Origin of the sequence: Sulfitobacter sp. (assembly GCF_036960155.1) — a bacterium.
Classification (GTDB): Bacteria; Pseudomonadota; Alphaproteobacteria; order Rhodobacterales; family Rhodobacteraceae; genus Sulfitobacter.
Genome location: NZ_JBALWB010000002.1, coordinates 513,264 through 626,356, shown reverse-complemented (window position 1 = coordinate 626,356; position 113,093 = coordinate 513,264). Strand labels below are relative to the sequence as shown.

General features: G+C 54.7%; 122 protein-coding genes (2 of these 122 cut by a window edge). 54 read left to right on the top strand and 68 right to left on the bottom strand.

Annotation, left to right across the window (positions count from 1 at the left end):
• The 6 genes from V7775_RS09665 to V7775_RS09640 all read left to right on the top strand — a co-directional run.
• On the top strand, positions 1–416 hold the 3' portion of the coding sequence (locus V7775_RS09665) for a DNA cytosine methyltransferase (protein ID WP_335751763.1). The gene continues 310 nt to the left of window position 1, outside the view; 416 of the gene's 726 nt are visible here — the last part of the coding sequence; its start codon lies off the left edge, out of view; it ends in the stop codon at positions 414–416.
• 293 nt (positions 417–709) lie between these two features.
• Positions 710–1,072 (top strand): SUF system Fe-S cluster assembly protein, encoded by a 363-nt coding sequence (locus V7775_RS09660; RefSeq protein WP_335751677.1) that lies wholly within the window; start codon positions 710–712, stop codon positions 1,070–1,072.
• A 15-nt stretch (positions 1,073–1,087) separates the two neighbouring features.
• Positions 1,088–1,858 carry a hypothetical protein gene (locus V7775_RS09655; protein WP_335751676.1) on the top strand — a complete coding sequence of 257 codons (771 nt, stop codon included), beginning with the start codon at positions 1,088–1,090 and terminating at the stop codon, positions 1,856–1,858.
• 45 nt (positions 1,859–1,903) lie between these two features.
• Positions 1,904–2,626, top strand: coding sequence for a DUF3307 domain-containing protein (locus V7775_RS09650; protein ID WP_335751675.1), 723 nt, complete (start codon positions 1,904–1,906; stop codon positions 2,624–2,626).
• Between the two features lie 53 nt (positions 2,627–2,679).
• Positions 2,680–3,042 carry a HesB/IscA family protein gene (locus V7775_RS09645; protein ID WP_335751674.1) on the top strand — a complete coding sequence of 121 codons (363 nt, stop codon included), beginning with the start codon at positions 2,680–2,682 and terminating at the stop codon, positions 3,040–3,042.
• Between the two features lie 17 nt (positions 3,043–3,059).
• Complete coding sequence (locus V7775_RS09640; protein ID WP_335751673.1) at positions 3,060–3,368, top strand: TfoX/Sxy family protein; 309 nt, start codon at positions 3,060–3,062, stop codon at positions 3,366–3,368.
• Here V7775_RS09640 and V7775_RS09635 read toward each other — a convergent pair.
• Both V7775_RS09635 and V7775_RS09630 read right to left on the bottom strand, forming a co-directional pair.
• The gene (locus V7775_RS09635; protein WP_335751672.1) at positions 3,365–3,991 is read right to left on the bottom strand and encodes an HD domain-containing protein; all 627 of its coding nucleotides are present in this window, start codon (positions 3,989–3,991) and stop codon (positions 3,365–3,367) included. The genes V7775_RS09640 and V7775_RS09635 overlap by 4 nt on opposite strands.
• Entirely contained in the window at positions 3,988–4,893 is a 906-nt protein-coding gene (locus V7775_RS09630; RefSeq protein ID WP_335751671.1) for an isopenicillin N synthase family dioxygenase, read from the bottom strand. The genes V7775_RS09635 and V7775_RS09630 overlap by 4 nt, the downstream gene beginning before the upstream one ends.
• A 118-nt stretch (positions 4,894–5,011) precedes the next feature.
• Between V7775_RS09630 and tpiA the strand changes: the two genes are divergently transcribed.
• Entirely contained in the window at positions 5,012–5,761 is a 750-nt protein-coding gene (tpiA, locus tag V7775_RS09625; RefSeq protein ID WP_335751670.1) for a triose-phosphate isomerase, read from the top strand.
• A gap of 84 nt (positions 5,762–5,845) precedes the next feature.
• On the opposite strand, the gene V7775_RS09620 is transcribed toward tpiA, so the two are convergent.
• The 5 genes from V7775_RS09620 to V7775_RS09600 form a co-directional block, all read right to left on the bottom strand.
• Positions 5,846–7,222, bottom strand: coding sequence for a TRAP transporter large permease (locus V7775_RS09620; protein WP_335751669.1), 1,377 nt, complete (start codon positions 7,220–7,222; stop codon positions 5,846–5,848).
• A 4-nt stretch (positions 7,223–7,226) separates the two neighbouring features.
• Complete coding sequence (locus tag V7775_RS09615; protein WP_335751668.1) at positions 7,227–7,907, bottom strand: TRAP transporter small permease; 681 nt, start codon at positions 7,905–7,907, stop codon at positions 7,227–7,229.
• 79 nt (positions 7,908–7,986) lie between these two features.
• Positions 7,987–8,982, bottom strand: a complete 996-nt coding sequence (locus V7775_RS09610; protein ID WP_335751667.1) for a DctP family TRAP transporter solute-binding subunit — start codon at positions 8,980–8,982, stop codon at positions 7,987–7,989.
• 236 nt (positions 8,983–9,218) lie between these two features.
• Positions 9,219–10,448: a sigma-54-dependent transcriptional regulator gene (locus V7775_RS09605; protein ID WP_335751666.1), complete on the bottom strand. Its 1,230-nt coding sequence runs from the start codon at positions 10,446–10,448 to the stop codon at positions 9,219–9,221.
• Positions 10,445–12,241 (bottom strand): sensor histidine kinase, encoded by a 1,797-nt coding sequence (locus V7775_RS09600; RefSeq protein ID WP_335751665.1) that lies wholly within the window; start codon positions 12,239–12,241, stop codon positions 10,445–10,447. Before V7775_RS09600 ends, V7775_RS09605 begins: the two co-directional genes overlap by 4 nt.
• Before the next feature lie 7 nt (positions 12,242–12,248).
• On the opposite strand from V7775_RS09600, the gene V7775_RS09595 reads away from it, so the two are divergent.
• A complete protein-coding gene (locus V7775_RS09595; protein WP_335751664.1) occupies positions 12,249–13,433 on the top strand; it encodes a cytochrome P450 in 1,185 nt (394 codons plus the stop codon).
• A gap of 12 nt (positions 13,434–13,445) precedes the next feature.
• Here V7775_RS09595 and V7775_RS09590 read toward each other — a convergent pair whose 3' ends face one another.
• Complete coding sequence (locus tag V7775_RS09590) at positions 13,446–13,907, bottom strand: Lrp/AsnC family transcriptional regulator (protein ID WP_335751663.1); 462 nt, start codon at positions 13,905–13,907, stop codon at positions 13,446–13,448.
• Between the two features lie 139 nt (positions 13,908–14,046).
• Between V7775_RS09590 and cysG the strand changes: the two genes are divergently transcribed.
• From cysG to V7775_RS09555, 7 genes are all read left to right on the top strand, one after another.
• A complete protein-coding gene (gene cysG, locus V7775_RS09585; protein ID WP_335751662.1) occupies positions 14,047–15,441 on the top strand; it encodes a siroheme synthase CysG in 1,395 nt (464 codons plus the stop codon).
• Positions 15,441–15,737, top strand: a complete 297-nt coding sequence (locus tag V7775_RS09580) for a DUF2849 domain-containing protein (protein ID WP_335751661.1) — start codon at positions 15,441–15,443, stop codon at positions 15,735–15,737. The genes cysG and V7775_RS09580 overlap by 1 nt, the downstream gene beginning before the upstream one ends.
• A complete protein-coding gene (locus V7775_RS09575) occupies positions 15,737–17,401 on the top strand; it encodes a nitrite/sulfite reductase (RefSeq protein ID WP_335751660.1) in 1,665 nt (554 codons plus the stop codon). The genes V7775_RS09580 and V7775_RS09575 overlap by 1 nt, the downstream gene beginning before the upstream one ends.
• Positions 17,391–18,113, top strand: a complete 723-nt coding sequence (locus tag V7775_RS09570; protein WP_335751659.1) for a phosphoadenylyl-sulfate reductase — start codon at positions 17,391–17,393, stop codon at positions 18,111–18,113. The genes V7775_RS09575 and V7775_RS09570 overlap by 11 nt, the downstream gene beginning before the upstream one ends.
• Complete coding sequence (locus V7775_RS09565) at positions 18,110–18,511, top strand: DUF934 domain-containing protein (RefSeq protein WP_335751658.1); 402 nt, start codon at positions 18,110–18,112, stop codon at positions 18,509–18,511. The genes V7775_RS09570 and V7775_RS09565 overlap by 4 nt, the downstream gene beginning before the upstream one ends.
• Positions 18,512–18,581: 70 nt before the next feature.
• The gene (locus V7775_RS09560) at positions 18,582–19,430 is read left to right on the top strand and encodes a ferredoxin--NADP reductase (protein ID WP_335751657.1); all 849 of its coding nucleotides are present in this window, start codon (positions 18,582–18,584) and stop codon (positions 19,428–19,430) included.
• 75 nt (positions 19,431–19,505) lie between these two features.
• Entirely contained in the window at positions 19,506–20,186 is a 681-nt protein-coding gene (locus tag V7775_RS09555) for a M50 family metallopeptidase (protein ID WP_335751656.1), read from the top strand.
• A gap of 49 nt (positions 20,187–20,235) precedes the next feature.
• On the opposite strand, the gene V7775_RS09550 is transcribed toward V7775_RS09555, so the two are convergent.
• Positions 20,236–21,291 (bottom strand): translation initiation factor 3, encoded by a 1,056-nt coding sequence (locus tag V7775_RS09550; protein ID WP_335751655.1) that lies wholly within the window; start codon positions 21,289–21,291, stop codon positions 20,236–20,238.
• A gap of 180 nt (positions 21,292–21,471) precedes the next feature.
• On the opposite strand from V7775_RS09550, the gene infC reads away from it, so the two are divergent.
• Together infC and V7775_RS09540 are read left to right on the top strand one after the other, a co-directional pair.
• Positions 21,472–22,041 (top strand): translation initiation factor IF-3, encoded by a 570-nt coding sequence (gene infC / locus V7775_RS09545; protein WP_335751762.1) that lies wholly within the window; start codon positions 21,472–21,474, stop codon positions 22,039–22,041.
• Positions 22,042–22,213: 172 nt separating this feature from the next.
• Positions 22,214–22,723 (top strand): GNAT family N-acetyltransferase, encoded by a 510-nt coding sequence (locus V7775_RS09540; protein WP_335751654.1) that lies wholly within the window; start codon positions 22,214–22,216, stop codon positions 22,721–22,723.
• Positions 22,724–22,868: 145 nt separating this feature from the next.
• Here the strand turns inward: V7775_RS09540 and V7775_RS09535 are convergent, their stop codons facing one another.
• The 7 genes from V7775_RS09535 to V7775_RS09505 form a co-directional block, all read right to left on the bottom strand.
• Entirely contained in the window at positions 22,869–23,252 is a 384-nt protein-coding gene (locus V7775_RS09535; protein ID WP_335751653.1) for a metal-dependent hydrolase, read from the bottom strand.
• Between the two features lie 136 nt (positions 23,253–23,388).
• The gene (locus V7775_RS09530) at positions 23,389–24,180 is read right to left on the bottom strand and encodes an FAD binding domain-containing protein (RefSeq protein ID WP_335751652.1); all 792 of its coding nucleotides are present in this window, start codon (positions 24,178–24,180) and stop codon (positions 23,389–23,391) included.
• Positions 24,181–24,278: 98 nt separating this feature from the next.
• Positions 24,279–26,642: a xanthine dehydrogenase family protein molybdopterin-binding subunit gene (locus V7775_RS09525; RefSeq protein ID WP_335751651.1), complete on the bottom strand. Its 2,364-nt coding sequence runs from the start codon at positions 26,640–26,642 to the stop codon at positions 24,279–24,281.
• Positions 26,643–26,731: 89 nt separating this feature from the next.
• The gene (locus V7775_RS09520) at positions 26,732–26,908 is read right to left on the bottom strand and encodes a hypothetical protein (RefSeq protein ID WP_335751650.1); all 177 of its coding nucleotides are present in this window, start codon (positions 26,906–26,908) and stop codon (positions 26,732–26,734) included.
• Between the two features lie 3 nt (positions 26,909–26,911).
• The gene (locus V7775_RS09515) at positions 26,912–27,397 is read right to left on the bottom strand and encodes a (2Fe-2S)-binding protein (RefSeq protein ID WP_335751649.1); all 486 of its coding nucleotides are present in this window, start codon (positions 27,395–27,397) and stop codon (positions 26,912–26,914) included.
• Between the two features lie 116 nt (positions 27,398–27,513).
• Positions 27,514–28,503 (bottom strand): molybdopterin-binding protein, encoded by a 990-nt coding sequence (locus tag V7775_RS09510; protein ID WP_335751648.1) that lies wholly within the window; start codon positions 28,501–28,503, stop codon positions 27,514–27,516.
• The gene (locus V7775_RS09505) at positions 28,500–29,468 is read right to left on the bottom strand and encodes an XdhC family protein (RefSeq protein WP_335751647.1); all 969 of its coding nucleotides are present in this window, start codon (positions 29,466–29,468) and stop codon (positions 28,500–28,502) included. Before V7775_RS09505 ends, V7775_RS09510 begins: the two co-directional genes overlap by 4 nt.
• Positions 29,469–29,616: 148 nt before the next feature.
• Between V7775_RS09505 and V7775_RS09500 the strand changes: the two genes are divergently transcribed.
• The 5 genes from V7775_RS09500 (at position 29,617) to V7775_RS09480 (ending at position 32,955) form a co-directional block, all read left to right on the top strand.
• Complete coding sequence (locus tag V7775_RS09500) at positions 29,617–29,853, top strand: BolA/IbaG family iron-sulfur metabolism protein (RefSeq protein ID WP_335751646.1); 237 nt, start codon at positions 29,617–29,619, stop codon at positions 29,851–29,853.
• Positions 29,854–29,857: 4 nt separating this feature from the next.
• On the top strand, positions 29,858–30,220 hold the full coding sequence (locus V7775_RS09495) for a hypothetical protein (RefSeq protein WP_335751645.1): 363 nt from the start codon (positions 29,858–29,860) through the stop codon (positions 30,218–30,220).
• Positions 30,217–30,579 carry a Grx4 family monothiol glutaredoxin gene (grxD, locus tag V7775_RS09490; RefSeq protein WP_335751644.1) on the top strand — a complete coding sequence of 121 codons (363 nt, stop codon included), beginning with the start codon at positions 30,217–30,219 and terminating at the stop codon, positions 30,577–30,579. The genes V7775_RS09495 and grxD overlap by 4 nt, the downstream gene beginning before the upstream one ends.
• A 454-nt stretch (positions 30,580–31,033) precedes the next feature.
• On the top strand, positions 31,034–31,891 hold the full coding sequence (locus V7775_RS09485) for a LysR family transcriptional regulator (protein ID WP_335751643.1): 858 nt from the start codon (positions 31,034–31,036) through the stop codon (positions 31,889–31,891).
• A gap of 209 nt (positions 31,892–32,100) precedes the next feature.
• The gene (locus V7775_RS09480) at positions 32,101–32,955 is read left to right on the top strand and encodes a DUF481 domain-containing protein (protein ID WP_335751642.1); all 855 of its coding nucleotides are present in this window, start codon (positions 32,101–32,103) and stop codon (positions 32,953–32,955) included.
• Between the two features lie 120 nt (positions 32,956–33,075).
• Here V7775_RS09480 and V7775_RS09475 read toward each other — a convergent pair whose 3' ends face one another.
• A complete protein-coding gene (locus V7775_RS09475) occupies positions 33,076–33,468 on the bottom strand; it encodes a cell division protein ZapA (protein WP_335751641.1) in 393 nt (130 codons plus the stop codon).
• Positions 33,468–33,959: a hypothetical protein gene (locus V7775_RS09470; protein WP_335751640.1), complete on the bottom strand. Its 492-nt coding sequence runs from the start codon at positions 33,957–33,959 to the stop codon at positions 33,468–33,470. The genes V7775_RS09475 and V7775_RS09470 overlap by 1 nt, the downstream gene beginning before the upstream one ends.
• 257 nt (positions 33,960–34,216) lie before the next feature.
• Between V7775_RS09470 and tkt the strand changes: the two genes are divergently transcribed.
• Positions 34,217–36,232 (top strand): transketolase, encoded by a 2,016-nt coding sequence (tkt, locus tag V7775_RS09465; protein ID WP_335751639.1) that lies wholly within the window; start codon positions 34,217–34,219, stop codon positions 36,230–36,232.
• A 240-nt stretch (positions 36,233–36,472) separates the two neighbouring features.
• Positions 36,473–36,652: a hypothetical protein gene (locus V7775_RS09460; protein ID WP_335751638.1), complete on the top strand. Its 180-nt coding sequence runs from the start codon at positions 36,473–36,475 to the stop codon at positions 36,650–36,652.
• 117 nt (positions 36,653–36,769) lie between these two features.
• On the opposite strand, the gene V7775_RS09455 is transcribed toward V7775_RS09460, so the two are convergent.
• Entirely contained in the window at positions 36,770–37,741 is a 972-nt protein-coding gene (locus V7775_RS09455) for a DUF808 domain-containing protein (protein ID WP_335751637.1), read from the bottom strand.
• A 188-nt stretch (positions 37,742–37,929) separates the two neighbouring features.
• On the opposite strand from V7775_RS09455, the gene gap (V7775_RS09450) reads away from it, so the two are divergent.
• The 3 genes from gap (V7775_RS09450) to gap (V7775_RS09440) all read left to right on the top strand — a co-directional run bounded on the left by gap (V7775_RS09450) (position 37,930) and on the right by gap (V7775_RS09440) (position 40,238).
• Positions 37,930–38,931 carry a type I glyceraldehyde-3-phosphate dehydrogenase gene (gene gap, locus V7775_RS09450; protein ID WP_335751636.1) on the top strand — a complete coding sequence of 334 codons (1,002 nt, stop codon included), beginning with the start codon at positions 37,930–37,932 and terminating at the stop codon, positions 38,929–38,931.
• 58 nt (positions 38,932–38,989) lie between these two features.
• Positions 38,990–39,133 (top strand): hypothetical protein, encoded by a 144-nt coding sequence (locus V7775_RS09445; protein ID WP_335751635.1) that lies wholly within the window; start codon positions 38,990–38,992, stop codon positions 39,131–39,133.
• A gap of 109 nt (positions 39,134–39,242) precedes the next feature.
• Entirely contained in the window at positions 39,243–40,238 is a 996-nt protein-coding gene (gene gap / locus V7775_RS09440) for a type I glyceraldehyde-3-phosphate dehydrogenase (RefSeq protein ID WP_335751634.1), read from the top strand.
• 5 nt (positions 40,239–40,243) lie between these two features.
• Here gap (V7775_RS09440) and coaD read toward each other — a convergent pair whose 3' ends face one another.
• The 3 genes from coaD to V7775_RS09425 form a co-directional block, all read right to left on the bottom strand.
• Complete coding sequence (gene coaD, locus V7775_RS09435) at positions 40,244–40,735, bottom strand: pantetheine-phosphate adenylyltransferase (protein WP_335751633.1); 492 nt, start codon at positions 40,733–40,735, stop codon at positions 40,244–40,246.
• A gap of 74 nt (positions 40,736–40,809) precedes the next feature.
• Entirely contained in the window at positions 40,810–41,244 is a 435-nt protein-coding gene (locus V7775_RS09430) for a CBS domain-containing protein (RefSeq protein WP_335751632.1), read from the bottom strand.
• Between the two features lie 73 nt (positions 41,245–41,317).
• Positions 41,318–42,220 (bottom strand): LysR family transcriptional regulator, encoded by a 903-nt coding sequence (locus V7775_RS09425; protein ID WP_335751631.1) that lies wholly within the window; start codon positions 42,218–42,220, stop codon positions 41,318–41,320.
• 135 nt (positions 42,221–42,355) lie between these two features.
• Between V7775_RS09425 and V7775_RS09420 the strand changes: the two genes are divergently transcribed.
• From V7775_RS09420 to V7775_RS09400, 5 genes are all read left to right on the top strand, one after another.
• Complete coding sequence (locus V7775_RS09420) at positions 42,356–43,855, top strand: CoA-acylating methylmalonate-semialdehyde dehydrogenase (RefSeq protein ID WP_335751630.1); 1,500 nt, start codon at positions 42,356–42,358, stop codon at positions 43,853–43,855.
• Between the two features lie 90 nt (positions 43,856–43,945).
• Positions 43,946–45,088 carry an acyl-CoA dehydrogenase family protein gene (locus V7775_RS09415; RefSeq protein WP_335751629.1) on the top strand — a complete coding sequence of 381 codons (1,143 nt, stop codon included), beginning with the start codon at positions 43,946–43,948 and terminating at the stop codon, positions 45,086–45,088.
• A 10-nt stretch (positions 45,089–45,098) separates the two neighbouring features.
• The gene (locus V7775_RS09410) at positions 45,099–46,130 is read left to right on the top strand and encodes an enoyl-CoA hydratase/isomerase family protein (RefSeq protein ID WP_335751628.1); all 1,032 of its coding nucleotides are present in this window, start codon (positions 45,099–45,101) and stop codon (positions 46,128–46,130) included.
• A 12-nt stretch (positions 46,131–46,142) separates the two neighbouring features.
• Positions 46,143–47,024, top strand: coding sequence for a 3-hydroxyisobutyrate dehydrogenase (mmsB, locus tag V7775_RS09405; RefSeq protein WP_335751627.1), 882 nt, complete (start codon positions 46,143–46,145; stop codon positions 47,022–47,024).
• A gap of 69 nt (positions 47,025–47,093) precedes the next feature.
• Positions 47,094–48,431: an MmgE/PrpD family protein gene (locus tag V7775_RS09400; RefSeq protein ID WP_335751626.1), complete on the top strand. Its 1,338-nt coding sequence runs from the start codon at positions 47,094–47,096 to the stop codon at positions 48,429–48,431.
• On the opposite strand, the gene uvrA is transcribed toward V7775_RS09400, so the two are convergent.
• The 7 genes from uvrA to V7775_RS09365 all read right to left on the bottom strand — a co-directional run bounded on the left by uvrA (position 48,432) and on the right by V7775_RS09365 (position 60,914).
• A complete protein-coding gene (uvrA, locus tag V7775_RS09395) occupies positions 48,432–51,317 on the bottom strand; it encodes an excinuclease ABC subunit UvrA (protein ID WP_335751625.1) in 2,886 nt (961 codons plus the stop codon).
• An 81-nt stretch (positions 51,318–51,398) separates the two neighbouring features.
• Complete coding sequence (locus tag V7775_RS09390; RefSeq protein ID WP_335751624.1) at positions 51,399–52,553, bottom strand: MFS transporter; 1,155 nt, start codon at positions 52,551–52,553, stop codon at positions 51,399–51,401.
• A 204-nt stretch (positions 52,554–52,757) separates the two neighbouring features.
• Positions 52,758–54,152, bottom strand: coding sequence for a dihydrolipoyl dehydrogenase (gene lpdA, locus V7775_RS09385; RefSeq protein WP_335751623.1), 1,395 nt, complete (start codon positions 54,150–54,152; stop codon positions 52,758–52,760).
• Between the two features lie 150 nt (positions 54,153–54,302).
• Positions 54,303–54,884, bottom strand: a complete 582-nt coding sequence (locus V7775_RS09380; protein WP_335751622.1) for a DUF924 family protein — start codon at positions 54,882–54,884, stop codon at positions 54,303–54,305.
• A 167-nt stretch (positions 54,885–55,051) separates the two neighbouring features.
• Positions 55,052–56,371, bottom strand: a complete 1,320-nt coding sequence (locus V7775_RS09375) for an MFS transporter (RefSeq protein WP_335751621.1) — start codon at positions 56,369–56,371, stop codon at positions 55,052–55,054.
• Positions 56,372–56,446: 75 nt separating this feature from the next.
• Positions 56,447–57,511, bottom strand: coding sequence for a tRNA preQ1(34) S-adenosylmethionine ribosyltransferase-isomerase QueA (queA, locus tag V7775_RS09370; RefSeq protein ID WP_335751620.1), 1,065 nt, complete (start codon positions 57,509–57,511; stop codon positions 56,447–56,449).
• Between the two features lie 10 nt (positions 57,512–57,521).
• Entirely contained in the window at positions 57,522–60,914 is a 3,393-nt protein-coding gene (locus tag V7775_RS09365) for a YhdP family protein (protein ID WP_335751619.1), read from the bottom strand.
• A gap of 130 nt (positions 60,915–61,044) precedes the next feature.
• Between V7775_RS09365 and V7775_RS09360 the strand changes: the two genes are divergently transcribed.
• The 4 genes from V7775_RS09360 to V7775_RS09345 all read left to right on the top strand — a co-directional run bounded on the left by V7775_RS09360 (position 61,045) and on the right by V7775_RS09345 (position 64,313).
• On the top strand, positions 61,045–61,506 hold the full coding sequence (locus tag V7775_RS09360) for a peroxiredoxin (protein WP_335751618.1): 462 nt from the start codon (positions 61,045–61,047) through the stop codon (positions 61,504–61,506).
• Positions 61,503–62,312 carry a ferritin-like domain-containing protein gene (locus V7775_RS09355; RefSeq protein ID WP_335751617.1) on the top strand — a complete coding sequence of 270 codons (810 nt, stop codon included), beginning with the start codon at positions 61,503–61,505 and terminating at the stop codon, positions 62,310–62,312. Before V7775_RS09360 ends, V7775_RS09355 begins: the two co-directional genes overlap by 4 nt.
• A 179-nt stretch (positions 62,313–62,491) precedes the next feature.
• Positions 62,492–63,808 (top strand): M23 family metallopeptidase, encoded by a 1,317-nt coding sequence (locus V7775_RS09350; protein WP_335751616.1) that lies wholly within the window; start codon positions 62,492–62,494, stop codon positions 63,806–63,808.
• Positions 63,798–64,313 carry a bactofilin family protein gene (locus tag V7775_RS09345; protein ID WP_335751615.1) on the top strand — a complete coding sequence of 172 codons (516 nt, stop codon included), beginning with the start codon at positions 63,798–63,800 and terminating at the stop codon, positions 64,311–64,313. The genes V7775_RS09350 and V7775_RS09345 overlap by 11 nt, the downstream gene beginning before the upstream one ends.
• 139 nt (positions 64,314–64,452) lie before the next feature.
• On the opposite strand, the gene V7775_RS09340 is transcribed toward V7775_RS09345, so the two are convergent.
• The gene (locus tag V7775_RS09340) at positions 64,453–65,070 is read right to left on the bottom strand and encodes an NADPH-dependent FMN reductase (protein ID WP_335751614.1); all 618 of its coding nucleotides are present in this window, start codon (positions 65,068–65,070) and stop codon (positions 64,453–64,455) included.
• Positions 65,071–65,247: 177 nt separating this feature from the next.
• Between V7775_RS09340 and V7775_RS09335 the strand changes: the two genes are divergently transcribed.
• A complete protein-coding gene (locus V7775_RS09335) occupies positions 65,248–67,041 on the top strand; it encodes a sensor domain-containing diguanylate cyclase (protein ID WP_335751613.1) in 1,794 nt (597 codons plus the stop codon).
• Between the two features lie 179 nt (positions 67,042–67,220).
• Here the strand turns inward: V7775_RS09335 and V7775_RS09330 are convergent, their stop codons facing one another.
• Positions 67,221–67,775 (bottom strand): peptidylprolyl isomerase, encoded by a 555-nt coding sequence (locus tag V7775_RS09330; protein ID WP_335751612.1) that lies wholly within the window; start codon positions 67,773–67,775, stop codon positions 67,221–67,223.
• A complete protein-coding gene (locus V7775_RS09325; protein WP_335751611.1) occupies positions 67,768–68,274 on the bottom strand; it encodes a peptidylprolyl isomerase in 507 nt (168 codons plus the stop codon). The genes V7775_RS09330 and V7775_RS09325 overlap by 8 nt, the downstream gene beginning before the upstream one ends.
• Positions 68,275–68,411: 137 nt before the next feature.
• Between V7775_RS09325 and V7775_RS09320 the strand changes: the two genes are divergently transcribed.
• The 5 genes from V7775_RS09320 (at position 68,412) to V7775_RS09300 (ending at position 73,906) form a co-directional block, all read left to right on the top strand.
• A complete protein-coding gene (locus tag V7775_RS09320; protein ID WP_335751610.1) occupies positions 68,412–69,605 on the top strand; it encodes a phosphoglycerate kinase in 1,194 nt (397 codons plus the stop codon).
• A gap of 163 nt (positions 69,606–69,768) precedes the next feature.
• On the top strand, positions 69,769–70,059 hold the full coding sequence (locus tag V7775_RS09315; protein ID WP_335751609.1) for an FtsB family cell division protein: 291 nt from the start codon (positions 69,769–69,771) through the stop codon (positions 70,057–70,059).
• Between the two features lie 132 nt (positions 70,060–70,191).
• Complete coding sequence (gene pdhA, locus V7775_RS09310; RefSeq protein WP_335751608.1) at positions 70,192–71,211, top strand: pyruvate dehydrogenase (acetyl-transferring) E1 component subunit alpha; 1,020 nt, start codon at positions 70,192–70,194, stop codon at positions 71,209–71,211.
• 4 nt (positions 71,212–71,215) lie between these two features.
• Positions 71,216–72,583 carry a pyruvate dehydrogenase complex E1 component subunit beta gene (locus V7775_RS09305; RefSeq protein ID WP_335751607.1) on the top strand — a complete coding sequence of 456 codons (1,368 nt, stop codon included), beginning with the start codon at positions 71,216–71,218 and terminating at the stop codon, positions 72,581–72,583.
• 12 nt (positions 72,584–72,595) lie between these two features.
• The gene (locus V7775_RS09300) at positions 72,596–73,906 is read left to right on the top strand and encodes a pyruvate dehydrogenase complex dihydrolipoamide acetyltransferase (RefSeq protein WP_335751606.1); all 1,311 of its coding nucleotides are present in this window, start codon (positions 72,596–72,598) and stop codon (positions 73,904–73,906) included.
• A gap of 132 nt (positions 73,907–74,038) precedes the next feature.
• Here the strand turns inward: V7775_RS09300 and cysE are convergent, their stop codons facing one another.
• The 25 genes from cysE to fabD all read right to left on the bottom strand — a co-directional run bounded on the left by cysE (position 74,039) and on the right by fabD (position 95,492).
• Entirely contained in the window at positions 74,039–74,857 is an 819-nt protein-coding gene (gene cysE / locus V7775_RS09295) for a serine O-acetyltransferase (RefSeq protein WP_335751605.1), read from the bottom strand.
• Positions 74,858–74,926: 69 nt separating this feature from the next.
• Complete coding sequence (locus tag V7775_RS24725) at positions 74,927–75,217, bottom strand: DUF7742 family protein (protein ID WP_443070102.1); 291 nt, start codon at positions 75,215–75,217, stop codon at positions 74,927–74,929.
• Positions 75,214–79,149: a baseplate multidomain protein megatron gene (locus V7775_RS09290; RefSeq protein ID WP_335751604.1), complete on the bottom strand. Its 3,936-nt coding sequence runs from the start codon at positions 79,147–79,149 to the stop codon at positions 75,214–75,216. Before V7775_RS09290 ends, V7775_RS24725 begins: the two co-directional genes overlap by 4 nt.
• On the bottom strand, positions 79,149–79,589 hold the full coding sequence (locus V7775_RS09285; protein WP_335751603.1) for a peptidase: 441 nt from the start codon (positions 79,587–79,589) through the stop codon (positions 79,149–79,151). The genes V7775_RS09290 and V7775_RS09285 overlap by 1 nt, the downstream gene beginning before the upstream one ends.
• Positions 79,586–80,473: a DUF2163 domain-containing protein gene (locus tag V7775_RS09280; RefSeq protein WP_335751602.1), complete on the bottom strand. Its 888-nt coding sequence runs from the start codon at positions 80,471–80,473 to the stop codon at positions 79,586–79,588. Before V7775_RS09280 ends, V7775_RS09285 begins: the two co-directional genes overlap by 4 nt.
• Complete coding sequence (locus tag V7775_RS09275) at positions 80,473–81,105, bottom strand: DUF2460 domain-containing protein (protein ID WP_335751601.1); 633 nt, start codon at positions 81,103–81,105, stop codon at positions 80,473–80,475. The genes V7775_RS09280 and V7775_RS09275 overlap by 1 nt, the downstream gene beginning before the upstream one ends.
• Before the next feature lie 15 nt (positions 81,106–81,120).
• Positions 81,121–81,789 carry a phage tail tape measure protein gene (locus V7775_RS09270; protein WP_335751600.1) on the bottom strand — a complete coding sequence of 223 codons (669 nt, stop codon included), beginning with the start codon at positions 81,787–81,789 and terminating at the stop codon, positions 81,121–81,123.
• The gene (locus V7775_RS09265; protein WP_335751599.1) at positions 81,779–81,988 is read right to left on the bottom strand and encodes a rcc01693 family protein; all 210 of its coding nucleotides are present in this window, start codon (positions 81,986–81,988) and stop codon (positions 81,779–81,781) included. The genes V7775_RS09270 and V7775_RS09265 overlap by 11 nt, the downstream gene beginning before the upstream one ends.
• Complete coding sequence (locus V7775_RS09260; protein ID WP_335751598.1) at positions 81,985–82,299, bottom strand: gene transfer agent family protein; 315 nt, start codon at positions 82,297–82,299, stop codon at positions 81,985–81,987. Before V7775_RS09260 ends, V7775_RS09265 begins: the two co-directional genes overlap by 4 nt.
• Before the next feature lie 2 nt (positions 82,300–82,301).
• Positions 82,302–82,730, bottom strand: coding sequence for a phage major tail protein, TP901-1 family (locus V7775_RS09255; RefSeq protein ID WP_335751597.1), 429 nt, complete (start codon positions 82,728–82,730; stop codon positions 82,302–82,304).
• A 38-nt stretch (positions 82,731–82,768) separates the two neighbouring features.
• The gene (locus V7775_RS09250; protein ID WP_335751596.1) at positions 82,769–83,179 is read right to left on the bottom strand and encodes a DUF3168 domain-containing protein; all 411 of its coding nucleotides are present in this window, start codon (positions 83,177–83,179) and stop codon (positions 82,769–82,771) included.
• Positions 83,176–83,514, bottom strand: coding sequence for a phage head closure protein (locus V7775_RS09245; RefSeq protein WP_335751595.1), 339 nt, complete (start codon positions 83,512–83,514; stop codon positions 83,176–83,178). Before V7775_RS09245 ends, V7775_RS09250 begins: the two co-directional genes overlap by 4 nt.
• The gene (locus V7775_RS09240; RefSeq protein WP_335751594.1) at positions 83,511–84,110 is read right to left on the bottom strand and encodes a head-tail connector protein; all 600 of its coding nucleotides are present in this window, start codon (positions 84,108–84,110) and stop codon (positions 83,511–83,513) included. The genes V7775_RS09245 and V7775_RS09240 overlap by 4 nt, the downstream gene beginning before the upstream one ends.
• A 182-nt stretch (positions 84,111–84,292) precedes the next feature.
• Complete coding sequence (locus V7775_RS09235) at positions 84,293–85,462, bottom strand: phage major capsid protein (protein WP_335751593.1); 1,170 nt, start codon at positions 85,460–85,462, stop codon at positions 84,293–84,295.
• Between the two features lie 11 nt (positions 85,463–85,473).
• Positions 85,474–86,088: an HK97 family phage prohead protease gene (locus tag V7775_RS09230; protein WP_335751592.1), complete on the bottom strand. Its 615-nt coding sequence runs from the start codon at positions 86,086–86,088 to the stop codon at positions 85,474–85,476.
• A 21-nt stretch (positions 86,089–86,109) separates the two neighbouring features.
• Positions 86,110–86,337: a GTA head formation protein, RCAP_rcc01685 family gene (locus tag V7775_RS09225; RefSeq protein ID WP_335751591.1), complete on the bottom strand. Its 228-nt coding sequence runs from the start codon at positions 86,335–86,337 to the stop codon at positions 86,110–86,112.
• Positions 86,330–87,499: a phage portal protein gene (locus V7775_RS09220; protein WP_335751590.1), complete on the bottom strand. Its 1,170-nt coding sequence runs from the start codon at positions 87,497–87,499 to the stop codon at positions 86,330–86,332. The genes V7775_RS09225 and V7775_RS09220 overlap by 8 nt, the downstream gene beginning before the upstream one ends.
• Positions 87,500–87,694: 195 nt before the next feature.
• A complete protein-coding gene (locus V7775_RS09215) occupies positions 87,695–89,065 on the bottom strand; it encodes a DNA-packaging protein (RefSeq protein WP_443070107.1) in 1,371 nt (456 codons plus the stop codon).
• Positions 89,066–89,482: 417 nt separating this feature from the next.
• A complete protein-coding gene (gene mltG / locus V7775_RS09210; protein ID WP_335751589.1) occupies positions 89,483–90,646 on the bottom strand; it encodes an endolytic transglycosylase MltG in 1,164 nt (387 codons plus the stop codon).
• Positions 90,647–91,906, bottom strand: a complete 1,260-nt coding sequence (fabF, locus tag V7775_RS09205; protein WP_335751588.1) for a beta-ketoacyl-ACP synthase II — start codon at positions 91,904–91,906, stop codon at positions 90,647–90,649.
• 157 nt (positions 91,907–92,063) lie between these two features.
• On the bottom strand, positions 92,064–92,597 hold the full coding sequence (locus V7775_RS09200; RefSeq protein WP_335751587.1) for a GNAT family N-acetyltransferase: 534 nt from the start codon (positions 92,595–92,597) through the stop codon (positions 92,064–92,066).
• A gap of 180 nt (positions 92,598–92,777) precedes the next feature.
• The gene (locus tag V7775_RS09195; RefSeq protein WP_335751586.1) at positions 92,778–93,011 is read right to left on the bottom strand and encodes an acyl carrier protein; all 234 of its coding nucleotides are present in this window, start codon (positions 93,009–93,011) and stop codon (positions 92,778–92,780) included.
• A gap of 204 nt (positions 93,012–93,215) precedes the next feature.
• Positions 93,216–93,953 carry a 3-oxoacyl-ACP reductase FabG gene (gene fabG, locus V7775_RS09190; RefSeq protein WP_335751585.1) on the bottom strand — a complete coding sequence of 246 codons (738 nt, stop codon included), beginning with the start codon at positions 93,951–93,953 and terminating at the stop codon, positions 93,216–93,218.
• 14 nt (positions 93,954–93,967) lie between these two features.
• On the bottom strand, positions 93,968–94,570 hold the full coding sequence (locus V7775_RS09185) for an alpha/beta hydrolase (RefSeq protein WP_335751584.1): 603 nt from the start codon (positions 94,568–94,570) through the stop codon (positions 93,968–93,970).
• The gene (gene fabD / locus V7775_RS09180) at positions 94,560–95,492 is read right to left on the bottom strand and encodes an ACP S-malonyltransferase (RefSeq protein WP_335751583.1); all 933 of its coding nucleotides are present in this window, start codon (positions 95,490–95,492) and stop codon (positions 94,560–94,562) included. The genes V7775_RS09185 and fabD overlap by 11 nt, the downstream gene beginning before the upstream one ends.
• A gap of 146 nt (positions 95,493–95,638) precedes the next feature.
• On the opposite strand from fabD, the gene V7775_RS09175 reads away from it, so the two are divergent.
• Positions 95,639–96,844, top strand: a complete 1,206-nt coding sequence (locus V7775_RS09175) for a cytochrome b/b6 domain-containing protein (RefSeq protein WP_335751582.1) — start codon at positions 95,639–95,641, stop codon at positions 96,842–96,844.
• A 54-nt stretch (positions 96,845–96,898) separates the two neighbouring features.
• Here V7775_RS09175 and V7775_RS09170 read toward each other — a convergent pair whose 3' ends face one another.
• Both V7775_RS09170 and V7775_RS09165 read right to left on the bottom strand, forming a co-directional pair.
• Positions 96,899–97,468, bottom strand: coding sequence for a YceI family protein (locus tag V7775_RS09170; protein WP_335751581.1), 570 nt, complete (start codon positions 97,466–97,468; stop codon positions 96,899–96,901).
• A gap of 126 nt (positions 97,469–97,594) precedes the next feature.
• Positions 97,595–98,089 (bottom strand): hypothetical protein, encoded by a 495-nt coding sequence (locus V7775_RS09165; RefSeq protein ID WP_335751580.1) that lies wholly within the window; start codon positions 98,087–98,089, stop codon positions 97,595–97,597.
• Positions 98,090–98,352: 263 nt separating this feature from the next.
• On the opposite strand from V7775_RS09165, the gene rpsF reads away from it, so the two are divergent.
• Genes rpsF through rplI form a run of 3 tightly spaced genes read left to right on the top strand, consistent with a single transcriptional unit; the run spans position 98,353 to position 99,595 of the window.
• Positions 98,353–98,706: a 30S ribosomal protein S6 gene (rpsF, locus tag V7775_RS09160; RefSeq protein ID WP_335751579.1), complete on the top strand. Its 354-nt coding sequence runs from the start codon at positions 98,353–98,355 to the stop codon at positions 98,704–98,706.
• Between the two features lie 28 nt (positions 98,707–98,734).
• Entirely contained in the window at positions 98,735–98,962 is a 228-nt protein-coding gene (gene rpsR / locus V7775_RS09155; protein WP_005852865.1) for a 30S ribosomal protein S18, read from the top strand.
• Between the two features lie 12 nt (positions 98,963–98,974).
• Positions 98,975–99,595 (top strand): 50S ribosomal protein L9, encoded by a 621-nt coding sequence (gene rplI / locus V7775_RS09150; protein WP_335751578.1) that lies wholly within the window; start codon positions 98,975–98,977, stop codon positions 99,593–99,595.
• Between the two features lie 315 nt (positions 99,596–99,910).
• Here rplI and V7775_RS09145 read toward each other — a convergent pair whose 3' ends face one another.
• On the bottom strand, positions 99,911–100,288 hold the full coding sequence (locus V7775_RS09145) for a MerR family transcriptional regulator (protein ID WP_335751577.1): 378 nt from the start codon (positions 100,286–100,288) through the stop codon (positions 99,911–99,913).
• 11 nt (positions 100,289–100,299) lie between these two features.
• The gene (locus V7775_RS09140; RefSeq protein ID WP_335751576.1) at positions 100,300–100,602 is read right to left on the bottom strand and encodes a hypothetical protein; all 303 of its coding nucleotides are present in this window, start codon (positions 100,600–100,602) and stop codon (positions 100,300–100,302) included.
• A gap of 82 nt (positions 100,603–100,684) precedes the next feature.
• On the opposite strand from V7775_RS09140, the gene V7775_RS09135 reads away from it, so the two are divergent.
• Together V7775_RS09135 and V7775_RS09130 are read left to right on the top strand one after the other, a co-directional pair.
• Positions 100,685–100,846 carry a hypothetical protein gene (locus tag V7775_RS09135; RefSeq protein ID WP_335751575.1) on the top strand — a complete coding sequence of 54 codons (162 nt, stop codon included), beginning with the start codon at positions 100,685–100,687 and terminating at the stop codon, positions 100,844–100,846.
• A gap of 28 nt (positions 100,847–100,874) precedes the next feature.
• The gene (locus V7775_RS09130) at positions 100,875–101,348 is read left to right on the top strand and encodes a lytic transglycosylase domain-containing protein (protein WP_335751574.1); all 474 of its coding nucleotides are present in this window, start codon (positions 100,875–100,877) and stop codon (positions 101,346–101,348) included.
• Between the two features lie 70 nt (positions 101,349–101,418).
• Here the strand turns inward: V7775_RS09130 and tig are convergent, their stop codons facing one another.
• Positions 101,419–102,750: a trigger factor gene (gene tig, locus V7775_RS09125; RefSeq protein WP_335751573.1), complete on the bottom strand. Its 1,332-nt coding sequence runs from the start codon at positions 102,748–102,750 to the stop codon at positions 101,419–101,421.
• 122 nt (positions 102,751–102,872) lie between these two features.
• Positions 102,873–103,160: a DUF2312 domain-containing protein gene (locus V7775_RS09120; RefSeq protein WP_335751572.1), complete on the bottom strand. Its 288-nt coding sequence runs from the start codon at positions 103,158–103,160 to the stop codon at positions 102,873–102,875.
• Positions 103,161–103,274: 114 nt separating this feature from the next.
• Between V7775_RS09120 and V7775_RS09115 the strand changes: the two genes are divergently transcribed.
• From V7775_RS09115 to V7775_RS09100, 4 genes are all read left to right on the top strand, one after another.
• Complete coding sequence (locus tag V7775_RS09115; RefSeq protein ID WP_335751571.1) at positions 103,275–103,514, top strand: hypothetical protein; 240 nt, start codon at positions 103,275–103,277, stop codon at positions 103,512–103,514.
• Between the two features lie 214 nt (positions 103,515–103,728).
• Positions 103,729–104,145, top strand: coding sequence for a YeeE/YedE family protein (locus V7775_RS09110; RefSeq protein ID WP_335751570.1), 417 nt, complete (start codon positions 103,729–103,731; stop codon positions 104,143–104,145).
• A complete protein-coding gene (locus V7775_RS09105; protein ID WP_335751569.1) occupies positions 104,145–104,576 on the top strand; it encodes a DUF6691 family protein in 432 nt (143 codons plus the stop codon). Before V7775_RS09110 ends, V7775_RS09105 begins: the two co-directional genes overlap by 1 nt.
• Before the next feature lie 9 nt (positions 104,577–104,585).
• Entirely contained in the window at positions 104,586–105,008 is a 423-nt protein-coding gene (locus tag V7775_RS09100) for a TIGR01244 family sulfur transferase (RefSeq protein WP_335751568.1), read from the top strand.
• Positions 105,009–105,055: 47 nt separating this feature from the next.
• On the opposite strand, the gene V7775_RS09095 is transcribed toward V7775_RS09100, so the two are convergent.
• The 5 genes from V7775_RS09095 to V7775_RS09075 all read right to left on the bottom strand — a co-directional run bounded on the left by V7775_RS09095 (position 105,056) and on the right by V7775_RS09075 (position 111,157).
• The gene (locus V7775_RS09095; RefSeq protein WP_335751760.1) at positions 105,056–106,234 is read right to left on the bottom strand and encodes a FliM/FliN family flagellar motor switch protein; all 1,179 of its coding nucleotides are present in this window, start codon (positions 106,232–106,234) and stop codon (positions 105,056–105,058) included.
• 117 nt (positions 106,235–106,351) lie between these two features.
• Entirely contained in the window at positions 106,352–109,066 is a 2,715-nt protein-coding gene (locus V7775_RS09090) for an ATP-binding protein (protein WP_335751567.1), read from the bottom strand.
• Complete coding sequence (locus V7775_RS09085) at positions 109,066–109,356, bottom strand: hypothetical protein (RefSeq protein WP_335751566.1); 291 nt, start codon at positions 109,354–109,356, stop codon at positions 109,066–109,068. The genes V7775_RS09090 and V7775_RS09085 overlap by 1 nt, the downstream gene beginning before the upstream one ends.
• Complete coding sequence (locus V7775_RS09080; RefSeq protein ID WP_335751565.1) at positions 109,356–109,733, bottom strand: response regulator transcription factor; 378 nt, start codon at positions 109,731–109,733, stop codon at positions 109,356–109,358. The genes V7775_RS09085 and V7775_RS09080 overlap by 1 nt, the downstream gene beginning before the upstream one ends.
• A 128-nt stretch (positions 109,734–109,861) precedes the next feature.
• Entirely contained in the window at positions 109,862–111,157 is a 1,296-nt protein-coding gene (locus tag V7775_RS09075; RefSeq protein ID WP_335751564.1) for a short-chain fatty acyl-CoA regulator family protein, read from the bottom strand.
• A 236-nt stretch (positions 111,158–111,393) separates the two neighbouring features.
• Between V7775_RS09075 and V7775_RS09070 the strand changes: the two genes are divergently transcribed.
• Together V7775_RS09070 and V7775_RS09065 are read left to right on the top strand one after the other, a co-directional pair.
• Complete coding sequence (locus tag V7775_RS09070) at positions 111,394–112,758, top strand: substrate-binding protein (RefSeq protein ID WP_335751563.1); 1,365 nt, start codon at positions 111,394–111,396, stop codon at positions 112,756–112,758.
• A gap of 140 nt (positions 112,759–112,898) precedes the next feature.
• Positions 112,899–113,093: the start of a branched-chain amino acid ABC transporter permease gene (locus V7775_RS09065; protein ID WP_335751562.1), read on the top strand. 837 nt of this gene lie beyond the right edge of the window; 195 of the gene's 1,032 nt are visible here — the first part of the coding sequence; its start codon is at positions 112,899–112,901; the stop codon falls past the right edge of the window.

The window sequence follows — 113,093 nt, the reverse complement described above, 5'->3', positions numbered from 1 at the left end:
AACGGGTGTTCATTCTGGCCCACGCCGACATTCAAGATGGGCGGGAACAGAACATCGGTGCGGTTGGGGCCGAACTACTTCCAGTTCTTGGTCGATCCGAACCAGAAGGGGACGCAGACTTCGGTGAGGACGGCCGCAACAGTCTGGACGATGGCTTGGGATTTGATGCGGGCGACGGGATGGACGGGGACACCCTTGGTCTCTTCGCCCCGATGCCGGGTCACTTTGATGAATGGCGACGTGCATTGGAAGGGCAAGGCGTCAAGACAGTTGAACCCGAACTTCACCGATTGGATGATGGGTTGGCCAATCGGATGGACCGATCCGCAGCAGCAGGTAACGGAGTTGTCTCCTTGGCTGCGGCGCATGCGTACTGCGCTTTACGAGCTGAACTCGGTCATCAAGGTGTGATCTGACAAGTCAGCTCTGATCCTGATTCATGGCGTTCTCAGGGTCAGAGCAATTCAAGAGGTGTTTAAAGGGTCTTTGAACGATGTTTAAACATCTGATGGACAGCAGTCATTTAAACGGTCATGACAGGCCTATGGATCAGGGAAAACGTTTTGCTGCAAGAAACTCTGTCATTTACTGCAGAAACCTTTGTCGCGCTACAACAACAGCTACAATTAGGCCATTCAATGCCCTACGCCTCTGGACGTCTCCCCACCCAAACCATATATAAACAGTCAAGTTTATAGATGAGGCGCAGATGACCAACTCAATACCCCCTCTCGAAGGCACGCCGCTAATTGCGCCTTCAAGCACCGATCATGCGCTCTATGAGCAGGTAGTCGAAGCCTGTCGATCGGTTTATGACCCCGAGATTCCAGTGAATATTTATGAGCTGGGTCTGATCTACACCATTGATATCAATGACCAGAACGAAGTAGCGATCAAAATGTCGCTGACTGCGCCCGGCTGTCCTGTTGCGGGCGAAATGCCGGGCTGGGTTGCTGACGCGGTTGAGCCCCTTCCGGGTGTGAAACATGTCGACGTTGAGCTGATCTGGGAGCCACCGTGGGGCATGGACATGATGTCTGACGAGGCGCGCCTTGAACTGGGCTTTATGTAAGTTCTACGAAATTTGATGATTTTGCGGGTCGCCATGGAAATTGGCGGCCCGTTTTGCTTTGTCGCACCAGCGGGGCGCAATTTGTATAGTCGCCTAAGCAGGGCGCATTTTGTGTTGTTGCCCCCGCAGGGGTTGCCTGTCAAACTGAACAGCGACACTAGAACGCAGCATGAGGCTACAATGCAGAACTGGGCGGTTTTCACCGGTGATATCGTACGTTCGACCGATTTGGGTGCGGATGCATTGCAAGACGTGTTTACCGCGCTGGAAAATGCAGCGCAGGCGATTGCGCAGTGGCCCGACAGCACCACAACATTTGCGCGGTTTCGCGGCGATGGCTGGCAGATGGCCCTGCCCCCTGTTTACGCCCTGCGCGGCGCGCTGGTGATGCGCGCTGCTGTGCGTCAGACTGGCAAAGGCCGCGATACCCGCATTGGCGTAGGGGTTGGGCAAGGTCAGATGCAAGGTAGCGATCTGGCCAGTGCGGATGGTCCTGCATTTTTACACTCGGGTCGCGCGCTGGATGCAATCAGCCGTGGACCGCGCATGGTTGCTCCTGATGGGACGGTTGCCCTGCGATGCGCCCTCCCATTGGCTGACCGCATTGCCCAAGGGTGGACACCCAAACAGGCGCAGGTGGCCTATGCTCTGCTCGCACCTACGCCTCCTACACAAGAAGCCTTGGCTCAGACCTTGAACCGTAGCCGCCAGATGACCCAAAAGCAGGCGGATGCCGCAGGAGTTATCGCGTTGTTAGACAGTTGTGACGCTTATGAAAGCGCATAATAGCAACCAAATTAGGTTGCAAACTCAGAAAGCAACCCATTTAATATGAGCCTTCCCATCATGCCCCTACTCACGATTGAGCTGCTGATTGCACTGGTTTGCGCGCATCTGCTGGCGGATTTTGTGTTCCAAACCACAAATATGGTACTCAACAAACACCGGCCCGTATTTATGCTGATGCATGGGTTGCATGTGTTTGCCCTGACGGCATTGTTTTCGGGGGGCGCGATGGCTCTTAGCCTTGGCATTGCCCTTACTCATGTTGCGATTGATGCCATCAAGGTTCATCTGGCCCCTGATACCCTACGCACCTATCTGCTGGATCAATGTGCGCATCTGGTCATATTGCTGTGCGCGGTGATGTGGCTGCCAAACGCCCTACTGGAGCCATGGTGGCCCCCGCTGAGCACAGATATGATACAAGTCGCCCTTGTCCTGAGTGGCCTGATCACGGCGACAATGGCGGGTGGCCCAGCCGTTGGCCACCTGATGGCCCGTTACAAATTTGATGCCCAACTAGACGGGTTGGAATATGCAGGCCGCATCATCGGGCTGATGGAACGTGGGCTGATCTTTTTGATGGTTATGATCGGGGAACCATCCGGCATTGGTTTTCTCATCGCAGCCAAGTCAATTTTGCGCTTTGATACCGTATCGCGTGATCAGAAAATGAGCGAATATGTGATCATCGGCACGCTCGCCTCATTCGGTTGGGCGCTGGCCGCCAGCTTTGCCACAATGGCAACGATGCGGGCGCTGGGCTACTAACCTCTTGAGATCGTCGGCATGCACCCCTATCTAGGGATCAAAGGAGCACTCATATGTTCGGAATTCCAGGCAAGCAAGCGGTCACCATGACCGATAAAGCAGCAGCACAAATCATCAAGCTGATGACCGCCAAAGGCCATGCAGGCCTGCGTATCGGCGTGAAAAAGGGTGGCTGTGCAGGCATGGAATACACCATGGAATATGTGGATGTTGCGGATCCCAACGATGAGGTCGTCAAACAAGACGACGCATGTGTGATGATCGCACCAATGGCCCAGATGTTTTTATTCGGTACAGAAATCGACTATGAAACCTCACTTTTGGAAAGTGGATTCAAGTTTAACAATCCAAATGTTTCAGAGGCATGTGGGTGCGGCGAATCCATTAAATTCGACGAAACACTCTTCGCAAAATGAGCCTCGGTGAGGCGGATATGTCCTTCGCCCGTGAGCTGCTTTCTGACATCCCCGATCTCACAACCCGCCGCATGTTTGGCGGGATGGGCATCTATTCTGAGGGCACCATATTTGCGTTGATGATGTCTGACGGCCGTTTGATGTTAAAGGCAGCCAAAGGCCCGTTCGCCAATCGCATGGCCGATTTGGGCGGCGAAGAATGGACCTATACGCGCAAGGATGGCAAAGCATCCTCGATGCCTTATTGGACACTCCCTGATGCCTATCTGGATGATCCCGAAGAGGCCTGCGCGTTGGCGCGCGAAGCACTGAACCTCCTGCGCTAAAACGATATTTCGGCCAACAGCTGTGTGCGGAATGTCTTCATAAACGTGACCCGTTCTTGGGCTAATCCACGTCCTGTTGCGGTATTCAGTGTTTCAGCTACGCGCAGCAATTTCACCTCAAAATGATCCAACGCATAGGCGCGATCATCTAGCGCGCGGTTCTGTGCCATCGGATCACCGCCATGAAACAACGCGGCGTCCATCTGACCCGACACATTGAAACATCGCGCAATCCCCAACGCGCCTAATGCCTCTAGACGGTCGGCATCCTGCACCACCTGTGCCTCGATCGTGCGTGGTGTAACGCCCGCAGAAAAACTATGCGCTTCAATGGCATGTGCCACGGCGTTCACCTGCGACGTCGCCATACCTTGCGCGGCTAAGAACTGCGATGCATGGGCTGCGGACAAGGATGCGGCCTGTTTGCGATCAGGGCTGTCTTTGGGCGGATTGATGATGTCATGCATAAAACAAGCAGCCTCAATGACCTCCAGATCACCGCCTTCAACGGCCGCGATCTGCCGGGCCAAGGCCCAGACACGGCGCAGATGCCAAACATCATGCGCGCCGTCCGTGTGATCACCCCAAACCCGCAGCACTTCTGCTTCAAAAACGGTACTCATTTCTTTTGCAGATGCACGTAAGTTTCGCCGTACCGCGCCGCGAGGTGCTCTCCGGCCATCATAACCTTGCCTGAACCAAGCGGCGCAACGTTGGTGTCATGGGATGGGTTAAAGAACAGCGGCACTGATATCCGCTCGTTTACGCCGCCAACCACGCGGTGCGGCGTCGCGCGCACGCGGCCATCGGTCCAGAGGTCCATCATCTCACCAAAGTTTATCACAAAGGTTCCTGGATCAGCGCTCAGCGGAATCCAGCCGCCGCCGCGCTTGCGCACCTCAAGCCCCGGCGAGCCATCCGTTGCCAGCAACGTCAGGCAGCCATAATCCGTATGGGTCGCTATCCCAAAATCCTTTGCCCCTGCCCAACTGGGCCGCGCGGGATAATAGTTGCCCCGCAACAGGGACATAGGGGTTTCAAACCCTGCATCAAACACATCACGCGGCGCGCCAATTGAATGGGCCACACCGCGCAGAACGGACATCGCAACATCGCGCGCATCGTTGTAATAGCTTCTGATCACGCCCGCAAATTCGGCAGGTTCAGCGGGCCAGACGTTGGGCGCATAAACAGACATCTCACAGCGCGGATCACTGGAGGGCAGGCTCACGCCGTTGTCAAAAAACTGTTTGTAATCAGGGTTCGCATCTGGATCGACCTGCTCAGACCCTGCTGCGCCCCATCCGCGATTGGACCCCGTGCGTGCCATATCATAGCGCTGCTTTTGTGCCTCGGGCAGTTTGAAAAACGCGCGGTAGGTTTCAATCACTTCCTTCACGCGCACACCGGAAAGCGCGGTGTTATGAACCGTCACAAAACCCACACCAGTGGCTGCCTCGCGCATGGCCTCCAGCGCGGCAGGGTCACTTGCGCGCAGTGCTTCCAAATCAATAGACGGGATCATTGTCTTCTCCTTGCCTGTTATCGTCCTCCTACAGTTTGCGGGGCCGCGCGCCAACCCAGTCGTTGAATTGCCCCCTGCTGGGATGTTAGAGACAGGAAACCAAAACAAGGGGCGATAAATGCGACGCAAACTGGCAGCAGGCAATTGGAAGATGAACGGCACCGCAGCAAATTTGGCTGAGTTGGAGGCATTGAAAGCGCTTTTGCCCGCCAATGCACCTGAAGTGTTGATCTGCCCGCCTGCGCCGCTGTTGTTTCGCGCCCATGAGGTTGTCGGCGATACTGGCATCCAGATCGGCGCCCAAGACTGCCACAGCCATGAAAGCGGTGCGTTTACTGGTGATATCTCGGCCACGATGGTTGCGGATACGGGCGCAACCCATGTGATCGTTGGCCATTCCGAGCGGCGCGAAGCCTATGAAGAACATGATAGCGATATACGCAAAAAGGCCAAAGCAGCGTGGGCCGCTGGCCTGACAGCCGTGATTTGTATTGGTGAAAGTGGTGATGACCACGAGGCCAACAACACGCTGGAGATTATCGCAGGTCAACTTGCAGGTTCCCTGCCCGATGCAACAACCGCCACAAACACCGTCATCGCCTATGAACCCATCTGGGCCATTGGCACAGGTAAGGTGCCTACGCTTGAGCAGATCGTCCAAGTGCATGACTTTATCCGCGCCAAGATCGTTACACGTTTTGGAGCCGAAATTGGTGACATGATCCCGCTGCTCTATGGCGGGTCGGTAAAGCCTGACAATGCGGCCACCATTTTCGAGGCAGAAAATGTTGATGGTGCGCTTGTTGGTGGTGCATCGCTAAAGGCTGCTGATTTTGCGCCGATCATTCAGGCCTTGGCTGCAAGCTAACAGGTTCTTTGAACACACTTTAAAACAAAAAAGGGCGCTGGTGTTTGATCACCAGCGCCCTTTTCTATTTGTATGGGAACATCCCTACCTGGTGATGATCTCAGGTCCCATCATCAGTGTTGGCAGCCATGTAGAGATGATTGGAATGTAGGTCACCATAATCAGGAAAACGAACAACACCGCTAGGAATGGCAGTGCAGCGCGCACCACATTCATCATCGGCATGTTCGCCACGCCCGAGGTCACAAACAGGTTGAGGCCAACAGGTGGCGTGATCATCCCGATTTCCATGTTCACAACCATGATGATGCCCAAATGGATCGGATCAATGCCCAGCTCGATTGCGATTGGGAACACCAGCGGTGCCACGATAACCAACAGGCCAGATGGCTCCATGAACTGGCCACCGATCAACAAGATCACGTTGACAATGATCAGGAAAACCACAGGACCAAAGCCCGCGTTCAGCATCGCCGCCGAAATCTGCTGCGGGATTTGTTCGTCCGTCAGCACGTGTTTGAGGATCAGCGCGTTTGCAATGATGAACATCAGTGTCACCGTCAGCTTGCCTGCTTCAAACAGCGTATCGCGGGTATCACGGTGAAAGAACGCCGTGACGAGCGCTATGGGTTTTTCCATCAGCGACAGGTTTTTGCCTTCGCCCTTTACATGCAGTGGCCCCATGTCGCGGTACACAAAGGACGAGATGAAGAAGGCATAGATCGCCGCCACCGCAGCCGCTTCTGTGGGGGTAAAGATACCGCCATAGATGCCGCCAAGGATGATCACGATCAGGAACAAGCCCCAGCCAGCTTCGATACCGGATGAGCGCACCTCACCCCAGCCGCGCCATTCGCCTTTTGGCAGATTGCGTACACGGGCGATGATGTAGATCGTTAGCATCAGCATGAAACCAGCCAATAGGCCCGGAATAACCCCCGCAAGGAACATCCGCCCAACCGACACATCCGTAGCGGAGGCATAAACCACCATCACGATGCTAGGTGGGATCAAAATGCCCAGCGTCCCTGCAACGGCAATCACACCCGCTGCAAAATCCTTGGTGTAACCGACCTCACGCATGCCCACGATAACGATGGAGCCAATGGCAACCACGGTAGCCGGAGACGAACCAGAAAGTGCTGCAAACAACATGCAGGCAAATACACCCGCAATCGCCAGACCGCCGGGCAAGTGCCCAACCAGCGCAATGGAAAAGCGGATGATCCGCCGCGCCACACCGCCCGTCGACATAAAGCTGGAAGCTAGAATGAAGAACGGGATCGCCAGCAACGTGTAGTGCCCTGCCATTGCCTGAAAGAACGTCTGGGCGATGGACGCCATTGACGTGTCAGACAGTACGAGCAGAAACAGGATCGAGGAAAGGCCCAGCGAGATGGCGATTGGCACACCAATCAGCATCAAACCAACAACCATGGTGAATAGAATTAGAACTTCCATGGGATCAGTCCTCCGCGTTCAAATGTTTGACGTCTTCCACTGCGTCTTCAGCCTCATGGCTGACAATCAGTGCTTTTTGGCGTCCTTGAGCGACCCTCACCAACGCCTGCACAAAGCGCAGCAGCAACAGTGCAGCACCAAAAGGCAACATGGCATAGGGAATGAAACGAGGCAGCTTTTCATAGGCTTCACCCTCATTCATGATCGGCTCAATAAAGCGCAAAAACTCAGGGAAAGGGATATCGTCGACGACGTACCATGCCTGATCGCGGCTGTTCAGAAAGCCCGAGGGAAACCAACGGCCTGATGTCGCATCAAGCCCTGCAAAAGGTGCCCAATAGTCCCAAGCGCCCTTCAACAACAACGCGGCATAGATCACGCAGATCACACCTGCGATCAGTGCCAGAACCTTGCGCGGTCCTTCGCTAAACAGGTTCACAACTGCGTCCACACCCAAATGTGCCGTCACTTTGACCGCGTAGGACATGCCGAACAGAACCAACCATGCGAACAGAAAGGTAACCGATTCAAGGCCCCAGATCAGGCCCGTGTTAAAGCCATAGCGCAACACCACATTGATAAACGTGATGATGGTCATCAACCCAAGGATCAGCGCAATCGCCGTCTCCTCAATTTCGCTTACGATGCGCGCAAGCCCGCTTTGATCAGACGAATGGCCCGACATGGCAAGCACTCCCTGCCCTAGTAAATTTTCAAAGATAAAGAAACGGCCAGCCTGTGATCAGGCTGGCCGCAAGTGACGCTTAGTGCTTGGCGTTGATGGCCTGCGCTGCGTCTACGTTTTCTTGGCCCACGTCACCAATGAACTGATCCCAAACTGGTTTCATCACGGTGACCCACTCTTCACGCTGAGTTGCATCAAGTTCGCGTACAACGCCGCCTGCCGCCAAAATGGCTTGCTTGGCGTCTGAGTTCACTTTGGTGGACTCAGAGTTGCGTGCTGCCGTTACTTCGCCAACGATTGTCATCAGCTGCTCGCGTACGTCTGCGGGCAGTGAATCAACCCAATCGGTTGAAGTCACGAGAAGATAATCGATGATACCGTGGTTGGTTTCGGTAACGCCGTCTTGGACTTCGAAGAACTTCTTGCCGTAGATGTTGGACCATGTGTTCTCTTGGCCGTCTACAACACCTGTTTGCAGGGCGCCGTATACTTCAGAGAATGCCATTGGCTGGGGTGAACCACCCATTGCGGCCATCTGGGCCTTAAGAACATCCGAGTTTTGCACGCGGAATTTGAGGCCAGATGCATCAGAAGGTGAGTTCAGCGGCTTGTTTGCTGACATCTGCTTCATGCCATTGTGCCAGAACGCCAGGCCCAACAGGCCGCGACGTGTCATGGATTCTTTCATCGCCTGACCCGTTTCAGAGTTCTGGAACTCATCTACAGCGTCGATATTTTTGAACATGAAGGGCAGATCAAAGATCCGGAACTTTTTGGTGAACTGCTCGAATTTGGACAGCGACGGTGCCGCCATCTGAACGTCGCCCTGCAGAAGCGCCTCTAGAACCTGATTGTCGTTATACAGCGTGGAGTTCGGGAACACTTCCATGCAGGCTTTGCCGTTCATCTCGTCATTGACGCGCTGTTCAAGCAAGGATGCCGCGATGCCCTTTGGGTGCTTGTCCGTATTGGTCACGTGGCTCAGCTTGATGACGATTTCGCCGTCATCGCATTTGGCAGCAGCAGCGCCAGCGGATACGGACAGGGCCAGAACGGCCGCAGTAATGAATTTCATGGTATCTCCTCCCAGAGAGTTCTGTGTCTTACGGCTAAGCGCCGCGGTGGAGACACTATTGGGCGAAGGTCCGCCCACTACAAGAAGCAGCACCAGAAGTTTTTTTATCTGTTTTAAATCAACATCCTAAATCCAAAATTCAATATGGTATCGCTAACACAAATACATCTCAGTGCGGAAACCCGCACCATGGCCACCTGTGCTGTGCGGAATTCCACACACATCGATTATGCGACTCAAGGGCGGAAATCTTCGGGTTTAATCGCGTAGCGCGCACATTTATCGTAGAATGTCTTTCTAGGAAGCTTGAGCGCGCGCGCGGCATCACTTGCTTGGCCTTGCGCGCGTCGCAGTGCCCCCTCAATCAAGGACTGTTCGATCTGCGCCAGTTGCGCCACCAGTCCTACGCTTTCGTCTACATCCGGCGTTTCGGACATGCCTATGACAAAACGCATCGCCTCTGACATCAGCGCACGGGCATTGCCCGACCATTCCCGCGCCATCAGCGCCGCATCGATTTGCGGCGTGACCTCTGGCGCGCGCTGGCCACTTTGTTCGGCGGCTTGGGCGACATAATGGCGAAACAGCACAGGAATATCCCTTGGGCGTTCACTGAGAGACGGAATACGCACTGGCATCACCGTAATGCGGTAATAAAGGTCAGCGTTAAAACGCCCCTCCTCCATTTCAATCGCAAGATCACGGGTCGAGCCCGCAATCAGTCGCGTGGCTGGTGCACCATCAAGCGCTTCTGCCAAGGCCAGCTGGCTTTGGGCAGGAAGCACTGCAATCTCATCAATAAACAGGCTGCCGCCTTCGCCCTGCGCAAAGGCATCAGCCAAAGCGGTAGGATCCAGATCATGTGCGGCGCGTTTCAGGAAGGGGCGTTTTGAGCGCAGGGAACTGAGGTGGATAACCTCGGCCACTTTAGAAATGCCCGTCCCTTGCGCGCCAGTCACCAACACTTCGCCGCCTGTCTGTGCCACACGGCGGACTTGCCCGCGCAATCCTTGCGCCAGTTCTGAATTGCCAAACAGCATCCTTGCCGCCGGATCACCGCTTTCGACCAGTTGTCGCAACTGCCGGTTCTCAAGCACCAGCGCGCGGGTTTTGATAGCACGTTCAACAACGGCTAGTAATTCCTTGGCTGCGCAGGGTTTTTCCAGAAAATCAAACGCGCCTTCGCCCATGGCCTTTACCGCCATGGGGATGTCGCCTTCGCCTGTCAGCAGGATCACAGGCAAATCGGGATCGATGCTGCGCACATGGGCAAGGAGGTGAAAACCGTCCCGCCCCGGCATGCGAATATCCGAGATGACCACCCCGTCGAATTCCCGCGAGATGTGATCAGCCGCGACCACAAAAGACCCCGCCGCGATGCAGGTTAGATCGGCCAACTCCAACGTCTGGCCCAACGCCTCGCGAATGGCCGCATCGTCATCTACCAACAGCACAGAGCGGGTCATGCGGCGCGGTCCTGTTTCATGGGCAGCAATGTCACTGAGAAACACGCGCCTTGTTCTGTATTATGCACTCTGATCTCTCCGCCGACACTTTGAACGATGGCATAACTGATGGACAGGCCAAGCCCAACGCCTTTTGCGGCCCCTACTTCTTTGGTGGAGTAGAATGGATCAAACACCCGCTCGGGTGCCTGAATACCGTGCCCCGTGTCTGAAATATTGACGGTGATGCCGCTTTTTTGATCAATGTCGATCTTGAGGATACGCGCGTCGGCGTCAATCATCGCGTCCAGCGCATTTGTGACTAGATTTAAAAACACCTGCGCCAGACGCACCTCGCCGCCACTCACCCAGATTGGTGCTTGCGGGGGATCATACTTAAGCACGGTGTCCATAGCCGTGCGCCGCGCCAGTGTGAGGTCAAGCACCGAGGCAATCACAACGCCTAGATCAACCTGCACCTGCTGCACAGTTTCTTGTTTCGAGAATGCCCGCAGGTTTTTGATGATCCGCCCCATGCGGTCTGCCATTTCGGAAATCCGCGTAAGGTTCTCAGCCGCCCGTTCAGGTTTATCCCGTTCTATGAATTTCACGCCATTCTCGGCAAAGGACTGCACCGCCATCAGCGGTTGGTTCAGCTCATGGCTGATCCCCGCGCTGAGCTGCCCCAACGCACTAAGTTTGCTGGCCTGAACCAGATCATCTTGTGCGCGCGCAAGCGCTAATTGGGCCTCGTTGCGCTCAGAGGCTTCGCGCCGCAGCTCGTCGTTGATGTCGCGCAACGCTTGGGTGCGCGCCCGAACCCTCGCTTCTAGTTGCGCGTTGGCAAGGGATAGCGTCCTACGCCGTTCGGTTGCGAGGAATAGAAACGCGCCAAAGGCCAGACAGAGTGCGGCAACCGCTGCGGCCTGAGAAGCGGCAAGCCTGCGCACGGGGGCCACGTCCATCAGCACTTCGCCTGTCATGCCAATCACTGGTAAATCTTGGGTCAGGTGCAGCGCGTCTTGGGGCAGATACGGCCCCCATCCCAATCGCCAGATTTCATGAACGCCGGAATAACTCACTTCAAAACTTGGCACCTCGCCCTGAGGGGGCATCAGCCCTTGCGCACCGTCAGGGCGCTGCCACAAGACCAGCTCGGAGCGGTTAGACACCTGCACGCGCCCACGACCGTCGGTGAAAAACACAGGCGGCGTATCCCCGCGCCACGCATAATCAACCGAAGCCAGATCGGTAGAAACCACAAATGCACCCAACACATTGCCCCGCACGCCAAACACCGGAGCGGCATAGAAATAACTGCGCCCCGCACCCGCGTCGGGCCCATACCCGCGCCCCAGTGCACCATTCAACGCACGGCGCACAAAGGCGTTAGCGCCCGCGCTGCCAGCCCCCCCATCAGCCGATGCCAGCACACGGCCCATGCGATCAATCACCATAACATCCAACGCGGCGGCGCGGTCGGCAACACTGCGCAATAGCACTGCGTCCTCATCATGTGCCATATCCCGCAGCACCCGAACCACTTGCGGGTGATCCGCCATCACAACGGCCAGATCACGGTAGCGTTGGAGCTGCCCGACCAGTCGGTCACTCGCCAGCGCCAGATCGGCACTGCCGCGCGCGGCCAACTGGCCCATCCCTTGATGCACCGCATAGCGCCACACTGCCGTCGAAAGGACTGCAACACAGGTCAAAAATACTACAATGCTCAGGCCGCGACGGCCAAATCCATATCTCATGCCACCCAATTTATGCGCCAAGGCTTGCATTGACCAGCACAACCGCGTCTTCATCTCGCTTATGAATCGCCTTGAACAATCCCCGCATGATCCCGCCTTTATCCAAAACCCCTACCCGTTCTATGACCGCGCCCGCGCAATAGGCCCTGTTGTATATTGGGAGGACTACGGCATGCCCTGCGCGTTTGACGCGGCCACGGTGAATGCGCTGCTGCGCGATCGTCGATTGGGCCGCGCGGTGCCTGATGATCAGCGCAAACCGGTGCCAGATCATCTTGCGCCTTTTCACGCGGTTGAGCAGCATTCGATGTTGGAGCTGGAACCGCCAACCCACACGCGCCTGCGCGGGTTGGTTTTGCGGGCGTTTACCTCGCGGCGGATTAGATCGCTGACACCAGACATTGAGGCCGTTACTGCCGAGTTGCTCGCGGACCTACCCGAAGATCGTGCCTTTGATCTAATCCCAAGCTTTTGCACGCAATTGCCTGTGCGCATCATTGCCCGCCTGTTGGGCGTCCCCGAAGCCATGGCACCTGACCTGCTGCGGTGGTCTGCGGATATGGTTGCGATGTATCAGGCGGGGCGGACGCGCGCGATTGAGGATGCCGCAACCGCTGCCGCATCTGAGTTTGCCGATTTTCTGACCGGATACATCGAGCAGCGCCGCAATAGCCCCGCAGATGATCTGATCACTGAACTGATAGCGGCTGAACAAGACGGCGCACGTCTAAGCACTGCTGAATTGATCAGCACTTGTGTTCTGCTTTTGAACGCAGGGCATGAAGCAACCGTGCACAGCCTTGGAAACGCTGTGAAATGTTTGATTGAGAACAAAACACCGCACAGCGCATTTGCGCCCGATGCCATTGCCACCACTTGCGAAGAATTGCTGCGCTACACCCCGCCCCTGCACATGTTTGACCGTTATGTGTACGAGGATGTCGACCTTGGCGCAGTCACGCTGAAAGCTGGCAGCCGCGTTGGTCTGGTATTGGCGGCTGCAGGCCGTGATCCCGCGGTTTATTCGGATGCTGATAAGTTCAAATATGATCGTGGTGGCAAGCCCCACGCCGCCTTTGGCGGAGGCATGCATTTTTGCGTTGGCGCCCCTTTGGCGCGGATGGAGATGCAGATCGCCTTGCCCGCGTTATTTGCGCGCTTCCCAACCCTTACGCTGGCCGAAAAGCCTGTGTTTGCAGACAGCTATCACTTTCACAAGCTTGACCAACTGATCATCAAGGGGTGAACCCGCGCCCGCCTAGAGCGGCAACATCGTTGTTGACTTAATCTGCTCCATCGACAGCAGCGCAGTGACGTTATGCACGCGCACCTCACTGATCAGTGCCTGATAAAACCTGTCATAGGCCCGCGCGTTTTCTACGCGTACTTTCAGGATGTAATCGATGTCGCCCGCCAAACGATGTGCCTCTTGCACTTCGGGGCGGTCCTGTAGCGCCTTTAGAAAACGTGCCTGCCAATCCGCCTCATGCTCAGAGGTGCGGATCAACACAAAGAAGCATGCCTCAAATCCCAAGGCCTCGGCATCCAGTACAACCGTCTGCTGACCGATCACCCCAGCTTCCCGTAATTTGCGAATCCGGTTCCATACTGGAGTCTTGGATGAACCGACTTCGCGGGCAATATCATCAAGCGAACGGCTGGCATCCTGTTGCAGGGCCGCCAATATTTTCCTGTCTGTGTCGTCAATACGGACACTCATTCTGGTTCTCCTTGAATTTCAAACCACCTGTTCTGTTCTAATCTCAGTTTAGAACAAGTGTCCTTATGTGGCCAGCCATATGGCGAAATATGAGGAAAATATCCTATATTGATCGTAACAACGCAGAGGATACGCCCCGATGGACCACTTCCCAATCTTTCTGAGCACCAACACCGCACGCATTATCGTGTCCGGTGGAGGCGACGCGGCATTGGCAAAACTGCGCCTGCTGATGAAATCCTCTGCCAAGATTACAGTGTTTGCAGCGCAGCCTGCAGCGGAAATTGAACAGTGGCATCACGCGGGCAAACTTACGCTTGTGACACGCGCCATGGATTACGGCGATGCGGTTTGCGCGAAACTGTTTTATGGCGCAAATGAAGATGCCATTGAAGATGCGCGCACAGCCCATCTTGCCCTGACCTGCGGCGCGCTGATCAATATCGTGGACAACCTGCAAGACAGCCAGTTCATCACACCCGCAATTGTGGACCGTTCCCCTGTGACCATCGCAATCGGCACCGAAGGCGCTGCCCCCGTGCTGGCCCGCGCAATCAAAGCGGACCTAGAAGAACGCCTACCCCAATCACTGGGAACATTGGCCCGCATCGGCAAAACATTCCGCGCGGCCGCAAATGCGCTGCCCTTTGGCCGTGCGCGCCGTGATTTCTGGCGCGAGTATTATTTTGATGCTGGCCCAAAGGCGATGGGTGACGGGCAAGAAAGCGTTCTGCCTGCCCTCAACACTCTGCTTGATGACCACTTGAACAAAACAGCGCGCACAGGGCATATCGCCTTTGTCGGTGGTGGCCCCGGTGATCCTGAGCTGTTGACCCTAAAAGCGCGCCGCGCGTTGGATGAAGCTGATGTGGTGATCTATGACCGCCTGATTAGCCCAGAAATCCTAGAGCTGGCCCGCCGTGAAGCCACCATGATCGACGTTGGCAAAGAGGGTTTTGGCATCCACACCCCTCAGGAGCACATCAACGATTTGTTGGTTGAGCACGCAAAAGCGGGTGCGCAAGTTGTGCGCCTGAAATCAGGTGACGCCACTGTGTTTGGCCGCTTGGACGAAGAAATTGACGCTGTGGATGCGCATAGCATCGGCTGGCACATCGTTCCGGGCATCACATCTGCTTCTGCCGCCGTTGCGGCCATTGGCCAAAGCCTAACAAAACGGGGGCGCAATGCCTCTGTGCGGTTCCTGACGGGCCATGACATGAAAGGCTTTGCCGATCATGACTGGTCTGCACTTGCCCGCCCTAATGAAGTCGCCGCGATTTACATGGGCAAGAAATCAGCGCGTTTTGTGCAAGGGCGTCTGCTGATGCACGGTGCTGACCGTCACACGCCTGTGACCATCATCGAAAATGCCTCCCGCGCGGATCAACGCGTGCTGGAAACCACATTGGATGCCCTACCCGCAGCCCTCAAGGCCGCGGATTTCTCTGGCCCCGCCCTCACATTCCTCGGCCTTGCGCCCCGCGCAGCACTGGCCGCCGCCCCATCCCTTAAACTGGAAGAGTTTGCATAATGGCCAAGTCCTTCAAACCATCTGTCATCACCGCCAACGCATTGCTGGAAGGCGACGTTGTATATCTGCAAGGCGATGATTGGGTCCGCACACTGGACGCTGCCGAAATCCTCACGGATGAAGCCGACGCCGAGATCCGCCTGCTAGAGGCCTCAGCCCGTGTTGAGGAAGTTGTCGGTGTGTATCTCACGACCGTCGACACCACTGGCGGCACCATCAAAACCACCCATTTCCGTGAGGCGTTTCGCGCCACCGGACCATCAAACTATGCCCATGGCAAACAGGAGAGCGCATAATGTACGCCTATACCGATTTTGACGCCAATTTCCTGAACGAGCGCAACGCGCAATTCCGTTCACAAGTTGAACGCCGCGTTGACGGCTCCCTTACTGAGGATGAATTCAAGCCACTGCGCCTGATGAACGGTCTGTATCTACAGCTGCACGCCTACATGCTGCGGGTTGCGATCCCTTACGGCACGCTGAACGGCGCGCAAATGCACAAGCTGGCCGATATCGCGGACAAATGGGACAAGGGCTATGGCCACTTTACCACCCGCCAGAACATTCAATACAACTGGCCTGAACTGCGTGATGTGCCGGACATGTTAGATGCCTTGGCTGAGGTCAACATGCACGCCATTCAGACCTCGGGCAACACGATCCGCAACGTGACGGCAGACCATTTTGCGGGCGCTGCAGCGGATGAAATCGCTGATCCACGTCCTGTGGCCGAACTGATCCGTCAGTGGACCACTGATCACCCTGAATTCCAGTTCCTGCCACGCAAATTCAAGATTGCTGTGTCAGGTGCAACCCATGACCGCGCTGTTCTAAAAGCCCATGACATTGGCCTGCAAATCGTCGAGCGTGACGGTGAACGCGGCTACGAAGTCATCATCGGTGGTGGCCTTGGCCGCACACCTATGATCGGCAAAGTATTGTATGATTTTGTTTCGTCAGAGGATCTGTTGCCGACCCTTGAGGCGGTTGTATCTGTCTATAACCTGTTGGGTCGTCGCGATAATAAGTACAAAGCCCGGATCAAAATCACTGTTCATGAGAACGGGATTGAGGACATCCGTGCGCGGGTTGATGCGCGGTATGCGCTGATCCGTCCACAGTTTACAGGCGTAGATCAGCAAATGCTGTCGCGCATCGAGGCGGATTTTGCCCAGCCTTCCTTCCAAACCAAATCATTGGCCGCATATGAGAGTGCGTATACCAACGATCCGGTGTTCCGCGCATGGGCAGATACCAACCTCGCCGATCACCGCGAAGCGGGTTATGCGATTGTGTCGATCTCCCTCAAGGCACATGGCGCTACGCCGGGCGATGCAACATCCGATCAGATGCGCACCATGGCGGAATTGGCCAAAACCTATGGCCATGACGAGCTGCGCATCAGCCATGAGCAGAACGTCATTCTGCCCCACGTGCACCGCGCCGATCTGCCCGCCCTTCATGCCGCGCTGAAAGCCGCTGCATTGGGCACGGCCAACATCGGCCTGATCTCGGATATCATCGCCTGCCCCGGTATGGATTATTGCGCGCTGGCCACAGCACGTTCGATCCCGATCGCACAGGAAATCGCCACCCGCTTTGACGAGTTGAAGCTGGAGCATGAAGTAGGTCCGCTCAAAATCAAAATCTCGGGCTGCATCAATGCCTGTGGGCACCACCATGTGGGTCACATCGGTATCCTTGGTCTCGACCGCGCTGGTGTTGAAAACTACCAGATCACGCTGGGCGGTGACGGCACAGAAGATGCCGCCATTGGTGAGCGTGCCGGCCCAGGTTTCTCAGCGGATGGCATCATTCCGGCGATTGAACGTCTGGTGATGGGTTATCTTGATCTGCGCTCAGAGCCGAGCGAGACATTCTTGCAGACGTACCGCCGCCTCGGCCTCGCGCCGTTCAAGGCCGTACTTTATCCAGAGGGCAAGGCAAATGCCGCGTAACCTTCCATTGCATGCGCGTGTTGAATACCTCAACACGCGCTTTAAACACCACTCTGCACCAGATGTGTTGCGGGGCGCGTTTGACGTGTTTCCAAATCTGGCGCTTGTCTCCAGTTTTGGTGCCGAAAGCGTCGCACTGCTGCACCTCGCCTCCAAGGCACGTGCAGATGTGCAGGTGATTTTCATTGATACAATGCTGCTGTTTCCCGAAACGCTGCACTATCAAAAAGAAGTCGCTAAACAGCTGGGGCTGAAACGTGTTAAGGTCATCCGGGCAAATACCGTCCTTGAAGACCCGGATAATACCCTGCACCAACGCGACACAGATGCCTGTTGTTCCCTACGCAAAACCCAAGTGCTTGAAAAGGCGCTTGAGGGGTATGACGGCTGGATCACAGGGCGCAAACGTTTTCAATCTGATGGGCGTTCCGATCTGCCACCTTTTGAGGTGGAAGACGGTACTGGCCGGATCAAGGTAAACCCCTTGGCCCACTGGGCGCGTGAAGACGTGCGGCACTACATTGAAGAAAACAACCTTCCGCGCCATCCATTGGTGGCAAAAGGATATCCTTCTATCGGCTGTGCCCCGTGCACATCGCCTGTAAAAGAAGGCGAAGACCCACGTGCCGGACGCTGGCGCGATCAGGAAAAAGATGAATGCGGCATCCACTTTGTGAACGGCAAAATGGTACGTGTAGGAGCACCACAATGACTATTATCGTAACCGACAGCGGCTTTGCTTCAGATGATTGGGACCAAGGTTATTGCGCCACGGGCGCTGCAAATGATTGTGTCGCGCTTGATCTGCCCTCAGACGCGACCCCGGAAGAAATCACGCTGACGCCGACGCTTGAGATGATCCGCATTGATTTCCCATCCTCTGCGGATGGGCGTGGCTTCACAATTGCACGGGCGTTGCGCTTGCGCGGCTATACAGGCCGTCTGCGTGCACGTGGTCATGTGTTGGCGGATCAATACGCTATGGCGCGCCGCTCGGGCTTTGACGAGGTCGAGATCGACGATGCATTGGCCACGCGCCAGCCCGTTGATCAGTGGCAGTTTCGCGCGGATTGGAATGCGCACAACTATCAGGCACGTTTGCGCGGCTAAAGCACGCATTGCACCCAACCTATACCTAGTTTTATAGAAGGACTGCGGAGCATGGCTCTGCGGATTAATCATGACCGAGCAAACACCCGTGAACACCCAAACCGCCAAAGCCGTCCCCACCCTGCCGGACGCGCAAACTGTCACCAGCGTAACGCATTGGACAGACCACCTGTTTTCGTTCCGCGTAACACGCCCTGCGTCTTTGCGTTTCCGCTCAGGTGAATTTGTGATGATTGGCCTGATGGGCGAACCGCACCCAGAGACAGGCAAGCAGAAGCCGCTGCTGCGCGCCTATTCCATTGCCTCTCCGTCATGGGATGAAGAGCTGGAGTTTTACTCGATCAAGGTTCAAGACGGCCCGCTGACATCGCGTTTGCAACACATCAAGGTTGGCGATGAAATCATTCTGCGTCCCAAACCTGTTGGCACATTGGTGCATGACGCGCTGCTGCCCGGCAAACGCATCTGGTTCTTCTCAACCGGTACTGGCTTTGCGCCTTTCGCTAGCCTGCTGCGCGAACCGGAAACCTATGAGAACTACGACGAGGTGGTTGTCACGCATACATGCCGCAACGTGGCCGAGCTGGAATATTCCCGCAAACTGATCGAAGATTTGCAAAACGACGAGATGATGCAGGAACTGATCGGCAAAGAGAACCTTGCCAAGATCCGTTATTATCCCACCACTACCCGTGAAGAGAGCCCAAAGATGGGCCGTATCACAACCTTGTTGGAAGACGGTACTATGTTCCGTGACCTTGGGATTGACGGCATTTCCGTTGATACAGACCGTGCGATGGTCTGTGGCTCCATGGGGCTGAACGTGGACATCAAAAAAGTTCTCGAAGGTTTCGGCCTGGAAGAAGGCGCAAATTCTGACCCTAAGCACTATGTGGTCGAAAAAGCATTTGTTGGCTAATACTTAGACCAACAGACTGATCAGATGGGGCGGCGGTGAATTGACATTTGCCGCCGCCCCATGCGTGATCACCCTATGACATACCTAAAAGCCCATTGGCAGCTACTGGCCATCACTGCTGTTGTGTTTGCCCTGTGGCACACGCCTGTTGTGGTCCCCCTCAAAATTCTGGTCGTCTTCCTGCATGAGCTATCCCATGCGGTGGCCGCGTGGCTGACGGGAGGATCGGTTGAGCAGATATCGATCTCCCCTGAGCAAGGCGGGTTTGCCATAACCCGTGGCGGCAACCGGTTTGCGATTCTATCCGCGGGCTATCTGGGGTCACTTATGATGGGTGCGGCGCTGCTGATGCTGGCATTGCGCAGTGAGGCTGACCGCTTTGTCACCGCCGCACTGGGGGCCGTCATGTTGCTGGTGACAGTCCTTTATGTGCGCGACCTGTTTGCAGCCCTGTTTTGTGTCACTGCGGGATTGATTCTATTGGCGATGGCGCGATTCCTTGGCCACGCGGCCAATGACATGGTGCTGCGGGTGATCGGCCTCACCAGCCTGATCTATGTGCCCTATGATATTTTTGACGACACCATTGCACGCTCTAGCCAGCCCTCGGACGCCTATATGTTGGCGCAGGAGTTTGGCGGTGCGACCCTCATCTGGGGTGGTCTTTGGCTGATTCTGAGTGTGGGTGTGATTTATTGGTCCCTACGGCGTATTCTAGGGACCTCCAGCAACCTGCCCCTCCCCCAGCGCCCATAAAAAAAGCCGCCCCCGAAGGAGCGGCTTTTATCGCAATAAGCGGATTGGCTTACATGCCAAGCGCTTCGCGGATTTTGGTCAAAGCAGCAGACAGCAACTCTGGGTTGTCCTGCGCTGCATCCAGACCCTTGGTCAGAACAGTTTTCTGAAGCGTACCCAAATCAGAAGCATCAACCATGCTTGTCACTTTTTCGAGGTTGAAACCGTCAACGGTAAACAGCTCGGACATTGCGCTGGTCTCAGAAACGGCAGCTGCCGTATCTGTTGCTGCTTCGGCAGCTTCGGTCGCCGCTGTGGCTGTATCTGTTGCAGTTTCAACTGCTTCAGTTGCCGCATTTGCTGTATCTGTCGCTGTTTCAACTGTTTCGGTTGCTGCGGCGGTTGTGTCTGTGACTGCTTCAACAGCGTCTGACGCCGCTTCGGTTGTCGCAGAAACTGCGTCTGTCGCTGCAGATGCTGCATCGCTTGCCGTGTCTACGGCTGTATCAACTGCTGCTTCAGCTGTGTCTGCAACAGCTGTCGCCGCATCGCTTGCTGCTTCTGTTGTTGCATCAACTGCTGCATCGGCTGTGTCTGCAGCGGCTGTAGCTGCGTCGCTGGCTGCTTCTGTTGTTGCATCAACTGCTGCATCGGCTGTGTCTGCAGCGGCTGTAGCTGCGTCGCTGGCTGCTTCTGTTGTTGCATCAACTGCTGCATCGGCTGTGTCTGCAACGGCTGTCGCTGCGTCGCTTGCTGCTTCTGTTGTTGCATCAACGGCTGCTTCGGCTGTCTCTGCAACCGCTGTGGCCGCGTCGCTTGCTGCTTCTGTCGTTGCTTCAACGGCTGCTTCGGCTGTCTCTGCAACGGCTGTGGCCGCGTCGCTTGCTGCTTCTGTTGTTGTTTCAACGGCTTCTTCAGCTGTCTCTGCAACTGCTGTCGCTGCGTCGCTTGCTACATCTGCGGCCGCATCAACTGCGTCACCTGCGGCAGAGGTTGTTGCCTCAACAGCCGATGTTGCTGTTTCAGATACATCAGATGCTATTTCCTGAACGCTGCGCCCGGAAAAGAGCATATAGCCCCCAACACCAATAATTGCCGCAACGACGATCCAAACGAGATTCTTCATAGGTACTTCCTCTTAATTCTCTCAGCACTGCATGGCAGAACACCACCGCACTTGTTATTGGCGCTGAAATGCGCGTCCAAACTAACATATTCAAGGGGAAATTGCAGTGCAGTTGCGCAAGGTAGGATGATTTTCGCCTTGAACGGCGGGCAATGGGTGTTTACCTTGCAAAACTGGTAAATCAGCCATCAAAGGACAACCATCATCGCTCGTAGACCACATAACGCACCGCCGCAACGTGACACCGGCCCGCGCGTCAATGAAAACATCCGTTCAAACGAAATCCGCCTGATTGGCGCAGATGGCGAAAACGCAGGCGTTGTCACTCCTGCCCGCGCTATGGGTATGGCAGAAGAAGCAGGGCTAGACCTTGTGGAAATCTCACCAAATGCCAATCCGCCAGTTTGCAAAATCATGGATTTCGGCAAGTTCAAATACGAGACCCAAAAGCGCGAAGCTGAAGCTCGTAAAAAGCAAAAGATCATTGAGATCAAAGAGGTCAAGTTCCGCCCGAACACTGACACCAATGATTATGAAGTGAAAATGCGCAACGTCTACAAGTTCCTCGAGAACGGCGATAAGGTCAAAATCACCTTACGTTTCCGGGGCCGCGAAATGGCGCACCAGAACTTGGGCCGTGAATTGCTTGAACGTGTTGCAGCAGATACCAAAGAGCAGGGCAAGGTCGAGAACTTCCCCAAGATGGAAGGCCGCCAGATGGTCATGCTGATCGGGCCTCTTCCTAAGTAGGTTGATCTCGAATCACAAAGAATTCTCAAGTCGCCCCGAACCAGATTGGTCGGGGCGATTTTCGTTTTGTGGCCCCCATTTTTAACAAACCTCAGTAGGCCTCGCTTAACTTCATACATTTTTCTGACAATTTCGATTTCACCTCCGCACCTGTAACTGTCATGTTTCAGGCATGACCCTCAGAAGATCACAATTATCAGACGCCTCAAGCATCGCCGCCATTTCGATCGAAGTATGGATCGTCACTTACCTCAAGCAGGGCGTGAGCGCCTTCTTTGCAGATTATGCGTTGAGTGAATTCACCAAAGCAAAGACCCAAGCACTCATCTGTGATCCTACGCAGTTCATTCTGGTCTCTGAAAATAGGGACGGCATTGACGGCTTTATGCGTATATCCTCTGCGAGCAAAGCTCCGGTGGATGGTTGTTCAGAAATGGAAATTTCGACACTTTATGTTCAGCCACGTCATCACGGCAAGGGTATTGGGAAACGACTGCTAAACGCGGCACTTCAGTATGCCCGTGATAAGGAAGCCAAATCTGTTTGGCTGACAACAAATGCGGAAAATACGCCAGCAATCGCTTTTTATCTATCACAAGGCTTTGATCAGGTTGGTGAGACCCACTTTTGCATCCATGAAGAGGCCTATCTGAACAACGTCTACTTGTACTTGCTCACCTAAGATCAAACGCAGTCAAGGTGCCACGGTTTGTTCATCCCCGTCCCGCGGCATTTCGTTTGCGCACCAACACGGCAGCCGCCGCCAAACAGATCGCGAGCTCAGCTGCAAAAGTCCAATGAAAGACAAAGTTCCAAACCCATCACCCCTAGCGGGCGGGAACCTCAACAACATTGAGATGCATATCAGAAAATGGCTTCAACCAATAAATCTCAGCAGCTAAGCTATCTAGAAACATGTGTAGTGTCAGGCACACCAAACCTACCAAAATGTACGCCTTCATCCACGGCTTGTTGGTAATCCACGAAAAGAACCACGCCGCCAACGCAAGGGCACACCAGAACAGTGGCCAGTGAAAGATATACGCGTGATGCGCGGTCTGGCGATTATCGACCAGATAAAACCAAAGCAAATCCAAGTCAGGTAAGATTGAGCAACCGATTCCAAAAGCTAATAGGCGAAATCTGTTGGTTTGTTTTTGTGCGATGAGGTTTGATGCCAAATATCCAGCAGGGATTTGTGCAATAAACATATTTCACCTCAACCTATTCATCAAAACCATAGTCTAATGCCCTGATCACCTACGACCGATCTAAACCCTGCCCCTAAAAGGCAAATAGCCGCGCAGTGCTGCGCGGCTATCTATCATATCGAATCGAGCTTGCAATTTAGCCTGTGATGGCTGCAACAGCCCGTTTGGTCATCACGCCAACCAAATGCGCGCGGTATGTGCCCGTGCCATGCAAGTCACTGATCATCTCCGAACCATCCGCAGAGAGGCCAGCAACCGCATCTGCGCTAAAGTTGCTGTTCAGAGCTGCTTCGGCTTCGGTCCAACGGAACACGCCATTTTCAGACGCACCCGTTACAGCAACACGCACGCCGTCCGCGAATTTGGCCACAAACACAGCAACCAGCGGAAAACGTGACGCAGGCTGTAGGTGCTTTTCGTAATGCGCTGCCTCAGGGATCGGGAACTTCACTGCGGTGACGATCTCGCCCTCTTCCAGTGCGGTGTCGAACATGCCTTGAAAGTAATCGTCGGCCGCGATCTCACGGGTGTTGGTGACCACGGTTGCGCCAGACGCAAGCACACCCGCAGGATAGCACGCGGATGGGTCATTGTTGGCAACCGAGCCACCAATTGTACCACGGTTGCGCACAGCCGGATCACCAATACGTGCCGCAAGTGAGGCAAGTGCAGGATAGCTGGCTGCAGCTTCAGCCGCCACAGTTGCGTGGGTTGTCCCACCACCAACAGAAAGCGTCGCGCCGTCTTTTGAAACGCCTTTCATTTCGGCAATACCGTGCAGCGACACCAGCACCGAAGGTGCTGCAAGGCGCGCCTTAAGCGTTGGGATCAGTGTTTGGCCGCCACTCAGCGGTTGCGCCTCGTCGCGCGACAATGCCTGCACCGCATCAGCGATGGTGCTGGGCATTTCAACATCAAAATTATACATCTTGTCTTCCTTTCAGGTGCGGCATCGCGCCAATGCACCCTTTTCAAATCTCAATGCACAATCGATGCCCCGATTTGGGCCACCGATTGCAATTATACTCAGCTGTTCATCGCTTCCCAGACGCGGTGCGGTGTCACAGGCATGTCGATATGGCCGACATCCTTACCGCCCGAGCGCATAGCATCCAAAACCGCATTGACCACCGCCGGAGGAGAGCCGATTGCCCCTGCCTCGCCGCAGCCCTTTACGCCCAATGGATTGTGCGTACACGGTGTCTGGCACGAGTGATCGACGTCAAATAACGGCAAATCAGACGCACGCGGCATCGCGTAATCCATGTAGCTAGCGCTGAGCAGTTGACCATCGCTGTCGTAGGCACAGTTTTCCAGCAGTGCCTGCCCGATCCCTTGGGCGATACCGCCGTGGACCTGACCGGTTACAATCATCGGGTTCACAATATTCCCGAAATCATCCGCAGCCGAGAACCGCTCGATTGTGACCTGACCTGTTTCTGGATCCAGCTCGACCTCACAGGCATAGGCGCCTGATGGATAGGTAAAGTTTGACGGGTCATAAAACGCAGTCTCTTCGAGGCCTGGTTCGATCTCTTCCAGCGGATAGTTGTGCGGCACATAGGCGGCCAGTGTCACTTCGCCCCAAGCGACGGATTTATCCGTGCCTGCAACAGTGAATGCACCGTCTTTCAGCTCAACATCGGACTCGGAAGCCTCCAGCAAGTGGCTGGCGATCTTGGTGGCCTTTGCGATGATCTTTTCTGTGGCGCGCACCATGGCAGAACCACCTACCGCTAGGGAGCGGGACCCGTAAGTACCCATGCCCATTGGTGTGTTGGCCGTGTCACCGTGCACAACCTCGACCATATCCTCCGGGATGCCGATCATCTCGGCGACCACTTGGGAGAAGGTCGTCTCATGCCCCTGCCCGTGGCTGTGGCTGCCTGTCATAACAACAAGGCCGCCCGTGGCGTTCACACGCACTGTGCAGCTTTCAAACAGGCCCGCACGTGCGCCCAGTTGCCCAACAAGGTTGGACGGCGCAATACCGCACGCCTCGATGTAGCAGTTCACGCCAAAGCCGCGCAGCTTGCCCGCAGCCTCGGATGCGGCGCGGCGCACTGCAAATCCGGGGATGTCGGCCATCTCTTCGAGCTTGTCCATCGTCGCAACATAATCGCCCGTGTCATATTCCACAGCAACTGGCGTGGCGTATGGGAACTCCATGATAAAGTTCTGGCGGCGCAGTTTGATCGGATCAACCTTCAGCTCATGGGCTGCTTTATCAACCAAACGCTCTAGCTGATATGTCGCCTCGGGGCGACCAGCACCGCGATACGCATCAACCGGCACCGTGTTGGTGAAGACGGCTTTTACGTTCACGTAGATCAGCGGCGTTTTATAGTTCCCCGCCATCAATGTGCCGTGCAGCCAGGTAGGAACAGACGGTGCAAAGGTGCTGAGATACGCGCCCATGTTGGCGTAGGTATCCGTGCGCAGAGCGGTAAAGTTGTTGTCTTTGTCCAGCGCCAGCTGAATCTTAGTCACGTGGTCGCGGCCATGCGCGTCTGACATGAACGCCTCGGAACGTGACGAGGTCCACTTAACAGCGCGGTTACACACTTTGGCTGCGAAGGTCACAAATGCTTCTTCCTGATAGTGGAAGATTTTTGTGCCAAAGCCGCCGCCAACATCAGGCGCAACAACACGCAGCTTATGCTCTGGGATGCCCAGCACAAATGCGCCCATCAACAGGCGAATAACATGCGGGTTTTGGCTGGTGGTGTAGAGCGTGTGATCACCAGTGCCACGGGCGAAATCACCTACGGCCACGCGCGGCTCCATCGGGTTGGCCACAAGACGGTTGTTCACCAGCTCAAGGGTGGTGACATGCGCCGCCTCTTCAAACGCGGCATCAACAGCGCCTTTGTTCTCTTCAACAAAGCCCCAGTCATAGCACAGGTTCGACGTCAAATCGTCGTGCACCTTTGTTGCGCCTTCTTTGACCGCTTCTTTCATGTTCACCACGGCGGGCAATTCTGAAATATCCACGTTGATCGCTTCGGCGGCGTCGCGGGCCTGCTCTAGCGTTTCGGCGACAACTGCTGCGATCGGCTCGCCTACGTGGCGGACCTTGCCATCGGCCAGCACAGGGTGGCGCGGCTCTTGCATTGGTTCGCCGTGTTTATCCGTGATCTGCCAACCACAAGGGACTGATCCCACTTCAACAAAATCAACGCCTGTGAAAATCTTGACCACACCGGGCATGCCGTCAGCCGCGGATGTGTCCACGCTGTTGATCGTGCCATGCGCAATGTCCGAGCGCAGGAAAAACACATGCGCCTGACCGTTTACGTTGATGTCATCCGTATAGTTGCCTTCTCCGGTCAAAAACCGGACGTCTTCGCGCCGCTTACTGCTGGCACCGATACCAAAATCCTTAGGCATTTTTATTCCTCCCTAGGGCCAGTCCGCAAATGCGCGACCCAATCAGTAATGAATTTCAACACAACCGCCTTGTTGGCAGACGGATGTGGCTATTTTTGATACACGCCAAAGTGAACAGCATCTGGATCACTACAGATACCAAACCGCCCAAATTCGGGAGCACCAGCGCCCATCTTCATCTTTGCCCACCCCATCACCGATGTGACAAAGGCGGTTGCAACAGCGGCATCTTGCGTGCCGACCATGATGAAGCGCGGGCTACTCACTGCTTATTCAGCCGCTATCGCGCCAACGTCCTGACCGGATGCAGCCATGATCGCCTTAACGATGTTGTGGTAGCCAGTGCAGCGGCAGATGTTGCCGTCCAGATAGTGGCGCACGTCTGCTTCTGTTGGCTTGGGGTTGTCTTTCAACAGCGCCGCCGCAGACATCACCATACCCGGGGTACAGAAACCGCATTGCAGGCCGTGGTGGTCCTGAAACGCCTGCTGGATTGTATTGAGTGTACCATCTGGTGCCGCTTGGCCCTCGATTGTGGCCACTTCGGAACCTTCGGCTTCCACCGCTAGCATGGTGCAGGATTTAACGGCAACGCCGTCTACATGCACAACGCATGCGCCACATTGGCTGGTGTCACAGCCAACGTGTGTTCCCGTCATTCCCATATTTTCGCGCAAGAATTGGACCAGCAACGTGCGACCTTCGACATCGCCGGACGCGGCCTTGCCATTCACGGTCATCTTAACCTGTGTCATTCATGTCCTCCCAGACTTCTCATAATTTGTGTCATTGAAGGGGAGTTAAGCATGGCTCCGGCGGGTTGAGAACTAAAAAATTTCCTTGACGTTGGATCATACCACCCAGTTTTGCGTCAGTTGCGGGCACGGCGCGGTTGTGGGCGTGTCGGAATTTCTTTTAACAAGCCACCTACACCCATCGCGGCGATATCTTGTGACGTTACGTCAATGCCGCAGGCCACACGCGACAGAACCCAATCTGCACCATTGAGCGCTGGCGAACGCGCACAGCCCGGCAAACCGATCACCTGCTGATCCCCCAGCGTACCCAAAAATAACAAATTTCCGGGATCTACTGGCATGCCAAATCGCGCGACTTGCCCACCCGCCTGAACCAATGCAGCAGGTGCCACATCGGTGATGTCAGAGGTGGCTGATCCGGACAAAATCAAAACCAATGGCGTGTCCGCCGCTTTTATCTCTGCGGTTAATGCGTCTTGAGTATGCGGCACCATTTGAACCGATGTCAGCGCAACATCTAACGCGGTGAGGCGGTCCTCAATGGCCTGCTTGCCCTTATCCCCGGCCCCACCAGGGATTTCGGTGATGATCAACGTTGCAGATGCCAGCGCAGGACCAGCAAGTCGCGCAGCGCCGCGCGCTTTTTCGACCGCAATATCCAAGGCGGTCTGGGGGATCGCATATGCGATAATTTTGATTGTCGCGACCAAATCGCCCGCCCGCAATTGGTGGTGTGCCGGAACCGTCGCAACCGTAATCATGGGATCAACCCCGTTCACGGCATCCAGTGCAGCCACATCCAGCACCGCTACTCCGGCGGTTTCAGCGATCAGATTAACCCGCCCGGTAAAGGCGACGCTGCGTCGCAAACCAGCACTGCCCTCCAATAACGCGTCCGCGACCGCATCTGCAGCGGCATTTTCTGCCACGTCATCCTTTTCCAGCTGTGCCACGATAACATCAGAATGCCCCGCAGCCTCAAGGGCCGCAATATCGTCCTGACCCAGCACAACGCCTTTTCGCAACCGCCCCTTTGGCAGGGCCATAGAGTGGGCCAAAACGGTGCCAAGCGCTGAAGATGTCGCAACTGAGCCAAACTTCATGGGGTGCGTAACACTTCGATCATTTGTGCAAGAATCGACACTGCAATCTCGGAAGGGCCAGATGCGGCAATGTTCAGGCCTACAGGCCCGTGAATTCGTGCGATGGTGTGGGGATCAAATCCCGCTTCGGACAGGCGTTCAATCCTGCCGGCGTGGGTGCGCGTTGACCCCAACGCGCCAATATAAAACGCGCCAGATCGCAACCCAACATGTAACGCCGGATCATCCAGCTTGGGGTCGTGGGACAGCAGCACCAATGCTGTGCGGGTATCAATACCTACGTCCTCGATTGCAGTATCAGGCCAATCATTGATAACCCGCGCGCCCGGAAAACGCGCTTCAGAGCCGAACGCTTCGCGTGGATCAATCACAACAGGATCAAAGCCCGCGATCTGAGCCATAGGCACCAATGCTTGGGCAATGTGAACCGCGCCAACAACAATCAACCGCAATGGCGGGTTGTGAATTGCCACAAATGTTTTGCCGTCTTCCTCAACACCTGAACGGTCCTTGCGAAAGCGGTCCTCGTAGCCCTCGGACACCAGCGCGTGCTGCGTTCCCTCAAGGGTCACGCGATAAGCCACCGGGGTAGAGGCCGCGCGGGCTGCAACCAGCGCTTCCAACATCTCTTGGGGCATGCCACCTGCCCCGATCGGCTCAACCAAGACGCGGATATTACCACCACAGGCCAGACCAACCGCAAAGGCATCTCCGTCACTGATGCCGTATTCCAGTAGCTTTGTTTCGCCGTCTTCCAACGCCTCCAGTGCTTCAACCACTACAGCGCCTTCAACACAGCCCCCCGAGACAGAACCTTCCATTTCGGCGGCATCTGACACAACCATTTGGGCGCCTACACGGCGCGGCGCAGAACCCCATGTCTCAATGACAGTGGCAAGGGCTGCACGTTTGCCTGCGCGGATCCAAGCAAGTGCTTGTTCCGGTGCGCCTGAAATAGATTGCATCTGCGGTATCCTTCCTTGGAACCTTAGGAAACTTGAAATGGTAGCGTCTGACATTACGCGTTTCGGAACAAGGTAGGATCGTGTTCCCTTGCACGCAAGCCCTCCCCCTACTACATCTAAATTAACAGAGCCAAAAGGAAGACCACCCATGCCCATGCAAGCCAGTGAAATCGAAGACCTTCTGCGCATCAGCTTTCCGGACGCCCAGATTGTGGTCGAAGGCAACGACGGTGTGCACATGGCTGCGATGGTAACCGACGAGAGTTTCCGCGGCAAAAACCGTGTGCAGCAACAGCGCGCCGTATACGCAGCCCTAAAGGGCAAGATGGATGGCACGAACGGCGATCTGCACGCGCTAGCCCTCACCACGAAAGTACCGGGGTAAACACATGTGGGTTTGGATATTGGGAGCAGCGTTGCTGGGTGTCGTGGGAGTTTGCGTATCGCAATACCGCGCGGCAAGCCGCAGCTATGTCCCTCTATCCAAACGCCAACCTCACCGTAGCCCAGCAAACAAAAAGCCCGCCCTCGGGCATGAAGCATTAGACATGACTGGCGTCTACCGGACCCAGCGCATTCACCAAGGCCTAGAGCGGACCACGATGCCTATGCCACGTGTTTTCAGCCGCAAAGACGCCCCCGAAAATGACATTATCAATCCAGAAGGCCTCGCCTTGCCGGATGATGAAACCTATAGCGCGCGGTACCACACGGCGTTCCACAAAACTAAGAACAAGGACCAGACCCAATGAGCGATGCAAATCAAACCATCAAAGACGCAGTCACCGGCAACGATGTCGTTCTGTTTATGAAGGGCACCAAAGAAATGCCGCAGTGCGGTTTTTCGTCGCGCGTTGCTGGCGTGCTGAATTACATGGGCATTGAGTATGCGGATGTGAACGTTCTGGCCGATGAGACAATCCGCCAAGGCATCAAGGATTTTTCCGATTGGCCCACCGTTCCCCAGCTATATGTCAAAGGCGAATTTGTTGGCGGCTGTGACATCATCACCGAAATGACCCTATCTGGCGAATTGGACACATTGTTCACAGATAACGGCGTGACCTTCGATAAAGACGCCGCAGATAAGATCCGCGAAGCCAACGGCTAAATTTTTGGCATCCAGACACGAAAAAGCGCGCCCCATTCGGAGGCGCGCTTTTTTTATGCCCAATTGTATCTAGCGCTTACTTAAGCCGCGGGCCCATAAATCTATTTCAGAGAAAATTTGCCCAAATGTACTGCAAGCTTGCCAGTACCAATGCTGTGTTTCGAGCGATTCACACTCCAAACCTCATTACCCCAACCGCAGTGCCAATGCCTCGTCCTGTTGGGTGTTCCAACACAAAAACACCTATTTCCATCAAATCAACGGCAATCGTTTTATGGGTATTAAACGCCCCAAGTTCCCTTCGACGCTGTCGCGTTTGTATGGCTGATATGGCCAAATCGATGCCCTGCAGACACCTGCTTGGCATTGCTGAGATTGGTACATCAGAAATCCAATTCTCAGGAACACCAATTCGAATGACACTTAAAACGCAACTATCTTATGGATATGCATTATGGACATCACTCTGATCAAAACCTTTATCGAGGTCGCCAACACAGAGTCATTTGCGGCCGCTTGTGACCGCCTGTTTGTCACTCAATCCGCCGTCAGCCTGCGCATTCAACGGCTCGAGGACAGCTTGGGCCATCCCCTTTTCACACGGTCTAAGGCGGGAGCAATCCTGACACCAGAGGGCGCGCAGTTTGAACGTTATGCCCTTAGCCTGCTCAGAATCTGGGAAGAAGCGCGTCAACAAATCGCAATCCCCGCAGGTTATAACCGCTCTCTCTCACTTGGAGGGCAGTATTCACTATGGCCGCGCTTGGGGTTTCAATGGTTGGACCGTTTACAAGCCGCCATGCCGAAACTTAGCATTAGAACAGAACTGGGCATGCCAGACAGGTTGACGCGTTTTCTGATGGAAGGCGTTGTGCAAGCGGCCCTTATATATACGCCACAACTGCGCCCCGGCCTGTTGGCTGAAAAGGTGTTAGAGGATGAGCTGGTCATGGTCGCATCTTATCCCGATGCCTCTGTCTCTGATGCAAGTGACTATGTGCTTGCAGAATGGGGTCCGGAATTCACCCAAGCTCATGCTTTGGCCCTGCCCCATCTCACAAATTCGGGCCTCACCATGAACCTTGGCGCACTGACGGGCGACTATATCGCAAACCGTCGCGCCAAAGCGTACCTTCTAAAGCGGTCAGTGCAGCACCAATTAGAGACGGGAAACTTGCATATTGTGGCGGACGCGCCACGTTTTAGCCACCCATCATGGATTGTTTGGCGCGAAGACCTTGAGCATGATCTTGCCCAAGTAGCGCGCACGACTTTGACCGGAGTTATTCAAGAGACTGAAAACGTTTCATGAAAACTTGGCAATCCGCAATCTGGCCCGCAAGGAAGACCTCTAGACTGATAAGTCGGTCCGGATTTCAAATTTATAATACTCACTTCAAACACGAGTTTTTCGAATTTCACTCCGATCAACATCAAATCTAATTCTACCCAAGCAGAGATGCTTCCGATCGACGGCAGCCTTGCCGGACGGCGGAACAACTCCTTGAAAGGGATTGAAACATGAACATGCTAATAAAAATGGCAACTGTATCAGCGCTAGCGTTAATGGTTGGCGCCCCCGCATTTGCACAAGACTCTCTCACTGGTATCCAATCACTGAACGACCAGATCGACGATATCGCTGATAACGTAAACGACGATCTGGCCAATGGTTCGGATGCGGAACGTTATGGTACCAATGGCGTCGCACAGGGCTGGCGTGGTTCCTTTGCGCTGTCTGCTTCCGGTACATCCGGCAACACAGACAATGGCGAAGTATCTGGCGCGGGTCGCCTGACATACGGTGTTAACGACTGGAACCATTTGATCGGATTTGCCGCAGAATACGGCGAAGCAAATGGCCTCAAAAGCGAAGAGAAATTCTTTGCGACCTATGAGGGTAGCCGCTATTTCTCACAAGAATTCTATGGGTTCGGCGTGGCACGTTTTGAATATGACGGATACCTGACAGACGCAGACAACAACGGCATTGACGGATCCACAACAGACGCCTTCTTGGGCTTTGGTCCTGGGTACCGTGTGTTGAACAAAGAAAACCACACATGGCGCGTTCAAGCAGGCCCCGGTGTGCGTTACTTTAAAGACGTGACAGGCGATTCCGAAACCGAAGTCGGCTTTATCGCCACCTCGCGCTACTTCTACGGCTTCAATGATACTGTGTCATTCACGATGGATACCGACATTCTGGGTTCTGACGTGAACACAACCGTCACCAACGATGCTGGCATAAACTATAAAATGTCCAAAAACCTGTCCACGCGTGTAAGCTATCGCACAGAATACAACACCGATCCAGCAGCGGGCCTGAAATCCACCGACAACACTCTTGGGGTGTCTTTGGTTCTAGGCTTCTAAGTTAAGCAGCGACCAATACTCTTCCGGTGGTCTATGACCTCGTACCACCCGGAAGAGACTATGAAGGGAGGATGGGGAATTACATCCTCCCTTTTCTACGCGTGCTAGCCCAAACTGAGGCTAACCATTGACCTTTTCGTCTATCTCAGCGGCCAGCGATTCTGCGCGTGCTGCGATTTCGGCCAATGTGTCGGTGACCGATTGCGGGATAACGGGTACTTCGATGCGCTCTGGCTCGACCACGACATTGCGCAGACCTTCAAGTTCAGCCTCACGTTCGGCCAGCTCAGCGCGGACTTCGGCGATTTTATCTTCAACACTTGCGGTTTTATCCGCCAGCATCAGGCCAGCCATCAACAACATGCGTGCTTCGGGCATACGGCCCACTGCATCGGCCAAAACTTGGGCCTCGTCGTCCAACATTTTGGCAGCGGAGTGCAGATAGCTTTCTTCGCCCTCCTGACAGGCCACATCAAATTGGCGACCGCCGATAGAAATTTTTACCTCTGGCATTATGCGTCCTCCTGAGGGGCATTCGTGTCGGATGCGGCATCAATCAAGGGCTGAAGACTGGCAAGGATCGTTGACGTTTCAGCCACATCAGCGGCGCGAGCGGCGCGCAGCCCTTCCAGTTCGGCCAGCATCGCCTTGTTAATAAGGTGAGGTTCTCCAACACCTTCGGTGTTTGCATCCCGTAGTGCGGCGCAGGCATCGGTGAGTTGGGCGTTGGCACGGCGCACGCGCTGCAGCTCGATATCGAGCTGGGCCATGCGGGCCTCACCTTCTTCCACATGAGAGCGCAACGCAGCAAGCTCCCCTTCTGATTTTGTTCGCAGGCTGCGCACGCGCTCTTGTAGCTGTGCGTTGGCGGTGCGTTCATCTTCTAGTTGGCGCAGGGTATCTTCATCAGGGCCTGCAGATGCCGCGCCCAATTTGTCCACCCCGAACGCAACCTGATCCATGGCAGCGGTAATGCGCCGCTGAAGTTCTTCGATATCGTTCATATGCCCCTCTTCATTCTTCAACCCCGCGCCGACCTTTACACAATACGAATCGGTTCGCGCATAATATTGCAGTGATCCTACCTAAAGCGGTCAATAAATACTGCCCCCCTTTCAGAACAGCACCTTGGCGCTCAAACTTCATCCCAAACGGGGGCAAACAGCATGTTCCATGCGCTTGATCTTTCCCGCTGGCTTGATATGCAGCGCAAAACTGTCCTTTTTATGAAACTGCCCTTTTTATGAAGGAGTCCCAGCGCGTGGATCTCAAAGCTCTCCAATCTGCCCACCCCGATCACTGGTCAAAAGCGGCCGCAATTCGCGCGCTCACGCTTGATGCCGTTGCCGAGGCGAACTCCGGTCACTCCGGTATGCCCATCGGTATGGCCGATGTGGCCACTGTCCTGTTTCAGAACCACCTAAAGTTTGACGCCGCCAATCCGCTGTGGCCTGACCGCGACCGTTTTGTTCTGTCTGCGGGTCACGGATCAATGTTGATCTATTCGCTGTTGCACCTTGTGGGTGACGTTCAGTTCCCCATTGAGGAAATCCGCAACTTCCGCCAGATGGGCGCACGCACCGCGGGCCACCCTGAGAACTTTCTTGCCGATGCAATTGAAACAACAACCGGACCACTTGGTCAGGGGATTGCCAACTCGGTTGGTTTTGCCATGGCAGAAGAAATCCAGCGCGCGACATACGGTGCCAAGGTTGTAGACCACAGCACCTACGTCATCGCAGGTGACGGTTGCTTGATGGAAGGCGTCAGCCAAGAGGCGATCACCCTTGCCGGCCGTCACAAACTGAGCAAGCTGATCTTGATGTGGGACAACAACAACATCACCATCGACGGCCCTGTTACACTGTCAGACACAACTGATCAGGTTGGTCGCTTCCGCGCAGCAGGCTGGGACGTTCAGGAAATCGACGGCCACAACCCTGTTGAGATCGACGCAGCCCTAACTGCCGCGCGCAAGACCGACACACCCAGCATGATCGCCTGTAAAACCCACATTGCACTGGGCCACGCAGCACAAGACACGTCAAAGGGCCACGGCGCATTGACCGATCCTGCACAGATGGTTGCAGCCAAGGAAGCATGGGGCTGGACATCAGCACCCTTCGAAATCCCTGCCGATATCAAATCCGCATGGGAAGCCATTGGCAGCCGTGGGTCTGAAGCACGCGCCGCATGGGAAGAGCGTTTTGCAAATATCCCAGGCAACAAGCGCGATACCTTCAACCGCGCCTTGGCCGGTGAAGCACCCAAGAAACTAAGCGCTGTGATCAAAGCGTTCAAAAAAGAAATCTCCGAGAGCGCGCCGAAACTGGCAACTCGTGCTTCTTCGGAAAAAGTATTGGGCGTCATCAACCCGATCATGCCTGAAACTGTTGGCGGTTCTGCCGACCTCACGGGCTCAAACAACACCAAGACACCAGACATGGGTGTGTTCGATCTGGACAGCCGCGATGGACGTTATGTCTATTGGGGCATCCGTGAGCACGGCATGTCCTCGGCAATGAACGGTATGGCACTGCACGGTGGTGTGCGCCCCTACTCCGGTACGTTCATGTGCTTTACCGATTATGCACGCCCCGCGATGCGCCTGTCGGCCTTGATGCAGGTGCCCGTTGTTTATGTCATGACGCACGACAGTATTGGTCTGGGTGAAGATGGCCCAACGCACCAACCTGTTGAGCATCTGGCCATCAGTCGTTCAACCCCCAACACATTGGTGTTCCGCCCTGCGGATACGATTGAAACCGCCGAAAGCTGGGAAATTGCGCTGACACAAGACAGCACGCCATCTGTATTGTCCCTCACACGCCAAGGTTTGCCGACTGTACGCACCGAGCATAAGACAAAGAACCTGACCGCTCAGGGCGCCTACACGCTGGTAGATGCTGAAGGCAAACGTCAGGTCATTCTGATCGCTACAGGCTCCGAAGTTGAAATCGCGCTGCAAGCCCGTGACCTGCTACAGGCCGAAGGCATCGGTACACGCGTTGTATCCATGCCGTGTATGGAGCTGTTCGCCCAACAAGACGACGCCTATCGCAAGCGCGTTCTGCCCGGTGGTGCCGTGCGCGTCGGAATTGAGGCAGGGATTCGCCAAGGCTGGGACCAGTGGTTGCTGGGTGAGCGCGGTAAATGGGGTAAAGCTGATTTCGTTGGCATGGATAGCTTTGGTGCGTCTGCACCAGCTGGCGAATTGTACGTCAAATTTGGCATAACAGCTGCCAATGTTGCCGAAAAAGCCAAAGCGCTCCTTTAAAACATAGACGAATACGGCTTTGCGGCGGTGCCTATTTATTAGGCACCGCCGTCTTCGTTTCCAAATGAGAGACAGACCACCCCAGCCCATAGGCTAATTTGCGCCAGTTTTGCCACAATTCAGGCGATGTTCAGCCACATACCCCTCTTAAACACTGAAGGACTTGATCGGCGTTAACACTCGTTTAACGATTAAGGCACAACCTATAGTGAGCTAGAACTTTAACATGGGAGTATCAAAGTGGCCTACCTCTTGACCGCAGTAATGACAGGCGGCGTATCCGCCCTTCTTTCCCTACTCAACGGCGGCAGCTTTGCAGATGTTCTTTGGAATTATGTGGTGTTCGGTCACCTTGGCATTGTCGCACTTGCGCTTGCAGTAGTGATGTCCAGTGCCATGAGCCGCCTGCGCCACAGCTAAAGCCGCACTACTTCACGACCTTATAGTGTCTACAGACAGCTCCTGACGCCCCACAGTTCAACTGTAAGGGCTTGTCACACACATCATGAATAGCCCAATTGCCATTTCAGACGTGTGTTAAGAACTTTTAGAAAATATTTTGCGCCAGATTGGTGTCACGATCTTCTCTCCCAACGGGATGAGCAGCAGGCCCAGTATTAAGCCCAGCACACCGTCGATAGTGGCCTTAAAAACCCATTCAGTAAAGCCGGACCATCCAGCAGGTACTGCGTGGCCGATGGTATATGCCGCATCATGGATGACTTCTGCAGGCCACCCTGCACCCAGTTCTTCCAAACCATGTACAATGATCGATCCCCCCACCCACAGCATTGCGCCTGTGCCAACAACGGTCAGCAGGTGCAGAAAACCGGGCATACCCTTGACCAGACTGCGCCCTGCGGCGCGCGTGGCAGAGAGGCGCCCACGGTTGGCCATCGCCAACCCAAGGTCATCCATCTTAACAATCAATGCGACCGATCCATAGACCGCTACCGTGATCATCACGGCAACAGTGGCGAGTGTCGCGGCCTCCATCCAAAATGTGCTTTCTGGAATAGCGGCCAAAGTAATGGTCATAATCTCTGCCGAGAGAATGAAATCGGTCTTGATGGCACCCTTTGCCTTTTCTTCTTCCAGCGCTGCAGGATCTGAAATGGTTTCTGCCTTGTTCGGATGGTCCTCGTGGCCATGGCTCCACCCCAAGACATGAGCAACCTTCTCAGCGCCTTCAAAGCACAGGTACGCACCGCCCAACATGAGCAGAGGCGCAATGGCCCAAGGTGCAAATGCAGACAACGCAAGCCCGGCAGGAAGCAAATACACCAGCTTGTTGCGCAGGCTGCCTTTGGTGATGCGCCAGATGACTGGCAATTCGCGGTCGGCCTCAAAGCCTTGAACATATTTCGGCGTTACTGCCGCGTCATCAATCACAGCCCCCGCAGCCTTGGCCGATGCTTTGGTCGCCTGCCCGATTACGTCATCTACGGACGACGCCGCAACCTTGGCAATTGCGGCCACATCATCCAAAAGTGCAATCAGTCCGCTCATCTATTCGCTCCGCCAATCAGGTCCCTGAAACCTAGTGCAGGATGACAGTTTTGCCAATGCACCGCCAGCGTTACCGCTAACCTAAAAACTTTAACGCTAACATAGACTTCGCAGGCTGTATTGCCTCTGGCCCCGCCCTAGGGCAGCCGTCTATAGCGGGCCTAATCGGATCACCCAAGGAGCCTATCATGACCATCAAAGTCGGGATCAACGGTTTTGGCCGCATTGGCCGCTGCACCCTTTCGCACATCGCACAATCTGCACGTGAAGACATCGAGGTCATCAAACTCAACGCCACTGGCCCTATCGAAACGGCAGCTCACATGCTGCGGTACGACTCGGTTCATGGTCGTTTTCCTGGTGTGGTCACAATCGATGATGGGTATCTGAACCTAGGGCAAAACGACATCGAGGTCATGTCTACCTATAACCTCGAAGAGCTAGACTGGTCCGGCTGTGACGTGGTGCTAGAATGCACAGGCCAGTTTAACGATGGCAACAAAGCGCGCGCGCACATCGAACAGGGTGCAAAAAAGGTTCTGCTGTCTGCGCCAGGTAAGAACGTGGATCGCACGGTTGTGTTTGGTGTAAATGACGGCGACATGCTGGCCACTGACACAATGATCTCGAATGGCTCGTGCACTACAAACTGCCTCGCGCCACTGGCCAAGGTCATGCACGAAGCGGTTGGAATCGAAAGCGGTCTGATGACCACAATCCACAGCTACACAGGTGATCAGCCAACGCTGGATCGTCGCCACAAAGACCTATACCGCGCCCGCGCAGCAGCAATGGCGATTATCCCCACGTCTACTGGTGCGGCAAAAGCACTGGGTGAAGTCATGCCTGCCCTTAAGGGCCGCCTTGACGGCACAGCCATGCGCGTTCCTACGCCAAACGTCAGCGCGGTTGACCTGACCTTTACCGCGTCACGCGATGTCACTGTAGAAGAGATCAACCTCGCCGCTAAAACGGCTGCTGAGGGCAACATGTCCCATGTGATGGCGTATGATCCGGATCAAAAAGTCTCTATCGACTTTAACCACACTGAACACAGCTCAATCTTTGCTCCGGATCAAACCATTGTTGTTGCGGGCCGTACTGTGCGCGTTTTGGCATGGTATGACAATGAGTGGGCCTTTTCTGTGCGTATGGCCGATGTTGCCGTTGCCATGGGTAAGTTGGTCTAAGGCTTGTTGCTTTGTGTTGCCTGCCCTAAAAGGGGCAGGCAATATATAAAGGCGTGTTATGACCAACCCGATCGCAATAGTACTCGGCCTGCTGATCATCTGCGCCATCGCCGGAGATTATATATATTACGGCACTGAACACGTTGTGTTTCTGGCCAAGAAACTGACCGACCTAATCGAATGGTTGGCCTTCTGGCGCTAAATTGCGCCCTCAAAACCTGTCCATCTCTGCATCACATTATTCATCCACCTGTTGACAGCACTGCTTTGCATCGTATGTTTGCGCAAACATAGCTCAAAATAGGTACACAATGACCATCAAAATCGGAATCAACGGGTTTGGCCGCATTGGTCGCAACGTACTACGTGCTTTGATCGAAAGCGGTCGTGACGATATCCAAGTTGTCGCCATCAATGATCTTAGCCCTCCAGAAACCAGCGCACATCTGTTTGAATTTGACAGTGTGCATGGCCGTTTTGGCGGCACAGTGAAATTTGCGGATGATATGATGGATGTAGGCCAAGGCCCTATTCGTGTCAGCGCCGAACGTGATCCGGCTAAACTACCTTGGGGTGACGTTGATATCGCGCTGGAATGCACAGGCTTTTTCAATTCCAGAGATGCCGCTGCGGCGCATTTGAAAAACGGCTCAAACAAAGTTCTGATTTCCGCACCTGCAAAGGGCGATCTGAAAACAATTGTCTACGGTGTGAACCACGACACATTGACCGCCGAAGACATTATTGTCTCAAACGCGTCTTGCACAACAAACTGCCTCGCCCCTCTCAGCAAGGCGCTGCACGATGCCTTTGGGATCAAACGCGGTCACATGACCACCATCCACGCCTACACTGGCGATCAGTCGCTGCACGACGGCGCGCATAGCGATCTGTACCGTGCCCGCGCGGGTGCCGTATCCATGGTGCCAACGACAACTGGTGCGGCCAAGGCCATCGCCCTTGTTTTGCCTGAGCTAGAAGGCCGAATCGACGGCACAGCCATTCGCGTACCAACGCCGAATGTCTCTTGTGTTGATCTGGTTATTGAACTGGAACGTGACGCCACGGCAGAAGAAATTAATGCCGCCATTTCCACAGCCTCAGAAGGCATGGAAGGCGTCATGGGCACCACAACGCGCAAGCTGGTATCCATTGATTTCAACCACGACCCACACAGCTCGGTTGTGGCGCTGGACCAAACCAGCGTTCAACAGGGCAATCTGGCACGCGTCATGGCATGGTATGACAACGAATGGGGTTTCTCCAACCGCATGCTGGACACTGCCACCGTTATGGCGCGCAGCTAACGCGCTTATTTAAAGCGCGCTATCAGTTCCGAATTGACGCGGGGCGTGACGAATTTGCTCACGTCCCCGTCTAATCTGGCGATCTCTTTTACCAATTTGCTAGCGATTGCCTGATGCTGTGCATCGGCCATCAAAAAGACGGTTTCGATCTCGTCGTCCAGCTGACGATTCATCCCAACCATTTGATATTCATACTCAAAATCGGCCACTGCCCGCAAACCGCGCACAATCAACCCTGCTCCAACATCGCGGGCGCAACTGATCAGCAGATTTTCAAATGGATGCACTACAATTTCGATCCCAGTTTCTTGGGCCAGTGTCGCACATTCTTCTTCGATTAGGGCCACCCGCTCTTCGAGCGAAAACAGTGGCCCCTTGTCGCGATTGATGGCCACGCCGATCACCAATTTATCAACCAGTGATGCGGCACGCCGGATAATATCAATATGCCCCAATGTGATGGGATCGAATGTACCGGGATATAGGCCAACGCGCATGGGCGGCGCTCCTTGCTTTTAAATGCTATCGGGACCCAAGCAAGCATGCGCGGCCACGGGATGCAAGTACTCCGCTAATGTCCGCGGATCATTCCCTCAAGTGCGTCTTTTTCCATGGCCAGTTCCATGAGGCGCGCCTTTACGACATCCCCCAGTGAAATAAGCCCGACCAATGCGCCATCTTCGACGACTGGCATATGGCGAAAGCGGCCTTCGGTCATTTGCTCTAGTACGATATCCGCGCGGATATCACGGGTACACGTCACCAGTTTGGAGGTCATGATACTGCTCACTGGCTCAGTCAGGCATGCAGCACCGGCACTGCCAAGCTGACGCACGATATCCCGTTCTGAAAGGATACCATCAGGCGTGCGGCCATCGCGTGAGACAAGCACTGTACCGATACGGCGCTCTGACAACATCTGCGCCGCCTCTGATATTGTAATTGTGGGTAATGCGGTTACGACACTGTCGTCCGCCTTGGATTGTAGAATATGCGACACCAACATAGATCATCCTCCCATGCTCAGGTTGTTGAGGTTCGTTGATCGTCGCGCGCGCAGGGTGCTGGTGTCAAGGGCGCTAGGCATGTTCTTGTAAGGCTTCTAGGCGCGCGACCTCTGCCCGCAGGCCAGATGCCATCAAATCCGCAAACCGCGCTAAACGCAGGTTTTTTGCGTCATCGACGTGGCGAATCAGATAAAAGGCACGGGTTAAGCTAACCGCATCCGTCAGGATACGGCGCACACCGGGCGCAAACGGCAGGCTGAAATCATGTACCACCCCTACGCCTGCCCCTTGGCGCAACATATTGAGCTGAACCGAAACCGAATTTGACGCGAGCGCGACGCGCCCTGCCCCCAGATCAGCAAGATAATCCAGCTCCCGATCAAAAATCATATCTGGGATGTAACCGACCATCTTATGCGCCTTCAGCGCCTCTACGTCCTTGATCGGGTCATTGGCGTTCAGATAATCCTCTGAGGCGGCCAGATGCAGATGGTATTCCGTCACTTGGCGCACCACCAGCCGTCCTGCTGTGGGCGCGCTTACGCCAATGGCCATATCGGCTTCGCGGCGTGTTAGGTTGAACACACGCGGCAAGGCAACGATCTGGATATCCAACGCAGGGTTATCCCGTCCAATCGCCGCACAAACCTGTGGCAGTAGAAAATTCGCGCAACCATCTGGTGCGCCCAGCCTGATTTGCCCGCTTAAGGTATCACTCTGTGCGCCGTCCCCGACCGAGGTTCCGCGCATTGCCTGTTCAACCGCGCCTGCACGCTCAAGCAGTTCTGAGCCTGCCTGCGTCAGCGCATAGCCCTGCGGCGATTTCACAAATAGCGCGACTTGCATTGTTTTTTCCAACCGCGTCATGCGCCGCCCCAGTGTAGCAGGATCAAGCCGCAGCACCTTTCCGGCGCCAGACAGGCTTTGCTCACGCGCGACAGCTAGAAACAGCCGAAGATCATCCCAATTCTGCAAAACGGCTCCTCCTATCAGATGCCCGGTTCACAACGCACCTATACCGACAAAAATGCAAGACAGTTTTGAAAACTTGCCCCTATGCCCAGCCTTTTTGCAAGACTAGAGTACCCTCAACTCAACAGGAGATCTCCGATGCAAGAGCTTACCCACTACATCAACGGCGAACACGTCAAAGGCACGTCAGGCCGCTTTGCGGATGTGATGAACCCCGCAACTGGCGAAGTGCAGGCCAAATGCCCACTCGCCAACAAAGAAGAGCTGGAACAGGCCGTGGCATTTGCCGCCGCAGCCCAGCCAAAATGGGCCGCCACAAACCCACAACGCCGCGCACGTGTGTTGATGAAAATGGTTGATCTGCTGAACCGCGACATGGACAAGCTGGCCGAGGCCCTTAGCCGCGAGCATGGCAAAACCCTGCCAGACGCAGCAGGCGACGTTCAGCGCGGCCTTGAAGTGGTTGAATACTGCATCGGCGCGCCACAGTTGTTGAAAGGCGAATACACCGACTCAGCTGGCCCTGGCATCGACATGTACTCCATGCGTCAGGCATTGGGTGTTACGGCTGGTATCACGCCGTTCAACTTCCCTGCGATGATCCCGATGTGGATGTTTGCCCCTGCCATCGCATGTGGCAACGCATTTATCCTGAAACCATCCGAGCGTGACCCGTCTGTGCCACTTATGCTGGCCGAAATCGCCGAAGAAGCAGGCCTGCCAAAAGGCATCCTTCAGGTTGTGAACGGCGACAAAGAAGCCGTTGATGCGATCCTGTATAACGATGTGATCCAATCCGTTGGCTTTGTTGGTTCAACACCAATTGCTGAATACATCTACGGCACCGGCTGTGCACAGGGCAAACGCGTCCAGTGCTTTGGCGGCGCGAAAAACCACATGATCATCATGCCAGACGCCGATATGGCACAGGCTGCTGATGCGCTGATTGGTGCGGGCTACGGTGCGGCAGGCGAACGCTGCATGGCGATTTCGGTTGCTGTTCCTGTTGGCGATGACACAGCTGATCGTCTGATGGACGAGTTGATCCCACGCATCGAAAAGCTGAAGGTTGGCCCTTATACCTCAGGTAAAGACGTAGATTACGGCCCTGTTGTAACCGCAGCAGCAAAAGCCAACATCGAACGTCTGGTCCAGACTGGTATCGACCAAGGTGCCAAACTGGTTGTGGATGGTCGTGATTTCAAATTGCAGGGTTACGAAGACGGCTTTTTCGTTGGTCCACACCTCTTTGACCACGCCACCAAAGACATGGACATTTACCAAAAAGAGATCTTTGGCCCGGTCCTGACCTGTGTGCGCGCCCAAACCTACGAAGAAGCGCTGGGTCTGGCGATGGACCACGAATACGGCAACGGGACAGCGATCTTTACCCGTGACGGCGATGCAGCACGCGATTTCGCAAACCGCATCAACGTCGGCATGATCGGTATCAACGTGCCAATCCCTGTGCCACTTGCCTATCACACCTTTGGCGGCTGGAAAAAATCTGTCTTTGGTGACCTCAACCAACACGGTCCTGATGCGTTCAAATTCTACACACGCACCAAAACAGTGACTGCACGCTGGCCATCAGGCATCAAAGAAGGCGGCGAATTCTCCATTCCAATCATGGAATAATCCGGCCAAGGGCGCGCACACTGCGCGCCCTTGCAAAACTCTCGCAAGAATTTCAATTTACCGTGCGGGTATATTCCGCGGGAGAACGACATGGATTTTGCACTAAGCGAAGAACAAACAGCCATTTTCGATATGGCCTATGCCTTTGGGCAGGAACATATCGCACCCAATGCACAAGCATGGGAAAAAGCCGAAACAATCCCAAAAGAACTTTGGCCGCAGATCGCCGAGCTTGGTTTTGGGGGGCTGTATGTCTCAGAAGACGGCGGCGGCTCTGGGCTGTCACGTCTGGACGCAACACTGGTGTTCGAGGCCCTGTCCATGTCCTGCCCCTCTGTGGCGGCCTTCCTATCCATTCACAACATGTGCGCAAAGATGCTTGATAGCTTTGCATCGGACGAACTGAAGGCACGGATCATGCCTGACATTTTGTCGATGAACACAGTCCTCAGCTATTGCCTGACCGAACCGGGTTCGGGATCAGACGCGGCAGCCCTCAAGACCCGCGCAGAGCGCACAAATGAGGGTTACCAGATCAACGGCACCAAAGCGTTCATTTCTGGCGGCGGCTATTCAGACGCCTATGTTTGTATGGTCCGCACAGGCGAAGACGGCGCTGGTGGTGTCTCAACTGTTTACGTTGAGGACGGATCAGAAGGCCTTAGCTTTGGCGCATTAGAAGATAAAATGGGGTGGCGCAGTCAGCCAACCGCCCAAGTGCAGTTTGACGATTGTAACATTCCAGCCGGCAATTTGGTCGGCGAAGAAGGCAATGGCTTTAAATACGCGATGATGGGTCTTGATGGCGGTCGTTTGAACATTTCCGCCTGCTCGCTGGGTGCTGCGCAGACCGCACTAACCAAAACACTGGACTACATGGGTGAGCGCAAAGCCTTTGGTAAATCTATTGATCAATTCCAAGGTCTGCAATTCCGCCTCGCGGATATGGAGATCGAGCTGCAAGCTGCACGGGTATTCCTGCGCCAAGCCGCATGGAAGCTGGATAATGGCGCGCCTGACGCGACTAAACACTGCGCGATGGCCAAAAAATTTGTGACCGATGCAGGCAGCCGCGTTGTGGATCAATGCCTGCAACTGCACGGCGGCTACGGTTATCTTGCGGATTACGGCATCGAAAAGCTGGTGCGCGATCTACGTGTGCATCAAATCCTTGAGGGCACAAACGAGATCATGCGCGTCATCGTTTCCCGCGACATGCTGAAAAACCGCTAAGGAGCCTATGATGAGCGACATCAATATCCGCATCACGGGTAAGGCAGGTAGGATTACTCTGACCCGTCCACAGGCCCTGAACGCAATGACATATGAAATGTGTCTCGCGATTGAGGCCACACTGGACAGCTGGCGCGAAGATGATGCCGTAACGTTGGTTGTGATCGATGCCGAGGGGGACCGCGCGTTCTGCTCAGGCGGAGACATAGCCGAGTTGTACGAGACTGGCACAAAGGGCGACTACGCATATGGCCAAAAGTTCTGGGCAGACGAATACCGCTTAAACCACAAGATATTCAGCTACCCCAAACCTGTCGTTTCATTCATGCAGGGTTTCACTATGGGCGGCGGCGTTGGCATTGGGTGCCATGGATCGCACCGAATTGTGGGGGAAAGCAGCCAAATCGCCATGCCTGAAGTCGGCATTGGCCTGGTTCCTGATGTAGGCGGGTCTTTGATGCTTGCGCTGGCCCCTGGACGGCTTGGCGAATACCTTGGCGTAACTGCCAGCCGCATGAATGCGGATGACGCGATCTATGCTGGTTTTGCAGATACTTACGTCCCGCAATCAATGTGGGAGGATCTCATCTCAGAGCTAGAACAAACTGGTGATGTTGGGCGGATTGATCCAGTGGCCGTAGCCCCACCAGAAGGTGTCTTGCGCGCTCAGCAAACCCAGATTGACGCATTGTTTGCTGGTGAAGCCCTTGGCGATATCCAGCGGCTTCTTGCAACTGACGAAAGCGATTTTGCGGCCGCGGCACGCAAATTGATGGGGCGCAATTCACCGCTCTCGATGGCCTGCGCCGTGGAAATAGTCCACCGATTGCGCGGTACGTCTTTGAGCATCGAAAAGGCGCTTGATCTAGAATACCGCTTTACTGCCCGCGCAATGGAGCATGCCGATTTCCTTGAAGGTATTCGCGCAGCCATCATCGACAAAGACCGCAGCCCAAAATGGCGCTTTACTGAGGGAGACGTACCTACCATGGAAGTTTCCAAGATGTTGATGCCTTTGGGCGAAAATGCACTCACACTCTGACGGGAGATACACATGAGCTATAAGATCGGTTTCATCGGCCTTGGTAACATGGGCGCGCCAATGGCGCACAACCTTGCAAAAGGGGGCCACAGCGTAATCGGCTTTGACACTGCAGGCACAACGGCTGAAGGCGTGGACGTCGCGCAGACCGCCCAAGACGCCTGTGCGGGTGCGGATTTTATCATCACCATGCTGCCGAATGGGGCCATTTTACGTGCAGTTGCGGATCAGGTTTTACCCGCGATGAAATCTGGTGCGGTGCTCATAGATTGCTCGACCGTAGATGTAGACAGCGCCCGCCATGTTGGGGCGCAAGCTGCTGAAATGGGGCTAGGATTTGTCGATGCACCCGTCTCGGGTGGCATTGGCGGCGCATCCGGTGGCACGCTGACATTTATGACTGGCGGAACCGATGCGGCCTTTACTGCTGCCAGCCCCCTGTTTGATATTATGGGCCAAAAGGCTGTGCATTGCGGCGAAGCAGGTGCAGGCCAAGCGGCAAAAATCTGTAACAACATGATCCTTGGCGCGACCATGATCGCCACCTGCGAAGCCTTTGCTTTGGCTGACAAGCTGGGCCTTGATCGCCAAAAAATGTTTGACGTGGTTAGCACATCCTCTGGTTATAGCTGGTCAATGAACGCCTATTGCCCGGCCCCTGGCGTTGGGCCGCAATCTCCTGCTGACAATGATTACACACCAGGTTTTGCCGCTGAGCTCATGCTCAAGGACCTAGGCCTAAGCCAGCAGGCCGCCGAGGCTGTTGATGCAGACACGCCAATGGGTGCCCTTGCGCAGCAGCTCTATGCGCAGTTTGTTGACAACGAGGGTGGCAAAGGGCGCGATTTCTCTGCGATGTTACCGCGTTTTGCAGCGCGCAGTCGCGACAGCTAATGTCGCAAACGGGCATTTATGTGCAGGGGTGGTGCGTAGGCTGATCATACACCAGCCTAGGAAAACACCATGCCCCTGCCCTTTGATGAATTCGCCGCCACGCTGAGCTATGATGATCTGCCGCAGGATCTTTTGTGGACATTGCGGCGCTCCTTCACGGATACGATGGGTACGGCGGCGGTTGCCTCTACCACCCACATGGCAGATGTGGCGCGACGCGGTGCCTTGGCGTTGTTCGGCGCGGGTGGGGCTGGATCTGCGCGTATCTTGCTGCATGGCGGTTTGGTCAGCCCTGCAGGTGCTGCCATGGCGGGTGCTTTTACAGTAGATGCCGTGGACGCACACGACACAACCTCGCCCTGCAAAGGGCATGCGGGATCGGCGGTATTTCCTGCTCTGCTGGCCGTTGCGGATGCGCTTGATCGTCCTGTAACGGGCGCTGAATTCGCAGTCTGGCTGGCTGTCGCGTATGAAGTCAGCTATCGCGCCGGCCTTGCGCAGCATGCGACCTGCCCAGATTATCACACCTCCGGTTCTTGGACTTCAACGGGCGTAGCAGCCGCCATTGCACGGGCATTAGGGCTAAGCTGCGCCGAAATCCGTCATGCGGCTGGTATTGGCGAATTCCACGGGCCGCGCAGCCAAATGATGCGCTGCATTGATCATCCTACCATGTTGCGCGACGGTGTTGGCTGGGGCGCGCCTTCTGGCCTTACTGCGGCCTATCTGGCGCGCGAAGGGTTTACAGGCGCACCTGCGCTGACCTGTGAGGAAGCGCCTGAATTCTGGACGGATTTGGGGGATGCTTGGCGCACGGTTGAGGACACCAGTTACAAGCCCTACCCGTGTTGTCGTTGGGCGCACCCGTCAATTGATGCAGCCTCTGAGCTGATGGCGAACAACGGCCTCAGCTCAACTGACGTCGCTAGCGTGGACATCAAGACCTTTCACATGGCCACGCGTTTGGCAGGTCACACGCCTAAGACTTTGGATGAATTCAGCTATTCCATCGCCTTTCCCGTCGCCTGCATGATTGTGCGCGGCGAAATTGGCGCAACTGAGTTGCAGCCAGAAACCCTAACCGACCCTGAAATCCTACGGATAAGCCAAGCGATCCGGTTGATTGATGACGACCATTATACCAAAATTTCCGTGGGCAAACGGTGGGCCGATGTCACAATCCACTGCCATGACGGGCGCGCATTCACCAGTGATCCACGCTCACCGCGCGGTGACCGCGACATGCCGCTAAGTGACGCCGAGATTTCAGACAAGTTCCACCTGTTTAGCGATCCGGTGCTGGGACGCGCGCGCGCAAACGAGATTGAGGACCTCTCAGGCCGTTTTGACAGCCTGAGCGCAGATGAATTCACCCATCTCCTCGATCTATGTCTGAATGCGCCCTAGTTACTCAGCAGCGGCAACTTCGCGCGCCTCAAGCATCGGTTTGAGGTATTTACCAGTGTAGCTTTCAGGTACTTCGGCCACTTGTTCTGGCGTGCCTTTGGCCACAACCTGGCCGCCGCCATCACCGCCCTCTGGGCCAATGTCGATGATGTAATCTGCCGTTTTAACCACATCAAGGTTGTGCTCAATCACGACAACCGAGTTCCCCTGATCAACCAGTTCATGCAGGACTTCCAATAGCTTGCGCACATCTTCAAAGTGCAAACCAGTTGTCGGTTCATCCAGAATATACAGCGTACGGCCTGTGGAACGTTTGCTGAGCTCTTTGCTGAGTTTGACCCGTTGGGCTTCACCACCAGACAGGGTTGTCGCCTGCTGGCCAACCTTGATGTAGCCAAGGCCAACCCGCATCAGCGCGTCCATCTTTTCACGGATGGTTGGCACGGCAGTAAAGAAAGTCTGCGCGTCCTCAACCGTCATATCCAAGACATCAGCGATGCTTTTGCCCTTGAACTTGATCTCAAGCGTTTCACGATTGTAGCGTGCGCCTTTGCAGGTCTCACATTCCACATAAACATCCGGCAGGAAGTGCATCTCGATCTTGATCACACCGTCGCCTTGGCACGCTTCACAGCGACCGCCCTTGACGTTGAATGAAAAGCGACCGGGTTTGTAACCGCGTGCCTTGGACTCTGGCAGGTTCGCAAACCAATCGCGAATGGGGGTGAATGCCCCTGTGTAGGTCGCAGGGTTAGAGCGCGGCGTGCGGCCAATCGGGCGTTGGTCAATGTCGATGACCTTGTCCAGATGCTCAAGACCCTTGATTGTCTCACAGGGCGCTGGGGTTTGGCGTGCGCCATTGAGGTTCATCGAGGCGGTTTTGAACAGTGTTTCAATTGTCAGGGTCGATTTACCCCCGCCTGAAACACCTGTAACGCAGACAAACTGACCCAGTGGGAAATCAACAGTGATGCTTTGCAGATTGTTCCCTGTGGCTTTCACCACCTGAACCTTCTTTTTATTGCCCTTGCGGCGTGTGGCAGGCACCTCGATTTTGCGGGCCCCCGTCAGATACTGGCCCGTCACCGAATTTGGATCAGCGGCAACCTGTTCAGGTGTGCCGTGGCTGACAACCTGACCACCATGAACACCGGCACCCGGTCCGATATCGAACACATAGTCCGCTTCGCGAATGGCTTCCTCGTCATGTTCAACCACGATCACGGTATTGCCCTGATCCCGCAGGTTTTTGAGGGTCAATAGCAAGCGGTCATTGTCACGTTGATGCAGGCCAATTGACGGCTCATCAAGGACATAGAGCACGCCCGTCAGGCCAGACCCAATTTGGGAGGCAAGGCGGATGCGCTGGCTTTCGCCGCCACTTAACGTACCGCTTGAACGTGCGAGCGTAAGATACTCTAATCCAACATTATTTAAGAATCCAAGACGCTCATGTATTTCCTTCAAGATTGCCTTAGCGATAGCGTTTTTCTGAACACTCAACGAGTCTGGAACCGAGATACACCACGCAAGCGCCTCACGGATCGACATCTGCACAACATGCCCTGCGTGCAGCAATTCGTCCTTCCCACCACCTGCTGGACCAATCTTTACGGCCAATGCTTCGGGGCGCAGGCGGAAACCTTCACAGGCGCCACAATGGCGGTTGTTCTGGTAACGCTCAAATTCTTCACGGACCCAGTTGCTGTCCGTTTCGCGGTAGCGGCGTTCCATGTTGGGAATGACGCCCTCAAACACGCGGCTAACTTCGTAAACCCGCCCGCCTTCGTCATAGCGGAACTGGATTTCTTCCTTGCCAGAACCGTGTAGAAATACCTTCTGGATTTTCGGATCGATGTCTTTCCATTTGGCGCTTTGGCTAAAGTCGTAGTGCTTTGCGATCGCCTCAATGGTTTGTTTGAAATACGGGCTTTTGCCTTTACGCCACGGTGCCAACGCGCCGTCATATATTTTTAGGTTCTGGTCCGGCACCACAAGGCGTTCGTCAAAGAACAGCTCTTTGCCCAAGCCGTCACAGGAGGGGCATGCACCGAATGGCGCGTTGAACGAGAACAAACGCGGCTCGATCTCGGGGATGGTGAAGCCACTGACAGGACAGGCGAATTTTTCAGAAAAGGTGAAGCGCTCCGGCTCCCCCTCGCTAGGCGCGGTTTCTAGGATCGCGATGCCATCTGCCAGATCAAGAGCGGTGCGCAGGCTGTCGGCCAGCCGCGTTTCCAGCCCTTCACGCACCACAATGCGGTCCACAACTACATCGATGTCATGGCGGAATTTCTTGTCCAGCGTCGGCGGCTCGTCCAGCTCATAGAACTCACCGTTGACTTTGACGCGCTGAAATCCGGTTTTGCGCAGTTCTAAGAATTCTTTGCGGTACTCGCCTTTACGGTCGCGCACAATTGGGGCCAGCAGATAGGCGCGTGTGCCGTCTTGCATCGCCATGATCCGGTCAACCATATCCTGCACCTGTTGGGCATCGATAGGCTTGCCTGTGGTGGGCGAATAGGGTGTGCCAACACGCGCAAACAACAGGCGCATGTAATCGTAAATCTCTGTCACGGTGCCCACCGTCGAGCGTGGATTTTTTGAGGTGGTTTTTTGCTCAATCGAGATGGCAGGGCTAAGACCGGAGATGTGATCAACATCCGGTTTCTGCATCATATCAAGGAATTGGCGCGCATAAGCGCTTAGGCTTTCGACATAGCGACGCTGCCCTTCGGCGTAGATTGTGTCAAACGCAAGTGAGGACTTTCCAGAGCCAGACAGCCCCGTAATCACCACCAACTGGTCACGCGGAATATCCACGTCAATGTTCTTGAGATTATGCTCGCGCGCGCCGCGCACTTCGATGTTCTTTAGCTCAGCCATAGCGGCACCCCCGTGGTTCTTAACGGATATAGGGCGCGCTGCGGGATTCTCCAATGGCAAAATGCGAACAAACAGTAAACATCATATATTTCTGCGCAGACCAGCGAGGAAGATGTGCAAGACTAAACCACACAAAAAGGCAACTCCCGCAAGGATCGGTAAGCTGATATAGCCCCACCCCGCCAGCGCCATTGCCATCATGGGAGTCCCAAGCGAGTTTCCCAGATTACCCATCTGCGCCATCGCGCCATTGGCCTGTGTCTGGGTGCGCGCAGTTTGGTTCAACTGAGGGACTGACGCAAAGCTGGCCCCTTGGATCAACCCCATGGCCCCTGCCAGTACCAAACACGCCACCGCATTGGCCGGCATCAACCACAACCAAACCATACACAGCGCCGATCCGGCAAAACCCGCGATCACCACCTGCACCGCGGGCATCTTGCGCAGCAGAGCCACACCAAGGGTCATAGAAACCGCAATGCTGGCGAGTGGCATCGCACCCATCACCAACCCTCGGATGGATGGATCAAGATAGGGTGGCAGGACAGTCAAAATCGAAACAAAGCAGAACGTATAAAACAACCAGCCAAATGCCGGAGCAGAAATGCGTGCAGAGCTATAGATGGTGGCATGCGTGGCGATCACGGAAGACAGGGAGAATGCCGGGACTTCGCCTTCTTGCGGAAGAGTTCTGAGGCGCGGGCTTAGGTATAGGGCAAACGCCGCCATATAGACCGCGTGGGCTGCAAAAAGTGCAGGAATGCCGACGTGGATCGCCAAGGGCCGGCCGAACCATGCCATAACGGCAAACGCCACGCCAAAAAACGTCCCCCAAAGCGTCAGCGCCAGCCCACGTTGCTGGTTGGTTGCGATCTGTGCGATCAATGTTGGGGCTGCGACAACAATGGCGAGGTGGGAAATCCCTTCGACCAGCCGAAGCGCCAGCATAGCGGGCAGTGGCGGCAACAACGCTTGGCCCAAAGACACAAGCGCGCCCAACCACAGCGCCACCAGTAATGCCCGTCGATAGCGAATGCGCGCCACTAACATGGCGGCAACAACGCCAAGCAAAACACCGACGCCGCCGATTGCCGACACCAGCCAGCCCAACGCCGCGCCGCCCTCAGGGTACACCGTGCCAAGCAAATCATAGATGACCGAAATTTTTGCATATTGCATGGCCGCGCCCAGCCCTGCGCCCCATAGCGCCAACATCAATGGCCATGAACCAATCATCAGCAGTACTCTGTCTTGGAGCATGCGCGTGTTGGCATGTCTGGGTAAAACCTATGGTGTTTAACTATCTTTACGGCCAAACGCGGGGCCGAGCAGATGCCCTGTTTCAAACCAAAAAGATCTGTACACGACTCAAACTGTTCATAGGGTTCTGTATGTCAGCGCCCGCACATGCCGTAAAGTGGCGACTGCGGGCGCGAAACCTTACATGTGGATGACTTTACCGTAAGCGTCCAGCACTGCCTCATGCATCATTTCTGACAACGTGGGGTGCGGGAAGACAGTGTTCATCAGGTCTTCTTCGGTTGTTTCCAACTGGCGGCCAATAACATAACCTTGGATCAGTTCGGTTACTTCAGCACCAATCATATGCGCGCCCAACAGCTCACCTGTTTTAGCGTCAAAGATGGTTTTGATCATGCCGTTTTCTTCGCCCAATGCGATGGCCTTGCCGTTACCGATGAACGGGAAGCGGCCCACTTTGATCTCGTAACCCAGTTCTTTTGCTTTGGCTTCCGTATATCCAACTGAGGCAACCTGCGGATTGCAATAGGTGCAGCCAGCGATGCTTTCTGGTTTGACCGGATGCGCGTGATTGCCTGCAATCAGTTCGGCAACCATGACACCCTCGTGAGAGGCCTTATGCGCCAACCAAGGTGCACCAGCGATATCACCAATGGCATACAGCCCGTCGATACCTGTGCGGCAGTATTCATCCGTTACAACGTGTGTGCGGTCAATTTTCACACCCAGTTCTTCAAGGCCCAGGTTTTCGACGTTACCGACAATCCCTACCGCGCTGATGACGGTGTCAAATTCATGAGTTTCGACCTTACCGCCGACTTCGATATGGGCCGTTACTTTGTCACCGGCGCGGTCCAGCTTTTTGACCATCGCCTTTTGCATGATCTTCATGCCTTGTTTTTGAAACGCTTTTTTGGCGAAAGCCGAAATTTCTGCGTCTTCAACAGGCAAGACGCGGTCCATGACCTCAACCACGGTCGTGTCAGCGCCGAGCGTGTTATAGAAACTGGCAAATTCGATGCCAATTGCGCCAGATCCAATGACCAACAGTTTTTTGGGCATATGCGGGGGCTGCAATGCGTGGCGGTAGGTCCAGACCAGTTTGCCGTCCGCTTCGAGGCCCGGCAATTCGCGCGCACGTGCGCCTGTGGCCAGAACGATGTTTTTGGCGGTCAGGTTTTCGGTGCCTTTTTTGGTCTTAACGCTCACCTTACCTTTGGACGGGATCGTGGCCTCGCCCATCACAACGGTGATTTTGTTCTTTTTCATCAGATGGCCAATGCCACCTGACAGCTGGCCCGCCACCTTGCGGGAACGGCTGACAACCGCATCCAGATCATAGCTGATGCCATCTGCCTTCAGGCCGAATTCTTTGGCGCGGTGCATCAGATGAAATACCTCTGATGAGCGCAGCAAGGCTTTGGTAGGAATACAGCCCCAGTTCAAGCAGATACCGCCGAGGTTCTCGCGCTCAACAATGCACACCTTCATGCCCAGTTGCGCACCACGGATGGCGGCCACATAGCCACCTGGCCCTGCGCCAATTACAATCAAATCATAGGATGTATCGGCCATGAGGCACCTCGTATCTGTCGCTTGAAAATATAGTTCACCACTAAACTATATCATTCTGCTCAGCAATGGCGAGGGCTGCAAGGCAGCTATGCAAAAGCCCGCAAGCGCACGGAGCGTTTACGGGCTTTGTTCATTACAGGACCTTAGCAATTAGGCGGCGATGTCAGCGGCCTGCAAATTGCGTAGGGTTTGACCATATCCACCTTGGGCGACATAGGCGATTTCACTACGTGTATCGGTCCGGCCAAGGGCGGCGTTGCGATACGGAAAGCGGCCGAACTGGCGAATAACTTCGCGGTGCGCTTGGGCGTGGATCAAATTGCTGGATGACGGCAACCGCTCAACCATGAGGCGGATACAGCGGTCCTGATCGCATAGGCTTTCGGAATGCATAAGCGGCAGGTAAAAGAATTGGCGCGCAGGTGGGTCTATTTTCATATCCCAGCCTTTGCAGATCGCGCTTTTCGCGGCAGCAACTGCAATTGGATCAAGGGCAAATGCATCACCTGAATTGCGGAACATGTTGCGCGCAAATTGATCAGCAACAATCAGATAGGCCAATGCGCCGGAGGGATACGTAAGCCACATACTAAGGCCGCCATCCCGGATCGTCTCCCATGTCGACATAAACGTCTCACGGATCTCCGTATCGACTGCATCATCAACAGCATACCAGCCGCTTGGTCCAACACGGTCGAGCCAAAACTCGAGTATTTTCTCAGGACCTATCATCGCCTTCTCCTCTTCACGCAAAGTGCGTCTCCTGTTCCATTAAAGACAGGTTATCAATTTATGAAACACACATTTTGCAACAAAAGCGTCACATTTAGCGCAACCATAAAAATCAGGGTCTAGCATGTTTCCTTTAGGTAACAGGAAGGGCCAAATTTGAGATATTATTAGGCCTTTCCCTCATCAGTTGAGCCTTCAAGCTCTTCGGCGGCTTCCTCCGCAGCCTCTTCAGCTGCTTCTTCTGCTGCCACTTCTTCTTCGATTGCGTATTCTTGCGCGAATTCAACAGCAACGGTTGTTGCAGTCGGCGGCATTGGCACAAACGAACCTGTTTCTTCGGATGGCAACGTAGCACGTACAGTGGAACGATAGCCCGCATAGAGGATCATTGCGCCAAACAGGATTGCTGTGAATAGGTAAAAACCGCCCGGGCCTAGGGAGGTTCCCATCATCCAACCCGTGATCATCGGCCCCAAAATAGCACCAAGTCCGTTGATAAAGATCAGCCCACCAGACGCCGCTGCCATGTCGTCGTGCTCAAGAAAATCATTGGTGTGTGCGATCAGCAGCGAATAGAGCGGGTTCGCCATCCCCCCCACCACAAAGGCCGAAATCAGCAACAAGCCAAACACGTCGCCCAGCAACATCCCCATGATAGAGCCCGCCCCACCGATCACAGACACGATAATGACAAGGAAACGTCGGTCCATCCGGTCTGAAATCCAACCAATGGGAAACTGAAGTACGACAGCGCCAATAAAGAAGGTCGCAACAAAGGTCGAAATCTGCGGCACCGTCAGCCCTGCCTCTGCACCATAAACCGATGACATCCCGAACTGCGCCGAGAAAATACCGCCCAAGATGAACATGCCCACGCAGCCCAGCGGCGAAAAGCCCATTAGTTCCTTGAGGCTCATGGGTTTCGTCGTTTCAAATGCAGGTGTCGGGCTGATCGACAACAGAATGGGTGTGATAGCAAGGCTCACCAAAACGGACGGGATCACAAACAGGATAAACCCGCTTGGATCGGCAGTCAGCAGCAATGCTTGGGATGCAACGATGCCCAGCGTTTGCACGATCATATAAAGAGAAAGCGCTTTGCCGCGATTCGAGTTATCCGCCGCATTGTTGAGCCAGCTTTCAGCTGTCACATACACCGCTGAAAAGCAAAAACCGATCAGGACACGCCCCAACGCCCAAACGGCAATATTGGGGAATGTAGGATAGATGATCATCACGGCAGAAATCGCCGAGGCCAAAGCCGCAAAAACGCGCACGTGTCCAACACGCCGGATCATGCGCGGCGCAAGGCGGGAACCGCCAAGGAAACCCACAAAATAGGCGGACATAACAATAGACATCATGAAGGTATCAAAACCTTCAATCTCACCACGGATACCCAGCAATGTGCCTTGCATGCCGTTACCGACCATCAAAAGACACATACCAAACAAGAGCGCCCAAGCGCTGGAAAGGACCTGAAACATCGTGCTGCTCCTACTAACGTCACATTACCCTTAGCGCCATCATAGCAGCTGAGTCGGGCTTACTTGCGACTCAGTCTAGTCGCTTTTGCGTGGCGGTATCAGCAGCGATGCATCTCCGTAAGAGAAGAAACGATAGTTACTGCTCAACGCATGAGAATAAATTTCGCGGATCGTCTGTTGGCCTATCAGGGCAGAGACCAACATCATCAAAGTTGAACGCGGCAGGTGGAAATTTGTCATCAACGCGTCGGCTACATTAAACGTAAAACCGGGTGTGATGAAGATGTCTGTGTCACCCTCCCACGGCGCGATGGCGCCACCCTGCCCTGCGGTTTCGATCAGACGTAATGCCGTGGTGCCAACAGGGATTACACGACCGCCCGCTGCTTTGGTGGCTGATATCTCAGCGGCTGCTTGCGCGCTGACCTGCCCCCATTCCGAGTGCATCTTGTGATCAGAAATATCGTCTACCTTTACAGGCAAGAACGTTCCCGCACCCACGTGAAGGGTGACATAGCTGAACTCCACACCAAGAGTGCGCAGTTCTTCCAACAGTGCGGTGTCGAAATGCAATGAGGCCGTGGGCGCAGCAACAGCTCCAGCGGTTTTGGCCCAGACCGTTTGGTAATCAGTTTTATCCTGTGCATCCGCTGCGCGTTTTGCTGCGATATAGGGCGGCAATGGCATAGCGCCCGCCGCATTAAGGGCGGCGTCAAAATCATCGCCAGTCACATTGAACCGCAGAAACGCGAGACCTTCTTCAATGCCCACAAACGTGGCATGCAGATCATCGGAAAAGACAACCTCTTCGCCAACTTTCAATTTCTTGAGCGGTTTCATCAAGGCGGTCCAGACGCCAGCTTCGGCTTGGGGCTCCAGCAGAGTTGCTTCGATCTTGGCCGCAACAGGGCCTTGGCCTGTTTGGCGATGGCGCAAGCCCGATAGGCGCGCCGGAATAACCCGTGTGTCATTCAGAACAAGGCGATCACCGGCGCGCAGCCAGTTCACTAAATCATGGACATGCTGGTCATGGATGACACCAGCATCTGCAACCAACAAGCGCGCAGAGGATCGCGGCTGCGCAGGGCGCACGGCAATCAACTCATCTGGTAGTTCAAAATCAAAATCACTTAGTTTCATGGCCATGCCCCTAACGACCTTCGTAGGTAGGATCAACGCGCGTTTTTCTAGGTGCTTCAGGAATTGGCGCCTGTTCGCCCTCTATTGTCGGCAGTTCGGTCTTGGGGCCGCGGAAAACATTGCGCAACGCCCCCGGGGCCAGAACGGATAACGGGTTAACCGATACTTTGGGTTTTTTCGCCTCGCCGGTGAGGCGGTAATTAAACCCTAACAGCCCCTCCCCTTTGCGCGTCAGCACTGAGCCAATACCATTGAGCAGGTAAACAGGTGTGACCACCCCCTGCATTGCAATCTGGCCCGTATCGGTTGCATAGACACCGTCCACGGACAGCCCTAATGACGCGCCCACCGCGCTGCCACGGCTGAGGGTCATGCGCCCCGGTGTCAGACGAAACTCTGCCTCCACCTCATCAAAATAGATGCCGTCTCCGTTCATTTCATTGACTAACCCAACCACCGACAGGGAATTAACCAAAGCGGCCATCGATGGGGCGTCTTTGATCGAAATCCCCTCTACTTTGAGCTGCCCGTCAAACGCGCCACCTTTGCCCACAGGAAGTAACGCCAACTCCATCGAGCCACCGACAGCTTGCTGCAAAACACCCGCCGAGCGCAGCACGCCGCCCGCATCCGCCGAGGTTATACGCACGGCCGTGCGCCCGTTTTGCGGAACAATGCGACCAGAGATGCCCGTGCCACCGTTAATCCGCGCTTCAAAAGGCCCATCAAGGCCACCCGTTGTTTTGAATGTACCTGCCAGCCCTTGCAGCCAAATGGTGTCGGTGACTTGCAAGCGATCGAGGACCACGCGCATGGGGGGTGCGGCAGCCGCACTGGCCCCACTGCTACTGCTCCCTGAGCCGCCAAATTCGACCTTGCGCATATCCAGGTTTCCGCCGCGCACTACAACCTCAGGCGCACGGCCTGCGCCTTGCCCAACAAGTGCGGCGCGCACATCAAGCCAATTGTTGACCTTGAGTTCCTCCAGTTCCATCACGCCAAGGCCGCCGCCTTTTGCCAGCGTAATATTCCCTTTTGCCGCAAGGCCTGCACCCCGCAGTGAAATGCTGGTCACTTCCGGCTGCGCGCCCAGACGGATCGCCATATCCAGAGCACCATTAGTGTTTTTGCCTTTGCTCCAGCTCAGTTGCGGGATTTGCAGCGCGGCCCCGCGCAGATCCGATCTAAGTGTCATGCGCGGGGATGATCCGCGTTCAAAATCTATGCCGACGTTTGCACTTGTGCTTCCTTGAAACATCCCATCCGGCAGTGCGACACTAAATGCACGCAGCGCTTGGGGTGTGATCCGCGCGGTTCCACGCAAGGCGCTTTTGGATGATCCGGCGCCGATGGGTTGCTGCCAGCGCCCGTTAAATGCGACACCCTCCAGTGTGCCTGAACCGGAAATCTCAACGCCTGTATTGCTGGCCACCACTGCCATTTGATTGGATTTGAGGCTGCGCCCTTTGATCAGGCGCGTACTGCTGAGGTTCAGCAGATCCCCCGTGACATCAAAAACCACATCCGCAGGGGTCCCACCCTTTTTGAGGGGGAAGGCCAAGGTGCCCGAAATCTCAGCCTCGCCGCTTCCTAGATCAACAGGCAATCCTGTGCGCTGCAATACAGTCATGGGCTTTTGATCAAGCATCCACAGGGCTGCGGTAACAGAAGAGCGCGCATTAAGACGCACGACAGCGGGTGCACCGCCCTTGACGCCTGCATCAGGAATAATGAACGACGAGCGTTCAACCTGTACCGCGCCGCCATTGCCCGCCTGAACCACACCTTCATCTATGGATACAACAAACCGCGTCCCCACAAGGCTTGCGTGGCCGCTAGCTTGGGTGATGGGCGGGAGCGTTTTAAGGAATTGGACCGCTCCCGCCTGATAATCAAACGCTAGAAAAATGCGTGGTTTTTGCTTGGGTTCAATCCTAAGGGCAAAATCCGCGTTATTAACGTCAGCTGTAATGAGATATTTAGATAGCCAAGTTCGGGTTTTTGGTTTCACCGTTTCAGGCCAAAGCGCCAATATCCGTTCCGGCGTAATGGTATCTGCGCTTGCGTCCAACGCCAGCGCCCACCCCTTTGGATCTGCCATGAGCGTGCCGAAGGCATGCCGTGTCTGGCCTTTGTCAAAAATATCTAGCCGACCAATATCCAACTTGAACGGCGCTGTTTGCAATTTGAAATCGATTTCTGCGCCTTCGAGTTCAACGGGCTCTGGAAAAAAACCCTTCGGGTTAGCCCGCAGATGGGTCACCGAGAACTGGCCAACCAAATCCTCGAGCCCGCCTGTTCGTAACCCCGTTAACGTGGCGGTTCCGTTTGCGCGAGCCGTTACCCATTTGCTGTTTACTGACAGCTCGTCAAACTGCAGCAGGCCCTCGGCTGCATCATAAGAAAAGTAACTGCGCGCTTCATCAAACGGGATGGGTAGCGTCCCGTCGTTTGGTTGGACCACACCTGCCCCGATTTGCAATGTGGCACTAAGAGGTGCCAGTGTACCATCCGCGCGCACCCCTGATCGGACGGCTCCGGAAATGGGCGCCCTCAGCGCGCCAAGCCAAGCAAATGCAGGGCTTTGGGTCGCGATATCGGCAGCAGAAACATCATCGATGCTTACGCCAAACTGCGCCTCAGATTTCCCGATTGGGCTGGTGTAATTTGCCGACAAGGTTGTCACACCTGCCCCGTCCCCTAGCAGCGCTAAATCAGCACTCACAACCAAAGCGCCATCTTTGCGCTCAGCAATCAGGCGCCCGCCATCCAAGGTAAATGCCCGCTCCGCACGGCGATCGATGAATTGCAGCGTCAAATCGTGCAGCTCGGCGTTGATGAGCGCGCTAAGCCCCGGTTGCTGCAACACATCATCGATCTGGTTTACCAGCCCTCCTAGGTTTGTCGCCTGCTTGGGCTGAGGGCCCATACCTGTAATGCTGGTTTCTAAGGCGAGTGTCCCATCGGTTTCACGAACCACAGTCGCAAATACACCGCGCAGCGTTACCTCGGCAGGCTGAATTTTTCCTTTGCGCAGGGCGGGCATGGAAAATCGTACGCGCGCCTCTGAAAAGCGGATCAATTCGCGGCCCTGAGGTGTCGAGACGGCAACATCACGCAGGCGAACCCGTGGACGCCAGCCCTCTTCCATCAAAAGACGCAGTTCACCAAAAGAGATTTTGGCATCCGGAAATTCCGTGATCAGACGTTCTTGGATTCGCGTCTCGACCCATGCAGGCACCACAACAGGGCGATCATAAAAGAAATACACCGCGCCAACTGCGATCACGACGATCAAAACCAACAGCGACCACACCGCATTGAACAGCCCCAACAGCAACAACAGCCAGCCACGTTTGCGGCGGGGAGCGTTAAGTGGCGGCGGCGGGGTGGTTTCGGCCATTAGGTTCCGGTCACTGGTAAAGGGTGTTACATCACGCGCGGTTCGGGTTGGACTTTTCGCCCGCAGCGCTACTATGACAGAGGTACGCGCGCGCTCCAAGGCCACGCCCTTCACAACAAAGAGTTTTCATATGCCAGAAATATCATCCCCCGCACCAGACTTTACCCTGCCCGTCACCGGCGGTGGCGATATAACGCTGAGCGCACTGCAAGGCACGCCCGTTGTCCTGTTCTTTTATCCACGCGATGACACGCCGGGATGCACAAAAGAAAGCATCGGATTTTCCGAACACCTAGCCGCATTTGTGGCGGCAGGCGCAAAGGTGTTTGGCCTGTCACGCGACACGATGGCAAAGCATGACAAATTCGCGACCAAACATGATTTGACCGTTCCGCTGCTGTCTGACGTTGAGGGCGAAGTCACCGAAAATTATGGCGTGTGGGTTGAGAAGAACATGTACGGCAAAAAATCAATGGGCATCGAGCGTGCGACCTATTTGATTGATGCAAAAGGAAACATTGCCCAGATTTGGCGTAAGGTTAAGGTTCCCGGTCATGTAGAAGAAGTGTTAGAGGCGGTACGCGCATTATGATGCCGCTGGCGCAAATGGCCGAGACGGTTCTGCGCACTGCAGATGGGCGGGAAAAGACCGAAGTCTCGCGCGGGTTTGCTGCGCAGTGGCGTGCTGCACGCGAAGATGGGTCTGTTCCCGAAATCGGTACAGCCACCCCGCCGATGCACCCGTCTCGACCAGATAAACCTGAACTGCTGAGCCCGCGTGATGTGCCGCGCCGCCGTCCGGGCACACCTGAGGGACGTATCGCGCTGCTGCATGCCGTCGCCCACATCGAACTCAACGCCGTTGACCTCCATTGGGACATCATCGCGCGGTTTTCACACATCAAAATGCCCATCGGGTATTACGACGATTGGGTAAAGTCAGCTGACGAAGAATCCAAACATTTCAATCTGATGTGTGATTGTCTTGAGGCTGAGGGTAGTTTTTATGGTGCCTTGCCTGCCCATGCGGGCATGTGGCGCGCCGCTGAAGACACTGCGGATGATTTCATGGGTCGTCTTGCAGTGGTGCCCATGGTTCTCGAAGCCCGTGGCCTTGATGTAACCCCGGGAATGATCAAGGTTTTCAAACAGGCCAAGGCCACTCAAGCGGTAGAAGCCCTAGAAATTATTTATGCCGAGGAAGTCCACCACGTGGCCTATGGTTCCAAATGGTTCCATTATCTATGCGGACGTGATGAGTTGGACCCAACACCCACATTCCACGCCCTTGTCCGCAAATATTTCCATGGGAATCTCAAACCGCCCTTCAACGAAGAAAAACGTGCAGAAGCAGGTATTCCGCCCGATTTTTACTGGCCCCTTGCGGAAGGCGCTTAAACTGTCCGTTTCAAGGCTCTGAAATAGGCGGATTTTTGCCCATTTGCCACACAAAGCGGCAGACCTTTGTAGCCTTGCGCTACAAGGGTTGCCCCACAGCCCCTCGGTAGATATTGCAATACCGTTAACAAATCCGTGAGGGACACTGGATTTGTGAGGGACTGAAGGGAACGATACACGTGCGCACACAGCTCGCTATTAAAATTCATGCCGTCTTGGAAAAACACTTTCCGGAGCGGCGCGTATTTTTGAAATCCGACAATGACACCCGCTTTATCCGTTTACGCCCCGGCACCCAATTGATTGCATTAGCTGGCTCTTCCTTGTTGGTGGCATGGGCCATTATCGCAACCGCGGTAATCCTTATGGACAGCATCGGTTCAGGGAATTTTCGCGAGCAAGCAAAACGTGATCAACGCACCTATCAAGCCCGCCTCAACGATTTAAGCTCGCAGCGCGACACACGCGCCGAAGAAGCCCTTGCTGCTCAGCAGCGCTTTAATGCCGCCCTTGCCCAGATTTCCGTGATGCAGTCCGAACTACTTTCTTCTGAGACGCGACGCCGCGAGTTGGAAACAGGCATTGACGTGATCCAATCCACCCTGCGAAACACAATGCACGACCGTGAAACCGCCCGTGATCAGGTTGCCCTACTGCAATCAGAAAACGGTGGATCGGTTCAGGTTGCTGCCAGTACAGCGCCAATGGGTTTTCTGGCTGATGCACTGGCGCGCACAGCCAAAGAACGTGATCAAGTTGTTCTAGATGCACAGGACGCCCTACTGGCCGCTGATGAGCTGACACAAAAGATCGCAGTGATGCAGGAACAGAATGATACAATCTTTCGTCAGCTAGAAGAGGCCATGACGGTTTCTGTTGCACCGCTGGACCGGATGTTCCGTGCCGCTGGCATGCCGACCGACCGTATTATTGAAACCGTGCGCCGCGGCTATTCCGGCCAAGGCGGCCCGCTGACCCCCCTTAGCTTTACCACACGCGGCGAACAGCCAACGGCAGATACGCTGCGCGCAAACCGTCTATTGAACCAAATGGACCGGTTGAACCTCTACCGACTCGCAGCGTCCAAAGCGCCGTTTGCGAATCCCGTAAAGAACGCTTTCCGCTTTACCTCCAAATTTGGCTTCCGCCGTGACCCAAAAACGGGTGGACGCCGTATGCACAACGGTGTCGACTTTGCCGCAGGCAGTGGTACCCCTCTCTATGCAACGGCGGACGGTGTTGTGATCCACGCGGGTTGGGGCTCAGGATATGGACGTTTAGTCAAAATTCAGCACGAATTTGGCATCGAAACCCGCTACGCACACATGTCAAAAATGCGTGTGAAGGTCGGTCAAAGAGTGTCGCGCGGCGATCGTATTGGTGATATGGGTGCTTCAGGACGTGTAACTGGCGTGCATCTACATTACGAAGTGCGCGTCGGTGGTAAGCCCGTCAATCCAATGATCTATATCAAGGCAGCAAACGATGTTTTCTAAGAGCAAAATAAATGATCCAGCCACAAGTGGCACAGACACATCAAGCACGGGCGCAGCACCATCTGCTACGCCCCCTAACGCCCCTTCAGTGCCACCACAAAAGCAGAACGAGTTCAAGGCAAGCGCCCCTAAAGCCAAGCCACCGGCCTCTATTCTGTCGGCTGATCTGCATGTTACGGGCAACATGAAAACAACTGGCGACATTCAAGTTGAAGGTACAGTTGAGGGTGACATCCGCGCGCACCTGCTCACCATCGGTGAGACCGCGACGATCAAAGGCGAAGTGATCGCTGATGATGTTGTGATCAACGGCCGCATCGTCGGGCGTGTACGTGGCCTGAAGGTCCGCCTGACGTCAACAGCACGTGTTGAGGGTGACATCATCCACAAGACAATCGCCATCGAGAGCGGTGCCCACTTTGAAGGTTCCGTTCAGCGTCAAGATGATCCGCTGAACCCGGGTGCAAAATCGGCCCCAGCACAAAAAGCAAACCCTGCTTCCTAAGCTAGGACGACATCTTAATACGCTGAAACGCCGTAAGCCCCGCTTGCGGCGTTTTTCTTTGTTAAATAACTTTGATGTCTACTGATCTAGTTGGACGTCTTGGGCGCGCCGTTTTCGTGACGAGGTATCAGCAAGTCCCCTACTTTGCGCAGTGATAGGTGAGGCCTTGGAAAAACCTAACCACGTCAGCACGGTGTGACGGCATAGCCATCTGCTGCTCTATTTCATCTGGTGACAGCTTCATAAACTCAAATCTGACAAACACATCCGGCGCAAACTTTTGGCTGACAGTAGAAAGAACAAGCCTAAGCTGCTCCAACATATCATCCCCACGATGTGAGGCGTGCATCAAGGCGATTGGTTTCTCGATGATCTCATCACGGGACACCAGCCAGTCTATCGCGTTCTTCAGCCCGCCGGGAATTGCCCTGACGTATTCTGGGCTTGCTATGATCAGGCAATCATTTTCGTCCACCATATCTACAAAAACCTGAACCGGAGCCGGAAGAGGTTTCTCCTCTAGGTCAGGTGAAAAAACTGGCAGATCGGCGATTCCAGAAAACACCGTAACGGCATGCGTTGCTGGGGCATTCTTAGCCACAGCACGTAGCATCGCGGTATTTGTTGAGTTAGCGCGTGCGCTGCCAGATATTGCGAGAATTTTCATACGTAGTTTGCTATCGGAGCGCAGACAGAACATCAACGTCTCCACAGCGGCATGAAGGCCCATCACATCACGCATTCTGAAGTTATTCAAACGCGTTTCATAGAATGTTTCACGCCAAAAATACCGCCCCATCGCTGGAAATTCATAGACCTTAGTTAGGTTAAATTGCCCGTTTTTTTGGGGATGATACGGCCGCCGTTAAGACAATTCCGTTAACCTTTTCGACATACCCTAAAGCCCAATCAAAGTGGGTTTTAGGAATATTTTATGTCACAGTCCGTTCAGGCTTTACGCGGGAAAAGTAGTCTTACTGTCGCCCTTCTATTTGTGGCGTTATTGGCTAGCGCGGTTGGGCTGGTACGATATGTTCCGACTATTGTTGTTGATAAGATGCTGGCAAGTGACATTCAGATAAACGCCAGATTATGGGAACAACGCGTTATTAACCGAGTGTCCAGTGGTATGGAAATTTTCAAATCTCAAAAACTGACAGCGCAGGACAGTGAATTTCTACGCGGCATTACACAAACATCCGACATTTACCGTTTCAATCTATTCACCCCTGATGGCCGCGTGTTCTGGTCATCAAATGAAAGTGAAATTGGTCGAACGATATCCGACACCTTCTTCGTTGATGTCGTGACAACTGGAAACAACTATTACACTCATGAAACTGTTCAGGCCTCGGAAATTGACGATTATAATCTTCACTCAACGACAAGAGACACAGGTGGCTTAAGGGAAGTAGCCGAAATCTTCACACCCGTTATTCAAAATGGCAAAACACTTGGCGCCATTGAATTTTTCACCGACATAACCGACATTCGTGAGACGTTCCTCCTTCGGGTGAAGTTTGCTTTGGTGATGATTTGTGGGGTCGTATTGGCGCTCATCAGTGTCATCGCATTTATCGTACGTCGCAGCAGTGTCCTTTCAGTGAATCGTCTGCATATACAATCCAACAACGAACGTGAGCTGATGGGCCAGCAGATGCAAATGGCCCGTGAGGTCAAGTTACTGGGAGAGTTGAACGAGTGGCTACAATCAAGCCGCTCTCTGGAAGAGTTGTTTGACATGGTTGGCAAGTTTATGACGCATATTTTGCCAAGCTGTGAGGGGAGTGTTTACGTCTATTCCAACTCACGTGATGTTCTGGACGGATGCGCCAGCTGGAATGGCGGAAGTCATAAAGATCATATCCACCCCGAAGCCTGCTGGGGATTGCGCAGAGGTCGAACGTATACATATGGCGAGAGCGAGGTAGACTTTGTGTGTGAACACATCGAGCCCGCAGATGAGCGTCCGTATTTTTGCTTCCCAATTTTGGCGCATGGCGAAACGGTTGGATTGATGACCCTAAAAGCGGCTACCACTGCATCAAAAGAAGATTTCAACGCCAGCAGGAAGCTCTCCCAGATGTGCGCGGAACAAATCAGCATGGCAATTGCCAACGTCCGCATGCGTGATCAATTGCACGATCAATCCGTGCGAGACCCTCTTACAGGTCTCTTTAACCGCAGACATTTGACGGATAGTTTACGCAAAATGATCACGCGTTCCGTTAAAGATGGTAGTGACCTTAGTTTGGTTTCGATCGACGTCGACCACTTTAAAAAGTTCAACGACAATCACGGTCATGACGCCGGGGATATGGTCTTAAGAGCCGTTGGGTCTGCTATGGTGCAATTATGCGATGGTGATGAAGTGGCCTGCCGACAAGGGGGCGAAGAATTCATGATGTTACTGCCCCACTTATCAAAGGAAGATACTCTCATTCGTGCTGAAAAGTTACGCAGTACAATCGAAGACATTACTGTTCGCTATGGCGAAAAGAATTTGCCCAAGATCACGATCTCAATTGGGGTCTCTCATTTCCCTGACCACGGCACGATCCCACAAGATTTGATGCGTGCGGCTGATGACGCATTGTACGCAGCTAAGGCAAATGGGCGGAACCAAATCGTTGTAGCCAATATGGAATTGGGTCAAGAAACCGCGCCAGTGGAGAAGCTAAAGGGAGACGACGTTCAGGCAGTTCCGGTAAAATACGCTGCAGAGTAACTAATATTTCTTTGTGAGTGTTTAGACGGGAAGCGCCTAGCGCGCGCATCATCGCAGGTACGTTCTGTATCAATTTCCAAGTTGGTTCAGAAATGAGTTGCACTGTGGTGTTTCACATCTGAATACAAAAAAGGCGCCTCGTTTGAGACGCCTTTTTTCTTGTAACCGTTAAGGACCAGTTAGTCCGTAACCGTAACCTTTTTCATCACGTCAGGTTCACCGACAACTGCGCCGTTACCGCCTGTACCCAGTTTGATTGCGTCAACCACGTCTTGACCGCCCATTACACGGCCAACAACCGTGTACTGGCCATTCAGAAACGGTGCTGCGTCAAACATGATAAAGAACTGGCTGTTGGCCGAGTTCGGGTTTTGTGAACGCGCCATGCCAACCACACCTTTTTCAAACGGTAGGTCTGAAAATTCGGCTGGAAGATCAGGCATGTCAGAGCCACCTGTGCCAGCGCGGCGCAGGTCACTGCCCATACGGCCATGCTCTACGTCGCCAGTTTGCGCCATAAAGCCGTCGATGACACGGTGGAACACCACGCCATCGTATTTGCCGTCAGCCGCCAAAGCGGTGATGCGTGCGACGTGCTGTGGTGCAACGTCTTCTAGCAGATCAACGGTTACGATGCCATTTGACTGGCCCGCAATTTCGATCTGTAGGCCAGACGCCGCAACAGAGCCCGCAATGATGGACGCCAGAAAAGCGCCTGTCAGCAGGTTACGCATCTGCTGCAACTTTTACGCTGATCATACGGTCAGGGTTGGCAGGTGGCTCGCCCTTAACGATTGCATCAACGTGATCCATGCCAGAAATAACCTGACCGTAAACAGTGTACTGGCCGTTCAGGAAGTCATTGTCAGAGAAGTTGATGAAGAACTGGCTGTTGGCCGAGTTCGGGTTCGCAGAACGTGCAGCGCCAATGGAGCCGCGTGCGTGTGGAACCTTGGAGAATTCTGCGGGCACATCTGGGTGCTCGGAACCGCCTGTACCAGCGCCACGTGGGTTATAATCTTTTTCCATGTTGCCATGCTGAACATCGCCAGTCTGAGCCATGAAGCCATCGATCACGCGGTGGAATGCGACGTTGTCGTAAGAACCAGCGCGAACAAGCGTTTTCATACGCTCAACGTGCAGAGGTGCTACATCAGGCAAAAGCTGGATTGTGACAGTGCCGTTTGTCAGCTCCATCAGGATTGTGTTTTCTGGGTCTTTGATCTCGGCCATGCCGTTCTCCTTCAAATTTTATTGTAGTCTACCTAAGGCGCATAACCATAATTGCCAAGGCGGTGCATTGACCCTAGGCAATATAACGGCAAAACAACGGGTAACTTTTTGACCGCAGACGCGAAGGAACGCATGACATGGGCTGGAAATCACTCGACGAGATGGATCTACACGGAAAGCGCGTTCTTGTGCGCGTGGACATTAACGTTCCTGTGGAAAACGGCAAAGTCACCGATGCCACGCGGATCGAGCGGATTGTGCCAACCATCCATGACATCCTGTCGCGCGGCGGTACGCCCCTGCTGCTGGCCCACTTTGGTCGCCCCAAGGGTAAGGTGAACCTAGACATGAGCCTGCGTCAGGTTTTACCTGCGTTGGAAAAAGCGCTGATGCGCACTGTTGCGTTGGTTGAAACATTGGAAGCGGCTGAAACGCTAACAGCCGAAGCTGCAGTGGCCGAAGTTGTATTGATCGAGAACATCCGCTTTCACCCCGGTGAAGAAGCCAATGATCCTGAATTTGCAGCGCGTCTGGCAAAGCTGGGTGATGTCTATTGTAATGATGCCTTCTCTGCTGCGCACCGTGCGCATGCCTCCACTGAAGGTATTGCAAAGCACCTGCCCTCTTGCGCTGGCCGTCTGATGCAAGCCGAGCTGTCGGCACTAGAAGCGGCGCTATCCAAGCCTGAGCGTCCTGTTGGTGCTGTTGTAGGCGGTGCCAAGGTTTCAACGAAGATCGCGCTGCTGGAAAACCTCGTGAACCGCCTTGATGTGTTGATCATCGGCGGCGGCATGGCGAATACCTTCCTTGCCGCGCAAGGTGCGCAATTGGGTGCGTCCCTATCAGAACCCGATCATTTTGATACCGCGCGCGATATCATGGCGCAGGCGGACAAGGCGGGGTGTCGCGTATTGCTGCCCGTTGATGGGTTGGTTGCACGTGAATTCAAAGCTGGTGCAAAGCATGTTGTTTCCGCATTGGGCCCCAACACCGTTTTGCAAAGCGACCAGATGGTGCTGGATGCAGGCCCCGAAACCATTGCGTTGGTTCAAACCGCGCTCGAGGGCCTAAAAACAGTGATCTGGAATGGCCCTATGGGTGCCTTTGAAATCCAGCCGTTTGATACGGCAACGGTTGCAGCGGCCAAAACTGCCGCCGCGCGCACCCTCGCCGGCACATTGGTGTCAGTCGCTGGTGGCGGTGATACGGTTGCCGCCCTGAACCAAGCGGATGTGGCGGGTGATTTCACCTACATTTCAACTGCTGGCGGCGCGTTTCTGGAGTGGATGGAAGGTAAAACCCTTCCTGGTGTTGCCGCTTTGGGTGGTTAAAAGCCAAGCTGCGGTATTCTGCACACAGAAGATTGCTCAAATTGTAGATAGCGATTCGTGGGGGATTCCCTTTGCGAATCGCTTGTGACATAGTGTTTTCATCGCCCACCAAGAGGCGACACGAGCAGCAGATTTCACAGGCACCTTCCCGAGGCTTCATTTCATGAGTAAACCCGCTTTTGGCCCTATATTTTTCTTCGCGATTGCTTTCGCGCTGAGCCTGTATTTCATGTTTGCCGCTGTGCAGGGTGATTTCGGCCTGTTCCGCCGTGCCGAGATTTTGGCCGAGGCGAATGACATGCGTGCCCAGCTTTTTCAGGTGCGCGCCGATGTTGCCCAAATGGAAAACCTGACGCGCCGCCTGTCGGATGATTATCTTGATCTTGACCTGTTGGATGAACAAGCTCGCGCAGTGCTGGGCATGGTGCGTGCGGACGAAATTGTCATCCGTTAAGCAGCTGCCCCCGCGCGACATAGCTGTATTGCACAATGGCCTCTCGCCAAGGCGGTTATTATCCTTTATTATGTAGTTTAACGTTAAACTATATTCTGCGATTACAATTATCGCTGACGGGAGGATCGCTTTATGGCTGCCAAAAAGGCCAGTGCCAAAACAACCCAATCCAATGTCTCTGGAGATGATCTAAAGACCTATTACCGCGAGATGCTGCTTATTCGACGGTTCGAAGAGAAAGCCGGACAGTTATACGGCATGGGTCTCATTGGCGGATTTTGCCACCTCTACATTGGGCAAGAAGCGGTTGTTGTTGGCCTTGAGGCTGCGGCAGAGGAAGGCGACAAGCGCATTACTTCGTACCGCGACCACGGTCACATGCTGGCCTGCGGGATGGAACCTAATGGCGTCATGGCCGAGCTGACGGGGCGCGAAGGCGGTTATTCCAAAGGCAAAGGCGGCTCGATGCACATGTTCTCGAAAGAGAAGCATTTTTACGGCGGTCACGGCATTGTGGCAGCTCAGGTGCCGCTGGGTGCGGGCCTTGCGTTTGCGGACAAATACAAAGGCAACGGGCGTGTGACATTCACCTATTTTGGGGATGGCGCGGCGAACCAAGGCCAAGTGTATGAAGCGTTTAACATGGCCGCATTGTGGAAGCTGCCTTGTATCTTTGTTATTGAGAACAACCAATATGCGATGGGGACGTCGCAGCAGCGATCAACCTCAAGCGCTGAGATTTATGAACGCGGTAAGGCCTTTGGCATTCCGGGTGAAGCCGTAGACGGCATGGATGTGCTGGCGGTGAAGGCTGCTGGCGAAACTGCGGTTAAGCACTGCCGTTCTGGCGAAGGCCCCTACATCCTGGAGATCAAAACATACCGCTACCGCGGCCACTCGATGTCTGATCCAGCCAAGTACCGGACACGCGAGGAAGTGCAGAAAATGCGCGACGAGCGTGACCCGATCGAGGCCGTGCGCACGCTGTTGCTGACAGGCAAGCACGCGACTGAGGAAAACCTCAAGGCGATCGACAAAGAAATCAAAGCCATCGTGAATGAAAGTGCGGAGTTCGCCAAAGAGAGCCCCGAACCGGATCTGAGCGAGCTTTGGACCGACATTTACGCTACAGAAACCTCAAAGGAGGCTTAAGACCATGGCAACTGAAATTTTGATGCCCGCCCTTAGCCCCACTATGGAAGAAGGCACGCTGGCCAAATGGCTGGTTAAGGAGGGCGACACTGTCTCCTCCGGTGACATCCTGGCGGAGATTGAGACCGACAAAGCCACGATGGAGTTCGAGGCGGTAGACGAAGGTACCATCGGCAAGATTTTGATCGCCGAAGGGACTGAAGGTGTGAAGGTGAACGTGGCGATTGCGGTTCTGTTGGAAGAAGGCGAAGACGCCTCTGCCATCGACACGGCAGCCAGCGCGCCAGCTGCCGCAGCACCTGCTGCCGTTGAAGCGGCCCCTGCCCCAGCAAGCCAAGCACCTGCTGCACCGCAAACAGATACATCGCCCGATTGGCCTGAGGGTACGCCCCTCAAGCAACAAACAGTGCGCGAAGCATTGCGCGACGGCATGTCAGAAGAAATGCGCCGCGATGAAGACGTATTCTTGATGGGGGAAGAGGTCGCCGAATATCAAGGCGCCTATAAAATCTCCCAAGGGATGTTGGATGAGTTCGGGTCAAAACGTGTGATTGATACGCCGATCACCGAGCACGGCTTTGCGGGTATCGCGACGGGTGCCGCCTTTGGTGGTTTGCGTCCAATTGTTGAATTCATGACGTTCAATTTTGCCATGCAGGCGATTGACCACATCATCAACTCTGCGGCCAAGACATTGTATATGTCTGGCGGTCAGATGGGCGCGCCTATGGTGTTCCGTGGCCCCAACGGTGCAGCGGCACGTGTGGGTGCACAGCACTCGCAGGATTACGCCGCATGGTACATGCAAATTCCCGGACTTAAGGTCGCAATGCCCTACTCAGCATCAGACTACAAAGGCTTGATGAAGACTGCGATCCGTGATCCGAACCCGGTGATCTTCCTTGAAAATGAGATCCTTTATGGCCGCTCATTTGATGTGCCTGACGTGGATGACTATACGGTACCGTTTGGTAAGGCCCGTATCTGGCGCGAGGGTGATGATGTCACCATCGTCAGCTTTGGGATCGGCATGACATACGCATTGGCCGCCGCTGAAAAGCTGGCCGAAGAAGGCATCATGGCCGAGGTCATCGATCTGCGCACGTTGCGCCCGATGGATACGCCCGCGATCATCAAATCGGTGATGAAAACCAACCGCTTGGTCACCGTCGAAGAAGGCTGGCCGCAGGGCTCAGTTGGCAACTACATCAGCTCTGTTGTGATGCAAGAAGCGTTTGATTATTTGGACGCGCCGATCTTCAACTGCACAGGCAAAGACGTACCAATGCCATATGCGGCGAACCTAGAAAAACACGCGCTTTTGACCGCTGATGAAGTGGTCGCAGCAGTGAAAAAAGTTACATACAAATAAGGAGCGGTCACGATGCCCATAGAAATCCTCATGCCCGCGCTTTCGCCCACAATGGAAGAAGGCACATTGGCCAAATGGCTGGTCAAAGAAGGCGATGCCGTCTCCTCTGGCGATGTGATGTGCGAGATTGAAACCGACAAAGCGACCATGGAATTCGAAGCCGTGGACGAAGGGATCATCGGCAAAATCCTGATTGCGGACGATACGGAAGGGGTTAAAGTGAATACCCCGATCGCCATCCTGCTGGAAGACGGTGAAACTGCGGATGATATTGGTGCGGTTTCCTCGCCAAAGTCGGAAGCAGCTAGCAGCGCAGCGCCCGCCGCGGTTGAAGCGGTTGCTGCTCCTGTTGTAGCCGCAGCAGCCCCTGCAAAAGCAGATGGCAGCCGTCTATTTGCCTCCCCGTTGGCCCGTCGCATTGCCGGACAAAAGGGTCTAGATCTAACCCAGATCAAGGGCTCTGGTCCGCATGGGCGCATTGTTAAGGCTGATGTTGAAGGTCTTACTCAGACTGAAGCGCCAAAAGCTGCAGCGGCACCTGCAACAGCGGCACCTGCAACAGCAGCCCCAGCGCAGGCTGCAATGGCGACTGGCCCATCAAGCGATACCGTCGCGAAGATGTATCAAGGTCGCGAATACGAAGAGATCACCCTTAACGGGATGCGCAAAACAATTGCTGCGCGCCTGACTGAGGCAAAACAAACCGTGCCGCATTTCTACCTGCGTCGCGACATTCAGCTGGATGCGCTGTTGGCGTTCCGCTCTCAGCTGAACAAGCAGCTAGAGCCACGTGGTGTGAAGCTATCGGTGAACGATTTCATCATCAAAGCCTGCGCATTGGCTTTGCAACAAGTACCAGACGCAAATGCGGTCTGGGCTGGTGACAAAGTGTTCAAGCTTAAGCCATCTGATGTTGCTGTTGCTGTAGCGATTGAAGGCGGCCTGTTCACTCCGGTCTTGCAAGACGCTGAAATGAAGTCACTATCTGCGCTTAGCGCTGAGATGAAAGACCTTGCAGCGCGGGCACGTGATCGCAAACTAGCGCCGCACGAATATCAGGGCGGCAGCTTTGCTATTTCAAACCTTGGCATGTTTGGCATCGACAACTTTGATGCGGTCATCAACCCGCCCCATGGTGCGATCCTAGCTGTTGGAGCGGGAACCAAGAAACCTGTTGTGGGTGCAGATGGTGAATTGGCTGTGGCAACGGTGATGTCTGTCACCTTGTCAGTTGACCACCGCGTGATCGATGGCGCATTGGGTGCGGAATTGCTTAATGCTATTAAGGAAAATCTTGAAGCGCCGATGACCATGCTAGCCTAATGTTACTTAAATCCTAAACAGTTAGGGCGGCGGTGCTAATTGCACTCGCCGCCCTCTCTATTTTCTAAGCTGCCCAACTGGGCCTGCATATTTGGTTTTTAACTTAAGTTCAGCCTAGGTTTGGATAGCCGCTTACTCCTGAGCGTCCCATGGACCCAGCATATGGTTCATGGAAACCGAGGGCTGATCACAGCCTGCTTCACCCACAATCCGCGCAGGGATACCTGCTACGGTTTTACACGGTGGAACCTCTTCCAAGACAACAGATCCGGCAGCGATGCGGCTGCAATGCCCAATCTTGATATTTCCTAAAACCTTGGCGCCCGCTCCGATCAAAACGCCATCGCCAATCTTGGGGTGGCGGTCTTCCTCTTCTTTACCAGTCCCTCCCAATGTCACCGAGTGCAACATTGATACGTTGTCTCCCACAACCGCTGTCTCACCAATCACAATGGAGTGAGCATGATCAATCATAATCCCCTTGCCGATCTTGGCGCCAGGATGGATATCAACGCCAAAAATTTCAGACACACGCATCTGGAAAAAGTAGGCCAGATCATGTTTCCCTGTGGTCCAAAGGTGATGGCCAACGCGGTAGGCTTGAACGGCCTGATATCCTTTGAAATAAAGGATTGGTTGCAGCAATCTGTGGCAGGCTGGATCACGTTCATAGATCGCCACCAAATCAGCACGCGCAGCTTCAACCAGCTTTGGATCAGCAGCATAAGCTTGCTGAACCACTTCCCGTACAACCATCATCGACATTTCATTCGACGACAGCTTTGCAGCGATCCGGTAAGAAAGCGCCTTTTCAATCGACGCATGGTGCAAAATTGTGGCGTGTACAAAACCGCCAATCAACGGCTCATTGGCCACTGCTTGTTGCGCATCGTCTTTGATCCTGTCCCAGACTGGATCAACGGACGTTATTTTACTGTGCGGGTAGGCCATTTGAGCTGCTCCTTGTGCGCGTGTGCCCCTCATATGTAACCCGACACACGCCAAGTGCAAACCCGAACTCTATGAAGATTGGTTATGCACCTCATGAAATGTTGTTAGCACAATCAACATGCAACCAAGTAAATCTACGGGAGTGTTACCCCTTTGGCCTATAGGGCATTGGGCTAAAGCCGCAGCCCGCAAACTGCCATCCCCCCAATCAGGGTGCAGTTTGCGCAACCGCTTCACATATTTGTCAGCGATATGGGCGCGCCACAAAAGCTCACGGCAAAAACGCGCTCTTTTGATCGGCGGTACAGCCTGTACCGCGCGCGCGGCATGATACAGGTCTGTGATCCCGACATGCCTCACGGTGTATCGACGTCGATGTGTTGGAACAATCCAGCACCAAAAGTAGCCGACACCTGCGCAACTTCGATGGAAAACGGGGCAAACGCACCATCCGAAGCCTGAGCACCCGAACCGTATTCAAAGGAAGGGGTATCTAACACTTCTTCACGTAGCACCGCTCCGTCTTTGATGATCCGCAAGACGTAGGTTTCATTCTCCTCGCCAAGCGGCACTTCAAGTGCCTCCCAACTGTCCCCGTCGATCCGCGTTCGACGCACCCATGTCACCGACAACGCCCCATTCGCCTGCGTGACAAAATTCAAATGCGCCGGTGCATAAGGACGCAAACCATTGCCACTGAACGCGCGTTGAAATTGACGATATGACGGATCATCAACAGCGCGCAGTGCAGGCCCAACACGGTAGTTCTGCTCAACCCCTCGCATATTTCGGCTCAGGTCAATCTGAAGCGGAACTGAATTGAGCAACACAAACTGAGACCCAGCGGGCCAAACATCTGGGATCAACCCATCCGAACCAGCCTGCCCGCGCAAACGATCACTCAACAGATAACTATTTGTCCCGATCAGCTCAGCTGTCATGAACTGGAATACCTCCCAGTTGTCGCTGGTCCCATCCCCAATCACAGCCATATTTGCGCCACTTAGCAACGCGTCCTCATCAACGGATTCAAGCTGTCCACTGATCAGATCAACCTGCAACGCATCTCCGTGGTCAATCAAACCAGCGCACGCATAAGCCATCTGTGACTTTGTCGTCCCAATGGTCGAACGAATTGGCAAGATGCTGTTGAGCCCATAGTTTTGAGTCGTGAGGCTAGAATAAAGCGCCACGCTCCCCGGCCAAGGATTTGCACTTGCGGCGATGTAGGGTGCATGTGGCACCTCATCGCCTGTAAGCAGTGGCAAATCCAAGAACAGCGGATAGACAGGCACAGGTGCGACAAAACTGCGAAGGCTTACCAAATCATCCGCAAGAGGCGCAGGATCATAAACCTCAGGATCAATCCGTACCGCTTCCACCTGTTGGAACTCGCCCTGCTCCACACGGTCAATGCGATAAAGCGATGCCCCTTCCCCCTGATCAGCAGGTAATGAAATGATATCCCCTGCACCAATACCCATTTTTGATGGCGGCAACGCAAATTGAACTGTGTCTCGCGCAATGCGGGCCTCGTTGAGCCACCTTTCAGCCACCTGCCGCCCCTCAGCACGGGTCATCAACATCGTGAATTCGCTAGCGGCCACCGCATGTGTTTCTTCATCAGGCAATACTGCCTCTTCGGAAACCACATCATAGCTGGCATCAGCCTGAATGAACCGCAACCGCACACGACCCGACAATCCTGCATCAGCTTCGCGCACCTGCACGGTTGTACCGTCCAGATCACCGCTCACTGCGAACTGCTCTGAATCCAGCGCGGTTTCACGAAGTCCGTTCCGCATTTGGAACTTCAACACACCGTCTCGCTCAATTGCATCAAAGCCATAGCGCAGCATCAATGGCTGCAAAGATGCCCGTGCATCCCCGACGTCCGCCACCGCATATCCCCGGACCAAGCCAAACAAGCTATCGGTGTCAAAGTCAGTCACACCAGAGCGTCGGCAAATCTCACCAACAACAGACGCAAGACTGCGCGACGCAGTACGCCCGTTCAGCCAATGCCCCCGCGCATAACTTTCGCCATCGCTCCACAAATCGCGGTTATTTGGGAAAAACGGATAGGGCCGCACATCCCACGCCCAAACATAAGCGCGGCTCATGTTAATCATATCGCCTTCGTATTCGATTCCCTGTGGGTTGTTCTCCGGTTGGCCCCAATAATCAATCATCGCCCGCAAGTATTGCATCTGAATTAGATCATCGCGTCCGCCGTCTGAATAACGGGGCAAACTGCTCTCTGAAGACTTGAGATCAAGGAACTTATTGGGTTGGTTCGTCCCCTTATCAATCGCAGCGCAGCCGTATTCGGTAAACCAAATCGGTTTTTGCCCCGGCAACCAGTCGGTTGGCTCATTTTCCCGTACGCCATCCATCCGTTCGTAGTGAAGATTACCCCACCAATTGCGAATGTCTTTGTAGCGATAAATCCATGCTTCGTCGTGTTCACCATCGGTGATCGGAGTACGGATTTGTGCCGCACGGGCCTCTACTGAGTCATAATACCAATCATACCCTTCACCGCCTTCGATGTTAGATTGCAGATAGCCAAGGTTGTAGATGTCATCCCACTCCTGCGCATCAACATGGTCAACACCCTCGCGCCAATCGGACAATGGCATGTAGTTGTCTATCCCGATGAAATCGATGTTCGGATCAGCCCATAGCGGATCAAGATGGAACAGGCGGTCCCCCGTACCGTCCTGCGGTTGATAGCCGAAATACTCGCTCCAATCAGACGCATAACTGATCTTGGTATCTGAGCCCACAATCGCGCGAACTTCTGCTGCAAGCGCCCTGAACGCTGCTACCGCTGGGAATTCATTCTGTGCAGACCGAATTTGCGTGAGGCCGCGCATCTCGGAACCGATACAGAACGCGTCAACCCCACCCGCCGCTTTGCACAAGGCAGCGTAATGCAAAATAAAGCGCGATAGCGTCCATTCTTCTGGACCAGAATAGGTGACCTCCCCATCCTGCACAGAGAAATCAGCGGCTGTGACCGAACCAAAGAACGCTGCGACATCAACTACAGCCGCTGACGTGCCATCAATTGATCCAGCTACACCCGGTGCGACGTCCAGCGTAATGCGGCCGCGCCAAGGCAACGCAGGCTGGCCAACTTCCCCTGTGTAGGGGTCTGGCAAAGTATTGCCATCCAGTTGGTCCATCAGGATAAACGGATAAAACATAACTGCTTTACCCGCGGTGTTCATCGCCTGAATCGCCTCAATCACGGCCTCATCTGCAGGCGTGCCCCCATAGATAGGACGGCCGTCTGTCCCCACCTCAATGACCGGAGCATCACCACGCCCCAAACCTGCCACACCCCATGGCATTTCTTCGCCCTCAATATCAGGATCTTCCACTTTGGGCTGAACAGTACAGGCACTTGCCCGTAGATCAGACCCAAACCAGGACACCACAAGTGATGCTGCCTTAAGCTCCGGCAGTTCTTCATCCAGTGCCTCAAGAGAAGTCACAAAATCGGTCTTACCCGAAGGTGAGTTAATGTTGGCACTCCACCGCGCCTCATTATCACTGCCGTAATTCACAGGCGTTGTTGCCAATGAATACTCACCCGTTCCCGGAATAAGCGCCACGCCTTCAACGCCATAGCTCAACGCATGGCTGGCATCCGGTGCATCACGCTGCTCAGGACGCAGAACTTCAAAACTGAATTGTGGAATGCGGTTTCCAAATTGCTCTAAGGCCAACCCCTCCATGACAACATAAGCCGTCCCACGATATGCAGGTACCATGCCAGCGCCTTCAATCGCCTCCATCAATGGATCAGGCTGCTGATCCGCTGATCCTGAATACACGGTCATGTTCAGATCATTTGAAGATATTTCCTCGCCGTCCGCCCAAATGCGACCAACACGTGTGATCTCGCCTTCACAAAGCGCAATCGCAACATTCACTGAATAGCTGTATTCCGTTGTCTTCGGCTGAGATGATCCGCCTTTGCCACCGCCGCTGGTCGTGCTAACTTCTTCAAAATCAGAGGCCCAGATCACCTGCCCGCCTAGACGTAACCGTCCGTAAAGCTGGGTAATGGGATCTCCCTCACCCGCACTGGTCAAGCGAAAGCGGTCAACCTTACCTGTCTCAACAGCCTCAGCTCCGCTTCCGAGAATTTTCTGGTCTACCACCCGGCCAAATGTGGCACCGACAGCACGCCCGATTGCCACCGAAGAGAGGCCTGCAAGCGTACCACCGACCGAGCCGCCAACCGCTGCTCCCGCTGCTGAAAATAATATCGTCGCCATCAGGTGACCTCCTTGGGAAATTCAAAACATGCTACAACACGGCGGCGCCACGGCACGCCAAATGGGCTTTCCAACACGCCATATCGTGAATAGGCGTGGATAAATCGAGGCGCGGGACCGATTTCAGACAAGATGCCCAGATGCTTGGCCACAGCACCCTGCCGCATTCGAAACAACAGAACATTACCAGGCACCGCCATCTCGATAGATTTTGGGGCAAGATGCCGCAACGCAGCCGCCCAAAGCCGCTCTTCGCCCTGAGGCTCTGACCAATCCATTGAATAGGCTGGCGCGGCTTCGGGTTCTTGCCCGTAAACCTCACGCCAGATACCGCGGATCAAACCGAGGCAATCGCTGCCTGCACCGCGCGTTGCGCATTGGTGCACATAGGGCGTTCCGATCCAGCCACGCGCAGCCTCTGTGATCCGCGCGCCAATCATCGCAATGACCCGCCGCTGTTGGTTTTGCTGCTGCTCGGCACCGCAATTACCCAGTCTTCACTTGGTAAATCAGGAAAGCCTTGGAAATTATCAAAGTTGTTGAACTTGAGCCTACAAGTATCGACCAGCTTGTCACATCCAGCAACCAAACGTACCTGTGTGCCTTCGCTGATCAAACCCCGTATCGGCTCCCACAGCTCGACAATCCGCGCACCATCTTCAATGCGGTCAGACTTGATGGTCCCCCATAGCCCCTGCGCAGGACCATCAACAATCTCAAGACGGCCACGCGTAAACCAATCCGTGTCATAAGATAGAAAATCTTCCCAAATAAAGCGCCGCGCGCCCTCCACGGTTTGTATCGCCAACTCCTGAGAGTAGCTTTCCTGATCAAGATCGAACCGACATTTACTGTCGCCCAACACCGCGGAGCATGGCTTTTGATAGACGCGGCCCAGCGGACGATTCAACCCTTCGGTTAGGCCGCGCAGTTCTGCGCGAAAACCACCACCTGCACGCGTCAGCTCTCCCAGAGTTCCGCGAAAGTTCAGCCAATGCTGCTCTGTGTCAGCCCAATTGACCAACCACCCGCGCACTTCCGCCCCGTCAAAACGCCCCTGCTCAATTTCGTCCTCGCGCAGGGATGCATCCGATAATGCCCCCAATGCTTCAGTGTTATCCACCGACAGCCCTGTTGATTGCGCCAGCGCCATCGCACTTAGCCCTGTGTCGGCGCGAAAATCATAACCTGCAAAACTGAGGGGTAGATCGTGATCAGTAAAAGCAAATACCGCGCCATCCTTGCGGGTAATCGCCCAGGCATGACACACAGTGGTCAGCCCGCCCCCCAAATGCGTCGCTAATCCATCATTGAAGTCCACCATCACACACGCACCTCGCGGACCGGAATGTCAGGCACCTGACCTGCGTGAAAACTTGCGATATTGGTCAGCAGGCTGTCGCTATCAAAGCGCACAGGCACATCAAATTCATACCCTGCATAGACCCGCGTGTCCGGATCCGGTGGGCTTAGGAACGTAATCAGGCCAGTCGTCTCGTCGACTGTGTAATCGATGGTGTCCTGTTTATCGTCTTGCTCAACAGCAATCAGCACACTGCCTTTGACTGGTTTGGTGATTGGACGCGCATAGACATGCCCCCCCGAGCGGTAATTTTTGATGATCTGAAACGTATCCGTAACCCCATCACCCGTGGCGATCTGTTGATCAGCACGCGCAATCTCGGCCGAGGGAATAGACGATTTATGATCCGACCAATCCTTCCAGCGAAACCCGTACATCTGACCGTATCGCGCTTCATAAAACGCAATCACAGCCTCCACATCATCCAGCGATCTCAGCCCAAGGCCCGCATCATATACACGACGTGAGTGCGCCCAAGGCGTGTTGCGCTCTTCATAGCCGTTGGCCAGCGCAACAACATCCACACGCCGTTGCGGCCCCCCCAGCGCCCCAAAGCTCAAGTCAGCCGGAAATTGTACCTCATGAAAGTTCATAGCAACGCTCCCCTATTATCGGTTTTTCTGACCTGCGCTCAATGCGCGGCTCATCTGTGCTGCGATCTGCCCGCGCGAACGCTGGAAACCTGCCGCATCCGGTGTTGTGATGTTCATCACCACCGTGGGTGCTCCGCCGCCATTACCGCCACCCGCACGCACCCCAAGCTTGCCATCAGGGCCACGTGCCAATGGCATAATCGCCTCTGGCCCCGCTTCTCCCATGACACCCATGCCACCGCGCATCCCGAAATGGGTCGCCTGAGACACAACACCGCCGTCGGCAAAAGGCATCACCCGCCCCGAGCTGAATGGCGCACCATTTGCAAAGGGCAAGATACCCTGCACAAGCCCCGAGACCCCTTGGGTCAACAGCCCACCAAAGTGATCTGTGACTGGCTTGACCGCCGCGTTGTAGGCGCTGTTAGACAACGATTGGGCAACAGTGCTCAGCGCGTCCGACAGCTTCAGACCGTCAAAAACAACACCGTCAAACGCACGCCGAAGCCCGCGGCTCAATCCCTTTTCCAGTGTCGCAACATCTTTGCCTGTCGCCGACAGAGACGTGCTCATTCTACGTAGCTCACTGTCAAAACCAGACACCAGAACACTAGTCTGACCCAGCGTTTGGTTCAACTCGGAGGCATCTGTCGCCAGATCTTCAAAACCATCATCATCCATCATCAATTTGATCCTTTTTCTTGTCCGGATAGGCCGCCATCAAGGCTGCTAAACCGCCACTCAGCATTGGCGCTTTGCTTGCGTCACTGCCCAGCATCAGCTGCAGTTCCGCAGGCGTCAGTGCCCAGAACGCGTCAGGGCTTAGGCCCAGACCGTGAAGGCCGGCCCGCATTAATGCGGGCCAGTCAAAACCATTGTTCATGGCGCAACCACAAATGCCCGCGCCAATAACTCAGCGGCCGCTTGGGCTGCACGCATTGGTCCGCCCTCAATCTCGGCCTGCGCTAAAGTGTCAGGGTCGATCTGAATGCCGCCACCGCGCATTCCTGCACACAACAGCGCCAACACGTCGCGCGTGCTAAATCCGCCAGTCTCAAACCGCTGCACCAGCGCCATAAGCGACGGCTCAGCCAGTTCTTCCTCCAACTCCGCCAACGCGCCTAGCGTCAGCTTCATGCGGTGGTGCTGGTCATCCACAACCAGCACCACTTCTCCCCTCCACCGATTTTCCATTTTTATTCAACCGGATCGACGTAAGGAACAAATTGCAACTGACCCGCAGAGGCCAATGACAGCTCGTACGTTGCCTCACCGTTCAACTGACCTGAATATTCCAGAGAGGTGACCTGAAATGGCCCCTCAACAACGCCAAATTCGGGAATAACCACCTGAAAATTTGGCGTCAGCCCGTCAAACAACAACTGGCGCGCACGCTCGTCTGTTGCTTCATCGCGAAACACCCCTGAACCGCTAATCGCAGCAGATCGCACCCCTGCGCCCGCCAGCAGCTCACGCCAGCCCCCTGCACTATCCAGCGCCGTCACATCAACCGCCTCAGCGTTGAAACTGATGCGCGTGGCCCGCAAACCTGCGATGGTCTCAAAATTACCATCCGTGCTCATGTCCACTTTGACCAATAGGTCCTTGCCTGCTTGAACAGCCATTTTACGTACTCCTGATGTTTGCCTTGCGGCGTTGAGAATTAGTCGTCCTGCACACGCGCGCGGAAACGCAGATCAATCTGGCGTGCGCTTGCGGAATCTATGCGTTGCGCCACAGCGCGCTCGAACCTCAGCGAAACCAATGAGCCCCGCGATAGTGTCAGTTCAGCGTCCTGCAATGCGTCGCTCACGGCTCCTGCTGCGGCTTTGGCAGAGGTAAAACCGGGGTTGGTTGTGATGACCGACACAGTAAAACTGTGCACCGCACCTTCCCCGCTGATGTCCGAGGCTTCGCGCACCGTCTCTGATCCCAGCAGGACATAAAGGGCCGGCACAGTGCCTACAGGCACAGCATCATAAATCGCGGTCCCCACCAGCGTGGTCAGCGCCGTATCAGCGCTCAACGCAGTAAATACAGCCGCCTGAAGCGCCCCTGAAACTCCATAACTCATACAACTTGCTCCTCTTGGGCAAAACAGGTCAGATACCGGCCTGCCGGATCTGCTTCTGTCACTGCCTGAATTGTAAAAATCCGATCCCCGTCTCGAAATCGTTGGGGTGCTGCAGGCCGCTGATTACTGCCGATGGGGGCACCGCGAACCGTGATGCGATACGCCATGCGGCTCACCGGAGCCCCGTTGCGCGCCGTTTCGCGGCCACTGCGCGGTGTAACCTCCGCCCACAATATTCCTGCCGGAACCCAGCCTTGCACATATCCGCCCGCGCCATCGCTCAGCGTATCTGGGGTTTCTAGCACCAGCTGACGATTGAGATGAGGGGCCTTCATGCCACCGCCCCGCTGCGACCCAACCGCAAGCGGCGGAAACGCTCGATCAACGAAGCCACACCAAACGGCATACATCCGTCACTCAACGCAGTGTCATGGCGGTATTCGTAATAATGCGACGCCAGCATCAACACAGCTTGCTGCATATCGGCAGGCACATCGTCCCACTCAACACCAAAACCCGCCATAAACCGTACACGCAATTCACCGCCCGTTTCAGGCTGGGGTAGACTGGCCCCCACAGCACGCAACCGTGGCAAATGCCCATCCCGTTCCAGCCAGTAAACATCGTTGCCTACCGTTTGCTCAATGCCGCCGCGTGACACCAAATTCACATCCGCAATCAACGTAACAGGCGCGACCGTGAACGGGATTATATCTCCGTTGTGCTGCGCAGATGAAACCATCGTAAATTCGCGTTCCATCAGCACCTTACCGGTCCGCGTTTCAATCGCTGCCATGGCAGCGCGCAGAAAACTAGCCAACACCACGTCTTGCAGAGTGTCCTCGTCGAACCCGCTCCCCATACGCATATGCGCCTTGAACGCCGCAATCGGCAGGGCCGCATCCGGCACATTTGTTTCTTCGATCAACATCCAAAAGCCTCTCTCAAACTTGCCATACAATTTCGTCCTTGCAGGCCACTCCCCCGTCCCGGACGTACACCCCGTCTTCGCATTGCTCGGTCGGAGGGGAGCAGCTAGACAACACGAAGCGGTATTCAGGGCGTACGCCCGGACCAAGGCGGGTTACCCCGCCCTGGTTTCAGCACTCCGATTTAGGAGGTGCCGAATTTCAAAAGCTTGATTGCAGCAAAATCGCTCACATCACCGCCAACGCGTTTGGTTGCGTAGAACAAAACATGTGGCTTGGCGCTGAAGGGATCGCGCAAGATGCGCAGATCAGGTCGCTCGGCAATGGTGTAACCGGCGGCAAAATCACCAAAAGCCATGGCAAGTTCATCGGTGCCCGCATCCGGCATATCTTCGGCGATCAGCACTGGATAGCCCATCAGACGCGCAGGCTCGCCAGCAGCCAGACCATCAGACCACAAGAAGCGGCCATCCATGTCCTTCAGCTTGCGCACAAGGCCCGCAGTCTTGGAATTCATCACAAAGGACGCGTTGGCACGGTACTGCGCACCCAGCGCATAGACGACATCAACGATGGAATCCGCAGTGACTTCACCCGCAACACCTGTCGGCACATAGCCAAGATTGCCCCATGCCCAAACGTCGTTGTCAACGGAAGCATGCGCAAGGAAACCCTTGGGTTTGTCGATGCCATCGCCATTGATAAATGCACCTGCTTCGGCACGGGCAAATTTATCTGCGATACGGCCAGCCAGCCAACCCTCGATGTCAAACGCCGCATCATCCAGCAGACGCTGGGACGCTTTTGGCAGCGCGCTCAGCTCGTGCAACTGAACCGTGATGCGGTCAATCTGCGGCGTATCGCTTTCGGCAATTGTGGAGGCCTCAGTTGCCCAACCCGCACCTACATCGGTGTGATCCACCAGCACATCATACGACGTGGCCTCAACGTTCACGACAGACGCAATAGCGCGGATCGAAGCCGTTGTGTTCAGAACAGATTTCACCGTCTCCGAAGTTTGCGGATCAACAAGATACCCACCATCCGAATTCACGGCCGAGGACAGCGCCTTGCCCTCCAGCTCAAGGCCGCGCAGGCCGTCATCATCACCCGAACGCACATAAGCATTAAAGGCCTTCTTATGCGGCGCGCCCGCGTCAGTAGCACCCGCCAACGGCGTACGTGCGGCAGTCATTGTTTTACGATCCAGCATGGTCATTCGCTCTTCTGTTTGTTGAAGTTTGGTCTCAATTTCGGCTTGGAAGCCCTTGAACTGTGTGACGAAACCACTCACGGCGCGTCGCACATCCTCAGCCGGGGAAAGCTCCGCGGCATCTCGTTCGGTTCTGCTCATCTGCATTCCCCTTATGGTTGCTTGGACACAGGTGTGATGGCGGCACATGCCGTATCAAAAACCTCTGCCATTTCACGCAGGACGTCTGCGACCGGACTTAATCCATCCGCCTTTGCCCCCACCCGCGCACTGGGCAGCATTGGGAACGTCACCACCGACACCTCCCAAAGCTCCAGTTCCTGCAAGAGCCGCTGGCCCTTGGTATTCTTGCTGGCTTTCACCGTGCGGTAGCCAATCGACAAACCGTCAATGGCACCTGCCTCAATAAGCGCGATCGCCTCGCGGCCCTTTTCAACGGACTGTAGAATGCGCCCTTTGACGAACAGGCCCTTGGCGTCTTCCTGCACCACATCCCACACACCAATCGGTTGCGCCGGATCATGTTGCCACAGCATCTTCACGCCACGTTTCGCCGCCTTCAGAGCCTTCAAACTGGCGCCATACGCACCCTTTTGAACAACATCATTGCCTTGATCGACATCCCCGAAAAAGCTGGCATAGCCTTTGATCTCAACGCCGCCGTCTACCTTGGCGACTTCGTCAAACTGCATGAACTTGCGCTCAAGAGCAGGCAAACCTTCCCCGTTCTCCGCGCCCTGCGCGAAGCCATTTCCACTCATATCCATGATCTTCTCCTGTATTCCTGTTCAGCCCGCAGGCCCCATCACCAGAAACGTTCGCACCGCTTGCGCCAAAATCACCGCAACCACTCCGTAAACCGTCAACCAAAGCCGCCTCTCAAGGCGCTCCATCATCAGCTCGATCCGGTCCAACCGCTTGGTGAGGTTCTCAAAATGGATGGCACTCACGCGCTCATGCGCCTGCAACTGCATTCCCGGTGCACATAAAAATCGTTCAGGGGGATGCTCACTCATCCGCTACCACCACTGGCAGCCCCAGCATCGCCCGCTTTTCCGCTTCCGTCAGGAAATCAGCGCCCGCCACACGTGCCCACTGCGCATCCCGCTCGGCGCTCAACGCTGGCACCTGATCCAGATTTGGCTTCAGCTCTACCAACTCATCCGTGAAACCGGACAACCAATGCGCCAGTACCGCCGTCACACGTGTCGCCAGTGGCAAAACTGTCAGACGGTAAAATGCACGGTGCGCTTCTTGGTAATTCGCATAGGTCGCGTCACCCTGAATGCCGATCAACATCGGCGGCACACCAAACGCCAAGGCGATCTCACGCGCGGCCGCTTCCTTGGTCTTTTGAAACTCCATATCTGATGGAGAGAACCCCATTGGCTTCCAATCCAGCCCGCCCTCCAGCAACATCGGACGCCCCGCATTGCGCGCACCTTGATGATGGCTCTCCATCTCATTGACCAGGCGCTCGTATTGGTCCGTGCTCATCGCACCCTGACCATCCGCACCTTTGTAAATAATGGCCCCCGATGGCCGCGCCGCATTATCCAACAACGCCTTTGACCAGCGCGAAGCGGAATTATGCACATCCACCGCCGTCGCCGCCGCCTGCATCGGGCTAAACCCATAGTGATCATCTTGCGGATGGAAATTGCGGACATGACAGATCGGCGCGCCCTGTGTGGCGTCAAACCGGTGTTTGCGCCCCCCCACAGCGTATTCATAGGCCACAGGCCACCCATCTGCGCCTGGCACCACTGACATACGCTCAGAGCGCAACACGTGCAGCTCCAACGGCACACCTGCATCACCACCAACCGCTTCTAGGTATCCATTACCCGACAACAGCAACTGTCCGTATAGCGCTTCCAGAAACTCGGCCCGTCCCTGCGCGCCGTTTGGCCGTGCAATCAGCCCAAGCACGGGATGCGCATCAAATCTCTGCTCGGCGTCCTGCAAAACCAACGGCAACGCCGCCGCCGCCTCAGCGATCAATTTGACCGAGCGAAACCCGACAGGATTGCCCGCAAAACCCGTCCGCGTCAGCGATACAGTATCCCGCGGGCTCCACGCCACACGGCCAGAGCTTTGCATAGAAACGACACGCCCCGTCGCCGATGCTTTGGCTTCCACTACGTCCGCCGTTCCACGCTTTAGAAAATCAAACACCTAAGCTTCTCCTTGGTCATATCCCGCCGCAGACTGACTGCTTGGGCGTCTCTGAAGAACAATCTCTCACCAAAGGTTTAATGCTGCCGGACCAGAGCGCCCGCACGGTGCGCAACACCACTTGCTCCAATAAAATATGGCGACAAAAAAAAGGGAGGCCAAAGCCCCCCTTTCCAAAACACATCCCAAATGACGCTAAAGCGACCGTACCCCCGGTTGTCGCCACTTTGCAGCCGGTTCAATCATCAATTCATGAAGCGCCCACACCAGCGCATCCACACGGTCAGGTGATCCACCGCCTTCATAACCTTGCCGTGTCATCCGCGTCATCTGATCCTCAAGGCCATTCAGGTCGGCCACATGCTTTACCCGCCCCTGCTCATACAGCGCAGCAATCGGTTCGGCGCGCGCAACCTTGCCACGGCTGGCATGAACGCCTTTGTAAGGCACCAGCGGATCAACCTGCCGGATCACCTCTTGAACCATCTGTCCGCCTTGATTGACCTCAGCCACCAGACGGTCCGCGCCAAACCGCTCCATTGCAGCAATTGCTGCGCGCGCCCAGCCACTAGGACCCTGCCCCGAAACGGTGCAATCGCCCAAAACATACGCGCGCCAATCTTGTGGCGGGCCACTACATTGCACACCCGCAACTACAATCCCGCATTCATCCGCCGATGCACCCGATGTGGTCGCAGGGTCCACTGCAACTACAATCCGGTCCAACACGGGTACTTCTGCAACCCGCGTGCCTTCCAGCATTTCAGACGTCCAAAGCGCACCCTCAGCATCCGCCAATAACACCCCGTCCAGCTCCTGCCGTCCCAACCGCGTCCCGCGATAGCGCGCACGCACTTCTTCCAGAAACGATGCCGCCAGATTCGCACGGTTCGCTTCGGTTGGCGCATGGGTCACAACAGTGGACGGCGATTTCAACAACGCCTTAAGCACACCAACATTGCGGGGCGTCGTCGTAACGCACACCTGTGGTTGATCCCCCAGTCGCAACGCAAACTGCAACATATCCCACGTCTCCTGTGATTTTTTCCATTTGGCGATTTCATCCACCCACGCCGCATCAAACTGCGGCCCGCGCAGCCCCTCAGGGTCGTGCGCCGAATGAACGGTAGCAATGGCACCGTTGGGCCAGACTAGCCGCTTGCGGGTCGCCTCCCAATCAGGACGACGGTCTTCGGGCGAGCAGGCCAAAATACCGCTATCCCCGAAAATCATCACTTCGCGCACCTGCTCAATGGTTTCACCCACCAGCGCAACGCGACGGCACCGCCCTGCATCCAATGGCCGTGCGCCTTCAACAGCAGCACGCACCCACTCCGCGCCAGCGCGGGTTTTACCCGCACCACGCCCCCCCATAATGACCCACGAGCGCCAATCACCACTTGGTGGCAGTTGGTGCTCCATGGCCCAAAAATCGAATAAGTAAGGGAGAGCACGAAGCTCTCCCTCATCCAGCTCATTCAGGAAACTGTCCTGAACCGATGGAACAGCGGAGCCGATCAAGTTTGCACCCGATATCAGCCCGCGCTTTGTCGAGGTCGAGGGCATATCCCCCTCGCGCAATTCCAGCTTGTTTGTTTCGGCAGTCATTCAAGATCAATCCCGCTTTTTGACAACGTGCGACCGTCTCCGACAGTTGGTTAACAGTCTTTGATGTTGTGGTTGCATCAATTTCCTCTCCGGCTATGGCCCGTTCTTTCAGGCTCTCTAATGCTTCTCTAAGTTCGGCAAGCGAACGCTGAACAGAGGCAAACATAGCCTCTGCATGCGCCAACTCATCAAGGTGCGGCACCGGTTGGGTAGTCATATGTTCTCGGTCCTTTCGCTTGGATTCCTCCAATCGAAAGACATGAAAAAACGGCCCCGACTATCCGTCAGGGCCGCTCCCCAAATCTCCTAGCATGAGACTGGTATACTTCATGTGTGTTAGCCGTTTACTGAACCAGCGAACGGTGCGCGCAACACCTAGTTGCCCGAAGCAGCATTACGCTCCGCTTCGATCTTACGCCACTCAGCCACATTATTGTTATGCTCGTCCAAGGTCACCGCAAAGGCGTGACCGCCCGTGCCGTCCGCTACGAAAAAGATGTAGGGCGTCTCATCAGGCTGTGCAGCAGCCAATAGGCTGGCGCGTCCTGGATTTGCAATTGGCGTTGGTGGCAATGCTGGGATGACATAGGTGTTATATGGCGTCTCGCGACGCAATTCACTGCGGCGCAAACCACGACCAAGAATACCCTCACCCTTTGTAATCCCATAAATCACCGTCGGGTCCGTCTGCAGACGCATCCCTTGGTTCAGCCTGTTCACAAAAACGCTGGAAACCTGCTTACGCTCTCCCGAAACGCCAGTCTCTTTTTCAATTAATGACGCAAGGATCAACAACTCTTCGGGGTTGTCGATTGGTAAATCATCTGCACGCGATTCCCAAGCGGCTGCCACCAGCGTTTCCTGCGCTTCTTGCATCCGCGCAATCAGGGCCGCGCGGTCATCCCCTTTACGCACCTCATAACTATCCGGCGCAAGCGATCCCTCTGCGGGCGTCTCAGCGACAGCGCCCTCCATGATATCCATGCCCGAGATCGCATTCACCACCTGCCAGCTTGTTACACCCTCAGCCATCGCAATACGGAACCGAACATCGCCCTGATCACGGGTCTCTGTGTATTCTACCGGAACCTCATCCGTCCCCGGCGTGAATTGCGCCAGTTCAGCAAAGCGGTTTGTCACAGGATCTAGCTCGCGCACCTGAACACTCACGCGGTTCACACCAATGCGGTACACAATTTCAGTACCACACGTGCTTGCACCGCCGCGGGTGATCACATCAACGATCTCTTTCATCGTGGCTTCCGGCTCTACCAAAAAGCTGCCCGCTTTCAGTTGGCCAGCCTTCTCCTCGTAATCCGCACCAATGCGAAAAATCGAAGCCGAACTGACAGCACCCTGATCAGCAAGGTTCTGGCCGACACGGCGCATGTTACTACCGCTTTTTACCTGCACACAGACCGCTTGGGTCAGTGGACCAGGCGCATCATATTGCGCCTTGCCCCACATGATCACGCCACCCAACAGGAAAAGACCTACCACCAAAAAAGTGAGGGCATTGGCCGCAACATGGCGCCACATTTACTCGACCTTTCCGAACAATACGCTAGCGTTTGTTCCACCAAAGCCGAACGAGTTACTAAGCGCCACTTTGATTTCACGTTTTACTGCTGCATTCGCGGCCAAATCGATTTTGGTCTCTACTGCCACATTATCAAGGTTGATCGTTGGCGGTGCTATCTGATCGCGGATCGCAAGGATCGAGAAAATCGCCTCAATCGCGCCCGCAGCCCCCAAAAGGTGCCCTGTTGCCGATTTAGTCGAAGACATGGTCACATTACCAGCATGCTCCCCCAACATCCGCTCAACCGCACCCAATTCGATGGTATCCGCCATCGTGGAAGTACCATGTGCGTTGATATAATCGATGTCTTTGGGTTCCAGTCCTGCATGACCCAGTGCTGCCCGCATGGAACGCTCACCACCTTCACCGTCCTCGGACGGAGCCGTGATGTGGTGTGCATCGCCCGACAGGCCATAGCCAATCACTTCGGCGTAAATCTTGGCACCGCGTGCTTTCGCGTGTTCGTATTCTTCAAGAACCACAATACCAGCACCCTCACCCATCACAAAGCCATCACGGTCTTTATCATAAGGACGGCTCGCTTTCTTGGGGTCATCCTCGCCTTTGGTGCTCAGCGCTTTGCAGGCATTGAAACCCGCAATGCCAATTTCACAAATCGCCGCTTCCGCGCCGCCCGCAATCATCACGTCGGCATCACCGAACTGGATCAAACGGCTGGCATCGCCAATCGCATGCGCACCCGTTGAACACGCAGTCACAACCGAGTGGTTTGGACCTTTATAGCCATACTTGATCGACACCTGACCCGAGATCAGGTTGATCAATGCACCCGGCACAAAGAACGGGCTAACACGTCTAGGGCCTTTTTCAGCCATCATCACGGCCGTATTCGCGATGGAATTCAAACCACCAATGCCCGAACCAATCAGAACGCCTGTGCGCTCAAGGCTCTCACGGTCATCTGGTGTCCAGCCCGCATCTTCGATTGCTTGCTGAGCAGCAGCCAGACCAAACAGGATGAACGTATCAATCTTACGCTGATCTTTTGGGGCCATGTAAGTATCGGCATTAAACGTACCGTCTGTGCCGTCCCCCAAGGGAACTTCGCACGCGTATTTTGTGATGACGCGGCTCGCGTCAAAACCTGTGATGGGCCCAGCACCGGACTGACCGTCCAGAATCCGCTCCCAGCTTTTCTCAACACCGTCTGCCAACGGTGTGACCAAACCCAAACCCGTAACGACCACTCTGCGCATATGCTCTGCCCTTTAGTGTAATATTGCTTAGCCTTGGCTATACCTTGCGGGCAGGACATTGTTCAAGTCTTGGGGGCAATACTGGCAAGAATACCCCATTGGCCCCAGAAAGACGTATCAACAAGGCGCATCAATTTGGCCCTCCAGACAGGTGCCCCTAAATCGGAGGCCCTTTTCGGGTCATCAAAACAACCGGATCACCCTCAATCAACGTTTCACGCAGCGCAACATACCCCAACGTCTGGGCAATCTTCAACGAACCTTCATTGTCCGGCGTGATCATACACACGCTGCGTCCTGCAACCACACGGTCAAACCAGTCATGCGCCGCTGATGCAGCATCAATTCCAATTCCCTGGCCCTGAAATTGCGGGTCCAATACCCAGCCAGCTTCGGGAAATGGATCAAAATCCTCCCCCAACCCACGAGACCCATAGAAGAATCCGGTCTGACCCGACATTTCGGAATGACCGTGAATTTGAACCGCCCATTGACCAAATCCCGTGATCTGCCAGTGGCCCGCATTGCGCAAAAACGAATCCCAACTGCGGGACTTGGGCCATGGCTTGCCGCCAACATGGCTCACGACCTCGGGTTTTGCCCAAATATCAGCAAAACGCGCAAAATCTTCTGTTCGCATACCGCGCAGGGTCACACGCGGCGTATTGATCGTCGGAATTGTGCGGAGCATTAAATGCGCGACTTTCTTTGAGGATGTAAATGAAGGTGGATACAGAGGTACAGCAAGAATTGCCCCTTCGCTCCACATCCGACAACCCCAATTCGCTACCAGAATCAAAAACGGCGCCAATCCGCAAAGGGAAGCGCCGTTTAAGTAATTTATTGCCGAGCGGACCCGACGAAAGCCTGATTAAGAGGCTTCTGTGATGAACTTGACTGCGTCACCGAAGGTTTGGATATTTTCGGCCGCGTCATCAGGGATTTCGATGCCGAATTCTTCTTCGAATGCCATTACCAGCTCGACAGTGTCGAGGCTGTCTGCACCCAGATCATCAATGAAAGAGGCGTTTTCGGCCACTTTGTCTTCTTCAACACCAAGGTGCTCAACAACGATCTTTTTAACGCGGTCTGCAACGTCGCTCATACTATAGTCCTCACTCATCGGGCCATTTGGCCCCGTTTGGGTTTCCGCCACTTCAATAGTGGAAGGGGTCAGAAGGTGCCCTTATAGGGCGGCTCGTTTTCCTTGCTCGCACAAGGCGCGGGTCACTTGCAAGCGCCCGTCTGGTTTAATCTGCGCCCCCTTTAGCATATGATGCGAGGTACGCAAACGCTTATCCAAGCGCTTTTACAACATGGCCATGCCACCATTCACATGCAAGGTGGCCCCGGTAATATAGGCGGCTTCCGCACTTGCCAGATACACAACTGCGCTTGCGATCTCATCAGGAGAGCCCATACGACCAGCGGGAATTTGCCCCATAATTCCGGTTTTTTGATCATCCGTCAGCTTTTCAGTCATGGCCGTTGCAATAAATCCGGGCGCAATTGAATTCACGGTAATACCGCGACTCGCGACTTCATAAGCAAGGCTTTTTGACATCCCGATCATACCCGCCTTTGACGCCGCATAATTCGCCTGACCGGGATTCCCTGTCGCGCCAACAATCGAAGAAATATTCACAATCCGGCCCCAGCGTGCCTTCATCATGCCGCGCATCACACCTTTACACAGCTTGAAAGTCGCCGTGAGATTGACGTTCAGCACTGACTGCCATTCGTCATCAGACATGCGCATAAACAGATTATCGCGCGTGATGCCTGCGTTGTTCACTAGAATATCAACGGACCCCATTGCCGCAGCGGCTTGCTTGGGCAACGCCTCAACAGCTTCCATATCGCTCAGGTTACACGGCAACACATGGGCGCGTTCGCCCAGTTCAGCGGCCAATGCCTCCAACGGCTCGGTGCGCGTCCCCGATAGGCCCACAGTCGCCCCTTGCGCGTGCAATGCACGTGCGATGTCCGCGCCAATGCCACCCGACGCGCCAGTCACCAGCGCATTTTTTCCCGTCAGATCAAACATGTGTCGATTCCTTCCTAATTCCAAACTTTGACAGGTTCCGTCAGCAACCCGTGATGCGCAATCTCTTGCGCGGTCATCTTATGTATCTCGTCCTCAGGTGCTGCCTGCAAGGCAAACCAGTAAAATGCATCGGTTCCAAGCATATCTTGGACGTATTGCCGCCGCGAGGCGTGGGCAGGATCACCCCTAGGCAACTCTCGCCCCTTCACACCACCATCACTCCAACTGGTCAGGCCAATTTCAGCTCCCTCAACCATACGCCGCTGTGTACCCGCTAGAAACAACGCAACAGCACCTGCAGCAATAGAACTATCGCTTTGCAGCACTGTCACAAGCCCACGCGCACGTACATCATGCCCCAATGCAATAGTCGCCGTATCACCACCTGTACCCGGCATATCCTGTAGAACCAGCGTTGTTATCTGCGGGTTCTGTTCCATCACTTCAGTAAATTCGCGCAGTGTGCGGCGCGTGACCTTGCCGTGGATCAGCAAACGTTCATTCACAACCGCAAAACCTACCCTGCGCCGGTACCCGTGCAGTCGACCACTACAGCCAGCAAGCGCCGCACCACCGCCAAGCAGCAGTGTGCGGCGCGCAATGCCACTATGCTTCAAGGGCGGCCTTTACGTCAGCGGCAACACCAACATTGCGTAAAACGGATTCTTTATGGATGCGGCGGATCATGCCCGACAATGCCTTGCCTGCACCGATTTCCCAGAACTCAGTCACACCTTGCGACACCATCCACTCAACTGACGAGCGCCAGCGCACGCGGCCCGTCACCTGATCAACCAACAACTGTGCAATCGGATCAGCTGTTGTAACGGCCTCGGCAAGGACATTCGCCACCAACGGCACAGCAGGTGCGTTGAGCTGAACCTCTGCCAACGCTTTGGCCATCTCATCTGCCGCAGGTTGCATCAAAGCACAGTGGAACGGTGCCGAAACAGGCAGCGGCAGTGCGCGTTTGGCCCCTTTGGCTTTTGCCATATCAATAGCACGCTCAACGGCGGCCTTGCTGCCAGAAATTACGTTTTGCGTTGGGTCATTTTCGTTTGCCAGCTGGCACACATCGTCACCTGCGGCTTCAGCTGCCAAAGCAGCGACATCATCCGCCGCCAACCCCAAGATAGCGGCCATAGCGCCCTGCCCGACTGGTACAGCTGATTGCATCGCACGGCCACGTATGCGCAACAGACGCGCCGTGTCGGCCAAGGTAAAAACACCCGCCGCACAAAGCGCCGAATATTCACCCAGACTGTGCCCCGCAACAAAAGACGCCTTTGAAATCTCAATGCCTTCTGACTCAAGTGCACGCATCGCGGCCATGGATGTTGCCATCAGCGCAGGTTGCGCGTTTTCAGTCAGGGTCAGGGTTTCTTTATCCCCTTCCCAAATCAGCGCGCTCAGCTTTTCACCCAGCGCATCGTCAACCTCTTCAAATACTGCGCGTGCAGCCGGATAGGCCTGCGCCAGATCATGGCCCATGCCGATGGTTTGTGCGCCCTGACCGGGAAATACGAATGCGATGCTCATGAACTGCCTCCAGAAATGTTTGGAAATCGGTGTAGCGAAGCGCGCCCGCCCTCACAAGAGCGCACACTCACCCTGCGTAATCTACAATTGTCCCGCCCGCAGGACTCTATACCCTTACTCCAAACAACGACTCATGGAGTATTCCGATGGCTTTGAGCAATACACACACCCGATATGGCAGCATTACGCGCCTGTTTCACTGGCTCACCGCGCTTTTGGTGATCACTCTTATCCCCGTTGCACTGATCGCAAATGAGCTGCCCTTTGACACCTCAGAACAACTGGCGCGCAAAGCATGGTTTTTCTCGCTGCACAAAACCCTTGGGGTGTCTGTGTTCTTTGTGGCTCTTGCGCGGATTGCATGGGCGCTCTCTCAACCCAAACCAGCCCCCCTGCACCCTGATCAAAAAGCCGAGACATTTATGGCCGAAACCGCACATTGGTTGCTTTACGGGTCCCTGGTGCTGGCCCCCATGTCAGGCTGGTTGCACCACGCGGCCACAACTGGCTTTGCGCCAATCTGGTGGCCGCTGGGCCAAGGCCTGCCTTTCGTTCCCAAATCCGAATCTGTTGCCGCGTTGTTTGGAGGCGCGCATTGGGTCTTTGGCAAAGTCATGGCCGTGACCATCGCATTGCATGTCCTAGGCGCGATCAAGCACCAAGTCATAGACCGCGACGCGACGTTGCGCCGAATGCTCAATGGTGCCCCTGAACTTGATACGCTTCCTCGTGCCCGCCACAGCGCAACACCCCTGCTCGCCGCACTTGCAATCTGGGCCATTACATTGGGCGCAGGCACAGCATTTGGACTCTACATGCCGCACACAAGTACCGCTGAGGCTGCCCAACTTGAGGATGTTACCTCAGACTGGAGCGTTCAGGATGGCAGCATAACCATCGCTGTTACCCAATTTGGATCGGTGGTTGAGGGAAACTTTGCGGATTGGACTGCTGACATTTCCTTTGACCCGACAGTCACAGGCGGGCCCTCTGGCAATGTAGACGTTGTGATCTCTGCTGGCTCGCTCTCGCTTGGCTCAGTCACCGATCAAGCATTGGGTCCCGATTTCTTTGATGCAGGTAACTTTACAACCGCCACCTACCGCGCAGATTTGATCACGGGCGTTGACGGCTTCTTGGCCAAAGGCACATTAGATATCAAAGGTCATACCGTTGCCCTTGATATGCCCTTCCGCCTGTCTGTCACTGGCGACACCGCGAACATGCAGGCCGAATACACGCTGGACCGTCGCGATTTCGGCATCGGAGACAACATGGCGGATGAAAGTTCCCTCGCGTTTAACGTGAAAGTCAGTGTGAAACTAACAGCTACCCGCGCACCCACCGAATAAAAAAAGGCCGCAGAGAGAATACTCCCTGCGGCCAATCACTAGGATGTACTGAAGTTATTCAGCTTTCACTGCTTCAAGTGAAATCACAACTTCAACTTCATCGCCCACATGTGGCGCAAATTTATCAACACCAAAATCTGACCGCAGAACAGTTGTCGTCGCGTTGAAACCTGCTGACGGTTTGCCCGTTACCGGGTGCACCCCTGCTTGGTTCAACTTGGCATCTAGAACAACAGATTTTGTTGTGTCGTTCATTGTCAGATCGCCCGTAATCATCGCCGTATCATCACCTGTCAGCTCAATTCCAGTGGACGTGAACGAAATGACGTCGGTTTCTGATGCGCCGAAAAAGTCGTCAGACATGAAGTGGCCATCGCGCTGTTCCCAACCTGTGAACATTGACAGCGTTGGCATTGAAACCGTTACCGATGATTTCGCAGGGTCTTCTTGATCAAACATGATCTCGCCCTCAAAACCGGAAAACATGCCGTGTGTTGTTGAGAAGCCGAGGTGGTTATACGAAAAAATAACCTGACTATGGCTTCCATCAAGGATGTATTTATCAGCGGCAAGCGCCATCGAAGCCGAAGCAGACAAAAGAGCAGCAAGAACGAGGGATTTCATTGGGGATTCTCCTTGTTGAATATACCTCAATAAAAGGTGCAATTCGCCAAAAACTCAATCCCGCAAGGATCAACACATCGTGCGCGTGGTTGAACACAACTCCATCCTTGACGCCAAAGAGATCCCTTAGATCAGTTTTCCCGCACTGCGTAACGCCCCCAAAAGAGATGCGTGAACAGCTGCGTTACTCAATGTTATATCAGCCAATAGGCGGTTTCCCTGCCCCCAGAACGTGAAATGTGCGCCCGACATTTCAACCAAATGCAGGTCTTGAAACGAACAACGTTCCAATACGCGGGGTTCTGCCGGCACACCTTCGCGGATCAACCGCAATTCGGATGCCGCGACATCAACAACAACAGTAGGTGGCAATGGCGGTAGACTTGCCTGCCATAATCCAACAGCTAAAAGCCCCGACATTATCGACAACAACAACTTGAACAGCATGATATCACTTTCCCACCCCGCTCCGGGCGCAAGCCATACAAGCAATGCCACTAACGTCATTGTCGTAGCCCCAAATCGCAGCCCGATACGCATGATCAACCGGCTACCATTCAGGGTATGTGCAATGCTGATCGTTGCGGCTGGCTCAAAGGCGTGGTCTGCGGTATGGGTCATTGTGCTGTCCTCTAAAGTGTTAACAAAACGTTGCCTTCCAAAAGAGACCAAATCTAGGCAAAGCAACGGCAGTCTCGCGGCATTAACCATAAATCCCCACACCCACACCAAACCGCGCCACATGTGTCCTTGCGCCGCGCGCCAAACGGTGTATATGCGGAGCTTCCTTTGCTAGACGATTTAACCGCGCAGACTCTCGTGGTGGGGCCGCAAAGGATCATTGCCCTACCTATGAAATGCGCCTTGAAATAAGTGGAGCACACATGCCGCTATATGAGCATGTAATGATCGCACGCCAAGACTTGTCCAATACACAAGCCGAAGGCCTGATCGAACATTTCGGTACCGTCCTGTCCGATAACGGCGGGACACTCGTGGACAGCGAGTATTGGGGCGTCAAAACGATGGCCTATAAAATCAACAAGAACCGCAAAGGCCACTACGCCTTCTTGCGCTCCGATGCACCGGCACCTGCCGTGCAGGAGATGGAACGTCTGATGCGCTTGCATGATGACGTGATGCGCGTTCTGACCATCAAAATGGACGAGCACAAAGAGCTGCCTTCCGTTCAGATGCAAAAACGTGACGAGCGCCCAGAGCGCCGTGAACGTCGCTGATTTTAGCTTGTTGAAAGGACTTTAAACCATGGCTGCAAAACCATTTTTCCGCCGCCGCAAAGTTTGCCCATTCTCTGGCGACAATGCACCGGCTATCGATTACAAAGACACACGTCTTCTGCAACGCTACATCTCTGAGCGCGGCAAAATCGTACCTTCCCGTATCACCGCAGTTTCTGCGAAAAAACAACGTGAGCTGGCCCGTGCCATCAAACGTGCTCGTTTTCTCGCCCTTCTGCCCTACGCTGTGAAATAAGGAGCTTAAAACATGAAAGTTATCCTTCTCCAACGTGTAACAAAGCTGGGCCAGATGGGCGACGTCGTTGACGTTAAATCTGGCTACGCACGCAACTATCTGCTGCCACAGAAAAAAGCGCTGACTGCGTCCAAAGCTAACGTAACAGCATTCGAGGGCCAAAAAGCCCAACTTGAGGCCCAAAACCTCGAGACGAAAGCCGAAGCAGAAGCAATGTCAGTCAAACTGAACGGTCAGCAATTCGTTGTGATTCGTTCCGCTTCTGACGCAGGCGCCCTCTACGGTTCCGTCACCACACGTGACGCGGCCGAAGGTGCAACTGCCGAAGGCTTTACAGTAGATCGCAAACAGGTCGTTCTGATCGCGCCCATCAAATATCTTGGTGTGCACGACGTCCAGGTTGTTCTGCACCCAGAAGTTATTGCCACAATCGAACTGAACGTTGCACGTTCCGTCGAAGAAGCTGAACTTCAGGCAGCTGGTAAATCTATCCAAGAACTCGCAGCGGAAGAAGAAGCCGCAGCAGAATTCGAGATTTCCGAACTGTTCGACGATTTGGGTTCCGCAGCATCCGACGATGATGACGCAGCTCCTGCGCCATCTTCTGACGACGCAGGCGACGAAGACAAATAAGTCTTCTCCCTACCGAAAAATAGAAAACGCCGCGCTTTCAGCGCGGCGTTTTTTTTGGGAGCATATAGATTTTCCCGTCTTTGGGTCTACGCGTCTCTAGATCAAGGAACGGTATTCTTTATGCGCACCCGCCACTTTCTGAACGCTATGATCGCCCAAATACCTTCGGCAAACATAAATGGATAAGACCCGATCAGAAACGCATAGACCGCTGCAACCGCACAAGATGCCGCGAAAGCCAGAGTTAACGTTGGGCTCCTATCTTCCCATGCATAGCAAGCTACCATTGAGCAGACCGCCAAAAGGCCAATAAATTCAATCATCCCGTTTGCATTGGTCCGCATTCAAATCGCATTCGACGTAACTGTCACAGCGACATGTCTCAAGCGCCTCAAGGGTCTTGTCGATCCGTTTCAATGCTGCGATCCGCGCTCGAATGGTTCGGCGATGCTTGGCAGCGACATTTCCTATCTCTCCCTTGTTCCACGGACCACGCAAAAGGATGGCGATTTCATCCAATTTCAATCCAAGCGATTGGGCATCACGGACAAACTGAACTGCACGTACATCCTCTTGAGAAAACATCCGATCCCGTCCATTTCTACTCGGCTTGGGTATGATTTCTCGCTTTTCATAGTAACGAATTGTCGAAATTGGGATTCCGGTTCGATCAGCTACGTCTGATATTCGCATAAAATCACCCCTTAACGGTTCTTTTTTACATAACGTATCCACAGATATCCAAGCCCCAGCATGACCGAAACGATCAAAGCAACTTGCAACCCAGCACTGAAATAAGCCGCAGAGGTAATGCCCATCAGACCTAGAGCAATAAGCAAGGGGGGAACAGCACAACAAATGGCGCACAGAGCTATGAAACCCGCCCCGTATTTTGCAGCCATGGCTCTCCAAGGTTTCTTTGCATCCGAACAACCACAAGATGGATCAGATGATCCTTCGGATGAAAAAGTGCCCATGCAGTCAGTGATAGAAGAATTATCAGTCATTTTGATCTCCCTTGAATGACCAACAGACTCCTAATCTATGAACCATGGTTCATAGCAAGTTAAAAAGTCAGGAAATCAATTCATGGCCAGTAAATCAGCTCAGATCCCGACACTCGTGTTGCGGGCGGCATCTGGCACTGTGGCCAACGTGCAGACATTCCAGTTTCCGCTGATCAACATACGCGAAAGAATGCCCAGCCAAGAACACCTTCTTGCAGTGCCCTGCCCCAACGCCCTAACGTGAGGCCGAAACAATTTCGCTGGAACCCCCGATGCCCACTCTTCGCCGCCGTCACTTCATGATCCTATGTGCTGCCAGCCTCGCTGCTTGCGGCTCCAAGGCCTCCTCCCCGCCTCCTGCGCGTAGCCTCCCCCTATACCCCAACGAGACGCTACAGCTGCGTGCCAGCATCAACCGCTGGGCGGATCACTATGACATCCCCCGCAGCCTCGTGCACCGCCTTGCCATCCGTGAGAGCACCCACAACCCAAGTGCCCGCAATGGCCCCTACTATGGCCTGTTGCAGATCCTGCCACAGACAGCGCGCACAATGGGATTTCGGGGTCAGCCCAATGACCTGCTAAACGCGGACACCAATTTGGAATTCGCGGGGAAATATCTGCGGGGGGCTTGGCTGTTGTCAGACGGGGATCAGGCCACCGCCATTGGGTGGTACGCGCGCGGGTATTACTACGAGGCGAAAAGGCGCGGCATGTTGGTTGAGACAGGGTTACGTCCAGCCTAGGCCACCTCATCTAACGAAAAAGGGCCACCCAATCGGGCGGCCCTTTCTAATTTCCAAAGTGAGAAGAGGTTTACTCTTCTTCAAGCGCCTCAACAGCTTTTTGCAGATCGTCTTTAGAGACTTCTTTCTCTGCAACTGTCGCTTGCTCAACAATGTGGTCAACGACTTTGTCTTCAAAGATCGGTGCGCGCATTTGCTGCTGCATCTGCTGGTTTTGCTGAACGAACTCAAAGAATTGACGCTCTTGACCCGGGTACTGACGTGCCTGGTTCATGATCGCTTGTGTCATCTCGGCGTCTGTAACTTCCAGCTCGGCCTTCTGACCCAATTCAGCCAACAACAGGCCCAAGCGCACGCGGCGTGTTGCCAGTGTCTTGTGCTCGTCTGTGGTCTCGATCTCAGGGTGATCGTGGCCTTCAACTTCTGGGTTATCTTCATGCCACAACTGGTGGGCAATCTGGCCAGCTTCGGCGTCCAGCAAGGATGGTGGCAGATCGAAATCAACCATGCCGTCCAGCGCGTCCAACAGGCCGCGCTTCATCACTGCACGTGATGCGCCAACATATTCTGCTTCCAGACGTTCGCCGATTTGCACTTTCAGTGCGGCAAGGTCTTCTGCGCCGAACTTTGTCGCCATCTCGTCGTTGATCTCAGCAGCAACAGGCTCTTTTACTTCTTTAATGGTGCAAGCAAACACAGCCTCTTTACCTTTGAGGTGCTCTGCTTGGTAATCATCTGGGAAGTTGACTGTTACGTCTTTTTCTTCTTCGACTTTCACGCCAACCAGCTGCTCTTCAAAACCCGGGATGAACGAGTTGGAACCAAGTACCAGCGGGTAATCTTCGGCGGAACCGCCTTCAAACGCTTCGCCGTCAACTTTGCCAACAAAGTCCATCATTACTTGGTCGCCGTCTTTGGCTTTTGAGCCCTTCTTGCGTGCTTTGAAGTCTTGTGCTGTTTCGGCAAGTGACGCGAGTGCTTCCTCAACGGACGCCTCATCGGCTTTCACAACCAATTTCTCAAGCTTGATGCTGCTCAGGTCAAGCTCAGGAATCGCAGGCAACGCCTCATAGGACATTTCGACTTCAACGTCGTCGCCCTCTTTCCAGTCATCATTGGTCATTTTCACTTCGGGCTGCATCGCAGGACGATCGCCAGAAGTTTCAAGGTGCTCACTCATGGCACCATCGATGGCTTCTTGCATTGCTTCGCCCATAACGCGTTGGCCAAACTGCTTTTTCAGCAGTGCCATAGGGACTTTGCCCTTGCGAAAGCCCTTCATCTCTACGTCAGGCTGCGCTTCTTTCAGCTTTTCGTTCACCTTAACTTCCAGCTCGGCTGCTGTGAGGGTGATGTTATAGCCGCGTTTCAGACCTTCGTTAAGCGTCTCTTTGACCTGCATGTTTGCTCCATAGCGTTTGGCCGCGTCTATCCGCGCGGGCAGAAAAATTTGTGTTCTTCTATTGGGGGGGCGCGCCGCGTGCAAGCACCGTTTCACCCTGCCCTAATAGCAAAACGCATCGGCTACATGCCAAGCGCTTCTTTATACATGTCCAATACGGCCTCTTCTTCGGCAATATCATCTGGCTCACGCTTGCGAAGTGCGATCACTTTGCGCAAGACTTTGGTGTCATATCCGCGCGATTTCGCTTCGGACATCACTTCTTTTTGTTGTTCGGCGAGATCTTTCTTCTCCGCGTCCAGACGTTCGATCCGCTCCACAAACTGGCGCAGCTCGTTGGCTGTTACGCGATAGTTTGCATCGCCTACGGTGTCTTCGGCGGGTGCTGGGTTTGTGCTGAATTCGCTCATGGTTGGCTCCTTGTGCTGCTCGGGGCTAATGTCCTGCGGCGTCTAGCTACCCTGCCCCCCGCGCCCCCGCAAGGTGCTCTTGCCGTAGCGCGCAGTTTATCCTATCTGCGTCGCATGGAACAATCTGCATCATCAATATTCGACGTCATCATCTGGTCCGGTACAGCGCTGTCTCTGCTGGGCCTTCTTGGGCTTGTTTATTGCATAGTCCGCGTGAGCCGCGCAAAACGCGCAGGCATGGATGATGATACGATGCGTGGCGAACTCAAAAAAGTTGTGCCGCTTAATCTGGGCGCTCTTTTTCTGTCCGTTATCGGCCTAATGATGGTCATTATCGGTATTTTCCTAGCTTAACGGCCCTTTCATTATCCCCCTTGCCTAAAGCTGTTATGATCTTTAAATACACACATATCAAAATATGAATGTGTAATTTCGCTGTGTTGTATCTCCTCCTGTCCAAACGTGTCGTGCAAATCGTCACATTTGTTACATCCTGCTGCAGGGAATCATTAAGCAGGCGATCGCCCACACACCACCATCTAACAAATGACGAAACGGGAATGAGAGAATGCAAATAGATTGGATATGGGGCTTGATCGGGGGCATGTTGATTGGCTGTGCTGGGGCGGTATACCTGCTTGGTAACGGTCGGATCATGGGTGCCAGTGGTATTCTGGGCGGTCTCGTCGACGGCACAGCACGCGATGCTGCGGCTGAACGACTTGCCTTTTTGGCAGCGCTGATCGCCGTTCCCGCGCTATTGTTCATGTCGGGGGGGGCTGTAAACACCCACATAACGGACAATTGGCCCTTACTTGTCGCAGGAGGCCTATTGGTTGGTCTGGGAACACGGATTGGCAATGGGTGTACGTCTGGTCACGGAGTTTGCGGCATCTCACGCCTGAACCTGCGCGGAATTGTAGCAACATGTATTTATATTGGAGCAGGTGTGCTCAGCGTCACTGTGCTGCGGGGGATGTTTTAATGCGATTGTTTTTAGCACTGCTCGCTGGCGGGTTGTTCGGGACCGGCCTGCACCTATCCGGTATGACAGACACGCAAAAGGTCTTGGGCTTTCTGGATCTGTTTGGCGCATGGGACCCAACACTGATGTTCGTCATGGGTGGCGCAATCGTCCCTATGGCCATCGCCTGGGCTGCAACACGCGGGCGGTCACCTTTGGTAGGCGGGACATTCCCCGCGAAACCGGATGCAAAGCTGGATCCGAGGCTGATCAGCGGTGCGGTAATGTTCGGCATTGGTTGGGGCCTTGTTGGGCTTTGCCCCGGACCTGCGCTTGCCTCCCTTAGTTATGGCGGCACTTCGGGCATTATTTTCTTTTTTGCAATGGTGATTGGCATGTGGTTTGCCCCCCGTGTCCTTCGCCTGCTGGACAGGCCCGCCGCAGCAGAATAGAACACTGCCATGGATATTCGCCAGCTTACGCCCCGCTATTACGTCGCACCGCAAATCTCACCTGATCAGATGGGTGACCTTAAGGATGCTGGGATCACTCGCATCCTTTGTAACCGACCAGATGAAGAAGTGCCGCCCAGCCTGTGTGCTGCGCAGATGCAAGCGGCAGCCGAAGCGGCCGGTCTGGAATTTGTCGTGCAACCTCTCACTCATGCAACGCTGAATGAAGAAACAATTGGGCGCAATCATAAGTTGGGTGCAGAACAAGAAGGCGTCACTCTTGCCTATTGCGCCTCTGGAACGCGATCCTGTTTTGCTTGGGCGATGGCCCATGCATCGCTCCAATCACCTGATGAAATTCTGGCTGCAGCCCGTGCAGCTGGTTATGATCTAGAAAAAATCCGCCCCTACCTAGAGCAAAATGCCCCTTAGGCAACAGCGGTACCCTTACGAACTGATCGCATAAAAACAAGCGTGCATCACCAGCCCGCTTGTTTCTGCGTCGATGACACATCATCGTCTTGTGCCGCTTTCTGGTTCATCTCCCAATCGAGCACTTGTTCATCTGCTGCTTTAGATGCCTCGTCCATGTCAGGCATAACTGGCAGGTCATCCATATCTCCAAAGATATCCACTTCTGAAACACTCGGAATTGACGCGTCTTCTGCTGGAATCTGTGCGTCAAAACCATCCTCAACAGGTGCTGTAACGTCAGGTAGATCCAGATCAGCGCGATCCGAAGCACGCCTGCGCGGTTGGGTATGTTGTTTGCTTTTTTGCTGCTCCACTTGGACCGCACGCATGCCGTCAACCTGACCCAATGTGCCGCGGCTCAGCGCACGACCATTGGCATCCAACACCAAAGCCTGCGCCATGCTGGACACCTGCAAATTCAACACATCCCCCACTTTTAACTCACTAACTTTTTGGATTGGCATCTTGAGTCTGCTCAACGCAATTGTCAGCTCTGCATGCAACTGCATCACATTATGCGTCAGCTTTTCGCCCTGCGCAGGTTGAGATTGTTCTTCGTCATCCTGATCGCTCACAGGTGCAATCCGGGCAGGCTCGGGCATGACAAGCATTATCTTACCAGCCCGCGCCCCTGCCGCCAGATCAACAGTCATTTCCACCACATTATAAGTCGGAGCATCCATCGCGAGTTTGGCTTGTTGGGTATCCTGAGCCCAGACGCCAAATCGATACCCATTAAGCAGATCTCGGTCAGCTTCTTCTTCCGGCAATTTTGACGCGCGCATCAACACATTCTCGATATAGGGCGCGCACAAGGCGGCATCGGTTGCAGTGTGTTTGCGCGGCTCTGCACCTTCAACAGCAGGCCTGACTTTACCCATTGTCTGTTGTTGGATCAGCCCCTCCACCAATGCGGCATCCAGCAGCACAGTTGCCACTTGTCCTCCCGCACCATCCATAAGCAGCATGAGCCAATTCGCCACTAGACAGTCCTCAACGTCCTCTGACCCAATCTGGCGACGTGTAACACTCAACGCGCTAAGGGGCAGCCCCATCAACTGGTCCGCTTGCTGCGCCGCAGACAGGCGAAGAGCCCGCGCCAACGACATCGCACGCGCTGCATGTGCTTCGCTGCCTGTGCGCGCTTTGCGTTGAACCAGTGATGTCATCTGCTCCGCACTCATGGTCACCACATTCCCTTGCCCAACGTTATTACCCGTCACCCTGCATAGGCATGCAAAGCCCGAGTTTAAAAACTGTGTCTTGGGGTCTTTGCTATAGCGGAATGGTTACCAGCGCATTTATACTGGCAACAAATGTTGTGATTGTTTTTCGGGAGTTGTGCACATCATACGCACCTCAAAACTGCCGCCATGACCTTGTGGAACATAGGTAATATCTCCCCCCAGACGCGTCACAATTTCCCGACAAATCGCCAGACCAAGTCCCGCGCCATCCCCATCGCCACGGCCCAAGCGTGCAAATTTCTCAAAAACAAGGCTTTCGGCTTCGGCTGGAATGCCACTGCCGTTGTCTGTGAAAGCAATGATCACATCGTCATCTTGACGCCGCACCGATATATTCAAAACCGGAACCGAGGCATCGCAGTATTTAATCGCGTTGGTCACCAAGTTGATGAACACCTGCGCAAGCCTGTCCCCATCGGTAAACAAATCAATATCTTCGCTGCGTTTGCGACGTTGAATTTCCAACGGCCTTCCAGAACTGGCCTTGGCCGTGGTCACAGCCTGTTCAATCACCGCATGCAAATTGACCACCTGCTGGTTCAACGACACTTGACCATTTTCCAACACGGACAAATCCAGCAAATCATCCAATAGGCGTGTCAGTCGAATGGTCTCTGAGTGGATAATCGACGCATATCGAGTTTTTTCTGCGCCGCTAAGCCCTTCCATATCCCGCAAAATCTCAGAAAACGACCGGATCGACGTCATCGGAGTACGTAGTTCATGACTGATCTGACTGAGAAAACTGTCTTTCTGCAAAGACAATTGCGTCAGTTTCTCATTTGCACGGCTTAATTCACGGGCCGTTTCCGTCAACTGTCGGGATTTAACTTCCAATCGGCTGGAATATTCAAGAATTTGCGCAGATTCGTCCGCCACGGCCAATAACTCCTCGACCGAAATCGCCTGCCCGCCAATGATCTGCCCAATCATCGCATTTGCGGTTGCCGCACCAACTGACGCAGCCAATTCACGCTCTAAGGCTTGGACAAACTCGGGCGTCGGTGCAGGCGGCGCACCCACCCGGCCTTGTTTCAGTGCTTGGTGGGCGAAAAACGCCTGTGCTTCGGGTGCCCCCAAAATGCGCTGGGACATGATCATTAAATCCTCTGCCCCGCCTTCCGTGGCGGACCATCCGCGCGCAGACGCGGATGAGTGATCAAAGACATTTACAAACTGCGCGCCCTGCAATCGTTCCAACGGGGTAGGAAAACTGAAGATCGAGACAATAAAGAACAACAAAGTATTGAGCGACAAGCTCCACCAGACAGCATGCACCGTCGCGTCCAATCCTGTAATCCCGAACAATGCCTCAGGGCGCAAAAGCCCCCAGCCAAACAACCCCTCTTCAAATACCCGTGCAGGCAACGCGCCGTCTGGGCCAAAGCTGGGCAAAAGCATTGTGTACATCCAGATGACAAATCCGATGCTCAGCCCTGCAACCGCGCCCGTACGGGTGGCACCCCGCCAGAAAATGCCGCCCAAAAGGGCAGGTAAAAACTGCGCAACACCGCCAAATGAAATCAAGCCAATCGCCGCCAATGCACCAGATCCGCCAGAGCCGCGATAATACAGATACCCCAAAGAGATGATCAGTATGATAGACAGCCGGCGCGCGCGGATCACAACACTGCGCACATCACCCGATTGCTGCACGCCTAGCGGGCTAAACCTTAACCACAGCGGCATTACAATATGATTGGACATCATCGTGCTCAGGGCCAGCGTCGCCACAATCACCATAGATGTTGCTGATGAAAACCCGCCCAAGAACGCCAGCATTGCCAATCCGTTTTGCCCCTGGCTCAGCGGGACAGTGAGAACATAAAGATCAGGGTTAGCGCCCTGTGGCATCACTTCAAGACCGATGACTGCAATCGGAACAACAAACAAACTGATGGCCAACAGATATAATGGGAACGCCCAACTGGCGATTTGCAGATGCCGTTCATCATCGTTTTCGACAACCATCACTTGAAACATACGCGGCAAACAGACAAAGGCGGCAGCTGATAGGACAATTAACGCGCTCCACCGCCCGTCGCTGGTTTGCCATGTCCCAATGGGAGACGCGTCAATGCGCGCCACCGTTTCGGCGACGCCGCCTGCAACACCCCATACAACAAACACGCCAACAGCCAATAACGCCACCAGTTTGACCACCGCTTCAACAGCGACTGCAATCACCACACCGTGGTGGCGTTCATTTGCGTTGAGATTTCGCGTGCCGAAAACGAGCGTAAAAATAGCAAGCCCCGCAGCCACCCAAAAGGCTGCGTTTTCAAACCGTTGGGTGCCTTGCCCGCTGCCGAGTTCAGGGGCCGCAAAAATGGCAACCGACAAGGTAACCGATTGCAATTGAAGCGCAATATAGGGCGTCACACCAACCACTGCCATGACTGTCACCATCACCGCCAAAAGGTTGGATTTCCCAAAGCGCGCCGAAATGAGGTCAGCAACAGATGTCACGCGGTGCGCCCGCCCAATACGCACAAGCCGGCGCAGCACCCACCACCATCCGATCATCACCAATGATGGCCCTAGATAGATGGTGATAAATTCCAGTCCCGACCGCGCCGCATAGCCAACAGCACCGTAAAACGTCCATGCAGTGCAATAAATCGACAGCGATAACGTATAGACCACAGGAGAGCGCAGCAGCCAGCCGCCGCGTCCGCGTTGCGCTGTTCGCTCCGCGAGGAACGCCACCAAAAACAACCCTGCCACATAGACAAGGCACACGCCAATAAGCTGATTAAGCGTCACCATCAGCTGCGCGGCGTAGTAAATGTAGTGGGATCGTCCTCTTCGCCATGGGTCCGGATACGGCGCCACAATGCAAAGGTAGCCGTAATCGCAAGGGCCCAAATGACAACCAGATACCAAATTGCACTCGAGAGAGAGGTCTGTGTATCTGACGCAACCTCAGAACTGTTTGGCCACATGGTTGGCACAACTAACCACAGCACAGTACACAACAGCGGCAATATCCGTACCGCATCCATCATCCGTCGACGGCGATAGCTGCGACGCTCCAGAAACAGGCGCGTCTTTTGCATCAAGAAACGCGGCCCGACGTGAGTTCACGAACAGCCGTCAGCATTTCCTCGTTGGAAAAGGGTTTGGTCATAAATCGACTCACTCCCGCCTGCAGAGCCATTTCACGGTCACGGGCCTGTCCCCGCGCGGTTAGCATCAGGATCGGCAAATCAACGAGACTGTCATCACTGCGCAGCTCGGCCAAAATTTCAAATCCCGTCTTTCCCGGCAACATCACATCCAACATCACCAAGTCAGGCCTAGCTGCTCGGATCACGTTTGCAGCATTTCCACCATTGGCGAGCGTTTCCACCCGCCACCCATCGCGACCCAATAAAAAACGGATCGCCTCAGCAATGTTGGTCTCATCCTCCACCAACACGACATGTTTGCTCATGCAAGCCTCCTCCCCTATCCGCACAAAGCGCCGTTCTGATCTAGTATCAGTTACCGCGCAGGCAGCATGTCGCCTAGGATGCACCCATCTGCGGGGCGAGTCAAAATCTTAGACCATCTTGTAAATTTCTATACCACCTTCATGATTGATGGCTCACGCCGCGCACGGCAATCCTCATGCGGGCAAATCCGGCAGGTCGCTCCGACCTCACGTGCTGGCGCACTCGAATCGCCTGCAGGCACTGGCAGCAAAAGCATCACACCGCGAACTGGTCCCGGAATGTTATATGTCGACACTGTGGCCAGCTCGGTTGCAGCAAACGCATCAAATTGACGCCGCCCGCGGCCCAACTGCCCAACCCGTTCACGCAGCACCGTGCCGGGAGCACCCAATGCCGCAAACAAGGGCCACAACGGGCAACAACTGTCGAAACGTGGCACAGAAAACCCATCAGTGGATTTGCGAAAAATCACCGTTCCCGACCGATCACAAACCACCAACCCTGCGTTCAGCTCGATGACAGCTGCCAAACGACGCAGAATCAATACCACAGGCACACCCAGCCCACGGGCCAACGCAACTGGATCAACCGCGTTGCCCACCAGCGCCTTTTCCAGCTTCTTTATCGGCAATGCCTGTGCGTCTTCTTGAACCTGCTCCAAGACGCCGCGCAAAATGAAACGCCCCGCTTCTGACATCTCATCAGCATCTTTAGAAATCATCGCATCAACCGACGTGTTTGGCTTTTCACCTTCTAACTGTGGAAATCGGAACTCTTGGGCCTCTAGGTAGGTTTCGACCTCTTGCTGTGGCGAATGGCCCGCAGCGGCAGGACCTTTTGTCTGCTCCAAATACCCCACAAGCGCCTGCGCACTTTGTGCAAGACGGTGACTGTCTACATCTAGGTTGGCGTGAAACCGGTCCTGCCATTCCGGTTCCAGCGTGCCTTCATCCGCCAAAATTTCCGCGGTGGAGCGCACGGCAGCGGCGGTTGTCAGTAATTCATGCATCGATTCCGCCAGATGCGGATCATGCGCGATGCGGTCACTCAAGGTTTCAACAGTCCGCTCTAAGGCTGCGACACGGCGTTGACTATCGGCCAATGCCTCGGCCCAACCGGGAAAGCGGCCCGCAAATGCTTCGGCATGTCCGGCATCCTCAGGGGATAGGTTCGCGGCCTGCGCAGCCTCGCCCAATACCCCCAAAAGTGCGGCCTCGGCCCCTTCTGTTAAGGCCTGCGGTTCAACCTGCAATGCGGCTGCAATATCTAGCAAAAGCTTACCACCGATTCTGCGGCGATTATGTTCGATCAGGTTGAGGTAGCTGGCTGAAATACCGCTGTTACGGGCCAGATCAGCCTGTTTCACCCCCTGCATCACACGCCGCTCCCGTATGCGGCTGCCCGTCAACACCTCACGCGCCATTGGGCTGTGGTCCTGTATTGTTGTCCCTTATCAGTGGCTTTCTGCGCTGCAACATCACTAAATTTACACCTCGTCCAATATTTTTGTTCATTTATTTACAAATAAACCTCACCAATCAAGGGCCTTATTGCGAGACACCCTAACGACGCCGATACTGAATTTGCACGAAATACGTGCCAGCGCCAACGCCCGAGAGAAGGATGTGGTCGCTGTTTTGACACTTTCGGGAGGAACACATGTCAATTTTCAATCCTACGCGTCGCGGTCTGATCCAAGCAGGCGCAGTCGCTGGTGCAGGTCTTGCACTGCCTACTTACCTTCGCGCAGACGGCCACAGCGGTTTCACCAACGCCCCAACTGGCGACACGGTCACACTGGGTTTCAACGTACCACAGTCCGGCCCTTACGCCGATGAAGGCGCAGACGAGCTGCGCGCATTCGAACTCGCCGTTGAGCACCTGAATGGTGAAGGCGACGGCGGCATGTTGCAGACCTTCAGCTCAAAAGCGCTGGACGGTACTGGCATCATGGGCAAGAAAGTCCAGTTCGTAACAGGCGATACACAGACAAAATCAGACGCCGCACGTGCATCTGCCAAGTCCATGATCGAAAAAGACGGCGCAGTCATGATTTCTGGTGGGTCTTCCTCCGGTGTGGCTGTTGCTGTTCAGGCGCTTTGCCAAGAGGCAGGCGTTATCTTCATGGCGGGTTTGACCCACTCAAACGACACAACGGGTAAAGATAAGAAAGCCAACGGCTTCCGTCACTTCTTTAACTCATACATGTCCGGTGCGGCCCTCGCGCCAATCCTTGTCAACGAATATGGCGCGGATCGTAAAGCATATCACCTGACAGCAGACTACAACTGGGGTTACACCACAGAAGAAGCTGTTCGGTCCTCCACTGAGGCACTGGGTTGGGAAACTGTTAACGCTGTGAAAACACCGCTGACATCCACAGACTTCTCCGCCTACATCGCACCAGTGATCCAGTCTGGCGCAGACGTGCTGGTTCTGAACCACTATGGCGGCAACATGATCAACTCTCTGACAAACGCGGTCCAGTTCGGCCTGCGCGACCAGACAGTTAACGGCAAGAAGTTCGAAATCGTTGTACCACTCTACTCCGAGCTGATGGCTCGTGGTGCTGGCCAGAACATCAAAGGCATCATTGGTTCCCAGAACTGGGATTGGTCGCTGGAAGATAAACTGGGTGCACGCTACGCAGGTACAAACGCCTTCGTTAAGTCGTTCGGCACCAAGTACGGCTTCCCACCATCACAGGCGGCGCACACGTGCTACGTACAGACACTCTTGTACGCAGATGCGGTTACACGCGGCGGCTCATTCAACCCATGCGCCATTGGCGAAGCCCTCGAGGACTTCTCGTTCGACGGTCTGGGCAACGGCCCAACACTGTACCGTGGTTCAGATCACCAGTGCTTCAAAGACGTGCTGGTTGTGAAGGGTAAAGAAGAGCCTGAAAACCAGTACGACCTGGTTGAGATCGTCGAAGTGACACCTGCAGAGCAAGTCACCTACGATGTGGATCACCCACAGATGGCAGGCGGTTCACTGGGTACATGTAACCCAGGCGCATAAGAGCCCCTAAACTTTGCAGGGCGGACCACAGCGCCCGCCCTGCACCTCATAATATCACCACTCAAAATAGCCCGCAAATCCGCAAGACGCCCCCACTGAAATGGCTGGGCGTGTGGCACCTGTGACAGATGGGACGGACCATGGACGCAATTCTCCTTCAAATTCTCAACGGCCTCGACAAGGGGTCAGCCTATGCGCTGATTGCTCTTGGTCTGACGCTGATTTTCGGCACGCTAGGGGTTGTTAACTTTGCCCACGGTGCCTTGTTCATGATCGGTGCATTCTGCGCTGTGACCTTTTCCAAGATACTGACCCTCAGTCATAAAGCGACCGAA

Coding starts and splice junctions, on each gene's coding strand:
- V7775_RS09660 (WP_335751677.1), top strand. CDS start 710: ATGACCAACTCAATACCCCCTCTCGAAGGCACGCCGCTAATTGCGCCT.
- V7775_RS09655 (WP_335751676.1), top strand. CDS start 1,088: ATGATTTTGCGGGTCGCCATGGAAATTGGCGGCCCGTTTTGCTTTGTC.
- V7775_RS09650 (WP_335751675.1), top strand. CDS start 1,904: ATGAGCCTTCCCATCATGCCCCTACTCACGATTGAGCTGCTGATTGCA.
- V7775_RS09645 (WP_335751674.1), top strand. CDS start 2,680: ATGTTCGGAATTCCAGGCAAGCAAGCGGTCACCATGACCGATAAAGCA.
- V7775_RS09640 (WP_335751673.1), top strand. CDS start 3,060: ATGTCCTTCGCCCGTGAGCTGCTTTCTGACATCCCCGATCTCACAACC.
- V7775_RS09635 (WP_335751672.1), bottom strand. CDS start 3,991: ATGAGTACCGTTTTTGAAGCAGAAGTGCTGCGGGTTTGGGGTGATCAC.
- V7775_RS09630 (WP_335751671.1), bottom strand. CDS start 4,893: ATGATCCCGTCTATTGATTTGGAAGCACTGCGCGCAAGTGACCCTGCC.
- tpiA (WP_335751670.1), top strand. CDS start 5,012: ATGCGACGCAAACTGGCAGCAGGCAATTGGAAGATGAACGGCACCGCA.
- V7775_RS09620 (WP_335751669.1), bottom strand. CDS start 7,222: ATGGAAGTTCTAATTCTATTCACCATGGTTGTTGGTTTGATGCTGATT.
- V7775_RS09615 (WP_335751668.1), bottom strand. CDS start 7,907: ATGTCGGGCCATTCGTCTGATCAAAGCGGGCTTGCGCGCATCGTAAGC.
- V7775_RS09610 (WP_335751667.1), bottom strand. CDS start 8,982: ATGAAATTCATTACTGCGGCCGTTCTGGCCCTGTCCGTATCCGCTGGC.
- V7775_RS09605 (WP_335751666.1), bottom strand. CDS start 10,448: ATGACCCGCTCTGTGCTGTTGGTAGATGACGATGCGGCCATTCGCGAG.
- V7775_RS09600 (WP_335751665.1), bottom strand. CDS start 12,241: ATGAAGACGCGGTTGTGCTGGTCAATGCAAGCCTTGGCGCATAAATTG.
- V7775_RS09595 (WP_335751664.1), top strand. CDS start 12,249: ATGAATCGCCTTGAACAATCCCCGCATGATCCCGCCTTTATCCAAAAC.
- V7775_RS09590 (WP_335751663.1), bottom strand. CDS start 13,907: ATGAGTGTCCGTATTGACGACACAGACAGGAAAATATTGGCGGCCCTG.
- cysG (WP_335751662.1), top strand. CDS start 14,047: ATGGACCACTTCCCAATCTTTCTGAGCACCAACACCGCACGCATTATC.
- V7775_RS09580 (WP_335751661.1), top strand. CDS start 15,441: ATGGCCAAGTCCTTCAAACCATCTGTCATCACCGCCAACGCATTGCTG.
- V7775_RS09575 (WP_335751660.1), top strand. CDS start 15,737: ATGTACGCCTATACCGATTTTGACGCCAATTTCCTGAACGAGCGCAAC.
- V7775_RS09570 (WP_335751659.1), top strand. CDS start 17,391: ATGCCGCGTAACCTTCCATTGCATGCGCGTGTTGAATACCTCAACACG.
- V7775_RS09565 (WP_335751658.1), top strand. CDS start 18,110: ATGACTATTATCGTAACCGACAGCGGCTTTGCTTCAGATGATTGGGAC.
- V7775_RS09560 (WP_335751657.1), top strand. CDS start 18,582: ATGACCGAGCAAACACCCGTGAACACCCAAACCGCCAAAGCCGTCCCC.
- V7775_RS09555 (WP_335751656.1), top strand. CDS start 19,506: ATGACATACCTAAAAGCCCATTGGCAGCTACTGGCCATCACTGCTGTT.
- V7775_RS09550 (WP_335751655.1), bottom strand. CDS start 21,291: ATGAAGAATCTCGTTTGGATCGTCGTTGCGGCAATTATTGGTGTTGGG.
- V7775_RS09540 (WP_335751654.1), top strand. CDS start 22,214: ATGACCCTCAGAAGATCACAATTATCAGACGCCTCAAGCATCGCCGCC.
- V7775_RS09535 (WP_335751653.1), bottom strand. CDS start 23,252: ATGTTTATTGCACAAATCCCTGCTGGATATTTGGCATCAAACCTCATC.
- V7775_RS09530 (WP_335751652.1), bottom strand. CDS start 24,180: ATGTATAATTTTGATGTTGAAATGCCCAGCACCATCGCTGATGCGGTG.
- V7775_RS09525 (WP_335751651.1), bottom strand. CDS start 26,642: ATGCCTAAGGATTTTGGTATCGGTGCCAGCAGTAAGCGGCGCGAAGAC.
- V7775_RS09515 (WP_335751649.1), bottom strand. CDS start 27,397: ATGACACAGGTTAAGATGACCGTGAATGGCAAGGCCGCGTCCGGCGAT.
- V7775_RS09510 (WP_335751648.1), bottom strand. CDS start 28,503: ATGAAGTTTGGCTCAGTTGCGACATCTTCAGCGCTTGGCACCGTTTTG.
- V7775_RS09505 (WP_335751647.1), bottom strand. CDS start 29,468: ATGCAATCTATTTCAGGCGCACCGGAACAAGCACTTGCTTGGATCCGC.
- V7775_RS09500 (WP_335751646.1), top strand. CDS start 29,617: ATGCCCATGCAAGCCAGTGAAATCGAAGACCTTCTGCGCATCAGCTTT.
- V7775_RS09495 (WP_335751645.1), top strand. CDS start 29,858: ATGTGGGTTTGGATATTGGGAGCAGCGTTGCTGGGTGTCGTGGGAGTT.
- grxD (WP_335751644.1), top strand. CDS start 30,217: ATGAGCGATGCAAATCAAACCATCAAAGACGCAGTCACCGGCAACGAT.
- V7775_RS09485 (WP_335751643.1), top strand. CDS start 31,034: ATGGACATCACTCTGATCAAAACCTTTATCGAGGTCGCCAACACAGAG.
- V7775_RS09480 (WP_335751642.1), top strand. CDS start 32,101: ATGAACATGCTAATAAAAATGGCAACTGTATCAGCGCTAGCGTTAATG.
- V7775_RS09475 (WP_335751641.1), bottom strand. CDS start 33,468: ATGCCAGAGGTAAAAATTTCTATCGGCGGTCGCCAATTTGATGTGGCC.
- V7775_RS09470 (WP_335751640.1), bottom strand. CDS start 33,959: ATGAACGATATCGAAGAACTTCAGCGGCGCATTACCGCTGCCATGGAT.
- V7775_RS09455 (WP_335751637.1), bottom strand. CDS start 37,741: ATGAGCGGACTGATTGCACTTTTGGATGATGTGGCCGCAATTGCCAAG.
- gap (WP_335751636.1), top strand. CDS start 37,930: ATGACCATCAAAGTCGGGATCAACGGTTTTGGCCGCATTGGCCGCTGC.
- V7775_RS09445 (WP_335751635.1), top strand. CDS start 38,990: ATGACCAACCCGATCGCAATAGTACTCGGCCTGCTGATCATCTGCGCC.
- gap (WP_335751634.1), top strand. CDS start 39,243: ATGACCATCAAAATCGGAATCAACGGGTTTGGCCGCATTGGTCGCAAC.
- coaD (WP_335751633.1), bottom strand. CDS start 40,735: ATGCGCGTTGGCCTATATCCCGGTACATTCGATCCCATCACATTGGGG.
- V7775_RS09430 (WP_335751632.1), bottom strand. CDS start 41,244: ATGTTGGTGTCGCATATTCTACAATCCAAGGCGGACGACAGTGTCGTA.
- V7775_RS09420 (WP_335751630.1), top strand. CDS start 42,356: ATGCAAGAGCTTACCCACTACATCAACGGCGAACACGTCAAAGGCACG.
- V7775_RS09415 (WP_335751629.1), top strand. CDS start 43,946: ATGGATTTTGCACTAAGCGAAGAACAAACAGCCATTTTCGATATGGCC.
- V7775_RS09410 (WP_335751628.1), top strand. CDS start 45,099: ATGAGCGACATCAATATCCGCATCACGGGTAAGGCAGGTAGGATTACT.
- mmsB (WP_335751627.1), top strand. CDS start 46,143: ATGAGCTATAAGATCGGTTTCATCGGCCTTGGTAACATGGGCGCGCCA.
- V7775_RS09400 (WP_335751626.1), top strand. CDS start 47,094: ATGCCCCTGCCCTTTGATGAATTCGCCGCCACGCTGAGCTATGATGAT.
- uvrA (WP_335751625.1), bottom strand. CDS start 51,317: ATGGCTGAGCTAAAGAACATCGAAGTGCGCGGCGCGCGCGAGCATAAT.
- V7775_RS09390 (WP_335751624.1), bottom strand. CDS start 52,553: ATGATTGGTTCATGGCCATTGATGTTGGCGCTATGGGGCGCAGGGCTG.
- lpdA (WP_335751623.1), bottom strand. CDS start 54,152: ATGGCCGATACATCCTATGATTTGATTGTAATTGGCGCAGGGCCAGGT.
- V7775_RS09380 (WP_335751622.1), bottom strand. CDS start 54,884: ATGATAGGTCCTGAGAAAATACTCGAGTTTTGGCTCGACCGTGTTGGA.
- V7775_RS09375 (WP_335751621.1), bottom strand. CDS start 56,371: ATGTTTCAGGTCCTTTCCAGCGCTTGGGCGCTCTTGTTTGGTATGTGT.
- queA (WP_335751620.1), bottom strand. CDS start 57,511: ATGAAACTAAGTGATTTTGATTTTGAACTACCAGATGAGTTGATTGCC.
- V7775_RS09365 (WP_335751619.1), bottom strand. CDS start 60,914: ATGGCCGAAACCACCCCGCCGCCGCCACTTAACGCTCCCCGCCGCAAA.
- V7775_RS09360 (WP_335751618.1), top strand. CDS start 61,045: ATGCCAGAAATATCATCCCCCGCACCAGACTTTACCCTGCCCGTCACC.
- V7775_RS09355 (WP_335751617.1), top strand. CDS start 61,503: ATGATGCCGCTGGCGCAAATGGCCGAGACGGTTCTGCGCACTGCAGAT.
- V7775_RS09345 (WP_335751615.1), top strand. CDS start 63,798: ATGTTTTCTAAGAGCAAAATAAATGATCCAGCCACAAGTGGCACAGAC.
- V7775_RS09335 (WP_335751613.1), top strand. CDS start 65,248: ATGTCACAGTCCGTTCAGGCTTTACGCGGGAAAAGTAGTCTTACTGTC.
- V7775_RS09330 (WP_335751612.1), bottom strand. CDS start 67,775: ATGCGTAACCTGCTGACAGGCGCTTTTCTGGCGTCCATCATTGCGGGC.
- V7775_RS09325 (WP_335751611.1), bottom strand. CDS start 68,274: ATGGCCGAGATCAAAGACCCAGAAAACACAATCCTGATGGAGCTGACA.
- V7775_RS09320 (WP_335751610.1), top strand. CDS start 68,412: ATGGGCTGGAAATCACTCGACGAGATGGATCTACACGGAAAGCGCGTT.
- V7775_RS09315 (WP_335751609.1), top strand. CDS start 69,769: ATGAGTAAACCCGCTTTTGGCCCTATATTTTTCTTCGCGATTGCTTTC.
- pdhA (WP_335751608.1), top strand. CDS start 70,192: ATGGCTGCCAAAAAGGCCAGTGCCAAAACAACCCAATCCAATGTCTCT.
- V7775_RS09305 (WP_335751607.1), top strand. CDS start 71,216: ATGGCAACTGAAATTTTGATGCCCGCCCTTAGCCCCACTATGGAAGAA.
- V7775_RS09300 (WP_335751606.1), top strand. CDS start 72,596: ATGCCCATAGAAATCCTCATGCCCGCGCTTTCGCCCACAATGGAAGAA.
- cysE (WP_335751605.1), bottom strand. CDS start 74,857: ATGGCCTACCCGCACAGTAAAATAACGTCCGTTGATCCAGTCTGGGAC.
- V7775_RS09290 (WP_335751604.1), bottom strand. CDS start 79,149: ATGGCGACGATATTATTTTCAGCAGCGGGAGCAGCGGTTGGCGGCTCG.
- V7775_RS09285 (WP_335751603.1), bottom strand. CDS start 79,589: ATGATTGGCGCGCGGATCACAGAGGCTGCGCGTGGCTGGATCGGAACG.
- V7775_RS09280 (WP_335751602.1), bottom strand. CDS start 80,473: ATGGTGGACTTCAATGATGGATTAGCGACGCATTTGGGGGGCGGGCTG.
- V7775_RS09275 (WP_335751601.1), bottom strand. CDS start 81,105: ATGAACTTTCATGAGGTACAATTTCCGGCTGACTTGAGCTTTGGGGCG.
- V7775_RS09270 (WP_335751600.1), bottom strand. CDS start 81,789: ATGATGGATGATGATGGTTTTGAAGATCTGGCGACAGATGCCTCCGAG.
- V7775_RS09265 (WP_335751599.1), bottom strand. CDS start 81,988: ATGAACAATGGTTTTGACTGGCCCGCATTAATGCGGGCCGGCCTTCAC.
- V7775_RS09260 (WP_335751598.1), bottom strand. CDS start 82,299: ATGGAAAATCGGTGGAGGGGAGAAGTGGTGCTGGTTGTGGATGACCAG.
- V7775_RS09255 (WP_335751597.1), bottom strand. CDS start 82,730: ATGGCTGTTCAAGCAGGCAAGGACCTATTGGTCAAAGTGGACATGAGC.
- V7775_RS09250 (WP_335751596.1), bottom strand. CDS start 83,179: ATGAGTTATGGAGTTTCAGGGGCGCTTCAGGCGGCTGTATTTACTGCG.
- V7775_RS09245 (WP_335751595.1), bottom strand. CDS start 83,514: ATGAAGGCCCCTCATCTCAATCGTCAGCTGGTGCTAGAAACCCCAGAT.
- V7775_RS09240 (WP_335751594.1), bottom strand. CDS start 84,110: ATGTTGATCGAAGAAACAAATGTGCCGGATGCGGCCCTGCCGATTGCG.
- V7775_RS09235 (WP_335751593.1), bottom strand. CDS start 85,462: ATGAGCAGAACCGAACGAGATGCCGCGGAGCTTTCCCCGGCTGAGGAT.
- V7775_RS09230 (WP_335751592.1), bottom strand. CDS start 86,088: ATGGATATGAGTGGAAATGGCTTCGCGCAGGGCGCGGAGAACGGGGAA.
- V7775_RS09225 (WP_335751591.1), bottom strand. CDS start 86,337: ATGAGTGAGCATCCCCCTGAACGATTTTTATGTGCACCGGGAATGCAG.
- V7775_RS09215 (WP_443070107.1), bottom strand. CDS start 89,065: ATGCCCTCGACCTCGACAAAGCGCGGGCTGATATCGGGTGCAAACTTG.
- mltG (WP_335751589.1), bottom strand. CDS start 90,646: ATGTGGCGCCATGTTGCGGCCAATGCCCTCACTTTTTTGGTGGTAGGT.
- fabF (WP_335751588.1), bottom strand. CDS start 91,906: ATGCGCAGAGTGGTCGTTACGGGTTTGGGTTTGGTCACACCGTTGGCA.
- V7775_RS09200 (WP_335751587.1), bottom strand. CDS start 92,597: ATGCTCCGCACAATTCCGACGATCAATACGCCGCGTGTGACCCTGCGC.
- V7775_RS09195 (WP_335751586.1), bottom strand. CDS start 93,011: ATGAGCGACGTTGCAGACCGCGTTAAAAAGATCGTTGTTGAGCACCTT.
- fabG (WP_335751585.1), bottom strand. CDS start 93,953: ATGTTTGATCTGACGGGAAAAAATGCGCTGGTGACTGGCGCGTCGGGT.
- fabD (WP_335751583.1), bottom strand. CDS start 95,492: ATGAGCATCGCATTCGTATTTCCCGGTCAGGGCGCACAAACCATCGGC.
- V7775_RS09175 (WP_335751582.1), top strand. CDS start 95,639: ATGGCTTTGAGCAATACACACACCCGATATGGCAGCATTACGCGCCTG.
- V7775_RS09170 (WP_335751581.1), bottom strand. CDS start 97,468: ATGAAATCCCTCGTTCTTGCTGCTCTTTTGTCTGCTTCGGCTTCGATG.
- V7775_RS09165 (WP_335751580.1), bottom strand. CDS start 98,089: ATGACCCATACCGCAGACCACGCCTTTGAGCCAGCCGCAACGATCAGC.
- rpsF (WP_335751579.1), top strand. CDS start 98,353: ATGCCGCTATATGAGCATGTAATGATCGCACGCCAAGACTTGTCCAAT.
- rpsR (WP_005852865.1), top strand. CDS start 98,735: ATGGCTGCAAAACCATTTTTCCGCCGCCGCAAAGTTTGCCCATTCTCT.
- rplI (WP_335751578.1), top strand. CDS start 98,975: ATGAAAGTTATCCTTCTCCAACGTGTAACAAAGCTGGGCCAGATGGGC.
- V7775_RS09145 (WP_335751577.1), bottom strand. CDS start 100,288: ATGCGAATATCAGACGTAGCTGATCGAACCGGAATCCCAATTTCGACA.
- V7775_RS09140 (WP_335751576.1), bottom strand. CDS start 100,602: ATGACTGATAATTCTTCTATCACTGACTGCATGGGCACTTTTTCATCC.
- V7775_RS09135 (WP_335751575.1), top strand. CDS start 100,685: ATGGCCAGTAAATCAGCTCAGATCCCGACACTCGTGTTGCGGGCGGCA.
- V7775_RS09130 (WP_335751574.1), top strand. CDS start 100,875: ATGCCCACTCTTCGCCGCCGTCACTTCATGATCCTATGTGCTGCCAGC.
- tig (WP_335751573.1), bottom strand. CDS start 102,750: ATGCAGGTCAAAGAGACGCTTAACGAAGGTCTGAAACGCGGCTATAAC.
- V7775_RS09120 (WP_335751572.1), bottom strand. CDS start 103,160: ATGAGCGAATTCAGCACAAACCCAGCACCCGCCGAAGACACCGTAGGC.
- V7775_RS09115 (WP_335751571.1), top strand. CDS start 103,275: ATGGAACAATCTGCATCATCAATATTCGACGTCATCATCTGGTCCGGT.
- V7775_RS09110 (WP_335751570.1), top strand. CDS start 103,729: ATGCAAATAGATTGGATATGGGGCTTGATCGGGGGCATGTTGATTGGC.
- V7775_RS09105 (WP_335751569.1), top strand. CDS start 104,145: ATGCGATTGTTTTTAGCACTGCTCGCTGGCGGGTTGTTCGGGACCGGC.
- V7775_RS09100 (WP_335751568.1), top strand. CDS start 104,586: ATGGATATTCGCCAGCTTACGCCCCGCTATTACGTCGCACCGCAAATC.
- V7775_RS09095 (WP_335751760.1), bottom strand. CDS start 106,234: ATGAGTGCGGAGCAGATGACATCACTGGTTCAACGCAAAGCGCGCACA.
- V7775_RS09090 (WP_335751567.1), bottom strand. CDS start 109,066: ATGGTGACGCTTAATCAGCTTATTGGCGTGTGCCTTGTCTATGTGGCA.
- V7775_RS09085 (WP_335751566.1), bottom strand. CDS start 109,356: ATGCAAAAGACGCGCCTGTTTCTGGAGCGTCGCAGCTATCGCCGTCGA.
- V7775_RS09080 (WP_335751565.1), bottom strand. CDS start 109,733: ATGAGCAAACATGTCGTGTTGGTGGAGGATGAGACCAACATTGCTGAG.
- V7775_RS09075 (WP_335751564.1), bottom strand. CDS start 111,157: ATGGCGCGTGAGGTGTTGACGGGCAGCCGCATACGGGAGCGGCGTGTG.
- V7775_RS09070 (WP_335751563.1), top strand. CDS start 111,394: ATGTCAATTTTCAATCCTACGCGTCGCGGTCTGATCCAAGCAGGCGCA.